The following is a 102,425-nucleotide window of genomic DNA, read 5'->3' as shown; positions in this document are numbered from 1 at the left end:
GTGAACGCGACCGCAGGCGCCTGCCCGGCCGGGACGAACATCACCCCAGCCGGACCAACAACCTGCACGAACTCCGACACACCACCATGATATCGCACACACGTTCGACCACCCCGCAGCGACACGCCGACCACACACAGACACCCGACCCCTCCACAACCCGATGGCGACCCCGGTTGTGTCATCGCCACCGGCGAGGCGTCTTACGAGTCCGGCTGTGCGAGTCGGCCGGTCGGGTCGATTCCCGAGGAGCCTCCCGGCGAGCCCGCGCTGGACCCGGCCGAGCTGTGCACGGTCGACCCCTGTGACGGTGTCGACGACGAGGCGGCCCGGCGTGTTCTCGGCGAGGACGGCGGCGAGAGCGCGGCCGAGATGGCCGAGACGGTGGTGCCCGAGCTGTCGACCGCGTAAACGATCTTGTTCCGGGTATTGCATGCAAGTATAGATGTGTACTTGACGAAACTTGCACTGCTTGGTATAGAAAAAGTGTCGTTCCGGATGATCGTGAAGAGCTCTGCGTCTGGACACGATGAACGGGGTGAGGCGCGATGCGGGACAACACGCCACCGGCACCGGACAGGGACGCGTTCGGCCGGGTCGTCTACGGCGATCCGGCATGGCTGCGCTCAGAGTTCGACGAGATCGTTTCGATGAACTTCCCGGCAGTGCCCGCGGACGAGTGACCCGGTGAGGCAGGCACGTCCGCGTGGGAGGTGAGGTCTGGTGAACGGTCCCGAGCGGCCACGGATCAGCACGTCGCTGGACGCGGCGGCGAGGGAGGTCCGCAACGCCATCCAGCATGTCGAGATCGAGGAGGTGCCCACCCACGTCGAGCTGCGCGACGCCGGGTGGCACCTGACCCATCTGAGCGGGGACCTCGCCGAGCTGGTGGCGATTCTTGGCGAGCAGGCAAGCCGGTACGGCGAGCAGAACGTGCTCACCGAGGTCTCCGGCCAGGACCCTGGCCCCACGGTTGCCAGGGCCTACCGCGAGCTTGCCACGGCGCGGAAGGCACTCGAACAGGCGGAGGCCGCCGCGCGGGAGTACTACACGGCGATCAGCAGGGTGTATCCGGCCGTCACCCCCGATGCGGCAGGTGATGTCCCATGAGCACTCGCGGTCCTGAGCGTGACCCGTACGCCGTGCTCGGTGTGAGCCCGGACGCCACGCAGCGCGAGATATCCAGCGCCTACCGCCGCCTGGTGCGGGGCCTGCATCCGGACGGTCCGGGCGGCGATACCGGAAAGCTCGGCGAGGTGGTGGACGCCTACGAGACGTTGCGCGACCCCGGACGCCGGGCCGACCACGATCGTGCCCGGCGCGCCGGTTCCCGCGAGGCCCGGCGCGCCGGTTCGGATCCGACCGACGTGCCCGTGCGCGTGCACCGCACGCCCCGGCAGCAGGAGCCGGATGTTCGGGCCGGTCCGGTCCGCAGGCACCGCTGAGCCCGACCCCGCCGCCCTGCCGTCGACCCGAGCCGTCGACCCCTGGTCGACGACCTCCGCGTCGGCGATGGCCCTCCCGGTGCCTTCCGTGGCACTATCAAGGGCTACTACTGACGAGTAGCCAGCCGTGTGGGAGGTCGACCGTGGGTCGTGTGTTCGAGTCCGTTGGCGTTGTCGGTCTGGGCACCATGGGTGCCGGCATCGCGGAGGTGATCGCCCGCAGCGGGATCACCGTCGTCGGGGTGGAGATCGACGACGAGGGGGTGTCCAGGGCGCGCTCGCACATCGAGTACTCCACCTCGCGCGCGCTGGCCAAGGGCAAGCTCGAGGGGGCGGACCGGGACGCGTTGCTGGAACGCATCCGGTACACGACCTCTCTCGCCGACCTCGCGGACGTGGACCTGGTGATCGAAGCCGTGCCGGAGAGTCCCGAGCTCAAGGCGGAGATCGTCGCCGAGCTGGACACGATCACCCGTCCGGACGTCATCCTCGCCTCGAACACCTCCTCGCTGTCGGTCACCGAGCTCGGGGTGCACACCACGCGTCCCGACAAGGTCATCGGGATGCACTTCTTCAACCCCGCGCCGGTGCTGACGTTGATGGAGGTCGTCCGGACCGTGGTGACCGACCCGCAGGTCGTCCCCGATGTGGAGGCCTTCGCCGAGCGCATCGGCAAGACCCCCGTCGTGACCGGGGACCGCGCGGGCTTCATCGCCAACGCCCTGCTGTTCGGCTACCTCAACCACGCCGTGCGCATGTACGAGCAGCGCTATGCGACCCGGGAGGATCTGGACGCGGCGATGCGTTACGGCTGCGGGTACCCGATGGGGCCGCTCGCGCTGCTCGACCTCATCGGCCTGGACACAGCCTACGAGATCCTGGAGTCGATGTACCGCCAGTCGCGGGACCGCCTGCACGCGCCCGCGCCACTGCTCAAGCAGATGATCTCGGCGGGCCTGCTCGGCCGCAAGAGCGCACGCGGCTTCTACACCTACGAGGAGCCGGACTCGCCGACGGTCGTCCCAGACGCGCGCTCGGCAGGCGACGCCGTCCAGGCCGGGTCGGCACGCCCTGTGCACACGGTCGCCGTCGTCGGAACCGGCACCATGGCGCGCGGGATCGTGGAGGTCTTCGCCAAGCGCGGCTACGACGTCCTGCTGCGGGCCCGCTCCGTGCCCAAGGCCGAGGAGGCGATCGAGGCCGTGCGCAGGTCGCTGGACAAGGCGGTGTCCAAGGGCAAGCTCGCCCAGTCCGACGCCACCGACGTGCTGGCCCGCATCACCCCTGTCGTCGAGTTCTCCGCACTGGCCGAGGCCGATCTGGCCGTGGAGGCCGTGGCCGAGGACATCGACATCAAGCGGGAGGTGTTCGCCTCGCTCGACGCAGCCGTCAAGCAGGGAGCGGTGCTCGCGACGACGACATCCTCGCTGCCGGTGATCGAGTGCGCGGCCGCGACCTCCCGGCCCGGTGACGTGATCGGGATGCACTTCTTCAACCCGGCGCAGGTGATGAAGCTCGTCGAGGTGGTGAGCACCGTGGCGACCGAGGCGGATGTGGCCGCGACGGTCCGCGAGGTGTGCGCCAAGGCGGGCAAGCACCCGGTCTCCTGCGGCGACCGCGCGGGTTTCATCGTCAACGCGTTGCTGTTCCCGTACCTCAACGACGCGGTGAAGATGCTCGAGGCGCACTACGCGGAGGCCGCCGACATCGACACGGCGATGAAGGTCGGCTGCAACCTGCCGATGGGGCCGTTCGAGCTGCTCGACGTCGTCGGACTGGACGTGTCGTTGGCGATCCAGCGCACGCTCTACGACGAGTTCCGGGAGGCGGGCTTCGCTCCGGCACCGCTGCTCGAGCAACTGGTCACCGCGGGACGCCTCGGCCGCAAGACCGGCAAGGGATTCTGGGACTACGGCTGAGGGTTACCCGGAAGTCCTGGAGCCGGTCCGGGCTGATGCCCGTCGCCCGGACCGGCGCTGCCTCGCACGCGAGAAGGTACGTTCGTGACATGACTGTGCCTCGGGTGGACACGGATACCGCTCACCTGGCCGAGGTCGTGCCCTCGCTGCTGGCCGCGCTCGGGGCGGACGGGTTCGACAACACGCTGGAGCTGCCGCGGTCGTCGTCGGCGTGCGTACTGCTCATCGACGGGTTGGGCGCCGAGCTGCTCGAGGAGCACGCTGCCGACGCGCCAACGCTGCACGCCCTGCGCGCCGGGACGTTGCACGTCGGGTTCCCGTCGACCACAGCGGCGGGCCTCGCCGCGGTGGGTACGGGCGCGCAGTCCGGTGAGCACGGCATGGTCGGGTACTCCTTCGAGCTCGGCGAGCACGGGGTGGTCAACGCCCTGCGCTGGAACCAGCACCCCTACGGGCGCGACCTCCGCGCCGAGCTGAGCCCCGAGGAGATCCAGCCGCTGCCGACCGCGTTCGAACGGGCCCGGCGGGACGGTGTCGACGTCCACGTCGTCTCGGCAGCGGCGTTCTCCGACTCGGGCCTGACGCGCGCCGTGCTGCGCGGTGCGCCCTACACCGGCGTGCACGGCGTCGGGGACCTGGTGGCGTCGACGGCCGAGGTGCTCGCGGCCGGACCCGGCCTGTGCTACGCGTATCACGCCGATCTGGACTTCATCGGGCACCTCTACGGGCCGGGTTCGCTCGCCTGGCGCATCCAGCTCCGCCAGGTGGACAGGTTCGTCGCGTCGCTGCTCGAGGAGTTGCCACCGGCGACGACGCTGGCCGTCGTCGCCGACCACGGCATGGTCGCCGTCGACGACACCGCGGTGGACGCCGACAGCACACCCGCGCTGGCCACGGGCGTGCGCGCGCTGGGCGGGGAGGTGCGGGCCCGGCACGTCTACGCGGAGGCGGGCGCGGCGGCCGATGTCCTGGCGGCCTGGCGGGAGACGTTGGGCGAGCGGGCGTGGGTGCTCGAACGGAAGGCCGCGATCGAGGCAGGCTGGTTCGGTCCCCGGGTCGGCGACCAGGCCCGGAAACGCATCGGCGATGTCGTGGTCGCCGCACGCGGGCAGTCCGGCGTGCTGCGCGGGTCGGAAGAGCCCATCGAGTCCTCGCTGCGCGGGCATCACGGCTCGGTGACCACTGCCGAGCAACTCGTGCCACTCTTGCTCGCGCACCGGTAGTGCCACTCCGGCACGCCGGCCTGCGAACGGCACCGCCCCGTGCGCGTTACCGTCGAGTGCATGCCGCGTCGTAACCGACCCAGCCGCTCCCGCAAGAAGGCGCACGCCGAACGGCCTCTCGCGTCGGGGTGGGGTACGACGGAGTCGGGAACCGACGGTGACTGGATCGTGCGCAACGTCCCGGGTTCCGGTGCGGCCAAGCTGTACCGGTGCCCGGGGTGTGATCATGAGATCCGGCCGGGAACACCGCATATCGTGGCCTGGCCTGCCGACTCGACCGGGTCCGTCACCGAGCGCAGGCACTGGCATTCGGGATGCTGGCGGGCACGGGACCGGCGGGAGCCACCGCGCGGGTGGTGAGGGTCGCTCCCGTGACGCGCACGAGAGGAAGCGGAGTTCATGAGCACGACACCCCTTGTACTGTTGCACGCCTTTCCGCTGGACTCGCGGATGTGGGACGGGCTCACCGAGCCGCTCGCGCGCCGCGCACGGCTGATCACCCCGGACCAGCGGGGGCTCGGTACGGCCACGCTGCCGGATACCGGGGCGGCGCCGAGTCTGGACGACGCGGCCGATGACGTCCTCGCCCAGCTCGACCAGCTCGGTATCGACCGGGCTGTGGTCGGGGGCTGCTCGATGGGCGGCTACCTGACCATGGCCGTGCTGCGTAAGGCCCCGGAACGTGTCTCGGGGCTGGTGTTCATCGACACCAAGGCCGGCGCCGACACCGACGAGGCGCGCGCCAACCGGCTGACCACGGCCGAACGTGTGATGCGGGAGGGGCACCAGGGCTGGCTGGCGGAGAACATGATGTCCGTCCTGGTCGGCCCCACCACTCACGCCGAGCGTCCCGAGGTGCTCGCCCGGGTGCGGGAGCTGGTCGACGCGCAGCCGCCCGCCGGTATCGCCTGGGCGCTGCGCGCCATGGCCGACCGGCCCGACTCGACAGCGACGTTGCGCGCGGCCGATGTGCCCGCCCTGGTGATCATGGGTGCAGAGGACCAGCTCACACCGATGGCGGAGGCCACGGCGATGGTGGACGCGCTGCCGAACGCCACGCTGGCCACGGTGCAGGGGGCCGGGCACCTGAGCCCGCTGGAGGATCCGGAGTCGGTGGCCAAGACCGTGCTCGACTGGCTGCCGTGAGCCGCGCACGGCCCTGCCGAGGCGCCACCGGGCGAGCCGGCACGCACCGATCGTTGTCCGGTTGGTGCGGTATATACCGTTCCGGTAGCGTGAGTCGGAGCACAGCGGTCCGCTCGGGCGCGCCCCGCCGCGCGGCCGCCGCAGGCGGGTGTCGCGGGTGAGCGTGCGGGCTCGTCAGGACTACCTGCGGTGACGTCGACGCCCGGCTGCCGAGCCGCGGGTACGTGACAATCCCAACCGGCGCGTCCCCGTGAAATCGACGAAAGCTAGGATCGCCTCAAGTCGCGGGACCGGCGGTGCGCCGTGCGCGCGGACGAGGTGGCGAACAGAGCAGAACTGCAGGAGGCAGGAGTGACGGCAGTAACCCCCCAGCCGATTGCGACGCGGCCGGCCCCGGCCCCGACCGGGCCGAAGGGTTCGTACCTTCTGTCCCTGTTCAAGACGACCGATCCCAAGCAGATCGGCATCATGTACACGGTCACGGCGTTCGCCTTCTTCATGCTCGGCGGCGCGATGGCCATGCTCATCCGTACCGAGCTGGTGGACCCCGGTTTGCGGTTCCTGTCGGCGGAGCAGTACAACCAGCTGTTCACCATGCACGGCACGATCATGCTGCTGCTCTACGCGACGCCGATCGTGTTCGGGTTCGCCAACATGGTCCTCCCGCTGCAGATCGGGGCGCCGGATGTGGCCTTCCCCCGGTTGAACGCCTTCTCCTACTGGCTGTTCCTGTTCGGCGGCCTCATCGTCATCTCGGGCTTTCTCAGCCCGGGAGGTGCCGCCGACTTCGGCTGGTTCGCCTACACCCCGCTGTCCAACGAGATCAACTCCCCGGGGGTCGGTGGCGATCTGTGGATCACCGGGCTCGTGGTCAGTGGTCTCGGCACCATCCTGGGTGCGGTCAACATGATCACGACGATCGCGTGCATGCGCGCGCCGGGCATGACGATGTGGCGGATGCCCATCTTCTGCTGGAACATCCTCGTGACCAGCATTCTCATCCTGCTCGCGTTCCCGATCCTGACCGCGGCCCTGTTCGGGCTGCTCGCCGACCGGCAGCTGGGCGCCAACGTGTTCGACCCGGCCAACGGCGGGGTCATCCTCTGGCAGCACCTGTTCTGGTTCTTCGGCCATCCCGAGGTCTACATCGTGGCGCTGCCCTTCTTCGGGATCATCTCGGAGGTCGTCCCGGTCTTCTCCCGCAAGCCGATCTTCGGCTACAAGGGCCTGGTCTTCGCCACGCTTGCCATCGGCGGGTTGTCCGTCGCCGTGTGGGCGCACCACATGTACGCGACCGGCGCGGTGCTTCTGCCGTTCTTCTCCTTCATGACCTTCCTGATCGCGGTGCCGACCGGCGTGAAGTTCTTCAACTGGATCGGCACGATGTGGAAGGGCAAGCTGACCTTCGAGACGCCGATGCTGTTCTCCGTCGGCTTCATGGTCACCTTCCTGCTCGGCGGGCTGACCGGCATTCTGCTGGCCGCGCCCTCCATCGACTGGCACGTCTCGGACAGCTACTTCGTGGTCGCGCACTTCCACTACGTGCTCTACGGCACGATCGTGTTCGCCACGTTCGCCGGGATCTACTTCTGGTTCCCGAAGATGACCGGCCGGATGCTGGACGAGCCGCTCGGCAAGGTGCACTTCTGGCTGACCTTCGTCGGTTTCCACCTGACGTTCCTCGTGCAGCACTGGCTGGGCAACGAGGGCATGCCGCGGCGGTATGCGGACTACCTGGAAAGCGACGGCTTCACCACGCTGAACGTGGTCTCCACGATGGGCGCCTACATCCTCGGCCTGTCCACGCTTCCGTTCCTGTGGAACGTGTTCAAGAGTTACCGGTTCGGCGAGGTGGCCAATATGGACGACCCGTGGGGGCACGGGGCGTCGCTGGAGTGGGCGACCAGCTCGCCGCCGCCGCGGCACAACTTCACCGAACTGCCGCGGATCCGCTCCGAGCGTCCCGCGTTCGAGTTGCACTACCCGCACATGATCGAGCGGTTGCACAGCGAAGGGCACATCACCTTCACCGGGAAGACGCTGCCCCATGCCGCGGCGCCGGAGACCCCCTCGGAGGGGCTGGCCGACGCCGTGGACCCGGATACGAACACCACCGATGAGGCGGATCCCGATACGAAGTGAGCACCACACCTGTCCTGATCACCACGACCGGACCCGACAAGCCAGGCGTGTCCTCGGCACTGTTCGCCGTGCTGACCCGGCACGACGTCGACGTGCTCGACGTGGAACAGGTCGTCATCCGTGGGCAGCTCGTACTCGGAGTGCTCGTGGACGTGGACAACGATCCCGAGGCGCTGCAGGAGTCGGTCGAGCAGGCGATGGCCACGGTCGCGATGCGCGTGGACGTGCGCATCGGATCGGAGATCGGGGACGACCCGTTCGCTCCGGGCAGGAGCGACTCCAGCCACGTCGTTGTGGTGCTCGGCCGTCCGGTGACGGCGCGGGCCTTCAGTGAGGTCGCCCGCAGGCTGGCCGTGCTCGACGTGAACATCGACTCGATCCGCGGCGTCGCAGACTACCCGGTGACCGGGCTGGAGATGCACATCTCGGCCCCGGACAGCGCGGAGGGCAACGGTGTCCAGTCCGATGCCGACCTGCGGGAGGCGCTGGCCGACGTCTCCGCGAAGGAGAACGTGGACATCGCAGTCGAGCGGGAAGGGCTGGCACGCCGCGCGAAGCGCCTCGTGGTCTTCGACGTGGACTCCACGCTGATCCGGGGTGAGGTCATCGAGATGTTGGCTGCCCACGCCGGTGTCGAGGACGAGGTCGCCCGCATCACCGAGGCGGCCATGCGGGGCGAGCTGAACTTCACCGAGTCGCTGGAACGCAGGGTCGCGCTTCTCAGGGGTCTGCCGGAAAGCGCGCTCGACGAGGTCGCCGACGCGATCACGCTGACCCCGGGAGCGCGCACCACGATCCGCACGCTCAAACGGCTCGGCTTCCGCTGCGGGGTGGTATCCGGCGGGTTCACCCGGATCATCCAGGGTCTTGGCGACGAGCTCGGGCTGGACTTCATCGCGGCGAACGAGCTGGAGATCGTGGACGGGACGATCACCGGCCGCGTCCTCGGCGAGCCGATCGACAGGGCGGGCAAGGCTCGTGCCCTCGAGCGGTTCGCCGACGAGTACGAGATCCCGCTGACCCAGAGCGTCGCGGTGGGCGACGGCGCCAACGACATCGACATGCTCTCCGCAGCCGGTATGGGGGTGGCGTTCAACGCCAAACCCGCGTTGCGGGAGGTGGCCGACACCAGCCTGAGCTACCCGTACCTGGACGCCGTGCTGTTCATGATGGGCGTTACCCGAGCCGAGATCGAAGCCGCAGACGCCGAGGAAGGCCTCGAGCTGATCCGCCCGTAGCGGCCGGCCTCACGCCTCGCCTTCGGCCTTCCACACCACGTAGGCCTCGTCGGCCTCGGTGGTCATGGCCTCGATGAACCGCTCGTTGTCGAACCCCGGCAGGGTCTGCAGCCGCTCGATGAGCGCATCGGCCGCCGGGTCGCTGCTCGGCACGGCCGTGCCCGTACCGTCGCTGCCTGCGAGCATCAGGAACACGTCCTCGTCCCAGGGGCTGTCCGGCATGACCCTGATGATGACCGCTGAAAGCTCATCCCAGTTGACCGCCTCCTTGCTGCCGTCAGCGAGCTGACGGCGCACTCCCGTGTCGTCCACGGTGACCGCGCGGGACTGTGCTGTCGGGGGATCCTGAGACAACGATGGCTCCTTCTCGGTGACTGCCGGCATACCGTAACGCGGCGGCTTCAGGGTGTTTACGCCGGGTGCCCTCCGTGTTCGTCCCGCTCGCCGGCGAGTACGGCACCCGCGTGGCAGCGCATCACCCCGCCTCGGTGCCGCTACCGGCAGGCCGGGTGCCCGCCTGCTCATCGAGCCGGCGAAGGGCTGCCCGGACGACCTCGGGGTCGGTCGTCTGCCAGAACGGCGGGAGCGACGCGCGCAGGAACCCCGCGTACCGCGCCGTGGCCAGCCGGGAGTCGAGTACCGCGACCACCCCGCGGTCGGTACTCGTGCGATGCAGCCGTCCGGTGCCCTGGGCGAGCAGCAGCGCGGCGTGGGTGGCCGAGACGGTGAGGAAGCCGTTGCCGCCCCGCGCCTCCACCGCGCGCTGGCGTGCGGACTGGACCGGGTCGTCCGGGCGAGGAAACGGGATCCGGTCCACCACCACCAGTTGCAGCGAGTCGCCGGGAACGTCGACGCCCTGCCACAGCGACAGCGTGCCGAACAGGCAGCTCGCGGGGTCCTCGCTGAACGAGTTGACCAGCAGGCCGGTCGCGTCGTCCCCCTGGCAGAGGATCGGGTACTCGACACGCTCCCGCAGGGCCTCCGCGGCCTGCTTGGCCGCCCGCATCGAGGAGAACAGCCCCAGCGTGCGGCCGCCCGCGGCCTCGACAAGCGAGGTGAGCTCGTCGAGAAGCTGCTCGCCGAGCCCGTCCCTTCCGGGCGGCGGGAGGTGCTTGGCCAGGTACAGGATGCCGTTGCGGGCGTGGTCGAACGGCGAGCCGACATCGAGCGCGTTCCAGCTGATCCGGTCGCTGTCGGTGGGCGCGGCTACCTCGGTGGCGGTGCCGCTGTCCCGCGCCGCCCGGGGTGCACTGCCGCCGGAGCCGTCTCCGGGGCCGTTTCCGGGGCCGTCTCCGGAGCCGTCTCCAGGGCCCGCTCCTGGGCCCGCTGGGGGCAGTCCCCACCTGCGGGCGAGCGGCTCGAACGAGCCACCGAGTGCCAGGGTGGCCGAGGTGAGCACCGCGGTTCGGGCGCCGAAGACGCGGTCCCTGAGCATACCCGCGACGGAAAGGGGCGCCACCCGCAACGTCGGGGCGCGGCGGCCTTCGCCGCCCGGCTCGCCGCTGGACCACACGACGTCACGCCGCTCGGCGAGCGGGGGTTCGAACGACTCGAGGATGCGGACACAGGTGTCGTGGACCTCCTCGAGCAGCGTGCGCGCGAGCTTGCGGGCGGTTTCCTCGGAGATCTCCTCCTTGCGCTCGGTGCCGAGCGCGGTCAGGCAGGCGTGCGCGGCGTCGCGCACGGCGGGAACCGCGCCTGCGAGGTTCTCCGGCAGGGTGTCCAGCCTGCCTGCCGGGAGATCGTCGAGAACCATGGTCAGCCCGTCGGCTGCCTCCATCAGGCGGTCGGCGATCTCGGCGTCGACGAGCCTGCCGCACCGCTTGGCCGCGGTCGTGATCATCGCGCTGGTGAGCTCTGCCGTCGCCACGGAGGTGACCCGGTCGACCAGGTCGTGTGCCTCGTCGATGATCACCAGTCCGTGCTCGGGCAGCACCTGGTGCTCCTGCAGCGCGTCGATGGCCAGCAGCGCGTGGTTGGTCACCACCACATCCGCGCGGCCGGCCTCCGCGCGGGCGTGCTCGGCGAAGCAGTCGGTGCCGGACGGGCACCGGGTCGCGCCGAGGCACTCGCGCGCGCTGACCGACACCTGGCGCCACGCCCTGTCCGATACCCCGGGCACCAGTTCGTCCCTGTCACCGGTCAGCGTCTGGCCCGCCCATTCGTGCAGCCTCGAGACCTCCCTGCCGACGCGGGATGCGGCGAACGGGTCGAACAGGCCGTCGTCGGGCTCCTCGGGCGCACCGGTGTCGATGCGGTGCAGGCAGAGGTAGTTCCCCCGCCCCTTGAGGATGGCGAACTCCGGTTCCCTGCCGAGCGACTCGGCGAGCGCGGCCGAGAGCTTGGGCAGGTCGCGGTCGACGAGCTGGCGCTGTAGCGCGATGGTCGACGTGGAGACGACGACCGTGCTGTCCCGCTCGACCGCGTGCCGGATCGCCGGTACGAGGTAGGCCAGTGACTTGCCGGTACCGGTTCCGGCCTGCACCGCGAGGTGCTCGCCGGTGCGGATGGCGTCGTGGACGGCATCGGCCATACGGACCTGGCCGTCCCGTTCGGTCCCGCCGAGACTCGCCACCGCCGTGGTCAGCAGCTCGCGGACGGTGGGAAGGGTGGACGATGTCTCCGGCACGGTATGCAACGTTACCGCCGCGCGTCCCGCGGCCGACGACCCCGGGTGAGCACTCGACCGGGTGTAGTCCCGTCATGACGGACCAATGCGGCCGGGACGTGGGCCATAGTGTGGTCATGGCTCAAGCGATACGGAACCGGTTCGCGGTCGTGGCTGCCTGCGCGCTCGTCGTCGCGTCGTTGACCGGGACGACCTCGGCGGCCGAGACGACCGGGCGGGCCAGCGAGCATGCGTCCCAGCCACCGGAGTCCCCGGCATCGCCGGTGTCCGCGGCGTCGGTCGGTAGCGTCGACGCCGTGATCGATGGGCAGCGGGTACGGCAGGACCCGATCGCGCCGTGCGAGGTGGACGGTCAGCGCGAAGCGGAGTCCGGCGCGGTTTCGGTGGACCCTGTCGCAGGCTTCGGGCGGGGCAGCAGCCGGTGCCGCATGGACACCGAGGGGTCCGGTGCCGCCGAGGCCGAGACGTCCGGGCGTGCTTTCACCAGCAGGGTGTTGCGGAGGTACGGAGGCCCGCTGCTGCGCGTCTCGTCCTACTCGGCGAGCTGCCGGACGGTGGACAGGGGCAGCGAAGGCAGCGTCGAGCTGCGCGGCGTGCGCGGCATCGACGTGCCGTCGGACATCCCGTCGAACCATACGGTACTGATTCACGGTCCCGACGAGTCGCAGCCGCCGCTGGCGCGGGTGACCGTCAACGAGATGGTCACACCCAGCCCGCCGGACGGGAGCATGACGCTCAACGCGATGCGCATCGAGCTCTTCCCGGAGGGCGGCCCGGACAGCGGGGAGATCGTGGTCGGGTCGGTCAGCTGCGACCCGTTCGGCTAGCGGGCGCCGCCGGGGACGGCCGCCGTCGCGAACCTCAGGCTGGCGTGGTCCGGGGTCGCCGGAAGGGGTCGGGATTGCCCGCGCTGTGTGGTGGTCACCCCCGTGGTGGCGGCCGCGACGGTCGCAGCACCCGGGCAACGCGCGCGTTCGCAGTGAGGTGAACGATGCGGGAGAGCCGTGCAAGGGGGTCCGGCATGTCCACGAGCGGCGCCGGTGGAACACGGCGGGTCCCGTCCCGGAGCGCGGATACCCATGAGTGACGCCCAGCAGGACGGCGGCGCGTCGCGGCGCTGAGCCATCCCGTGCTCCGCACCGAACCACGCCAGCCGGAGGTCGACCTGCGGTTCACGGCCTCGCGCGACCGTGGCCGGTGCGTTGGGCTCGGGCCTCGAGGACGAGGACACGGTGCGTCAGGCCGCCTACGGTTACCGGGACCGGCAGCGACAGCGGCAACGCCGCACCGAGGAGTGATCGGGCGCCCAGCACGAGCGTCCAGAACGGACGCCCAGAACGGACTCTCAGCCTGCGGGCGCTGCGATCTCCGTCGGTAGCTGCGCCAGGCTACGGTCCAACTCGTCAGGGGCCCATCGCCGGACCACGGTGAAGACGTGCCCGACGTCCTCGCGCGTCCTGTCCGTGTCCATGGTGCCGGTGAGCCGGTCGACCTCGGCGAAGAACCGATCCGGCTCGGTACGCTCGGCGTGGGTGCCGGTCGCCAGCGCCGACCGGAGCTCGGACGGGAGTCCGGCCGCGAGATCGTCGGCTTGGCGGCCGGTGATGTTCTCAGCCAGGACACCGAGGACGGCCTCGGTCAGTTCCCGGGACCGTTCGAGACTGTCCGCACTGGTCAGTTGCCGGACCTGCGCGAGCAGGGTCTCCGCGTCGGCACTCAGACCGATGATGGACGGGGCCATCGACGTGAACTCCTGGGGTACGTTCTCCAGCAACCGGCGTAGCTGGTCCGCGGGAACGGATTCGCACACCACGCCGAACGCCGCGTAGGCGCACCGGCGGGCCTCGGGAGTATCGGCGGTCCCTGCGAGCTCACCAACCCGGATGACGAACTCCTCCACGGAGCGTTCCGGAGCGGGGAACGCGGGTTCGATGGTGGTGAGCTCCGCGGGGAGCCGACCGCGCAGCTGGGCCATCGAGTCCGGGGCGATCTCGCTCATCGCCTGGACTGTCGCGGCCAACATCCTTTCGGCCCGTTCCCGGTCGACCTGCCCCCGGTGCTGTAGCTCGTCGAGCATCTCTTCGTGCCGCACGCCGGCGAACTCCCTTCCAACGCGTGACGGCCGCGCCTGATACCTGCGCTCTCTGCGATGGGTAGCCGCGTGGACGAGGACGGAAACATCGCTACGAGAGGTGGGAGCACGGGGTGTTTCGGACCTGTGAGCCGGGTACCCGGCTCAAGGGTTCCGTGCGCGCCCGGGCGTTCATGGAATCAAGACCCCGTCGATTCAACAGGTAGTCGGCGGGGTCGTATTTCAGGTGACTGTGCGGAGGTAGGGCGTTATGACGACGACGCCGAATCCAGGTGGGGTGGAGGCGGCGCTGGCGAACATGGCGCGGGACCTGCTTGCTCAGGATACCGTGCCGGAAACGCTGGAGCGGATCGTGGCGCACGCGGTGGACCTGGTCGACGGCTGTGAGGGTGCGAGCATCCTCGTCACGGCTACGACGGGGGCGCGGACGTTGGCTGCCACCGACGACAACGCGCGCGCATCGGACCGCGTGCAGGGTGAGCTCGGTGAGGGACCGTGCTTCGACGCCGCCCGTCACGGACGCGAGGTTTACCGGATCACTGATATGACAGCCACCGTGGACCGGTGGCCCTCGTACGCGCCGAAGGCCCGCGACCTCGGCATCGGCAGCGCGCTGGGCTTCCTGCTGTTCACCGAGGCCGAGAACCTCGGTGCGTTGAACCTGTACTCCGGGAAGCCGGGTGCGTTCGACGATCGGTCCGAGCAGATTGGATGGTTACTCGCCTCGCACGCCGCGGTAGCGTTCGCCAACGCGCGTACCGACGCGCAGCTGCACGAGGCGTTGGCGACGCGCACCGATATCGGTGAGGCACTCGGCATCATCATGGAACGCTACGTGCTGGCCGAGCACGACGCGTTCGCCGTGCTGACCAAGGCCTCCCAGGACCACAACATCAAGGTGCGCGATCTCGCCCGCACGATCACCGAGACCGGGGAGGTACCCGGCGCACGCGGAGATCGTCGTGGGCGATGAACGCGCTGCGGTGGGTGGCCCGGACGTTTGCTGCCCGCGACCGCCCGGGAACCCGTGCGGCGAGGGAAAGCGACAGCATCAGTCTCGCCACACTGAGAGGTAGTGATGACCGGATTCTTCGGTCCTGGGCAGGAAGGCGGTAGCCCCTTCGATCAGTTCCTCGCGCAGTTCTTCGGAGGCGGCGGGCCCAGCGGTGGGTCCAGTGGCGGTCCAGGACGGCGCGCGTACTCGGTGGATGTCACCCGGCTGATGAGCGAGCAGGCACGCGCGCTCGTCTCCTCTGCTGCCAAGTGCGCTGCCCAGTGGGGCAACGACGTACTCGACACCGAGCACATGCTGTGGGCGGCGACCCGGACTCCGGGAAGTAGGGAGCTGCTCGAACGCGCCGGGGCCGACCCGGACGTCATGGCGCGCGAGATCGACCAGGGCGTGCGCAAGGGCGAGCACAGCCAGCAAGCGGTCACCCTGAGCCCCGGAGGCAAGCGGGTGCTGCTGGACGCCCACCAGGTCTCGCGCGGGCTGGGCACCAGCTACATCGGACCCGAACACATCCTGCTCGCGATGACCGCGGGCGCCGAGTCGGCAGCAGGCCAGATACTGGCCCGCCACGGGGTCAGCCCGGAGGGGATGCAGCAACCGCAGGCGAGCGAGGCGCAGGGACCCGGTGGGCAGCGCACGGAGCGCTCCAAGACCGCGACCCTGGACCAGTTCGGACGTGACCTCACGGCCCTGGCCGCGGACGGGTCGATCGACCCCGTCATCGGCAGGGACGACGAGATCCAGCAGGCCGTCGAGGTCCTGTCCCGGCGCACGAAGAACAACCCGGTGCTCATCGGCGAGGCCGGTGTCGGTAAGACGGCGATCGTCGAAGGGTTGGCACAGCGCATCGCCGACGGCGAGGTTCCCGACCTCCTCGCCAAGCGCAGGGTGATGCAGCTCGATCTGGGTGCGATGGTCGCCGGAACGCGCTACCGCGGTGATTTCGAGGAGCGGATGACGAACCTGCTCGACGAGATCCGCAACCACCGCGACGAGCTGGTGGTGTTCATCGACGAGCTGCACACGGTGGTCGGTGCCGGAACGGACGGTGCCTCGTCCACGCTGGGCGCGGCTGACATGCTCAAGCCGGCCCTGTCCCGCGGCGAGCTGCACGTCATCGGCGCGACGACTCTGGACGAGTACCGCTCCAACATCGAGAAGGACGCCGCGCTGGAGCGCCGTTTCCAGCCGATCCTCGTGCCCGAGCCGAGCACGGAGGACACCCTCGCCATCGTGCACGGCCTGCGGGACCGGTACGAGGCGCACCACCAGGTGCGTTTCACCGACGAGGCACTCGAGGCCGCCACCACGCTCTCCGACCGCTACATCACCGACCGGTTCCTGCCCGACAAGGCCATCGACCTGATCGACCAGGCGGGCGCGAGGGTCCGGGTTCGCCTCGGCAGGCGAACCGACTCGGTTCGGGAGCTCGAGGAGACCCGGGACCAGCTGGTCCGCGACCGCGACCAGGCGGTGAGCGAGGAGAACTACGAGCGGGCCTCGACGCTGCGCGACGAGATCAAGCAGGTCCGTGACCGTATCGAGAGCGCGCGGAGCCAGGATGGTGGCCCGCCGGCCGGCGAGGTGACCGCCGAGGATGTCGCCGAGGTGATCTCCCGGCTGACCGGGATCCCGGTCAGCCAGCTGACGAAGGAGGAACGCGAGCGGCTGCTCAACCTCGAGGAGCAGCTGCACGGCCGGGTCGTCGGCCAGGACGAGGCCGTCAACGCGGTCGCCGAGGCCGTGCGGAGGTCCCGTTCGGGGCTTGCCGAGCCGGACCGGCCGTCCGGGAGCTTCCTGTTCCTCGGCCCGACCGGGGTCGGCAAGACCGAGCTCGCACGTGCGCTCGCGGAAGGCCTCTTCGGTCACTCCGACCGCATGATCAGGATCGACATGAGCGAGTACGGCGAACGCCACACGGTGAGCAGGCTCGTCGGCGCGCCGCCGGGCTACGTCGGCTATGACGACGCCGGCCAGCTGACCGAGTCGGTCCGCAGGAAACCGTACTCCGTTGTGCTGCTCGACGAGATCGAGAAGGCCCATCCCGAGGTGTTCAACGTCCTGCTCCAGGTGCTCGACGACGGGCGGCTGACCGACGGCCGGGGGCGCACGGTGAACTTCACCAACACCGTGCTGATCATGACGAGCAACCTCGGCTCGGAGCTGGTGACCAGCAGTACCCAGGGCGCGCTCGGGTTCGCCACCGTCCGCGAGGAGGAGGGCGAGCAGACCTTGCGCGATCGCCTCATGCGCAAGCTGCGGGACGAGTTCCGGCCGGAGTTCCTCAACCGGATCGACGAGGTCGTGGTGTTCCGGCGCCTGGAGACCGCGCAGCTGCGCGAGATCACCGAGATGATGCTGACGGAGACCAAGCGCCGGGCCCGCGCGCAGAACGTGGAGTTGCGGTTCGACCCGGAGGCGGTGGACTGGCTCGCGAACGCGGGCTACCAGCCCGAGTACGGGGCACGGCCGCTGCGCCGGACCATCCAGCGCGAGGTCGGAACCGAGCTCTCCCGGTTGCTCCTGGACGGCACGGCTCCGCCGGGTTCGGTGGTGCGGGTCGGCGCCGAGAACGGCAAGCTCGACTTCGCCGTGTCCACCGATGCCGCGGAGGCGAGCAGCGGTGAGCCGGGCGCCGGACACGGGTAGGACGTACCCGCGGCGACGATGCGCCTGCTGGCCCGACTCAGCCGGTCGAGTCGGTCCGGGAGGCTTCGGCCACGAACCGCGCGGCCAGATCGCGCAGCTTGATGTTCTCGTGCTGCGAGTGCCTGGTGAGCTCGGCGAACGCCTCGTCGGCTGTGATGTTCTTGGCGGCCATCAGGATTCCCTTGGCCTGGTCGATGACCGGCCGCGACCGCAGCGCGTCGTAGAGCTGGTCGGTGAGCTGCTTGGCCTTCAGGTAACGGCGCATGCTGCGCAGCGTGCCCTCCAGAGCCGTCGTGAACACGTCGAGTACCGTGACCTCCAGCTCGGCGAACCCCTTCTCGGCGCAGCTGTAGAGGTTCAGCGACCCGAAGTACTCGGAGTCGATCCGCAACGGAGCGCTGAGGAAGCTGGTAACCCCCGCCTCTTGTGCTTTCCGGTGGAACTCGGGCCACAGTCGCTCCGGATCGTGGTCGCGCGAGCTGACGACGGTCTCGCTGGTGGCCGCGAGCAGGCACGGCCCGGCCCCGGCCTCGTACTGCACCGCATCGATGTCCAGGGCGGATTGGCCGGTGGACGCCGCGGTCGTCGGCTTGCCGTCCTCGAACATGCTCACGCTGGCCATGGTCGCGTCCGGGAGCGCGCGGATGGCTTGCTGGCATACGCGATCCAGCGTCACGGTGAGGCTCTGTTCCTCGTCGATCACGGCGAACAGGGCATCGAGTGCCGTCGTCGCCTCGTCGAGCACGTCGTGCTCGACGACGTCACTCGGACGGGTCCCGCCCTCCGGTTTCATGAGTTTGCCTTCCTCCGCGACGGGCAGCCGCGCTGCAGGTCCTTGCGCACCCGGCGCGAATCTTTCGGCGGGCTACTGACGGGCGACACTCGCCAGCGACCCGTTAATGATCCTACCAGCCGCGATGGCGGCCCTACCGCGTTCACGTGGCTCAGCGACACCGTGCCGGACGAACCGGATGATGCCGAGGCAACGAGACGAGCAGTGAACGCGGGTGTGTAGTTCGCGAACGGCGGGTAACCGGACCGGACGAGGGACGGCCCTGGGGCGATCAGAGCGCGGAGTCGGCTGAGCCGGCGGGTGCCGAGCGTGACTCCGGGGCAGAGGAGCAGGCCGTGCGCGTGGAGGGGGAGGAGTCCGCGAGCGTACGGACCTCCGCCCGGGAGTCCTCACGGTGAAGGTCGCCTCGGGATGAGAGTGTACGGCCGCCGGGTCGGCCCCACTGATCCAACACTGTGGACGGTCCGCGCTCCCTCACGTGCGCCGCAAGGCCTTCTCCAGCTGTGCCTTGGTCATCTTCGAGCGACCGCTGATGTTCGCCCGGCGAGCGTCCTCGTAGAGCTGCTCCTTCGTGCGGCCGGCGGGGCCGTATCGATTGCCGGAGCGGATACCGCCGCGGCGGTGCGAGGAAATGTCCTCAGTAGACGTTTCACTCTGCTGGGTCGCGTGCCCCGAGCGGGCGCGCTCCTTGTTCACGGTGCGCGCGGCGATCTCCTCCGCGCGCTCGGTGCTCATGCCGCGTTGCTCGGCTTGCTGCTTGATGTGTTGGTACTGGCGCTCCTGCTTGGCGTTCCACGCTTGCTGTGGCACGGCGATCCCTTTCTGTCTCGATTGCCGACGTGCGGTAGTGCGCGAACTCGAGGCTCGGCCGGCTCGACAGCCAGCACCTTGGTCAGCCCGTCGAGGCCGGCCTTCGCCGCGCAGTAGGTGAAGCGGACATCGAGTCCACCGCCGGCGAGAGCGGCGGCGGTCGCTCGCCCGATGCCGGAGTCCGAGCCGGCCGCGAGCCACCGCCGTGCACCCGCCGCGGAAGATGATCCCGGTACCGTGCCACTCATGAGGGATCCGGTGCCGGATCCCTCATGGCGTTGTTCCGTTGCCCGGGGGCCGCTATTGATCCGACTGTTCGGAGCGCACGTCCCGCTCGGAACGCGCGGCCTCCTGGCGGGCACGTTCGGCCTCTTCGGACTTCTCCGATGCCTCCATCTGGGCTTGGCCCTTTTCCTGCTGTGCCTTGCCCTCACGTTCCGTGGAGTCATCGCCCAAGAGCGTCGCCGCGGTCTCCTTGACGCGGCCCTTGATGTTCTCGATGGCGCCTTTGACGCCTTCGTTGCTGCCGTTCTGGTCAGCCATCGTCGACCTCCTTCACGGTGGTTCCGCCCATGGGCCTACCCGCTGGGTACGGCCGGCAAACCGAGAACCGTCCGCAGTGAACAGAGAACAAGCGTGGCTATGCCCGAACGATGGATAACAGGGACAGAAGTGTCGTCGGGTCGATCCGTACGCCTGTTACTTGCCGGGCAGGCGCTGTCGCACCCGCCGCTTCACGGCGCGTACTGCGGCGTCGACGGCCCTGCTCGCGCCTACCCGTATGCCCGATAGGGGCACCCGCCTCGACACGCTCGTTATCGTCGTGTTATCAAGGGAAGTGGTTGAGCCCTACAGCCAAGGCACACCTTCGGGGATGCTTGTGCAGGTGGGGCCGGCCCTTCATCGATGGTCACGCGGTCACCCCCGAGCTTCCTCGGAGAGTTTCCGATTTATAGGGAGGTTCCCGTGGCCGCGCCGACAATCGCGAGTGCTGCTACGTCACGTACTCTCTTCGATGCTCCCGAAAGCACTGCCGGGGTAAGCGGGGTCCGGCAAGCGGAGCGCGCACACAGGGCTCGGCTACTGTGGCTCTGGACATCCCATCCGGACGGGGAATCCAGCGTGGTCCACGTGATGGGCGAGGTCGATGCCGCTACAGCGCCGGATCTGGACGAGCTTCTGGCGCCGCGCCTGGTATCCAAGGTTCATTCCCTGGTGATCGACCTGTCTCGAGTGCGCTTTCTGGGTGCTGCCGGAGTCCATGTCCTGGTCCAAGCCGCTCTGCGTGCCGAACACCAGGGTATGAGTCTCCGGCTGGTCACCGGGCCCCGCTGCGTCGAGCGGGCCTTACGCGCGGGGGGAATTCGCGTGGAGCATCTCCACGCCTCGGCGGACGGCATCGTGACGCTGCGAGCTGACGACATCCGCCTCGCGTGAGGCGGATGCCCGCAGTGTTGGGCGAACCGACACCCCGTGTCGGGCAGTGTGGCATCCTGTGTCGGGCCTCCCGACACGCTTCGTTGGTCAGCCCGTACCACCGCATCGACGATCACGGGCGTGGCGCGCGGTACCGAGCGGTTCATTCCACCGTACGGAGCGGATCGTGGCCGAGGTCCATGAGCTGGTGCCGCCACGCCGAGTCACCCGCCGCCGGCTCGAGATCGTCACGGCGTTCGGCGCGCACACGGTCGATGACGTGACGCATCACGATCAGATCGTCGTCGGTCAGGTCGGCCTTGCGCTTGCGCAGGATGTGCAGCACCTGCTGCCCGGTGACGCTGCCGGCGTGTTCAGGGTCCCGCTCGCTGCGGGGCGAAGCCGACTCGGTGCGCAACCACTCGGCGAGTTCCCTCGAGGACATGTTCACCACCGTGTGGAATTCGTTCCACAACGTCTCATCCGTCATCGATGTCACCTCCGGAGTCAGGTGCGTGGTATCCCGCGGTGCGATCCGTCGCGGATCGCACCCGTATCCGGTGTTCCCACCGAAAGCGCTCGTCACTCAGGAAACCCGCCCGGCATGCCTGAGCCGGCCGATGTCGAAGGAGCCCGGCGCTGGTGTACTCCGCGGCGAGTGCGCTCCTGCGTTCGCCCGGTTTCCGGGAAGCGCGGATCGGGTAAGTCCGAGCCAGCGAGTTCCGGGCACGCCACAGCGGCGTGCACACCGGGAAGGGAGCGGTCATGCTGGTCGAGGGGCGCGAGATCAGCGTCTCGCGAGCCGGAAAGGTCCTCTTCGATGCGGACGGGGTCACCAAAGGCGACGTTGTGCGGTACTACCGGAAGGTCGCCGCTGCGATGCTGCCGCATCTGCGCGGGCGCCCCGTCACGCTGCGCCGCTTCCCGGACGGCATCGACGCGGAAGGGTTCTTCCAGAAGGATGCCTCGGAGCACTTTCCGGAGTGGATCGACTACGTCGAGGTCCCGCTCAGGGAGGGTGGGACGCAGACCGCGGTCGTCGGCTCCGGCGCCGCGACAGTGGTCTACCTCGCCGACCAGGCCACGATCGAGTTCCATGTCTGGCCGGCGACGGTCGGCGCGCTCGGACGGCCGGACCGGATGGTCATCGACATCGACCCGCCACCCGGCGTCTCGCTCGGCGAGTTGCGCAGTGTGACGCGCCGTACCCGGCAGTTGCTCAACGATCTCGGCGTGGAGCCGTTCGTGCAGGCCACCGGCGGTAAGGGTTTTCACGTGGTGGTTCCGTTGGATGCCTCCGCCGGGGACGACACGGTGCGCGAGCTCGCCCGTGCGGTGGCAGAGACCCTGGCCGCGGACGACCCCGAGCGGTTGACCACCGCGCACCGCAAGGAGCGAAGGGGTGGGCGGATCTTCCTGGACACCAACCGCAACACCTACGGGCAGACGTTCATCACGCCGTACTCGCTGCGTTCCCGGCCGGGCGCTCCCGTAGCCGTGCCGCTGGACTGGGACGAGCTCGGCAGGGCGCGACCCAACGGCTGGGACATCAGCAGCGTTCCCAAGCGGCTCGCGCGCAAGCAGGACCCCTGGGCGCGGATACACCGTTTCGCCGCGTCCGCCACGTCAGCGCGGCAGCGACTTGCCGAGCTCACCGGCGTCGCCGAGTGATGGTGTGGCCCGTGGCGCGCTGCTGAGCGGTTTCGCAGGCCCGAGTGCCGGGGAACTTCCCGACAGGGCCCCGTTCGTGCCTGACGAGCGGCCCCGTCTCGCCCGCACCCGGGGAGGGGAGGTGGCGAGAATGTTGAGCCTGATCGCGGCACTGGCCGAGAAGCCGCACCTGCCGATGTACATACCGGCATGTTCGAGGCGGCGTACCTGCTGTGGGTGTTGTACACGCGGGTGTGATCGACCCGGCCGGGTGTGTGGACGAGCGCCGTCCGGTGCCCGACCACGTATGGTTGCCGCCCGACTGTTCCGCGCGACCCCACTAACATGACTACTATTCATGTTCAGCGTGCTCGTGGAACGGGTGGATAGCGAGGTGGCAGGGTGGCGTCAGGAGCCGGGCAGTTCGGGGTCGGCCGCGGTATCGCCGATGTGACCGGGGTGGCCGCGGGCGACGGCATGATGGGCTACTCCAGGCCCCAGCAGCGCACCGCCGGTATTCATCAGCGGTTGCGTGCCCGGGCGTTCGTCGTGGTCGACCACACGTCCGGCCGGCGGATCGCCTTCGTCGTCGCCGACCTGGGGATGATCTTCCAGGCCGTGCACCAGGGCGTGCTCGCCGCGCTCGCGGAGCGCTACGCCGGGCTCTACACCGAACGGAACGTTCTGCTCACCGCGACGCACACGCACGCGGGCCCCGGCGGGTACTCCGACTACGCCACCTACAACCTGGCGATCCCCGGCTTCCGGGAGCGGACCTACCGAGCCGTCGTCGACGGCATCACCGAGGCGATCAGCGCCGCGCACGAGGATGTCCGGCCGGGCTCGATCCGGCTGGGCAGGACCGAGCTGACCGATGCCAGCGCGAACCGGTCGCTACCGGCGTACCTGCGCAACCCCGCGCAGGACAGGGCGCACTTCCCGGGGGCCATCGACCCCGCTGTCACGGTACTGCGGCTCGCCCGGCACGGCACCGACGTCGGGTCGATCAGCTGGTTCGCCACGCACGGCACCTCGCTGACCAACCGCAACCGGTTGATCAGCGGTGACAACAAGGGGTATGCGGCGTACGCCTGGGAACGCGAGCATGCCGGTGTGGACTACCTCGCGGGCGAACCGGGGTTCGTCGCGGCCTTCGCACAGACCAACGCGGGGGACATGTCCCCGAACCTGGACCTGCGACCCGGATCCGGTCCCACCCGTGACGAGTTCGCCAACGCCCGCATCATCGGGCAGCGGCAGTGCTCGGCGGCGATGCGCGCCTACACGGCGGCGGGTGCCTCCTTCGCCGCAGGGCTCGACTGCCGGATGCGTTATGTCGACATGTCAGCGATGACCGTGTCCGGGGAGTACACACCGGACGGCAGGACGCACCGGACGGTGCCCGCGGCCATCGGCTTGCCGACGCTGGCAGGCAGCGTGGAGGACGGTCCCGGCATCGGCATCCCGGAAGGGCTCCGCAATCCCGCGTTCGACGCCTGCGGCCGCCCGCGGTGGGCGGGCGTGCGGGCGCTGACCGGCGAGCAGGCCCCCAAACTCGGTGTCCTGCCTGCGGGGAGGGTCAGGCCGCGGCCGTGGACGCCGGATGTCCTTCCCGTGCAGCTCGTGCGCATCGGAGGGCTCTACCTGGCCGCGGCTCCCGCCGAGTTCACCATCGTGGCGGGCCTGCGGGTCCGGCGCACCTGCGCCCGCGAGCTCGGTGTCGACGTCGACGATGTGGTGTTCCAGGGCTACGCGAACGCCTACAGCCAGTACGTGACCACGCCCGAGGAGTACGACTCCCAGCAGTACGAGGGCGGGTCGACGCTGTTCGGCCGCTACACCCTGCCCGCCTACCAGCAGGAGTTCGCCGCGCTGGCCACCGCGCTGCGTACCGGCGCCGAGCTCGACACCGGGCCGCTCCCGCGGGAGCGGCCCCGACGGCACACCGGTGCGGGCAGGCGGTCCCGCCGCGACCCTGGCGCGGGCTTCGGCGCCGTGCTGAGCGGGCCCAGCGTCCGGTACGCACCCGGAGAGCGCGTCCGCGTCACGTTCGTGACCGGTCATCCCGGCAACGACCCGCGCCGCGGCGGGTCGTTCGTGGAGGTGCAGCGGTGGCTGGACGGCGGGTGGCTACGGCACGCCGATGACGGTGACTGGTCCACCCGGTACCACTGGCACCGGGGGATCATGGGACCGGCCACGGCCACGATCACCTGGGACGTTCCGGAGGACACCCCGGGCGGGCAGTACCGCATCGTGCATCACGGTGACCGCGTCGACGTACCCGGATGCGCGCCGGTCCCGTTCACCGGCACCTCGGCCGCGTTCGATGTGCGTCGCTGAGGGGCGAGCTCACCCGACGCGCGGCCTGCCGACCAGTTCGACGCCCGCGTCGTCGAGCTGCTGGAGGGCATTGTCGACAGTGTCCCGGCTCACTCCCGCGGTGTAGTCGAGCAGCGTGCGAGCGCCGAACCCCTCACGCGCGGCGTCCAGCGACGTCGCGCGCACACAGTGGTCGGTGGCGATGCCGATGAGGTCGACCTCGTCGACGTCGCGTGCCCGGAGCCAGGCGGCGAGAGTCTCCCCACCGCCCTCGGACTCACCCTCGAACCCGGAGTAGCCGTCGCTGTACTGGCCCTTGGAGAACACCTCGGTGATCGGCCCGACGTTGAGCGCGGGATGGAACGAGGCACCCGGGGTGCCCGCTCGGCAGTGCGGGGGCCATGACCGGACGAAGTCCGGCTCGTCGCTGAAATGCGCTCCCGGGTCGATGTGGTAGTCACGGGTGGCGACGATGTGATCGTAGGCGGCGTCGTTGGCCAGGAACGTCGAGATGTCCCCGGCGAGCATCGCCCCACCGGCGACGGCCAGCGAGCCTCCCTCGCAGAAGTCGTTCTGCACATCGACGATGATCAGTGCGCGAGCCATGGCTGTGACCTCCCTGTGGGGTCGGGTCGTACGCCGGTCCGCCGGCGAGGCACTGCCCGGGGCATCCGGCCAGGGCTGGATCGGGCCGGTGGACCACTAGCCGAACACCGTCGCGATGGCCGGTTCGCCCCTGGAGAGCTTGAGGCCCTCCCAAGGCAGGCTCACCAGCCTTGTGCGAAGGCGATTCCTGCTGTCCTCCAGGGTAGAGAGGTCATCGACGGGTCTGCCACCACGCATCAGCGCGGTCGGCACGACCTGGTCGTGTGGACCCGTGCTGGGTGCCTCACCCGCCGGGTGCACGACTTCCTCCCTGGCCGTTCCGGTGCTCTTGAGCCGTCGCACCGCCGACTTCCGGCCGCCGCGGGACTCCTTGTGCTCGCTGCGCTTGGTCACCGGCTTCCCGTTGACCTCCACGAGCTTGTAGACCAGGTTCGCCGTGGGGGCGCCGGAGCCGGTCACCACGGAGGTGCCGACACCGAACGCGTCGACCGGCTCGGCGCGCAGTGCGGCGATCGCGTGCTCGTCGAGGTCGCCGGAGACGATGACGCGGGTGTCCCGCGCGCCGAGGGAGTCAAGCTGCTCCCTGGCTTGCCGGGCCAGCACCCCAACGTCGCCGGAGTCGATGCGGATCGCACCGAGCTCGGGTCCTGCTACCCGGATGGCGGTGTCGATTCCCACTGAGATGTCGTAGGTGTCCACCAGCATGGTCGTATCCGTGCCGAGTGCGGCCACCTGTGCACGGAACGCGTCCTCCTCGGTGTCGTGCAGCATCATGAACGCGTGCGCGACGGTGCCGCGGGTGGGGATGCCGTACCGCCTGCCCGCCTCCAGGTTGGACGTGGCGGCGAACCCGGCGAGGTAGCTGGCGCGCGCAGCGGCGACGGCGGCGTACTCGTGGGTGCGCCTGCCGCCCATCTCGATCAGCGGTCTGCTCTTGGCGGCCGAGCTCATCCGCGCCGCGGCCGAGGCGACCGCGCAGTCGTGGTTGAACACCGACAGCACCAGGGTCTCCAGCAGCACAGCCTGGGCGAACGGGGCGTGCACCGTGAAGATCGGCGATCCGGGGAAGTACAGCTCGCCCTCCGGGTAGCCGTCGATGTCGCCTGTGAACTCGAAGTCGGCGAGCCAGTCCACCGTGGATCGGTCGGCGACGCCTGCGGACTCGATGTGGGCGAGCTCGGCGTCGGTGAACCGGAACTCGGTGATCGCCTCGAGCGCGCGGGCGGTGCCCGCCACGACGCCGAACCGGCGCCCTTCGGGCAAACTGCGCGCGAACACCTCGAACACGCAGTCGCGGTCGGCACTCCCGCCGTGTAGCGCGCTGGCGAGCATGGTGAGCTCGTAGTGGTCGGTCAGCAACGCCGTGCTCGGTGCGGGCAGCTCCTCCTGCTGGGCCATGAGGATCACGGTACGCGGGTCGGCGGTTGGCCTGCTGCCGGGAATCGTCATCCGGACGTGGCCGCTCGGCGGAGCGACCTCGGGCGTTGCATGCCTATCGCGCCGTGCCACCATGGAAGCATGTCCACGCCCCTCGAGGCCGAACAGACACAGGTCGAGCCGATCGGTGCTGAGCTCGGAGCCGAGGACAAACCGTGGCAGGCTATCGTCTGGAACGATCCAGTGAACCTGATGTCCTACGTTACGTACGTGTTCCAGAAGCTGTTCGGGTACAGCCGCGACCACGCCACGAAGCTGATGCTCGACGTGCACCACAAGGGCAAGGCCGTGGTGTCGTGGGGCACGAAGGAGAAGGTCGAGGGCGACGTCGCGAAGCTGCACGCGGCCGGCCTGTGGGCGACGATGCAGCAGGCGCCATGAAGGACTGGAAGCGCAAGGGCGATCACGTCGTCTCGGAGTTCGCCCAGCAGGAAGCCGCTGTGCTGCGCGGGTTGTTGCGGCACATCGACGACGTGCTGCGCGCGCGGGTGGACGAGACGCCGCAGGACGAGCTCGCCGAGCTGACCGGAATGCGTTCCGGCCCGACAACGGCTCCGGACGATCCCGTGCTGTCCCGGCTGTTGCCCGACTTTCACCGCATCGACCCGGACCAGCCTTCGGAAGAGGATCTCGAGTCGGCGGCGGCGCTGCGCTCGCTGCACGAGCCGGAGCTGATCGATGCGAAGCTCGGCGTGGCCTCGGTGGTGCTGGAGACGCTGCCGTCCGAGGGTGGCGAGGTCACGCTCGATCTCGAGCAGGCGGACGCGTGGCTGGCGGCGATCAACGATGTCCGGCTCGCGTTGGGAACCGTGCTCGACGTCAACGAGGAGACACCCGAGGAGCTTCCGGAGGACGACCCGCAGGCCTCGCACCTCGGTGTGTACCACTGGCTCACCTACGTCCAGGAAAGCCTGATCCAAGCAGTCTCCGCTTAACGGTGTGCTGAATGACGCTTTCAGTCCGCCTCGCGGACTGAAAGCGTCATTCAGCACACCAGGGGTGCTGGTAACGTCTCGGGGCACGATGAGCATGACGGGGGCGGAGAACGCGATCACCGATGTGACGGGGCTGTCCGTCGGGCATCACGAGCGCGTGGGCAGCGGATGGGCGACCGGCAGCACCGTGGTGCTGGTCCCGGACGGCGCCGTCTGCGGCGTCGACGGTCGTGGCGGAGCCCCGGGGACCAGGGAGACGGACCTGCTCGCCCCGCAGAACCTCGTGCAGCAGGTACACGGCATCTGCCTGTCCGGCGGAAGCGCCTACGGGCTAGCTGCGGCCGACGGGGTCATGCGCTGGCTCGGCGAACGCGCGTACGGGTTCGCCGTCGGTGCGCAGCCGCACGAGGTCGTCCCCATCGTGCCTGCCGCGGTCGTGTTCGACCTGCCCCGCAGCGACTGGGGCAACCGCCCGGACGCGGAGTTCGGTTACCGGGCCTGCCAGGGGGCTGCGCCCGGTCCGGTAGCGCAGGGGTGCGTCGGGGCAGGTGCCGGTGCCAAGGTCGGCTCGCTGAAGGGTGGTGTCGGCACGGCGAGCGCGATCGTGCCGGGCCCAGGCGCCCAGACCGGGGAGGCCCAGACCGGGGAGGCCCAGACCGGGGAGCCCCGGCTCACAGTGGGTGCGCTGGCCGTGGTCAACGCCCTCGGTGAGGCCGTCGACACCGCCACAGGCAGGCCGTGGACGGCCGAGTGCGAGCTCGCGGGCGAGTTCGGCGGCGGTGCCTGGCCGTCCCGAGAGGGAGACCTCTCCAGCGGTGACGGTGGCCACTCCGGGGGCCACTCCGGGAGCCACGCCGGGGGCGACAGCCGTCCGCTGAACACCACGATCGGCGTGGTGGCCACCGATGCCGCGCTGACCAAGGCCGAGTGCCAGCGCCTTGCCATGTCGGCCCAGGACGGGATCGCCCGCGCCGTGCGCCCGGCGCACTCGATGTTCGACGGGGACACGGTGTTCGCGCTCGGCACCGGTGCCCACGAGTTGCCGGAGGGCTCGGGGCCGTTCGGCTCCGCGGCCCGTGCTGCCGCGCTCGACCAGCTGTGCGCGGCAGCCGCCACGTGTTTCTCCCGCGCGATGGTGCACGGACTGCTGCGCGCGGAGGGCACGGCCGGGCTGCCCGCCTACCGCGACGTCTGGCCCGAGGTGTACTGAGTGCTCCCGGCAGGCGCGGGAGCGCGAACGCGGCGTGGCCCTTCTCATGATGCGGACACCGAACGTCCAACCTTTAGGATGGCAACGTGCTGAAGATCCGTAGGGACTTTGTCGACGAGATCGTCGCGCATGCTCGCCGGGACCACCCGGACGAGGCGTGCGGGGTTATCGCCGGGAAGGAGGGCTCCGATGAGCCGGAGCGTTTCATCCCGATGGTCAACGCCGCGCGTTCGCCGACCTTCTACGAGTTCGACTCGGGCGACCTGCTCAAGCTCTACCGCGAGATGGACGCGCGTGACGAGGTGCCGGTGGTCATCTACCACTCGCACACGGCGACGGAGGCCTACCCGTCACGAACCGACATCGCCTACGCCTCGGAGCCTGAAGCGCACTATGTCTTGGTGTCGACCAGGGACCCGGAGACCTACGAGTTCCGCTCGTATCGCATCGTGGACGGGGTCGTCACCGAGGAGGACGTCGAGGTGGTCGAACCCTCGACGAAGGCCGATACTGGTAGTGACGGCCTTCACGAAGACTGAGGCGCCGGGAATAGTCACCCGAGTGTCAGCGTCAAGGCAAGCGTAATGCCGGCCCATTTCCGCGGAGGTAACACATGGCTGTAACCGTGTCCATCCCGACCATCTTGCGAAGCCACACCGACGGCGCGAAGTCGGTCGAGGCGGCGGGTAGCACGGTACTCGAGGTCCTCGACGACATCGAGTCCCGGCACAGCGGTTTGAAGGAGCGTCTGGTCAAGGACTCCAAGCTGCACCGGTTCGTCAACGTCTACGTCAACGACGAGGACGTGCGTTTCGTCGGTGGGCTGGACGCCGAGGTGTCCGACGGTGACACCGTGACGATCCTTCCCGCAGTCGCTGGTGGTGCACGTTAAGCCGTGAGCAGATACGAGTCGCTGCTCGACGCGCTCGGCGACACCCCGTTGATCGGGCTGCCGCGGTTGTCGCCCGCGCGCGATGTGCGGCTGTGGGCCAAGCTCGAGGACCGCAACCCGACGGGCTCGATCAAGGACAGGCCTGCGCTGGCCATGATCGAGGCGGCCGAGCGGGACGGCACCCTCCGGCAGGGGTCGACGATCCTGGAACCGACGTCCGGTAACACCGGTATCTCGCTGGCCATGGCAGCCAAGGTCAAGGGGTACGGGCTGGTGTGCGTCATGCCGGAGAACACCTCGGCCGAGCGCAAGCAGCTGCTGCAGGCCTACGGGGCGAGGATCGTCGACTCCCCGGCAGCCGGAGGTTCCAACGAGGCTGTGCGCAGGGCAAAGGAGCTGGCCCAGAGCAACCCGGACTGGGTGCTGCTCTACCAGTACGGCAACCAGGCCAACGCCGACTCGCACTACAGGGGTACCGGACCCGAGCTGCTCAAGGACCTGCCCGAGATCACCCACTTCGTCGGTGGCCTCGGCACCACGGGGACGCTCGTGGGGGTGGGCCGGTACTTGCACGAGCACAAGCCCGGCGTCCACGTGGTCGCGGCCGAGCCGCGTTACGGCGAGCTCGTCTACGGCCTGCGCAACCTCGACGAGGGCTTCGTGCCGGAGCTCTACGACGCGGACGTGCTCACCGGCCGGTTCTCGGTCGGCGCCTACGACGCGCTGCGCCGCACCCGTGAGCTGCTCGAGTTCGAGGGAATCTTCGCGGGCATCTCCACCGGTGCGGTGCTGCACGCCGCGCTGGCCATGGCGGAGAAGGCTGTCGCACGGGGTGAGTCGGCCGACGTGGCGTTCGTGGTGGCCGACGCCGGGTGGAAGTACCTGTCCACCGGCGCGTACAGCGGCTCGCTCGACGAGGCCGCCGAACGGCTCGACGGCCAGCTCTGGGCGTGACCCGGAGCCGGACGGGTGGCGCCGGCTAGGAGACTGAGGGTATGAGCAGGCTGCCGGAAGACTCGACGAAGCGCGCGCTCCCGGCGGAGCCGGGCAAGGCACTGCTCGTGTCGTTCGGCTTCGTCGCGCTGCTGTACCTGGTGTGGTTCGTCGACCGGATCTTCCCGGCGAGCCTGGTGCGCGCGGGCGGGATCCGCAGCAGGGACTGGTCGGAGTTCGACGGGCTGCTGTGGGCGCCGCTGCTGCACGGTGGCTGGGATCACCTGGCGGCCAACACCGTGCCGGTGGTGGTGTTCGCGTTCCTGGCAATGGCGGGCGGGCTCGCGCAGTGGGCGGATGTGACCGCCCTGATCTGGATTCTCAGCGGGCTGGGTGTGTGGCTGGCCGGGCCGTCGCAGGCCATCACGATCGGCGCGTCCGGTCTCGCGTTCGGGTGGCTGGCGTTCCTGCTGGTTCGCGGGTTCTTCAACCGCAGTGGCGGGCAGCTGGTCATCGCGGGCATCCTGTTCTTCCTGTACGGCAGCATGCTGTGGAGCGTGCTGCCGCTGTACCAGGGCGTGTCCTGGCAGGGTCATCTCTTCGGCGCGCTGTCCGGCATCCTCGCCGCGTGGCTGGTCGCGCGTGCCGAGCGCGGGCAGGTGCGCGCGACCCGGTGGACCTGGTAGGCGAGTAGGCTCGCGACCGTGCCACCAGTCGACGCGAGCGCGCCCATCGGGATCTTCGACTCCGGAGTCGGGGGATTGACGGTGGCGCGGGCGGTGCTCGACCAGCTGCCCGCCGAGCGGGTGCGCTATGTCGGCGACACCGCCAACTCCCCGTACGGCCCGCTTCCCATCGCCCGCGCGCGCGAGCTTGCGCTTGCCCGGCTCGACGAGCTGGTCGACAGTGGGGTCAAGGCGCTGGTGATCGCCTGCAACACCGCCTCTGCCGCGTGCCTGCGCGACGCGCGGGAACGCTACGACGTGCCGGTGGTCGAGGTGGTGCTGCCCGCGGTGCGGCGCGCGGTGGCCGCGACACACACCGGCCGCATCGGGGTGATCGGGACGGAGGGCACCGTCCGGTCGAGGGCCTACGACGACGCGTTCGCCGCCGTGCGCGACGTGCGCGTCACCAGCGTGGCCTGCCCGCGATTCGTCGACTTCGTCGAGCGCGGCGTCACATCGGGACGGCAGGTGCTCGGTCTCGCCCAGGGGTATCTCGACCCGTTGCTGCGCGCTGACGTGGACACGCTTGTCCTCGGTTGCACGCACTACCCGTTGCTGACCGGCGTCCTGCAGATCGTGATGGGCCACGAGGTGACGCTCGTCTCCAGCGCGGAGGAGACGGCCAAGGACGTGGTGCGCACGCTGATCCAGGCGGACCTGCTCTCCGAGACCGAGCAGCCTGTCGCCGAGCCCGAGCACGAGTTCCTCGCTACCGGCGATGCCGAACCGTTCACGCGGATCGCGCAGCGCTTCCTCGGCATCCGGGACGGGTTCGCGGTGCGCTCGCTCGCGCGCACCGGTTAACGGGACGCGCGGCCGCTGCGGGGCCGGGGTTGCGGGGCCGGGCGCGGAAGGGAAGGCTCCCGCGTGACGCGGGTGATGTTGCTTGTGCCTCATTCTCCTCAGTGCCGTGACGTGGCAGGGTAGGCAGGGTGCGACTGACGATTCTCGGCTGCGCGGGAAGTATCCCTGGCCCCACCACGAATGCCTCGGGGTACCTCATCGAGGCTGACGGTTTCGCTCTCGGGCTCGAGCTGGGCAACGGGACGCTGTCGGCGTTGCAGACGATTCAGGATCCGTTCGGGCTGGACGCACTGATGCTGTCCCACCTGCACCCGGATCACTGCGTCGATGTGGCTGCCCTGACGGTGCTGCGCAGGTACCACCCGCAGCGACCCGCAGGCGGCCGGCGTCTGCCGCTGTACGGGCCGGACGACGCCGCCGTGCGGCTTGCCAACCTGTACGCCCCGAACGAGCCGGAGCGCGCGGAGACCGACCTGTCGGACGTCTTCGAGTTCCGGTCGCTGCCCGTCGAGCCCGCGCGTATCGGTCCATTCGAGATCACCGCCTATCCGGTCTTCCACCCGACCCCGGCCTTCGGGCTGCGTATCGCCTACGGGGACGTGACGATCGCCTACACCGGCGACACCGACGTCTGCCCCGCACTCGACAGCCTGGCCGCCGACGTGGATGTCCTGCTCGCGGAGGCCACCTGGACGGAGTCGGACGACCGCCCCGTCGGCGTGCATCTGTCCGGCGCCGCTGCCGGAGCGCTCGCCACCCGCACCGGCGCGCGCAGGCTCCTGCTCACCCACATCGCCCCCTGGACCGATCGCGCCAAGATCTACGCGGAGGCGCGCACCGCGTTCGCAGGCCCGCTCGAGCTGGTCGAGCAGGGCGCGGTCTACCAGCTCTGAGCCGGTCCGGCCGGGCGCCGTCGCGGGCACCCGTGGGCCAGGCGCGACCGCGACACGGACCGTCGATAGGCTCGATTCGTGGTACGAGCAGACGGACGAGACGATGACCAGCTGCGGGACGTCACCATCACGCGCGGGTACCAGAAGTGGCCCGCCGGTTCGGTGCTGATCGAGTTCGGCGACACCCGCGTGTTGTGCGCGGCGAGCGTGACCGAAGGGGTACCGCGCTGGCGTGCCGGTTCGGGGCTCGGGTGGGTCACTGCCGAGTACGCGATGCTGCCCTCTGCGACCGGTAGCCGAGGTGACCGCGAGTCGGTGAAGGGCAAGATCGGCGGCCGCACCCATGAGATCAGCAGGTTGATCGGCAGGTCCCTGCGTGCGTGTATCGACCTCGCCGCGCTCGGTGAGAACACCATCATGCTCGACTGCGACGTCATCCAGGCCGACGGCGGTACGCGTACGGCGGCGATCACCGGCGCCTACGTCGCGCTCGCCGACGCGATCACCTGGCTCGACGCGGCGGGCAGCCTCGCCGACCCGAAGCCGCTCTCGGCCGCGATCGCGGCGATCAGCGTCGGGGTGGTGGACGGGCAGGTCCGGCTGGACCTGCCGTACGAGGAGGACGCTCGCGCCGAGGTGGACATGAACGTGGTCGCCACCGAGACCGGCACCCTGATCGAGGTCCAGGGCACGGCCGAAGGTGCGACGTTCACCCGATCGACCCTGGATCGCATGCTGGACTCCGCGCTCGCCGGGTGCGCGGAGCTGGCACGTAAACAGACCGAGGCTCTCGAGCAGCCGTATCCGGGTGAGCTGCCCGAGCGCAAGCAGGGTAAGAACGGCAAGAAGTCCAAGGGCGGGAAATGACGCGGCTGCTGCTGGCCACGCGCAACACCAAGAAGCTCGACGAGCTGCGGCGCATACTCACCGCGGCCGGTATCGACGAGTTGACGGTGGTTGGCCTCGCCGATGTCGAACCGTTCGAGGAGCCGGTGGAGTCGGCGGCGACGTTCTCCGAGAACGCGCTCATCAAGGCCCGCGACACCGCGCGGGCATCCGGGCTCGCCTCCGTGGCGGACGACTCCGGGCTCGCGGTGGACGCGCTCGGCGGTATGCCGGGTGTGCTCTCGGCACGCTGGGCCGGTCGGCACGGCGACGACGAAGCCAACCTGCGCCTGGTGCTCGACCAGCTCAGCGATGTCCCCGACGAGCGACGGACGGCGGCGTTCGTGTGCGCTGCCGCGCTCGTACGCGCGGACGGTTCCGAGACGGTCGTACTCGGCCGCTGGCACGGGACGCTCACCCGGGAGCCGCGGGGGACGAACGGGTTCGGCTACGACCCGATCTTCGTGCCGGACGGGGACACCCGGACCTCCGCCGAGCTCGAACCGGGCGAGAAGGACGAGGTGTCGCACCGCGGGCAGGCGTTGCGGGCGCTGGTCACGCACCTGCGCGAGCTGGCGTCGGCGTAGGGTGCTTCTGGGGCCCGCCTACCTGTTACGAGGGGGCGGTGCGGCGTTGTCGCCGCACCCTATGCGCCGATCTCCAGGTCCCTGAGCAGCCGCGCGACGTGCCCGGTCGCCTTGACGTTGTAACGGGCGAATGCGACCACGCCGCCGGCGTCGACGACGACGGTTGACCGGATCACGCCCTGCGTGACCTTGCCGTAGTTCGTCTTCTCGCCGAAGGCGCCCCAGCCGGCCATCACCTCCTTGGCCGGATCGGACAGCAGGGGGAACGGGAGGCTCTCGGCCTCTGCGAAGGCGGCGAGCTTGTCCTGGGGGTCCGGTGAGATCCCGAGGACCCGGTAGCCGGAGTCGCCGAGCAACGCCAGGTTGTCGCGGAAGTCGCAGGCCTGCGTAGTGCAGCCGGGCGTGGCCGCTCGCGGGTAGAAGTACACGATGACCGGCAGGCCCCGGTAGTCCGACAGCGTTACCGGGGATCCCGCGCTGTCCGGAAGGGTGAAGTCGGGGGCCTTGTCACCGGGGGACAGTCGTTGTTGATCAGCCACGCACCGAGCATAGACGCCGCCTGCGATGCGGCAGGCTCGACCCACGCGGGGTGTCAGCGGCCGGTGAACCGCGCGGTGTGCAAGTCGGGGTCGACCTGCACGGTCAGCGATACGGCGGTGTCGCCTGCGGGTACAGCGAACGCGACGGTCACGTGCGTGCTCCTGCCCGACGGGAGGTCGTCACCGGCACCGGCGAAGCCGGTGAACCCCTGGCGTGGGTCGACGATCTCGCGCAGCTCGACGCCTCCCGTCGCCGCCGAGACAGCGAGCTGGGAGAGCTGGTACGGCGTGTCCGCTCCGTTGCGAAGCGAGATCTCGAACGCCACGGCGGAGTCGCTGGAGGGGTAGGCGGCATCGCTGGGGGTGAACGAGCGTGGCCCGGCGACGCGCACCGCGACCCCGTTGTCGAACGTGCTCCGCTGCCCGAACTCGAGGTCGCTGCTGTGCACGGGCACGCCGGGCACCGGCTCGGACGCGCTGCCCGCGCCGGCCGGATCCCCGGTGGCTTGGGAGGCGCAGCCGCCGACGGCGACCGGCGCCACGCAGATCAGTGCGGCCGCACAGACCAGGACCGTCGTGTGATGACGGGCGCGGGGCGCGCGCACGGGCCACTCCTTCGGAGTCGGGGTTCCGCTCATGGGCGGGGTGGGTGAGAGGCGCCCCTACAGCTTTCCGCACGGCCAGCACCACAGGCGAGCCGACAGCGCGGTCGAGGCAGAGCCGGTGCCGGGCTGTATCCGAACCGTAACCGCCGGCTACACGACGTGACGAGCCGTGGCCGCGCGCGTGCTCAGGTGGCGAGCGCGAAGACGAGAACGAACAAGGTCAGGCCGAGCAGCCACCCGATGAGCAACCACCCGAACTCGCGCCAGGGCTGCACCTGCGCGGTGTCCTTGCGCGGGACGTATACCCCACGCACCTCGAACCAGTCCGCCAGGTTGGTGACAACACGCCACGGGTTGATCGCACGCACGCTGCCACCTCCTGTCCTTCCCGCACACCGTACGGGCCGGCGAGTAGAGGGCCCCCAGCGCGAGGGGGAGAAGCGCCGGGGGCCGCAACCGGCCCTGGGGTCGACCGGTGAGTCCCGACTCTACATCACAACCAAATGCACATGCAGTAGGGAATGCATCGCTCGCTCGGGCTGCGCATGAACTCCGTGATCTTCTTCGCCTCTGCCGGGCTGGCTGTGCTGTTCGTGCTGCTGTCCATCCTGTTCACCAGACAGGTGGACGCGGTATGCGCGGCAGCGTCGTCCTGGATGCTGGAGAACCCCGGGTGGTTCTACATCCTCGGGGTCACCTCCTTCCTGGTGTTCCTGCTGTGGATCGCGCTCAGCCGATACGGTCACGTGCGCCTCGGCACGCGGGAGCGGCGACCCAGGCGATGAACTTCCCGCTCTACCATTTCCCGCTGCACACCTGGACGATCTTCTGCCTGCCCGCGCTGGCGTTCGCCTACTTCGCCTACCGTCGCGAGCTCCCCTTCCGGGTCAGCTCGATATTCCAGCCGCTGCTCGGCGACCGGATACACCGACCGGTCGGCACGGTCATCGATGTCACGGCAGCTGGACCGTCTTCTACTGGGCGTGGACGATCACCTGGTCGCCGTTCATCGGGATCGTCATCGCGCGGATCTCGAAAGGTCGCACCATCAAGGAGCTCGTGATCGGCGTGCTCGGGGTGCCCTCGGCGTTCACCATCGTGTGGTTCAGCATCTTCGGGCTGTCGGTCACCGAGGTCGCGACGGACGGCGAGCAGGACACAGCGCCTGGGGTCGCGCCGGAGTCCGGTCCCGCGGGTGGCGAGCAGGGCTCAGCCGTGCGCCAGTGACGCCGGCTGCCGGGGCCAGTGGCAGTCCAGTACGTCCCGCGCGTCACTGAGCCGCACGCAGAGCTGTTCAGTGTGCTCGAGCGCGGAGGCGAGGTGGTCGCGCGCCACACTCGCCCGCTGCGACGCAGCAGCGGCCTCGTCGAGTGCCCCGTGCGCGCGTGTGAGGCTGTCCTGCCAGCGCAGCAGCTGCACGGTGAGCTGGGCGATCAGACCGGCGGCTCGCACAGCCGACAGCTGGTCGGAGTCGAGCTCGCGTACCGCCAGCGTCGCGACGTCCAGCGAGTGCGGGAGCTCGGGCCGTTCGGACACGATCAGTACGCGTACCGGCCCGTCGTGCGATGGGGTCTCCATGAGCTGTCCTCCTTCACGTCCGAGGAGGCGATTCCACCGCGAAACCCAACCAATACGCAAGGGTACCATTAAGAAATCTTTCTTAACTACCTGAATGGATGAATGCGCGTCGTTCTTCAGCGGAATAGGGTGATCAACGCACAGACCCGACAACGAAAACGAGGCGAGGGATGGCCGAGGACTTCCGGCCGGGCGTGCGCGTCCGGCGTGTGGCCAGGGAGCTGCGGCGCTGGCGGGAACAGCTCAACCTCACCGCCACCGAGGCCGCCAAGCTGGCGCGGTGGTCGCCGTCGAAGCTGAGCAAGGTGGAGAATGCCCAGCAGCCGATCCCGGGAGTCGACGTGCTCGCGCTGGCCATCGTCTACGAGGTCGACGAGGCCGAGCGGGACCGGCTGTTCCGTGCCGCGCTGACGGCGTCGGATCCCGGCTGGTGGCAGGACTACGACGAGGACGCCCTGGTCTCGGCCGCGCAGGACTTCGTGGAGCTGGAGTCCGAAGCCACGCTGCTACGTACGTTCAAGCCGGACCTGGTCCCTGGCCTGTTGCAAACCGAGCGCTACGCCATGGAGCTGGCACGCGCTTCGCTTCCCCGTCCCTCGGAGGAGACGGTGCGGCACCGCGCCGAGGCCCGCACCGCCCGTCAGGCCAGGATCTCCGGCGAGAACCCGCTGCACGTCGACGCGGTGATCGGCGAGGCAGCGCTGCGCCAGCTCGTGGGCGGACCCACGGTGATGCGCGCGCAGCTCGAGACGCTGCTGGAGCGGGCCGCGTGGCCGACCATCACCGTGCGGGTCCTGCCGCTGGGCATCGGGGCGTACCCGGCGATGGGCTCGTCGTTCGAGATGCTGTCCTTCGCCGAGGAGCACTACGCCGACGTGGTCTACGTGGAGAACCTGCTCAACGGCACCTACCTGGAGCAGCCGGACGAGGTCGAGGCGTATACTCAGCACTTCGAGGGGGTGCGTGACTGCGCCCTCGGCCCGGAAGCCTCGGCGGGCCGGATCCGCGAGATCATCACGGAGCCGGCCCCGTGACCGTCCAAGGAAGTGCCCGATGCCCACGCCGGAGCTGTGCCAGGCACGGTGGCGCCGCAGCAGCCGCACTAACAACGGGAACGGCAACTGCGTCGAGCTGGCGTTGCTGCCCGGTGGCACCGCGATCCGCGACTCCAAGAACCGTCACGGCGGCGCGTTGCTGCTCGACCCCGCGGCCTGGCAGGCGTTCCGAACCGCCCTCGTGGCGGGACAGGCCGATGCCGCGCAGGACCCGGTAGCGTGACCGGCCGCGCGCCGGGACCCGCGTAGCGAGACGCCGGGGTGCGCGCCGCGGGGAGCGTGCCGATCCCGAGCTCCGGGTACGCGCGCTGACCGGCCGTTTCCGCAGCGCGGCGATGAGCCTCAGAAGCCGGGTTCGTCGTCCTCGGGCGGGGTGCCCTCGGGCCAGATGCAGGGGGAGGAGGCTCCGAGGGAGAGACGTTGGTTGTCAGGGCGTTCCGTGACGGACATGCGGAAGGCGTCCTCGTTGTGTTCGACTGTGATCGTGCGGTCGTTGGGGCGGTTGTCGCTGTTGATGCGGTAGTCGTTGGCCCGCCAGTGGGTGTGGAGAGCGTCGAGGTAGGCGTCGTTGCGCTCGGGGGAGAGGTCGTCGAGCCAGTAGGTGATGGTGACGAAGTAGCGACCCTCGGGGCCGTTGTCGGTGGGGTCGGTGCACTCGGGAGTGCGGTTACCGAGCACGTTCAGAGTGGGCTCGTCGGGGAGGGCGGCGATGGCGTCCTGGATGTGTTGCTCGGCGCGGTCGCGAGCTTGCTCCTCGGTGAGGGTGGGCTCCATGGCGGATCCTCCGGTGCAGGCTGCCAGCACCAGCAGCAGGACCAGCGCCAGGCCGGGGCCGGCCGGGAGTCCGGTCCCGCGAGCGGTGCTGCTGGGCGTCGTCGGCATGGGTGTGGGCCGTCCGGAGTGTCCGGTCTGATCGCGATCGGTGAGCTTCAGAAGCCGGGTTCGTCGTCCTCGGGCGGGGTGCCCTCGGGCCAGATGCACGGGGAGCCTGCTCCGAGGGACAGACGTTGGTCGTCGGGGCGTGCCACGACGGACATGCGGAAGGCGTCCTCGTTGTGCTCAACCGTGATCGTGCGGTCGTCGGGACGGTTGTCGCTGTTGATGCGGTAGTTGTTGGCCTCCCAGTGAGCGCGGAGGGCGTCGAGGTAGGCGTCGTTGCGCTCGGGGGAGAGGTCGTCGAGCCAGTAGGTCTTGCCGACCTGGTAACGACCCTGGGGGCCGTTGTCGGTGGGGTCGGTGCACTCGTCCGAGTAGTCGCTGAGCAGGTTCAGAGTGGGCTCGTCGGGGAGGACGGTGATGGCGTCCTGGATGTGTTGCTCGGCGCGGTCGCGAGCTTGCTCCTCGGTGAGGGTGGGCTCCATGGCGGTTCCTCCGGTGCAGGCTGCCAGCACCAGCAGCAGGACCAGCGCCAGGCCGGGGCCGGCCGGGAGTCCGGTCCCGCGAGCGGTGCTGCTGGGCGTCGTCGGCATGGGTGTGCGCTATTCCGTGGGAGTGGTCAGGGTGCTGTTGTCCCGGCCGGTCACGATCCGGCCCAGGTTCTTCAGGGACTCGTTCTGCCGGTCCCAGTACTCGGAGTGGGCGTCCGTGGAGCCGAGCGGACCAAGGCCCTCGGTGCCCGGGTCGGACCGGAACTCCACGGCGCCGAAGTCCTCGTCGATCGGAGAGTCCCCCAATCCGTGTGAAACGGCGGCACCCGCACGGATGATGTCGTTCTCCGCGGTGCTTGCGTAGACGTTCTCCGGGTCGATGTCGAGCTCGCCGGCGTGGTCGACACCGACGCCGGGGCTGCCGAGAAAGACCATGTTGTCCACCGGCAACCCGTGGTCGCGGGCGGTGTGCCCGACCACCGTGGAGCCGTAGCTGTGCCCGATCACGGTGTTGTGCCCGCCGCCGCCCTCATGGGTGGCGGCGAGCCCGTTCTGGAAACTGGCGAGATCGGGCGCGGCCTCGCCGGCGTAGGACTCGCGTGGCGCTTCGAAGAGCACGTCCTGCGGGGCGTCGTAACCGATCCAGGTCACCGCGGCGGTCTCTCCGCTCGAGTACTGCCCGGCAGCCTCCAGGATACTGTCGGCCTTGCTCAGCTCGCCGGGCATCGAGCTCAGCCCCGAGCCTGTCCCCGGCACGTTGGTCACCGTGTTGTCTGCGGTGTCGGGGTTGCCGGTGGCCACGATGCCACGCCCGTTGCCCTCGGTCTCGAAGTCCAGCAGGTAGGCCTGCGGCGCGTTCCCGGTCGGCTCGCGCTCCAGACGCTCCTTGATCGCGTCCATCCCCTCGTAGACGTCGTTGAGCTCGCGCAGCTCGTTGTCCTGGGTCAGGGAACGGTCGTCACCGAGGGCGATCAGCGCTTCGCGGCGCGCGTCGAGGTCGGCGTACTCGTCGGCGAAGCGAATGCGGTTGGCGCGGTCCCGCGCCTCGACCGGGATGCCGTCCATGCTCCCGATGCTGTCCCCGTGGGTGTAGATCGCCGACTCCTGCTGCATCGGAGTCAGCTCGTCCCACCAGTTCTTGACCTCGGCCGCCGACCAGTCGTCCTGCGGCAGCTCGCTCGGGGTGACGATGTTGCCGGATCCGACTGCCTCGGAACTCAATCCGGCGTCGTCGGGCATCAGGTCGCCGAGCTGCCGGTAGGCCACCCGGTCGGCCTCGGTGGCGTCGGCGACGGCTGCGGTTATGGCCTCGTTGAGCTCGGTGACCAGCTCCCGGTCCGCGGCGAGCTGCTCATCGGTGCGCATGTCGCCCGGCGCGACGCCGGAGGGTGTGCTGACCGTGCCGGTAGCCCGGTCCACATGCACCTTGTCGCGTGCCTCTGCGGTGTCGACGGCCCTGTTCACCCGCTCCTGCGCGTCCGTTACCGCATCGGAGAGCGTCCGCAGCACGCCGGGAATCCTGTCGATGTACTCGGCGGCGGTGTCGTAGCCCGAACGCACGTCGACGATGTGCTCGCGGGCCATGTCGGCGGCGTCACCGGACCAGCCGTCCAGCCCGCCCGCTGCTCGCTTGATGTCCCGCGCGGTGGCGTCGAGCTCACCTGCCAGACGTGCCCACTGATCGGCGATGTCGTCGTACGCGCTCGGGTCCGCGTCCCACAGATCGCTGAACGAGACCATCACCCACCACCGTCGCCGTCGGCGCGGTCGAGCGACTCCACGACCGCGGCCTCCAACTCCTCATAGGAGTCGTGGCTGTCCTGCAGCAGGCCGCCGGTGACCGCGGTGCGTTTGGACAGGTCGTCGATCTGGTATCCCCACATACCGGCCACCGTGCCGAGCCTGCTTGTGGTGGCGAACCCGCTGTTGGTGCCCTCGTGGCGCTGGACGTTGCCGGTGAACTCGGCGTGCGCCGCCGCGGCGGCGTCGGCGAGCTCCACGAACTCGGCGCCGGTCTCCGCGAGGTTCGACAGCTGCTCGACCTCGAAACCGTCCGACACGCATCCCCCTCGGGTCCCTGACGTGACGCGGGACAGGTTAGCAGGGTGGGGCCGCGTGCGGGTGCCGAATGCGCAGGAAGCGACCGTCACCCGTCCCGGTCCGGGTATGCCTCCAGGGTGTAGCGCACCTGCGGATCCCACATCAGCCACTCGTCGATGTCGTGGTCCTCGGCGGCCGCGATCTGCTGACGCACCTTCTCGGCGCGGTCCCACGCCCGGTAGTTGGTGTCCTCCAGCCAGGGGACGACCCGGGCGCCTGTCCCGTCGACCTGTTCGAGGAAGTCCTCCAGCGAACGGTGGACGATCTCGTAGGGTTGCCGGTTGGGCTCGGCCACGTCGTACTCACCGGGCCCCCAGTGCGAGGGGTAGACCATGGGGGAGACGTAGTCTACGTGCTCGGCCATCGCCGGGATGTCCTGGGCGATCTCGTGCGGTCGGGTGGCGGCGATCCCGTATACCGACACCCCGTGGTCGACCTGGTACGGCGTCAGCCGCTCGGCGGCCTGTTCGGTGAAGTCGACGACGGCTTCCGCCATGGCGTCCTCGACGTCCTCGGTGTCATCGTCGCTGTCCGTGTCGTTCACACCGGGCACGACCAGGTTCCGCACATCCCCGTCGGGGCGCCGGATGTAGTCCCACAGGACGGCGTCGACGCCCGCTGCGGCTGCCTCCTCGGCGATATCCAGGTTGTAGGTGCGGACGTCGGGGTCGGCGAAGCTGGTGAACCCACCGTAGCCCGCGTAACGGCCACCGCCGGGAGTCTGGATCACCCGGTCGCGCTCGCCGTTCGACCAGGCGTGCTCGGCCAGCTTCGCGTCCCGGAAGGCCACGACGCGGCCGACGACGTGCACGCCGCGGTCGTGCAGCTCGGCGATGGCCTCGGTGAGGTCGTACACGCCACTGACGGCGCCGCAGTCCCGGGCGAGTGGCACCTCGCTGTGGTAGCCGATCTCTCCCGACTCGTCCTTGAGGTCGAGCTGGACGGTGTTGATCTTCCCGGCCTCGGCCATGTCCAGGACGCGGTCACGGAAGCTCGGCGTGGCCCAGGCATGTGGCGAGACGTGCACACCGCGCACCTCCTCCGCGTCGACAGCCGGGGGCATCACGGTCAGCTCGACCGTGTCGCGAGTGGAGTTTCCGGCCGGGTCGACCGCGCGCACCGTCACCTCGCCGGACTCGCCGGTCTCGATACCGGGATCGGCGCCGAAGCTGCCGTCCTCGGATACGTCCACCTCGGCCTCGTCGACGAACACGCGTGCCCCGGGCTCAGTGGTTCCGGCCAGCGCCGCATCTTCGCTCAGTAACCCCGACTGCTCCGGTTCGGTGATTTCCAGCGGGGGAGGAGCAGTGTCGACTTCGAACCGCCACGCATGGTGCACCGTGGCGTTCTCGGTGAGCTCGCCGGACTCCGCGTCGGCGATATCGCTCGCCTCGACCACGGAGAGCGTGTAGTCGCCATCGGCCAGGTCAGCCGGTGGCTCGTACCGCAGCGACCCGTCCGTTCCGGCGGCCTCGGCGGTGACGTCGCCGATGTCGTCGAGTACCAACCGGAGGTCGTCGAGCTCGCCCTGCGGGTTCACAGCGACAGTAAAATGAATGTCATTACGATCTTCAGGCCCGATGACCAGGTCGTTCCCGGAGCCACCGAAGGTCAGGTCGGCCTCCTGCGCGGCCGGGCTCGTACAGCCGGCGACAGCGAGGGCGGCCGTGAGAACCCCATAGCGCACGCGAGGAGTCGCGGATGAACCGTCCACTGCCACTGATCGCCCTGCTCGTCCTCGTTCACGCGGCGTGCAGTCCGGCCGCTCAGGACGTTTCACCCGGAAAGACGTCGACACAGCACGCTGAACCGTCCACCCCCAGGTCCCCCGCGTCAACTGCACCCCCCGAATCCGACGTGAAGCCGGCGGACGTCGGTGCGAATGAGCTGGGAGAGATCCCCGTGTTGATGTACCACCGCATCCTCCCTGACGGCGGGGGCGAGTACGACCTCACCCCGGACGAGTTCCGTGCGGAGCTCGCCTATCTCCACGAGCACGATTACCATCCGATTCGGACGGTCGATCTGGTGCGCGGTGAGATCGACGTGCCTGCCGGGACGACCCCGGTAGTGCTGACCTTCGACGACTCGACTCGGGAGCAGTTCGGCATGTCCGGCGATGGTCAGGTCGATTCGGACAGTGCCGTTGGTATCCTTCGCGAGTTCGCCGAGGAGCATTCCGGCTTCACCCCGACAGGTTCATTTTACGTCGTAGGGTCCCTCTTCGGCGGTACCGCCGAACGAGGGAAGAAGCTGTTACGCCAGCTGCACGAGTGGGGATTCGAGATCGGAAACCACACGATCTCGCACGCCAACCTGAGCCGGCTCGGTGCCAGGGAGGTGCAGGCCGAGCTGGCGGCCGGGGCCGCGCATATCCGGGATGTCGTACCGGATGCCGAGGTGGCGACCATGGCGCTGCCGCACGGCGCGAGGCCCGCCGAGCCCGAGCTGGCACGGTACGGCAGTCACGACGGCCAGGAGTACCGCCATGAGGGGGTACTCCTGGTGGGGTCCAACCCGGCGCCGTCACCGTTCGCAGCGGAGTTCGATCCCGTGGCGATCCCGCGCATCCGTTCGGGCCCGGACGGCGACTTCGGCTCCGGGTACTGGTTCGACATCTTCGAACGCGACCCGCAGCGCCGTTACGTCTCCGATGGTGATCCGTCGACGATATCGTTCCCCGAGGAGCGTAGCGAGGAGCTGGCCCCCGAGTTCGCCGATCGCGCCAACCCGTACTGAGCGTACCCCTGCCCGTCGAGTCCTGCGGCTCGCCAGGACACCCCCTGCGGATACCCCCCTGCGGGTAAGCTTGCTCACCTGATTACCCCACCCCGGGTGGGGTGGGTGTAGGGTGAGAGTCGAAACGGCGAGCGAGGAGGCGACAGTGACCGAACTGACCAGCCGCAAGCGGGACGCGCTGAACCGGCTCAAGACCGTGCGCGGTCACCTGGACGGCGTCATCCGCATGCTGGAGGAGGACACCTACTGCGTCGACGTGATGAAGCAGCTGTCCGCGGCGCAGTCCTCAATGGAGCGGGCGAACCGCGTGATGCTGCACAACCACCTGGAGACGTGCTTCTCGAGCGCCGTGCTGCGGGGTAACGGCCAGGCGGCGATCGACGAGCTGGTCGACGCGATCAAGTTCAGCCCGGCGTTGACCGGGCCGGCCGCCGAGCTGAACGGCAAGGAGGCAGGCGAATGACATCCGAGCACACCGAGCAGCACGCGCCGGCCGGCGGTGCTCGCCGCAGCGGGAGCGGTACCGGCGTCGAGTTGCTCGTCGAGGGCATGACCTGCGGTTCGTGCGCGGCACGGGTACAGAAGAAGCTCGCGAAGCAACCCGGGGTCGCCGAGGCGGAGGTCAACTTCGCGAGCAAGCGGGCAACGCTGGTCGCCGAGTCCGGCGAGCTGGATGTGCCCGGCTTGCAGCGCGTGGTCTCGGATATGGGGTACGAGCTGCGCACCATCGATACGGAGCACCCGGAGCCGGACGGCGACCCCGAAGCCGCCGAACAGCGCATGTGGTTCTACCGCACGATCGTTGCCGTGCCGCTGACGGCGATCGTGCTGTGGCTGGCGATGTTCGCAGGCGAGCTGGGCGAGCATCCCGCCGCGCGGTGGACACAGCTCGCGCTGACGATCCCGGTGCAGTTCTGGGTCGGCTGGCCCTTCCTGAGGGGCATGGTCCAGCGTGCCCTGCAGCGCTCGGCGAACATGGACACCCTGATCGGGCTGGGTACGCTTGCTGCCTTCGGCTACTCCGTCGTCGCACTGTTCGCGGGCGGCTTCCTGTACTTCGAGGTCGCGACGTTCATCGTGGCCGCGCTGGCGCTCGGCCGGTACTTCGAGGCCCGGGCACGCAGGCGAGCGGGCCGGGCCATCACCGCGCTGCTCGAGCTCGGCGCCAAGGAGGCCACCGTGCTGCGGGACGGCGCCGAGGTCACCGTCCCCGTCGAGTCGCTGGCGATCGGTGATCACATGCTGGTCCGCCCCGGCGAGAAGATCCCCACCGACGGGGAGGTCGTCGACGGGGTCAGCGCTGTCGACGAGTCGATGCTGACGGGTGAGTCGGTCCCTGTGGAGAAAACCGCCGGTGACATCGCCACGGGTGCCACGATCAACACCAGTGGGGTGCTCACCGTGCGCGCGACCGCCGTGGGCGCCGACACCGCGCTCTCCCGGATCGTGCGCATGGTCCAGGATGCGCAGAGCGGCAAGGCACCCATGCAGCGTCTCGCAGACCGCATCTCGGCGGTGTTCGTCCCTGCCGTGATCGTGGTCGCGCTCGGGGCGTTACTGGGATGGACGGTGCTGGCAGGCGACCCGGTCAGCGGCCTCGTCGCCGCGGTGGCCGTGCTCATCATCGCCTGCCCGTGCGCGCTCGGCCTGGCCACGCCGATCGCGATCATGGTCGGTACCGGCCGCGGCGCCGAGCTGGGTGTGTTGATCAAGCGCATCGAGACACTGGAGCGCACCAAGCAGATCACCACGGTCGTCTTCGACAAGACGGGCACCCTCACGCACGGCGAGATGACGATCACCGACATCGTCGCCGCGGAAGGGGGCGACGACAACGAGGTCCTGCGCCGCGCCGGAGCGGTCGAGGCCGGCAGCGAGCACCCCATCGGGCGCGCCCTTGCGGCGGTGGCGGCGCAGCGCCTCGGCGAGCTGCCGACGGCGCACGGTTTCGACGCACCGACCGGGCAAGGCGTGCGTGCCGACGTGGACGGCACGACCGTGCTGGTCGGCAGGCGGTCCTGGCTCGTCGAGCAGGGCATGACCGTGCCGGAGGAGGTCGAGGAGGCCATCCTGCGGTTGGAGGACGACGGCAAGACGGTCGTGCTCGCCGGCTGGCAGGGCCGGGTGCGTGGTGCGGTCGCGATGGCCGACACCGTCAAGGACAACGCGGCAGCCACCATCGCCGAACTGCACGACATCGGGATGTCGGTGGCGATGCTGACCGGGGACAACAGCCGCACGGCTGAGGCCATCGCCCGCACCGTCGGCATCGATCGGGTGCTCGCCGAGGTGCACCCCGGTGACAAGAGAGCCGAGATCGAGCGGCTGCAGTCGGAGGGCGCGGTTGTGGCGATGGTCGGCGACGGCATCAACGACGCCCCCGCGCTCGTCCAGGCGGACCTGGGAATCGCGATCGGGACAGGCACCGACGTCGCCATCGAGTCGAGCGACATCACCCTGATGCGCAGCGACCTGCACGGAGTTCCCCAGTCGATCCGGCTGGCGCGGCGCACCTACCGCACGATCCAGCAGAACCTCGGGTGGGCCTTCGGCTACAACGTCCTGGCCATACCCGCGGCGGCAGCCGCGCTGCTCAACCCGATGGTCGCGGGAGCCGCGATGGCGCTGTCCAGCATCAGCGTCGTGCTCAACGCGCTGCGCCTGCGCCGGTTCGAACGGCGGCACTGACGGGAGGTGTGGGGAAGCGGCCCCCGGCGCCGAGGGGGAGGAAGCGCCGGGGGCCTTCTTCGCCGGGCCTGGGGGTGGAGCCCGGCGGGTCTAGGAAAGACTCGCGTTCTCGACCCGGCGGTAGATTACATGCCATCCATTTCCCGCTGGGCACCCCACCTTCTCCAGCCGGTCGCCCGAACGCGCGACGAACGTATCGGCTATGTCCTCTGTCGGCAGTATGGCACGCATCCCGCATTCGTGGCAGCGCGCGGCCTCGCCGTACCGGAAGTCTCGCATCGTCTCCCTCAAGTCGTGTTCACACGTCGGGGCTCGCCGGGACTGACCTCCTGGGACCGGCCGCCTCGGAACCGACGACACTATCCCATCGGGTCGCGAACAGCCTGGTTCGCCTCCACCCACCCGGTAGCTGTTCGGGCCGGAGACGCAGGTCAGTAGGATGTTGGCCATGTCGCAGCCAGAAACCAAGGTTTCCTTGACGGGTATCAAGCCGACAGGTGAACCACACCTGGGCAATCTCATCGGCGCGATCCGGCCCGCCCTCGAGCTCGTCGACCAGTTCGAGTCGATCTACTTCATCGCCGACTATCACGCGTTGACGACCGAGCGGGACCCGGAACTGCTCAGGCACTACTCGCGGTCCGTGGCTGCGACGTGGCTCGCGGCAGGGCTCGACCCGAGCCGGACCACGTTCTACCGCCAGTCCGATGTCCCGGAGGTCTTCGAGCTCATGTGGGTGCTGTCCTGCGTGACCGGCAAGGGACTGATGAACCGCGCGCATGCCTACAAGGCGGCGCGCGACCGCAACCTCGAGGCAGGGGAGGACCCCGACGCCGGGGTGAACATGGGCCTGTTCAACTACCCCGTGCTCATGGCGGTGGATATCCTCGCCATGGAGTCGGACGTCATCCCCGTCGGCAAGGACCAGGTCCAGCACGTGGAGTACGCCGCGGACATCGCGGGCAGCTTCAACCACTTCTACGGCGACACGTACTCGTTCACCATCCCGGAAGCGATCATCCCGGAGGGGACGAGCGCCCAGACGCTGCCCGGCCTGGACGGCAGGAAGATGAGCAAGTCCTACGACAACACCATCCCGCTGTTCCTCCCGGAAGCCGAGCTCAAGAAGCTGGTGCGCAGGATCCCCACGGACAGCACACCGGTGTCCGAGCCCAAGGACCCGGACAGCTCCGCGGTGTTCCAGCTGTTCGAGCAGTTCGCCGCTCCCGCGGATGCCGCGGAGACCCGCAAGCGGCTCGAGGAGGGCGGGCTCGGCTGGGGCGAGCTGAAGAACCAGCTCTTCGGGGTACTCGACGAGCACCTCGCGCCGCTGCGCGCACGCTACGACGAGCTGATGGAGCCGGGTAGCGAACTCGACGCCGTACTGGCCGAGGGCGCGGAGAAGGCGCGGCAGCGTGCCGGACGCGTGCTGCGGCGGGTACGCGGCGCGGTGGGCATCGCAGGCAGCGCCTGACCCTCGTTCCCGCGTTCGGCACGGCATCCGCACGGGGCACCGGCACCGACCTCACGCCGGACCCGCCGTGCAAGCCGGGCGCGCCCCTACTCCCGTCCGTCCGCCTCCCACTGGAGGGCGAACCAGAGCTGCATGCGGACCGCGGAACGGACACGCGCTGGCACCGGCGTGGCGTAGGCGAGCCGAAGGGATCCTGGCGTACGCGAAATGCACCGAAGGGGCCCTTCGGCTCGGCCCGCGGCGGCCCACGGCGGGGCGCGGCGCGTGGCACTACGCTGAACGGATGTCCTCCGATGCTGCGCGCGTGGTCATCGCTTCCAACAGGGGGCCGGTCTCGTTCACCACCGAGGACGGTGAGCCGGCTGCGCGGCGGGGCGGTGGTGGTCTGGTCTCGGCGCTGTCCGGGGTCGAGTTCGGTGATGCCGGGCACGTGGTGTGGGTGTGCGCGGCGCTCGGCGAGACCGATCGGCAGGTGGCGGCGCGCGCTCCCGGCGGACGTGTCGACCGGGCAGGGCACGAGGTCGGCGGCATCGGGGTACGGATGCTCGATGTGCCGCCCGCGACGCTGGAGGCCGCCTACAACTCCGTCGCGAACTCCACCCTCTGGTTCCTGCACCACCTGCTTTTCGACACGCCCCGAGCACCCCGGTTCGACGCGGGCTGGCGGGAGATGTGGGAGCGCTACCGGGAGTACAACCGCTCGTTCGCAGGCGCCGTCGCCCAGGAGGCTGCGCACGGGGCGAAGGTCGCCGTGCAGGACTACCACCTGTCCCTCGTGCCGCGCATGCTGCGGGAGCGCAGGCCCGACCTGCGGATAGCCCACTTCACGCACACCCCGTGGGCCCCGCCCGAGTACTTCGGGATGCTGCCCGACGACATCGCGCGCGAGCTTCTCCGGGGCATCCTCGGTGCCGATCACGCGGGATTCCTGAGCCGGCGCTGGGCGCGGGCCTTCGCCGCGTGCTGTGCCGGGTTACCGGACGCGCACCTGCAGCACCCGGCTGGCGGGGCGGCAGCCGGGCCGGCCGCTGGGCCGGCCGCTGGGGCGCCTCGCGGGGTCGAGCACGACGGTCGTGTCACCGCGCTCGGCGTGCACGGGCTCGGGGTGGATGGCGCGGCCCAGCGGGAACGTTCCCGCGCGGCCGACGTGGACGCGGACTACGCCGAGCTGGCCGATCGCGTCGGTGGCAGGCAGCTGGTGCTGCGCGTCGACCGCACGGAGCTGTCGAAGAACATCCTTGGCGGGCTCGCCGCGTACCGGGAGTTGCTGCGGTCGTACCCGCGGTGGCGCGGACAGGTCGTGCACCTGGCGTTCGCGTACCCGAGCAGGCAGGACCTGGCAGCCTACCGCGAGTACACCGAGGATGTGCACGCATTGGCCCGCGAGATCGTCGAGGAGTTCGGCACAGCGGACTGGTGTCCCGTTGTCCTCGAGACCGACGTCTCGTTCGCACGCTCGCTGGCCGCATACCGGCTCGCCGACGTGCTGCTGGTCAACCCCGTGCGGGACGGGATGAACCTGGTAGCCAAGGAAGTGCCGGTGTGCTCGGAACGGGACTGCGTGCTCGTGCTGTCCCGGGAGGCAGGCGCCGCCGACGATCTCGGCACGGACGCGCTGCTCGTCAACCCGTTCGACATCGGCGAGACGGCGGAGTCACTGCACAGGGCGTTGCTGATGCCCTCAGGGGAACGTGCAAGTCGGGCCGAGGGCCTGGCCGAGGCCGCTACCGCGATGCCGCCGCAACGCTGGCTGGCGGAGCAGCTGGACGCGCTGGACTCCCCACACGCCTGCTGACGGGCCGGCTCACGGCGGCGGCACGTACTGCCCCTTGCCGAGCACCGTTGTGCCCGCCGGGCTCACCGTGAACCCGCGTGCCGTGTCGTGCTCGTGATCGGTGCCGATCACGGCTCCCGGAGGCACGTGCACACCCTTGTCGAGGATCGCGTTCCGCACGATGGCCCCCGCGCCGATCCGGGCGTCGTCCATCACGATCGAGCGCTGGAGGTAGGCGCCCTCCCTGACAGTCACGCCGGGGGACAGTACCGACCGCTCGGCGGTGCCACCGGCGATGACGCAGCCGTTGGCGATGATCGAGTCCACCGCGTGGCCGCCCTCGACGAACTTGGCACCGGGCAGCTGCGGGTGGCTGGTCAGGATCGGCCACTCGCGGTCGTGCAGGTCGAACACGGGGTGCGCGGAGACCAGGTCCATGTGCGCATCGTGGTAGGCGTCCAGCGTCCCCACGTCACGCCAGTAGTGGCGGTCGAGCTCGGTGGTGCCGGGCACGTCGTTGTCGGCGAAGTCGTAGACGCATGCGGCGCCGGAGTCGACGAGCATCGGGACGATGTCGCCGCCCATGTCGTGGCCGGAGTTCTCGTCCGCCGCGTCGGCGCGCAAGGCGTCCAGCAGCACGCTGGTCGAGAAGACGTAGTTGCCCATCGACGCGAAGGACCGCCCGGCGTCGTCCGGCAACGGGGGAGGGTCCGCGGGCTTCTCCAGGAAGGCGTCGATGGTCGTACCGTCCGAGGTGCCGATGATGCCGAACGACGACGCGGACTCCCTCGCGACCCGGATGCCTGCGACCGTCACGCCGGCCCCTGACTCGATGTGCGCCTCGACCAGCTGGGACGGGTCCATCCGGTAGACGTGGTCCGCGCCGAACACGACGACGTAGTCGGGCTGGTCGTCGTGGATGAGGTTCAGGGACTGGTGGATGGCGTCCGCGCTGCCCTGGAACCAGCGTTTGCCGAGGCGCTGCTGGGCGGGAACCGGGGTGACGTAGTTGCCGACCAGGGACGACTGCCGCCAGGTGATCGAGATGTGACGGTCGAGGGAGTGCGACTTGTACTGGGTCAGCACGCAGATCCGCAGGTAGCCGGCGTGCACGAGGTTGGACAGCACGAAGTCGATCAGACGGTAGCTCCCGCCGAACGGGACGGCCGGCTTGGCGCGGTCGGTGGTGAGCGGCATCAGGCGTTTGCCTTCCCCACCGGCGAGCACGATCGCGAGTACGCGTGGTCGTCGAGCCATGGCCCTCCCTGTCCGCTGCCGCGCATGCCATGCCGGGCTGTGCTGAATGACGCTTTCAGTCCACGAGAGGCGCTCAAAGCGTCATTCAGCGCGCCAGGTGGACTGAAAGCGTCATTCAGCACTCGGGGTGTCCCCGCTATTTGACCACGGGGTGGGTGGGGCGTGCACGTGATCCTGTTACCGCGCGCTGGTGTGACGTGGATCGCGAATCGCGTGCGTGAGGTACGTGCCTGGCTACAGCTGTTGTCAGTAGGCTGGGGCGCGTCCGCAGCGCCGTCGCGGCCGCCGTCCGGGCGGCCGGTGACACGGCACCGCGGTGGACGAACCAGCTGACGTCGAAAGGATCGTCGACCATGGCAAAGCTCTCGCGCATCTTCGGGGTTCTGCTCGCCGGAACCGGTGCCGCTCATTTCGCGGCGCCGAGCGCCTTCGAACCGCTGTCCGAGGCCGCGTTTCCCGAGGACACACGGCAGTGGGTGTACCGCAACGGAGCCACCGAGGTGGCGCTGGGGCTGGCTCTGGTCAGCGACAGGACCCGCAAGGCCGGCGTCGCCGGGCTGCTCGCCTACACCGGCTGGCTGGCCAGCCGCGTGATGGTCAACCGCTGAGCCCTCAGCGGGGATCGATCAACGTCGCGTGTTCGGTGGCCGGGTAGCTGAGGTGCCATCCGTCGTCGACGGGACAGCGGTACTTCATCAGCCGGCCGCCGGACGCGGCGACGATCCGGTCCGCGGCATCCTCCGAGGGGAGGACGGCGCGCATGGAGCACCAGGTGCATCGCTCGGCCGCGCTGTATCGGAATTCGGTCATGCTCGTCCCTGTCGTACCTCGCACGCAGTGAACCGGGTGGTCGCGCGCGAATCCCCAGGATACCGCGTCGCGGCCGTGCCCGTTCACGCTGGTCGCCCGCGTCCTTCCCGGCCTCGTGCCTGCCCCAGCCGGTCATCCGCAGGGCCGGGCACGCACGGCCGGTAAGCTCCCCCGATACAGTGCCCGGCACAGGTGTAGGAGCAGGCACGAGGGTGGACGGTGGAGACCGTGGAGGCAGAGGACCCGTCGGAGCGGCGATTCGTCATCACGTTCGGCTGCCCGGACCGGGTCGGTATCGTCGCGCGGATCGCGTCGTTCCTCGCCGAGCTCGGCGGGTGGATCGTGGAGGCGGCTTACCACACCGACCCCGACACGGGGTGGTTCTTCACCCGGCAGGAGGTGCGGGCGGACTCGCTGCCCTACGATGTCGAGGAGCTGCGCAGCCTGTTCAGCCCGGTTGCCGCGTCGCTGGGGGCGGGCTCCGATGCCGACGGTGGTGTGGAAGGCTCGCAGTGGCGTATCGACGACACCGGCGATCGGCGCCGGATGGTGTTGCTGGTCTCCACGGACGGCCACTGCCTCTACGACCTGCTCGGCAGGGTCGCAGGCGGGGAGCTCAACGTCGACGTGCCCGCCGTGATCGGTAACCACGAGTCACTCGGCGAGATCACCGAAGCGTTCGGTATCGACTTCCACCACGTCCCGTTCCCGAAGGACGCGGACGGGAAGGCTGCGGCGTTCGACCGGGTGCGCACGATCGTCGACGAGCACGACCCGGACGCGATCGTGCTGGCGCGGTTCATGCAGATCCTTCCGCCGGAGCTGTGCCAGGCGTGGGCGGGGCGCGCGGTGAACATCCACCACAGCTTCCTCCCGTCGTTCGTCGGCGCCCGGCCGTACCATCAGGCGCACAGTCGCGGAGTCAAGCTGATCGGCGCGACCTGCCACTACGTAACCGCCGAACTCGACGCCGGGCCCATCATCGAGCAGGATGTGATCCGGGTGGACCACAGTGACACGGTCGCCGATATGGTCCGCCGCGGCCGGGACATCGAGAAGGTGGTGCTGGCCCGGGGCCTACGTTGGCACCTGGAACACCGCGTGCTGGTGCACGCGGGGAGAACGGTGGTGTTCTAGTGCCCACCACCGGGTGGGCGGAACGGAGTATTCGATGGCGTCCGACGCACCCAAACCGGGCTCAGAGGCCCGCTTCCTGCGCGACACCGGCCCGCTCGGCGACCTCACGGACCGCGAGCTCCGCCGGATCGTCGACTCGGCCAGCCGGGTCACCCTTCCTGCACACTGGTCGCTGATCCAGGAACAGACCCCGGGCGACGCCTGTTACATCCTGCTGTCCGGAACGGTCGCCGTGTTCGTCGGTACGGAGCGTGTGGCCGAGCTGGGCCCCGGTGACGTGGTCGGCGAGGTCGCGCTGCGCCAGGGGCGGCTACGCTCGGCGACGGTGTCCACGGTGGAACCCGTCGAGCTGCTGCACATCGACGGCGCGGATCTCGACAAGCTGGTGCGGGAGCTGCCCGCCCTGCAGCGCGCGATCGATGCCACCGCCGTGGAGCACGGCGCGGGCTCGTCCGAGCGGTGACAAGGCCGGGCTGGGCTCCGGCCCCCGGCCCCGATGGGCGGCGGTGGGACGAGGGCCTCGCCCTTGGAAGGCTACGGCCTGCCCCGGCGGGACCGCCGGAGTGCGTCTAGCTGCGCGCGGCCCGCTTGGCCCGGTACATCGGCATCATCGCGGCGAGCCCGAGCAGCGCGACGAACAGCCCGGCGAGCATGGTCAGGCCGTCCGTGAGCTGTGCAGCGGGCGTCTCGGCCATGCGGTCGTACCGGGCGCCCGTTGCCACGATGTCCGGATGGTCGGTCATCTGAGTCGTGTTACCGGGAGTGTTCTCGGTAGTCAGCACACCACCTCCACGAACAAGGGCTCCCCCTGGTTCCCCGTATCCATCATGCGCCTTTCCCCGCGGTACGGAAGTGCCGAGCGCCGCTTCGTGCGCGGCGGGCTCACCGGCCCGTCGAGCGTGGGCGCGAGGTCTCCGGCTCAGGACAGGCCGAGTACGGTCACGAGCGAGCGGGCGGAGTCCCCGCCGCTGTCGATCGCGATGTCCAGCGCCGCCGGCACGTCGAGTTCGGTGCTCAGCGCGCGCCGCACCCGCTCAGGGGCGGTACCGTCCGTCGCCCGGCGACCCGCCGCGCTGTAGAGCTGCTCCAGCCGGGCCCCTGCCGCGTCCAGCTGGTCGATGGAGAAGTCCCAGGAGTCCTGCCACCGGCGGTCCAGGATCATCATGCGCAGCACAGCGGGTGCGTGCTCGGTGAGCAGATCCGGCACAAGGACCAGGTTGTCGGCCGACTTGGCCATCTTGCGTCCCGCCACGGTGACCGTGCCGATGTGCAGCCACGCGCGCGTGTAGGGCGTCACGCCGGTCAGGGCCTCAGCTATGGCCGCGTGGTAGGCGTGGTGCGGGAAGGTCAGGTCGGCGCCGCCCGCGTGGATGTCCACCCCGACGCCGAACACCGACGCCGACATCGCAACGCACTCGGCGTGCCAGCCGGGCCTGCCGGTGCCCCACGGTGACTCCCAGCCGACCCGGTCCGGGCCTGCGGCCTGCCAGACAGCCACGTCGAACGGGTCGTCCTTCGCCGGGTCGTCCGGTCTGCCGTCGAACTCCACGGCGAGCTCGCGCGCGCGTCGCCGGTCCACACCGGCTCGGGCGGGGACGTGGTGACCCCGGAAGTACACGCTGCCGTCCCTGACGTAGGCCGAGCCGGACTCCACCAGGTGCCGCGCGAGCCGCACCACGTGCGGAATGTAGCGGTGTGCGCGCGGTTCGTGCTGCGGCTGTCGCAGGTTGAGCTTGGCCATCTCGGTTTCGAACCGGAACTGCCCGACGGCGGCGAACCAGTCGGCGTCCGTCCCGGCACGTGCGGCCGCCGCGTCGAGTACGTCGTCGACGTCGGTGACGTTGCGGCACACGTCCGGTTCGACACCGACGAGGCGTAGCACCCGGCCCAGCACGTCCACCCAGACGAACGTCGCGGCATGGCCGAGATGGGTGACGTCGTAGGGCGTGATGCCGCAGGCGTACACGCGGGCGCGGTCCAGCAGGGGCAGTGACGTGCCGGACAGCTGCAGCGCGCCGTACGCGTCCCACCTGGCGTGGCCATCCATGCCGCCGAGTATGCCGCGTACGCCGGCGATGGGCAGCCCGACGGCGCGTGCCCTGCTGGACGACTTTGCCGGGTGCAGCCGGGTGCAGCCGGGTGCAGCGGGGTGCGCTGCCCGTTCCGGATCTGTCGGGTGAAGCGATGGAGGAAGGGTAGCGGTGCATCTATCAGACGGGAGGGAACGTTCTGAGCAGGTTTCGTACCCGGTGACAGGAGTCGTCGTTGTTCCGGTCGAGTCGGACCGCGGCGACTCGCCGAACCGGCTCGTCGACCGGGAAGCCTGGGAGCGGGCAGGCGGGACCACGACTGCACGAACCCTCACGCGGCCCGGATGAGCTTCGGGTGCGGGTCTCACCGGCCGTCCCCGTGCACGGCGAGCACGCGGTCGAGGCGGTCCCGCCACCACGCGGCCCGTCCTGGGTCGGTGAGCGCGTGGGTGTCGAGCAGGCCGGGGTCCGGCGTGGGCGGTGTGCGCGGCACGGGCAGGTGGCCGTCGACGACCCGCAGGGAGTCGGCTCCGGCGGCGATATCGCCGTCGAGCAGGGAGAGCGTGCCGAGGCCGCAGGCGAAGTCCAGTTCGGGCAGGGCACCGGCCAGAGCCAGCTGCGCGGCCAGCCCCACGCTGGTCTCCAGCGCGGAGGAGACCACGCACGGCAGCCCGGCGGCTTCGGCGACCTCCAGCGAGCGCCGGACGCCGCCGAGCGGGGCGCACTTGAGCACCGCGATGTCGGCGGCCCCCGCGACGGCCACCCGCAGCGGGTCCTCGGCACGCCGGATGGACTCGTCGGCGGCGATGCGCACCTCGACCCGGCGCCGGACGGCGGCGAGCTCCTCGATGCTGCGGCAGGGCTGCTCGGCGTACTCCAGCCCGCGGGCGGCGCTGTCCAGCAGGCGGATATGACCGGCGGCCGTGTCGACGTCCCAGGCTCCGTTCGCGTCCACGCGGATCGCGCCGTCCGGGCCGAGTGCGTCGCGCACCGCCTCGACGCGGGCGAGGTCCTCGTTCAGGGATTCGGGGTGGTCGGCGACCTTGACCTTGGCGGTACCGCAGCCGGAACGGGCGGCGACCTCACGGGCCCGTTCCGGGGCGAGGGCGGGCACGGTGCAGTTGACGGGAACGCGGTCCCGCACGGGTGCAGGCCATCCGAGGGTGCACTGCTCGATCGCGGTGGCCAGCCACGCGGCGGACGTGGTGTCGTCGTAGTCGGTGAACGGGCAGAACTCGCCCCATCCGGCCGGTCCCTCGAGCAGCATCCCCTCGCGCACGGTGATCCCCCGGAACCGGGTGCGCATCCCGATCGCGTAGATGCGCGCGCCGTCGACGTCGATCTGGCTGGAGGTGCCTGTCACTCGGGTGTCTCCGGATGCTCGCCGTGCACCCGAGGCCTGCGGCCGGATCCGTGTCCGTACCGTGGCCCCGGGCGTGTCCCCGTCGAGCGGTTCGACGGGGGCGCTCGACGTGGGCCCGGTGAGACTCGAACTCACACTGGCATGGACCTAAACCATGTGCCTCTGCCTATTGGGCTACGGGCCCCGCTCGTCGCGACAAGCCTAACGAACACGCGGATCCGGCGACGCTCCGGAGTGCCACTGCACGGTGCGGTCGGCCGGTGATCTACTGTGAGCGACGACCAGGATCTGTGCCCGTTCCTGGACCCCCTTCAGCGACGTCAGGAGGACACGTGGTCCGCGATCAGGAGAGCATCGAGCGGGACATCGAGAGGGCGCGCGACGCCCTCGCTGTCACACTGGACCAGCTCGGTACGAAGGCGAGCCCGAAGCGTCTGGCCGACTCCGCCAAGACCTCGGTGCGCGCCACGTGGTCCGAGCCGAAGGTGAAGTACCCCGTGATCGGCGCAGGCGTGCTGATCGGTGCGTTGTTGCTGCGCAAGCTGCTGCGCTAACGCCGGTACCGGCGATCAGGCGCTGAGCTCGCCCTGCGGGCTCCCGTCCTCGGTAGCGGGGGGTTCGGCCGCGCCTGCATCGGCGTCGTCGGTTCCCTCGCTGCCGGTGTGCTCGCCCGCCGGTGCGGCTGCCTGCTCCGCCTCGGGGCCGGCGATGCGCACCTGCATGTACTTCGCCGTGAAGTCGACAGCGCTGCCGTTGAGCATGTGGACCACCGCTCGTTCCTCCTGATCGGGAACGAGCTTGTCGATCAGCTGCTCGGCACGGTCACGGGCGGCGATGAGGCCGGGTGCGCGCGCGGTGAGCTCGCGGCCCAGACCGGCCACGGTGATGGTCCATTCCTCATCTTCTTCCGCGTAGCTCGCCGTTATCGGTTCCACCATCCGACTCACCCCTTCCTTCGCTGCTCATCATTCCCCTGTGAAGACCGTGCCGCCACTCGTTTATGACGCGATCTTCGGACACGTCAACAGGCGGGGGCATGATGGCCTACGTGAGCGTAGGAGCACAGCGGCAACCATCACCGAGTGTGGCAGGTCACGAGTGGCCGCCCTGCTTGTTACCCAGGCCGTTCCACAGAATGTCCATCGTCAGGCCCGTGGCGCGCTCCGGGGTGACCTCCTCCTGGCGCTCCGCCCAGATCGCCATGCGCTCGCAGGCCCCGACGAGGAACTCGGCGACCGCCTCGACCTCGAGATCGGACACGCCGGGTAGGTAGGCCCGGATGAGCGAGGCGTTGAACTCGGTCTGCTGGCGCCGGATGGCCTCGACCTCGTCGGCCGCCGACGCGCCGACCAGGGACAGCTCGTGACGCAGCAGGGACCATTCCGCATGGCGCTCGTCGATGAACTGGAAGAAGGCGAGCAGGCCCTGCCACAGCGCCTCCTCCGCCGAGAGTGCCGATGAGGCGGCGTTCTCCGTCCTGGCCAGCAGGTCGGCACGTGCCCTGCGGATCGCGGCGATGAGCAGGCCTTCCTTGGAGTGGAAGTACTCGTAGAGCATCGGCTTGGATACGCCGACGCGCTCGGCGATCTCGTCCATGGACGCCGCGACGTAGCCGCGTTCGGCGAACAGGGCAACGGCGACATCGATCATCTGGCGCTCGCGCTGGGCACGCGGCATGCGTTTGCGAGGGGCTGCTGAGCTGTTCGGTAGCGCGGTCACACCGCGACTCTACCGGAGGTAACTCTACCGAAAGTAACCTACTCATAGTAAGATTATCGGTAACGGTATCGAACACGACGGATTGAGGCGCTATGACCAGCACTGACACGAGGGCGGAGGAAACCACGACGGTGATCGTGGGCACGGGGTTCGCCGGACTCGGGATGGCGATCCAGCTGCTCAGGGAAGGCCGCACGGACTTTCTCGTGCTGGAGAAGGCGCACGAGGTCGGCGGCACCTGGCGGGACAACTCCTACCCGGGCTGTGCCTGCGACATCCAGTCGCACATGTACTCGTTCTCGCACGAGCAGAACCCCGACTGGTCACGGGCGTTCGCTCCGCAGGCGGAGATCTTCGACTACCTCAAGCGGGTCGCGGACAAGCACAACCTGCGCGAGTACATCCGTTTCGGCAGGGAGATGACCTCGGCCAGGTGGGACGAGCAGCAGCACCGCTGGCATGTGTACAGCAGCGACGGCGAGCACTATGTCGCCAAGTTCCTCGTCTCCGGGGTCGGCGCGTTGCACCTGCCGCAGATCCCGCCGCTGGAGGGGATCGAGCGTTTCCGGGGAAGGACGTTTCACTCCGCCGACTGGGACCACGACTTCGACCTGCGGGACAAGAAGGTCGCCGTGATCGGGACGGGCGCCAGCGCGATCCAGTTCGTCCCCCAGATCGCGCCCGAGGTCGCCGAGATGACGGTGTTCCAGCGCACGCCGCCGTGGATCATGCCCAAGTCCGACCGCGAGATCCCGCGCTGGGCGCGGGCGATGTTCCGGCGGCTGCCCGCGACGCAGCGCGCCTACCGCACCTTTCTGTACTGGATGCTCGAGGCGCGCGCGATCGGTTTCAACGGCCATCCGGGCCTGCTCAAGCTGGCGGAGAAGGTGGCGAAGTGGAACATGCGCAGGACGATCTCCGACCCGCAGCTGCGCGCCAAGCTCACCCCCGACTACCGGATGGGCTGCAAACGGGTGTTGATCTCCAACGACTACTTCCCCGCGCTGACCCGGCGCAACGTCGACGTGGTCACCGACGGCATCGCGGAGGTGCGCGAGCACAGCGTCGTCGACACGGCAGGGCGGGAGTACGAGGTGGACGCCATCATCTACGGAACCGGTTTCCACGTCACCGACGCCTTCGACTACCTGGAGATCACCGGGGAGGACGGGCGTGACCTGTCGACCGAGTGGTCGTCGCAGGGCATGGAGACGCACAGGGGTATAACCGTGGAAGGGTTCCCGAACCTGTTCTTCCTGCTCGGCCCGAACACCGGCCTCGGGCACAACTCGGTGGTGTTCATGATCGAGTCCCAGGTCCGCTACACGATGGAGGCCATGCGGATCGTGGAGCGGCAGGGCGCCGACGCGCTGCGGGTGCGCGGAGACGCGCAGGAGCGGTTCCAGGAGCACATCCAGCGCAAGCTGGACAAGGGCGTGTGGACCCAGGGCGGGTGCACCAGCTGGTACCTCGACTCCAAGGGCGTGAACCGCACGATCTGGCCGGGGTTCACCTGGAAGTACTGGCTCGACACGCGCAAGGTCGAAACCAGCGAGTACGAGCTCCTTGGTCGCCGGTGAGCGGTACCCGCCCCGTGCGGGGAGCCCGACGTGACATTCGGCTCCTTCTACGGAACCGAGGTCACATTGGGCTCTCACTCTCGCCGGTGAGCTCGCCGTTGTCGTCGTCGACGGGATCCTCGTCGCTCGGTGTGTCGGGGCCGGAGAACGTGCGCAGGTGCTCGAGGAGTTGGATGGTGGTCAGCCCGCACAGCTCCGCCATGCGCTCCACGGCAGCTGGGTCCAGATGCACGACAGTTCCCCGGCCACCGTTCTCCCTGTTCAGGCGGTCCCGGGCCCACCTGCGCAGGGGCAGGAGCTCGGCTCGGCTGTCCCGCACCACCTTGGCCAGATCGACGTCGATCTGGCCCGGTGAGCTCGTGAACAGCCGAGCGTGTACACGGGCGAGGAGGTCGTGCGGCAGCTCGTCCATGGCGAAGCAGATCTCGGCGAGCCGCACCACGGAGCAGTGCCGCGTGCCGAGCTCGTAGGTCGCCAGCGTCTGCACCGAGATGTCCCGATCCAGGTGCCTGTTGAGCTCCTTGCGCGTCCACCCTTGGCGCTTGCGAACCCTGCGCAGCTCATCGCCGAGAATCCGCTGATACCTGTGACTGTCGATGCGCACCGTGCGTCCCTCTCACGTCCTCACCTGACCGGTCCGGGGTGGTTGTGACAACCACCGCCTGAGGTCCCCACGCGGACCCCACACCGGTGAAAGGCATGAGCTAGCCGGTCATGACGCGAAACGGCCGGATTTCCCGCGCACGATGTGTGAGCCGAGAGGCTCCTTCGGTGCGTATGTGGTCCCCGAGGCGTCGTTCGGCCCGTCCCGAGCGACAGCTAGTTGACGCAGGTCACCCCGTCGGCGGTGATGGGCTCCCCGTCCGAGTCCTCCGACCCGGGCTCATCGGGGTTCGCGCCGGGCCCGCCGGGGTCCTGGTCCGGTGCGTCCGGGCCCTCCTGCTCGCTCTGCGGGGTGCGACCGCCGGCGGAGTCCGCGGACAGTTCGGCGCTACGGAAGTCGCTGCCAAGCAGCACGGTGATCTGACCGGGCGTCAGCGCGGGATCCTCCTCCGGCCTGCCGGGGCCGTCCAGTGCCTCGGCGACACGGTCGGCCTTGTCCCGTTCCCCGGGTGCGTAGCGCACCACGGTGGTGTCCCTGGCGGTCGCGTTGCTGACCAGGCCTTCGACGAACCCCTTGCCGGTCAGCGAGTCCGCAACGTCGGCGGCGAGACCCGGCACCGTGGTCGTGTTCATCACGTTGACTGTGATGTCGGAGTTGTCCTGCTCGGTGACCTGCTCGGATTCCCCGTCGTCCTGCTCGTCCCCGGACAGCTCGGCGAAGAAGTCGCGGACCTGTGCCGGGTCGACCTGCACAGCCGACCCGTCGCGCGTGTCCATGCTCAGGCTCATCACCGGGATCGTGTGGAACTCGATCTGGCCACCGGCCAGCCCGCTCATCTGCTCGGCGAAACCCATGACGTCCCAGTCCTGGTCCAGGACCACCGCCTTCTTGAAGGCGTCCATCAGATCGTTGAGCTTGCGAGGGTTCGTCAGGGTCCCCGTGGAGAGCACCTTGTTGGCCAGTCCCGCCATGAAGGCCTGTTGGCGGACGACGCGATCGAGGTCACCGCGTGGCAGGCCGTGCCGCTGCCGGACGAATCCGAGCGCGTCGGCCCCGGAGATGGTCTGTACCCCGGCGTCGAAGTCGACACCGGAGTCGTAGTCCTCCACCGGCTCCTTGAGGCACACCTCGACGCCACCGATAGCCTCGGTGATCTCCAGGAAGCCGAAGAAGTTGACCGAGGCGTAGTTGTCGATGGTGCGGCCGGTCAGCGCCTCGACAGTCTCGATGAGCGTCCGTGCGCCTTCCTGGTCGGAGCGGACCTCGAGCTCGTTCTCGTCCGTCACGCCTTCTCGGCGCAGGCGCCGCTCCTCGGTGGTCTTGCCGCGGGCGAACGCGGAGTTGATCTTGTGTCGGCCGTACCCGGGGATGTCGACGTAGGAGTCCCGCGGGATCGATACCGCGACTGCCCTGCTGCCGTCATTGGGGATGTGCACGTGAATGATGGTGTCGGTGTTGAGCTGCCCGTCGGCCTCGCCGACGTTGATCTCGTTGAGCTCCTCGAGGGGCACCTCGTTGCCCTGGGCGTCCGTCCGGCTGTCCACGCCGATGAGCAGGATGTCCCGTGAGCCGTCAGCCGGTTCGTGGCCACCGCCCTCGTCACCGATCACGTCGGCGACGGTCAGCCCTTGACCCATCCCGTGCAAGGTCCCCCACGCGTACCCGGTAGCGCTCATCACCAGCAACGAGACCAGTGCGAGGGCGATCTTGGCTCCACGCAACGGTGCGCGCCGCGACGTGCGCGCGCCGGACGTGCCAGGGCCGCGGCCGCGCTGGGTACCGGACCCGCGGCCGGAGCGCTGCCGATCGCTCGCGGCCCGACCCTCCGTACGATTCACCCGTGGTAACGCCGGGGTGGTCTCCAACTCCTGGTCGAGCCACGGTCGCGACGGTCGCCGTTCCCGCCGGTTCGGCCGCGGCCGGTTATCCACGCCGAGCGCTCCCTTCCGATTCCGTTCGCCCCCGAATGACGCCGTGCTACACGCCGTAGGTTGCCCGCCAGAAGGTGGAGATCCTTCGGAACGTGCCTAGCAAACTCTCAGCCATACCGAAGAGCCAGCGTCCCCGGGAGTATGGCAATGTGACGGTCATCACCTCGAATCGGTCGGTGTTTCGTACTTGCGGCGTGCGTAGCGTACTTGGTCCCGTCCCTGTTCCTTGGCTTCGTAGACGGCCGCGTCGGCGGCCTGGACCAGGGTCTCCAGTGAGTCGGCGTGCTGCGGGTACACGGCGACACCGATCGACGTCGTGCGCCCGGTGATGGTCGCCGAGCCACCCCGCTTGTTGGTTGTGACGATCTTTGCTCGTGCGACGGTGTTGCGAATGCGTTCGGCGGTCTGTCCCGCGGACTCCACGTCGATGTCGGGCAGCAGGACCAGGAACTCCTCACCACCGAACCGGCCGACGATGTCACCGGGCCGGGTCTCCTCCGTCAGCAGCCCGCCGACGTGTCGCAGCACGTCGTCGCCTGCGGGGTGCCCGTACGTGTCGTTGATCCACTTGAAGTCGTCGAAATCGATCATCAGTAGTGCCGGCCCCGGCGTGTCCCTGCTGCTCCTGCGGAACACACGCTCGGCAGACTCGGTCCAGCCACGCATGTTGAACAGACCGGTCTTGGAGTCCGTCCGCACGTCCGACTGCAGCTGGCCGAGCTCGGCCAGCCGGTTGAACACCACGGTCACCAGGGCCATGATCGCCACAGCGGGGGCGACGTTGACCAGCAGGATGGCGGTGACCGCGCCGAGCCCGATCGTGACGGCCTCGATCATGTTGTCCTGCAGGGTGCCGAGCACCTTGCTCCACGAACGCAGACGAGCCGCGCCGAGAGCGAGGACCCCGCCGGTGAGGGTCAGCTGCACGACCTCGTAGACACCGCCGGCGAGTACGATCGCGCCGAACCCGGGAAGGCCCCAGAAGGCGCCGTCGGCCGACAGCTCGGCGCGGTCGATGGCGGCGAACGCCAGGTGTGCCAAGGCGGCAGCGGTGGCGATGCTGATCGAGGAGAAGACGAAGTTGTGCGGAGGCCGTCGCGCGATCAGCCACCGCTGGGTGCGTAGCAGCAGAACCAGGAGCAGGATAAGCGGAATCGGCAGCAGCAGCGCGGCGGGAAAGATCCATACCGCGGTCAGATCGATGATGACCCCGTCTATGCGGCTGCGCCTGCGCGCTTCCTGCCTACTGGTCAGGAGAATGTGCATCGTCCCGCCGGCCGCCAGTATCGCGAACCGTAGCCATTCCTGCCCGCTCGGAAGTGCGGACGCGGCGACAGCGAGGACGAAACCGGCCAGCGCAAGGGTCTCGACAGCGAGCAGGAACGCGATCATCGGTTTCGGTCTGCGCCACAGGTCCCACCTGCGGGGGTCGCGTGACCGGTTCGGGGAAGGTGCCTGGTTCCGTTCGGTGACGTGCCGTGATGTGGCCTCGGAGGCGGTGTGGCGCCTGCCGCGCGGAGGAGACGTCATGGCGTTCCTCCTTTCGGCGCGTTCCCGCTCGCGACATCACGGGGTTACATCACGGGGTTCCGGGCACCGGGACGATCCCTCGACGGGTACCATTCCACCGTATCCGTTGCGCTGGTAACGCTGGGTTATTGGTGCCTCGTTCGAATACAACTCACGCCTATCGGAGGTGTTTTCGGTGACCGACCGTGACTTCTAAGGGAATGCGAAACGCTGAATCGGTTCGGTGTAGCGACTGGGAGGTGTTCTCGATGACCGACCGTGACTTCTGAATGCGAATCCACACGCACCGTGGCCGCGGCGACGGGTCGTGCTGGGTGGTAGGGCGGCGCGAACCCACTGTGACGCGCCGGGACACACCGCACGGCGGTGGACCGCCGTGCGCGACGGATCGCGGAGGTAACCGTCGCTACCGCCCGTCCATGGTGACGTCGCCACGAACACGGTGCCACCGTAGCGCGCTGAGCACCGCCAGCGCTGTGCCGAGCATCCCGGCCAGGGCGACCGTGTGGGTCGCGGAGCCGAGCAACTCCGCGAGCGCGCCCGCGAGCGCGACACCGAGCCCCTGGGCCACACGAAGCCCGGTGCGGTAGGCGCCCCCGGCGCTGCCGCGGTGCTCGTTGGGTACGAGAGTGAGGAAGGTGGCGTTGACCGTGACGAGGTACGCCCCTGTCGCACCGCCCGCGGCGAGCAGCACGAGCGTGACCGGAAGGTTCGGTTCGAAGGCGAAGCACAGCAGTACGGCGAGCGAGGCCACGGCCAGCACGGGCACCGCCCGCATCCGTACCGCGGGCGACGCGAGGCGGGACAGCAGGAAGGCGCCGAGCACGAAGCCGAGCGGGTCCGCGGCGAGAATCCACCCGACGGTGTGCTCGGCCGTGGACAGCTCGGCGGCGAGGGGGGCTGCCAGTCCGAGCGGCACGGCGGCGAACCCGACCAACCACGACAGCCAGACGAGCGCCCGGAGCCGGGGGTCACCGAACACCAGACGGATGCCGTCGAACCACCCGTCGGACCGGCGGCCCGCGTGCGGCCGCCATCGCACCCGAGCGCGCACGATGCCTGCCGCGACGGCGAACGTCAGCGCGTCCAGCGCAAGCGCCCAGTACGGACCGATCGCGGTCACGAGCAGGCCACCGCCCGCGAGGCCGAGCAGCATCATCGTGTTGGTGGTGACACCGCGAAGATCCTGGCTACGCAGATAGAGCTCGTCGGAGCCGAAGACCTCCCTCGTGATCGCATGGTGTGCCGCGTTGGCGGGGGCGCCGAACAGCCCGACGCAGAACACGAGAACGCACAGCAACGTCAACGGAAGGCCCGGCACGGTCATGGTCGCCACCAGCAGCGCCTGTGCGAGCAGGCAGCTGCTCAGAACGGCGCGGCGCGGGTAGCGGTCGGCGAGCTGGCTGAGCCCGAGGCCGCCCGCCAGCGCTGGTAGGAACGTCATGGCATAGACAAGCGCGGCCCACAGTGCCGACTGGGTCCGGCCGAACACCATGATGGCCAGCGCGACCTTCGCGAGCTGGTCCCCGGCGAGCGAGACGGCCTCTGTCCCCCACAGAGCCCGGAACTCCCGGACAACGAGCACATCGGCGAACCGTGGCCGACGGGCAGCCGGTTGTGCCCACGCCGCGCTGGTGGTGTTCCTTCTCGCCGGCACCAGGGTGCTCTCCCCTCGCTGCGGCTCACGCTGTGTTGCCGGAGTGTACTAGTATGATTACCTCACGTGCACGGTCACCGTTCGCTGATCAGTGCGGCAGTACCACCCCACCGGTCACCGTCACCCACTCGGCGCAATGAACTCGCCGTTCGGCGACGAGAGTGGTTCGCGACGTGAACGTGAGATCGAGACTGGAGCCATGGGCATGCTCGACAGCAAGTCCGTCGTGGTCACCGGAGCCGGCCGCGGGCTCGGGGCTGCGTTCGCCGTGCACGCGGCGGAGGCCGGGGCCGCCGTCGTGGTCAACGACGTGGATGTCGCCACCGCTGAACGCACGGCCGACGTGGTCCGGCAGCGAGGCGGTCGCGCGGTCGTCAGCGGGCACACGGTGCGCGAGCCCGACCAGGCGCAGGCCATCGTGGATACGGGCGTGGCGGCGTTCGGCGGAGTCGACGGGCTGGTCAACAATGCCGCGCTCAACTACGAGTCCGCGCCGTGGGACGAGGACACCGGCACGGCGCGGGAGCTCATCGAGGTCAACGTACTCGGTGTGATCCACACGGGACTCGCCGCCGCTCGCGCGATGCGGGACCGGGGCGGGTCGATCGTGAACATCTCCTCCGGGGCCTTCTTCGGCCAGCGGCGGTTGGGCACCTACGCGGCGAGCAAGGGAGCTGTCGCATCGCTGACCGCCTCGTGGGCGCTGGACATGGAGGACGCGGGCATCCGGGTCAACGCGGTGTGCCCGCTCGCGCGCACCCGGATGGTGCACCGGTCCCGGCGCGCGCTGCGCAACTGCCCGCCCGACCGGACGCCGGACCGGATCGCGCCGCTGGTGACGTACCTGCTCTCGGGCGCCGCAGCGGGGGTCAGCGGCCAGGTCGTCCGGTGCGACGGGCAGCGGCTGCACATCGTCGGCCACCCCTACAACAAGATGCCCGTTCTGGAGAACACCCGGTGGCATACCGACGAGGTCCGGCGAGCGTTCGACGAGGTGTTCACCGCGCATCTCGAGCCGTACGGCGTGGAGAAACGCCTGCCGCCCCGGTTGCGACGCCTGGTCGCACCGTTCACCAGGCGCACGACACCCCGTGCGTCCTGAGCGCCCCCGCCGGTCAGCCGCCGAACTCGGACGTGCCGGTCTCGGCGGAGTCGAGCCCGGCTGTGCTCGTTGCCCCGCTGCCACCGAGACCGAGTACGCCGAGCACGATCATCGCCACCAGGAGTACCTTGCCGCCTGTGGACAGCAGTAGCGGACGGGTGTCGCTGCTTGTCGCGGCCGGTCCCGTACCCCCGCGCTGGACGCGCTTGTCGTCGCCGAACAGCATCTTCGGGTACGCCGAGGTCACCAGCAGCGTGTACGCCATGAACCGCAGCTCGTAACGTAGCGCCGCGGCGCTTGCTCCGAAGACCGGTCCCGGCACCCGGCCGAGGACCAGCACGATGAGCCAGAAGAAGAACGCGAGTACCGTCCACCCGCTCGCGACGACAGCGGCGACGATGTAGGCGGGGATCAGCAGGATGATGCGGAACAACACCGCGAGCCGGTTCAACCGGTCCTGCGCCGGCAGCGTCAGCCCGGCGTCGTGTCCGGGAGCCGACCACGCGAACGGCGGGTATGCGTCGGTGAGCAGGTAGACGTAGGCGTTGACGCGCGCGGCATACCCGAGGTACCCGCTCAGGTACTGGAAGCACCAGCCAGGCAACCTGCCCATGACCAGGGCAGCGAACCACCCGATGAGCACGACGACGACCGCCGCGAGGTAGAGCACGTACAGCACGATGAACTGCGGGATCAACAGCAGTAGCCGCAGCAGGACCGTCCACCGGCGCTGCCGCTCCTGGTGCGTGACGTCCAGCTCCGGCAGCGGTTCCTCGCCCGGCGTGCCGGTCGGCGCGGGGGTGCTCTCCCCAGTGGGTGTACTCACATCGTTCCCTTCGGTCTCGGTCGGTGCCCGTGTGGCTCCCGCGGGCAACGGGGCGCCGACAGTGCCGCGCACGGCGGGATGGGCCTCGTTCTAGCACCTCACAGCGCCGGTCGCCGGGTGGAGCCGTGCCTGTCACGCGAACGGTGGAACCGGTCCGGCCGGGCAGGGCCGGGCCCGCGGGACTGCCCGGCGCGGGCGGAGCGAGCCCGGCGAACAGGTAACATGGCCGCGTACGGCCTCGCGGCTCACGGTGGGGATGAGCCGGTTCGACCGGGGCGGCGCGAGACGTCGCCGAGCCGCGGGGAGGCCAACCGCGTGCGCTCGACGGGGATCGCCGCGAGTTGCCGAACTCGAACTGCCGCCGACCCCTGAGGAGCGACCCTGATTTCGCCTGTGCGCACGCGCGGCCCCCGTTCCCCGTCCGGCTTCTACGGATGGCACATCGTCGGCTACGCCACGTTGATGGTCGCGGCGAGCGCGCCGGGTCAGACCGCGGCCGTCTCGGTGTTCATCGACCCGATGATCGCCGAGCTCGGTATCAGCCGCTCGACCGTCTCCGCCGCCTACCTCGTCGGCACGCTCTCCGGGGCGTTCGCGATGCCGTTCGTCGGGCGGATGCTCGACCGGTTCGGCGTACGCCGGGTGATGACCGTGATCGGGCTGGTGTTCTCGGCCGCGCTGTGCGCCCTGGCCGGCGTCAGCTCGGTGGTCGGGCTGACCGGCGGGTTCGTCGCGATCCGGATGGCGGGGCAGGGTGCTCTCGGGCTGGCGGCGACGACCGCGGTGGCGCTGTGGTTCGACAAGCGACGCGGCACCGCGCTCGGCGTGGTCAGTGCCATCGGTGCGTCGGCGATCGCGCTCGCTCCCGTACTGCTGGAGGGCGTGGTGATCGCGCAGTGGGGCTGGCGGTCCGCCTGGCTGGCGCAGGGTGTGACGATCGCCCTTGTCGTGCTGCCCGTTGCGTGGTTCGGCATGCGGGACCGCCCGGCGGACCTGGGGCAGCGACCCGACGGCGCGCCCGACGACGGCTCGTCCGGCGAGCGCCACGCCTGGGGACTGACCCGCGCCGCCGCGCTGCGCACCCCGTTCTTCTGGGTCGTGACAGCGGCGATCGCCACGGTGAGCCTGCTGGTCACGGCCATCAACTTCCACCAGATCAGCTTGCTCGGCGAGCAGGGGCTGAGTGCCACGGAGGCCGCGGCGAACTTCATCCCGCAAACCGTGACGAACCTGCTCGCGACATTCGCGGCAGGTTACCTGGCCGACCGCGTGCACAACCGGATCCTGCTCGTGGCGTGCATGGCCTGCCTGCTCGGCGGCCTCGTGCTGGCCACGGTCGTCTCGCCCGGCGTGCTCGCCGTGCTGCTCGGCCTGCTCATCGGCGCCGCAGGCGGAAGCGTGCGGGCGTTGGAGGCGGCGACACTGACCCGGTACTTCGGTACCGCGCACATCGGCGCGATCCGGGGGACCGTCTCTGCTGTGATGGTCGGGTCGACCGCGTTCGGGCCGCTGGCCTTCGCCGGGGTGTTCGAGCTCGCGGGCAGCTACGTACCCGCCCTCCTCGTCGCGTCCGCCATGCCGGTCACCGTGGCGATCGCCGCGATCGTGATCCGCCCACCCCACGTCGAGAGCCGGCCCCACGAAGGCGCCACCCCCGAACCGTGTGCTGAATGACGCTTTCAGTCCATATGGCGAGCTGAATGCGTCATTCACTCCACATGACGGACTGAAAGCGTCATTCAGCACACCCAGTGTCGGTGGGGAGACAGTGTTCCTGCGCGGCAGCGTGGTTTCTGGTGTGCTGGGCCGGCACGGTGCCTGCGGCGCCTGCGGTCCGACCGTGGCAGGCTTGGCCCTGGTGCGGCCGTACAGGCAGTCGACGAGAGGAAGTGGGCGCGATGCACGACGTGGACCTCGAGTTCTTCTTCGACCCGGTATGCCCGTTCTGCTGGGTCACAGCGGAGTGGGTGCGCGAAGTCGCGCACCAGCGCCCCCTTTCGGTTCGCTGGCGACCGCTCTCGCTGCGGATCCTCAACGAACCGATCGGCTACGAGACGCGGCCGGAGGGCTACCCCGACGCGCACCAGCGCGGGCTGGAGATGCTCCGGGTCGTGGCCGCCGTCCGCCAGTCGCACGGCCCCGATGCGATCGGTGAGCTGTACCGCGCGATGGGCGCGGCGGTGTGGAACGCGCCCGCCCCGTCGGAGGCGACGTTCGAAGCGGTCCTCGCCGAAACGGCACGGCCACGTGACCTGGCGGCGATCCTGGACAGCGTCGGCCTGTCCGCCGAGTTCGCCTCGGCAGCCGAGGACGGCGGCTGGGACGACCAGCTGCGCGGGGAGACCGAGGAAGCGGTGGCCCGTGCCGGAGGAGGCGTCGGCACACCGATCCTGAGCTTCGCCCCGCCGGATGGGCCCGCGCTGTTCGGGCCGGTCATCGACCAGGTGCCGTCCGGCGATGACGCCCTACGCCTGTGGGACTCGGTCACCACGCTGGCCCGCTGGCCCGGCTTCGCCGAGCTCAAGCGCGGAGTCCGGGCGTTCCCGGACACCCCGGTATCGGCGCACCTGTCCGGCCGCGCCACACGGGTGGGCTGACGGGCCGGTGCCGCGGCGTGCCGCCGGGACCGTCGTCACGGCCGCGCTTCCAGCACGACATGGAACGGGGCCAGTGCGGCCTCGCGCACGCGGGTGAACCCGGCCGTGCGGATCACGTCGTCCAGCCAGGCGCTTCCCGCAGGTGTGCCGATGGCCATCGTGCCGCTCCACTCCTGCGTCGCGCGAGCGCGGACCAGGACGGACCCCGCCGTGGACGGGCACCCGGCGGGGCCGGGCCCGTCCCGCGCCCGGTTCGCGGTGCGCGGCTCGACGATGATCCAGGTGCCGTCCGGCTTCAGCGAGCCCAGCACGTGCCGCGCCACGCCGACCGGGTCACCGGTGTCCAGCGGGAAGCCGTAGCCGGTCACGAGGTCGTAGACACCGGGGTAGTCATCCACCGAGGCCACCTCGAACCGAACGCGATCGGGCACACCGGTTTCTGCGGCGCGCCGGCGGGCCGTCTCGATGCAGGTTTCGCGGTGGTCGTAGCCGACGAACCGCGAGTTCGGGAATGCCTCTGCCATCAGGATCGTGGACGCCCCGCAGCCGCACGCGAGGTCGGCGACGTCGGCCCCGGCGGTCAGCTTCCGCTCGACGGCCGGACGCCGCTCGACCGGACCACGAACGGTGTGTCGCCGGTTCACGGCCGGGCTTCGAGTACCAGGTTGATCGGTGCGTCCGCGGTGCGGCGCACGCGGGTGAACCCGGCCCGGTTGAGCACCTCCCGTAGGGCGGCCTCGCCCGCCTGTGCGCCGAGTACCGGATGGTTGCCCTGTGCGATGCCGTTGGCGGTGCACACCAGGGTCGATGCCGAGTAGAACATCCGGTTGACCGGGGTGAGGTTGTCCTCGACACGGTCTTGCGCCAGCGGTTCGATCAGCATCACGGCGCCATCGGACGCGAGTACCTCGCGGGCGCGTACCAGCGCCGCCACCGGGTCGCCCATGTCGTGCAGCGCGTCGAAGAAGCACACCAGGTCGTAACCGTCCCCCGGCAGCTCGGCGGCCTGGGCCACCTCGAAGCCGGTGTTCTCGGCGACCCCGGCGTCCGCGGCCCGCCTGCGAGCTGCGGTGATCGAGGCCTCGTGCCCGTCGAACCCGTAGATGTGTGAGGCCGGGTAGGACCGGCCCATCACGATGGTGGACACGCCGTGCCCGCAGCCCACGTCGGCGACCAGTCCCCCTGCGGTGAGCTTGTCCTCGATCCCGTCCAGCGAGGGGATCCACTCGCTGGTGAGGAACGCCTCGTAGCTGGGGCGGAAGAGCTCCGCGGTGCCGGAGAACATCCGGGGGTCGTGTGCGTGCCACGGCACGCCCTCGCCCGCGGTGAAGTCCGCGGCGACCGTGTCGGCTGCGGCCCAGATCGCGGCCATCGAGTCGTTGGCTCCGCCGAGGTAGGCGGGACTGGTGGCGTCGGCGAGCACCGCGGCGTGCTCCGGCGGCAACCGGTAGGTGCCGCTGTCCGGGTCGTAGTGCACGTAGCCGCTCGCCGCCTGCGCGCCGAGCCACTCGCGCACGTAACGCGGATGCGCTCCGGCCCGCTCGGCGACCCCCTCCGGGGTGAGCGGCTCACCATCGGCCATCGCGGCATACAGACCGGCGTGATGACCGATGTACATGGTCGCCCCGGCTAGCACGGCGGCGATGTCGCCGACGACCTGGCCTGCGAACTGGCCGACCCTGTCCTGATCGAGCGCGGGCCGTCCGGTCTCTACCTGTTCTACGCTCATGATCGCGGTACTCCCTTTCCCTGGTGACGCCCGCCGCTGCCCGGCAGCACAGCCGACGCTCGGCTGCACAGCGCATCGGCACAGCGGTGGCTGTGGTTACTTGCGGAACGTACGGGTGGCGACGTTAGGCACGGCGCATCAGCGGAGCGTCAAAGCAGCGTGAAGGTGGTCTTGCCGAACGTCACGATTGCGATGACGATGAGGAATATGCTCCGTGCGTACCTGTTCGGGTCGTTGACGATCGAGGTCGACGGCCGGACCATGCCCGAGATCGCCGGGCTGCGGCCGCGGTCCGTGCTGGCGTGGCTGCTGTGGAACCCCGGCATGCACGCGCGGGCGCACGTGGCCTCGTTGTTCTGGCCCGACGTGCTGGACATCAGCGCGCGGGCCTCGTTGCGCAATGCCCTCTGGGGGATACGGCGCGCGCTCGACTCGGTGGGCGGGGCGGCCTACCTCGAATCCGACCGGGACAGCGTGGGGATCGCGGACGGGCTGGCGCGGGAGGTCGACACCGAAGAGTTCGTCCGGCTGGCGGAGCGGGACGACACCGCGAGCCTGCGCGAGGCCCTGATGCTGGCACACGCGCCGCTGCTCGCGGACCTGGCCGACGACTGGGTGCTCGATGCCAGGGAGGAGTTCCGCGAACGCGCGGGCGCGGTGGCCGGGCGGTTGGCGGAGCTGTGCGAGCAGGACGGCGACCTGCGGGGCGCGGTCGCCTGGACGCGTCGCGCGATCGCGCATGTGCCCGTGCGGGAGTCGGCCTACCGCGCGTTGATGCAACGTCTCGCGAAGCTGGACGAGCGCGGGGAGGCCATGGCCGCATTCGAGCGGTGCCACGCGATGCTCGACGCGGAGTTCGGCACGGTGCCCTCGGAGTCCACGCGCGTACTGGCCGATCGGTTGCGGACCGGCCAGGAGGCAGGCGAAGGACGTCGCGTCGCCGCGAGCCCGGCGCAGCATGGGCAGGCGGCACAGCGTGGGCAGGCGGCGCAGCACGGGCAGCCTGCCTCGCGGGCGCACCGGTCCCGGCAACGCCCGCTTGTCGGCAGGGACGGCGAGCTCACCTCGCTGAGCGATGCGTGGGCGGGCGCGTGCCACGGGCACGGCGGTGTCGTGCTGGTCAGCGGCGCCGCCGGCCTCGGCAAGAGCAGGCTCGTCACCGAGCTGATCAACACGGTGTCCGGCCAGGGGTCGCGATGTGCTGTCGGGACCGCGTTCGAGCTCGACGGGGCACCGCCGTACGCGCCGTGGGGGGACCTGCTGCACCAGCTCGTCACCGATGTCCCCGCACCGTCCCTGGATGCGTCGTGGCCGTCGGATCTCGCGCGCCTGTGCCGCTCGGTCGAGTGGCGCTGGGGGCGGCCCGCCGCGCGCTCCTCCGCCGATCCCGAGCAGGAACGTCGCTTGCTCTTCGCGTCGGTCGCCGAGGCGCTGGCATGGTGCTCGGGGGATCGCCCGCTGCTACTGGTGCTCGAGGACATCCACCTCGCGGACACGGCGAGTATCGCGCTGATCGCCTCCCTCGGTCATCGGCTCACCGAGCTGCCCGTGCTGCTCGTGGCGACCCGCCGTCTCGCCAGCGCGCCCGCGAAGCTGGTCATCGCCATCGACGCGCTTCGCAGGAAGGATGCCCTCGTGACGGATATCCACCTTGGCAGGCTCTCGACAACCGAGTTGGACACCGTCGTGCGGTCGTGCGCGCCCGAGCTCGCCGACGACGCGCGCGAGCGTGCTGTCGAGGTCGCCGAAGGCAACCCCCTGTTCGCGCGGCGAGCCGCGCTGGCGGCCTCGGGAGGCGCCGAGCCCTCGCACGAGCTGCGCGACTGGATCCGCGCGCCGCTGGCTCGCCTCGACGGCCCCGCCAGGCTGCTCGTCGACGCGGCCGCTCTGCTCGGACGCCCGATGGACACCGGGGAGGCTGCCGCGCTGGTGGGGTCGCAGCAGCTGGCCGGGGCACTGGAGCGGGCCTGCCATGAGGAGCTCCTGGATACCGAGGCACGCCGGATCCGGTTCGCGCACGCTCTGGTGCGGCAGGCCTGCGGCGCGGAGATCGAGCCGTCGCGCAGGGCGTGGCTGCACGGGCGTATCGCCGAGATGCTGGAGGAGCGGCCGGGCAGGCCGGTCGCCGAGATCGCCAGGCACCTGCTCAACGCGGGAGACTGGGAGCGTGCGCAGGCCTATCTGATCACCGCGGCCGAGAAGGCACGGTCGCTGGGCGCCTTCGACGAAGCGGCGGGGCTGTTCGCCGAGGCAGCATCCCTGGAGACCGGGACACTCGCACAGCGGGCCGAGCTGTGGCTCGCGCTGGCCGACGTCCACGCGTGGCGTGGCCACAAGGACGAGCACGACTCGGCGTTCGAGCATGCCCGCACCGTGCTGGAACAGGTGGACGACTCGGTGTCACTCGCGGGCGCGTACGCGCTGCGCGGCCGGTGCCTGCGCACGACGCTCTGCCATCCGGTCGAGGCGTTGCGCGCCTACGAGCGCGCACTCCACATCATCGACACCGAGCATCTCGACGCGCCGGAGCTGCGCGCGATCGTGGTCGCAGGCTTCGGATGGGTCGAGGTCGCCAGCGGCGACGTCGAGCGGGCGGAGGCGCTGCTCGCCGAGGTCGAGATCGTCTCGGAGGCGGTCACGGACCTCGGCCTCGCGGCCGAGGTGTGCCTCGCACGGGCCGCCGCGCTGCTGCGCAGGGGGCGGCCACGGGACAGCGAACGGGCGAGCGAGGACGCCGCCGGGCTCGCACGTCGCGCAGGACGGCAGGACCTCGCCTGTTCCGCACTGGTGCACGCGGCCGCGGCAAGCGCGGCACAGGGCGAGTTCGGACACGTCCTGGAGCTCGCCGACAGGATGCGCCGTTCCCGGCCGGCGAGCGCGCTGGCGGACGAGGCCCTCGCGGTGCGCGCCTACGCGCTCGCGCGCACGGGCAGGTGCGCCGAGGCGTGGGATGCGGCGCTGGCGTACGTCCGGTCCGTGGCATCCACAGGGGACCCGACCCAGGAGGCGAGCGCGGAGTTCGACGCCGCGTCGGTCGCGCTCGAGAGCGGCCGGTACGGCGAAGCGGCGAGTCGCTTCGAGGTGGCACTCGCCGAACCCTCCGGGCCGTTCTCCCGCGCGCTGGCCAGGGTGCGGCGGGCGGAGGCCCTGGTGCGCGACGGGCTGCCGGACGCCGCGCATCGAGAGCTCGAGCACGTGCCGTTCGAACCGGCCGGGCAGACGGACCTTCCCGAGACCCTCGTGCCGAAGCTCGAGCTGGTGGAGGGGCTGATCGCGGCGGCGCGCGGTGCGCGGGACCGTGCCGTGCACTGCCTGGCATCGGCTGAGGCGGCGTGGCGCAGGATGCTGGGAGGTTCGTCGGCGTATGAGCCCGGCGCGGTGACGTTCGTCGATCTCGCCCGGCCACCGGTCGGCGGGCAGGTCGAGCCGGGCGTCGAGCTCGGTCGGGTACTGGCCGAACGCGCGGTCCTGCTGTCCGATGTGGGTCGTGCCGAGGACGCCAGTGCTGCGGCGGAGGAGGCGATCCTGCTGGCCGACAGGCTCGGGTTCGACGGTTACCGGCAGCGGGTGAACGGGCTGTGCTCGCCGGTCGTGACGACAGAGTGACAGAACGGAGGAGTGACATGCCGTCGTTCGAAGAGTCCGTGATCTGCCGGGTACCCCCGCTCGAGGCGTGGAAGGTCCTGCACGATCCGGTCAGGGTGCCCGAATGGTACTTCGGCGTCGAGCACGCCACGGCCACGCCGGACGGCGCGATCCTGTACCTCGGCGACCGCGAGGAGGACGCGTATCCGGTGCGCATCGCGCCCGAGCGCGAGAGTTCGCGCGTGCTGGTCCGCTGCCTGATCACCGATGATCTCTACACCTGGAGCCTGGAACCCCATCCCGATGGGTGTCTCGTGCGCGTGCGGGTCGACGTGGCGGCGGCGGAGCACTTCGATGAGTGCCGAGACGGCGTGCTGGCGTCGTTGCCGAAGCTGGCCGCTGCCGCTGAGGGCTCCGGTGTGAGCAGTGGCTGAACGGCGGCTCACACCGGACCCCTACCGGCGTCGCAGCGCGCGGCCGGTCGCACGGGCCGGGGGCGCGGTGTAGCGACCATCCGGCAGCCCGACGTGCGAATCCCCGTCCCCGATGGCGCCGCGGAGACCGCGCCGCCGTGCGGTTCCGCATCATCCGGTGACATCGGTGGTGTCGATGGCGATCTCCGAGTGCAGCGTGCGATGGACGGGGCACTTGTTCGCGATCTCGATGAGCTTGCGTCGCTGCTGCTCGTCGAGGTCGCCGTCGAGCTGGATCATCCGCTCGATGCGGTCCACCCTGCCGTGCTCGGTCTCGCAGTTCGCGCAGTCCTCGGCATAGATCCGCGAGTGGCGCAGCGAGACCGTGACGTTGGCCAGCGGCAGTTCCTTGCGGTCGGCGTACATCCGCACGGTCATGGACGTGCACGCGCCGAGGCCTGCCAGTAGCAGGTCGTACGGGGACGCGCCGGTGTCGTCGCCGGTGGGAGGGGGCTCGTCGGCGGCAAGCACGTGCCTGCCGACCGTGATGCGCTGGGCGAAGTGGCCCGTGTCGCTCTCGTCGACCCGAACCACGCCCTCAGCCGGAGCCTCCGGGCTCTGCGGCGCGTCGGCGGCGCCGGGCTCGAAGGCGTACCGGCTCGCCCACGCAGTGATCACGGTGGCCACGTATGCCGCGTCCGCGGGCCGGCTGAGCAGGTGATCGGCGCCGTCGAGCGCGACGAACGACCTCGGGTGCCGTGCGCTGTCGAAGATCTGCCGCGCGTTGTCGACCGAGACGAGGGTGTCGGTGGGGGAGTGCATGACCAGCAGCGCGGCGTCGAGGCCTGCGACGCGCTCGGTCTGGGGCCGGGTATCGATGTCGGTGAGGAACTCCGAGCGGATGCGGAACGTGCGACCGGCGAGCGTGACGTCGGCCTCGCCGGCCCGTTCGATCTCGGCGCGCGACGACCCGAACAGGCGCGCCACATGGCTCGGGTCTGCCGGGGCGGCCACCGTGGCGACCGCTCGTGCCTCGGGGATCCGGTGCGCGGCCGCGAGCACCGCCGCCCCGCCGAGGGAGTGCCCGAGCAGGATCGTCGGCGCGGCGTAGTGCTCCCGCAGGTGGTCCGCCGCGTGCACGAGGTCCTCGACGTTGGAGGTGAAGTCCGTATTCCCGAACTCGCCCTCCGAATGGCCGAGACCGGTGAAGTCGAAACGCAGTACGGCGATGCCGGACTCCGCGAGCGACCGCGCGATGCGCGCGCTCGCCGGTGTGTCCTTGCTGCAGGTGAAGCAGTGCGCGAAGAGCGCGAACGCCCGCGGCGTGCCTGCAGGCATGTCGAGCCGGGCCGCGAGCCGGTGGCCGCGTGAGCCGTCGAAGGTGAGCTTCGTGGTACTTCCCATCGGTGTCCTCTCCGCGTCGAGATCGTGATCACGTCGGTACACAACGCCACACCCGGCGGATCCGATACCCATGCTGTCAGCAGGCGGACAGCCCCGCACTCCGCTCGTACGAGTGCCCGTCACACAACCGAGGGGTGGATCTTGCCACCCGGCGCCGCCGAGGAATACGTTGGAACGTCGATTCCAGGCCGGTTTCCGATGGGCCCCACAGGGCGTGGCGGCCGACCAGACAGGTGAGTGGGACGCGCGGTGCCGGGTAGCAAACACTTCGACCCCGAGGACGCGATCGACGCTGTCGTGCCGCTGCTGTGGCGGCGGGGATGGGCCGAAACCGGAATACAGGACATCGTCGACGCCACCGGGCTGAGCAGGTCCAGCCTGTACGCCACGTTCGGCAGCAAGCACCAGCTCTCGCTCGCGGCGTTGCGGCGGTACCTGAGGGACTATGTCGACCCGGTGGTCACGGCCCTGGACGGTGGCGGGGACGGCCTGCCGAGCATCGCGGCGTTCTTCGGGCGCTTGATCAAGGCCCGCTGCTGGGGAGCGCGGGCACGGTGGGGCTGCCTTGCGACGGCCGTGCAGCTGTCCGCCCAGGGCGAGGACCCGGATGTCGCGGAGATCCTTGCGGCGCAGCGCAAGCACACCGCCAAGGCGCTGCGCGACGCGCTCGGCAGGGCGGGCGAGCTCGGCCAGCTCAGGACGGACGTGGACACGGAAGCCACCGTCGAGTACCTGTTGTTGCTGACGCAGGGGATCAACGTGCGATCCAGGGACGGCGCCGATGTGAAGTCGTTGCGGCAGGCGGTCGCGGCCGCGCTGAGCGCGATCCGCGCTCCGGGTAGTGACGCCGATACCTGGCCACAGGGAAAGTAGTCTCCCGGACGGATTGCGAGGTGTGGCGATGACCGCAAGGCCGGGCAGGGTGGTGTTCGACGTCGTCGAGACGCTGATGGCGCTTGAACCGCTGCGGCAGCGCTTCTCGGCGGTGGGGCTGGCCCCGGAGACGCTGGAGCGCTGGTTCGACCGGGTCTTGCGGGACGGGATGGCTCTGTCCCTCGCCGGGGACTACGAACCGTTCCCGCGCGTGGCGGCCGCGGCGCTGCGCACGCTCTCCGGAGGGCGGCTCGGGGAGTCCGATGTGGAGCACGTGCTGTCCGGTTTCGGCGAACTGCGGGCGCATCCGGATGCCGATCCTGCCATGCGTGCGCTCGCGGACGCCGGTGTGCCGATGGCGTGCCTGACCAACGGCACCGAGCAGGCGACGACGGCGTTCCTCGCGCGCACCGGCCTGGATCGTTACGTCGACGTGGTGATCAGCGTCGCCGACGCGGGGAGCTGGAAACCGCCTGCCCACGTGTACCGGTACGCGCTCGACAGGCTGGGAACGCTGCCCGCGCGGACCGCGCTGGTCGCCGTGCACGCCTTCGACTGCCACGGCGCGAAGCGGGCCGGCCTGACGACAGGCTGGGCGAGCAGGCTCGAGGGGCACTACCCGGAGATATTCACCCGAGCCGACGTCGAGGAGGACGACCTCGTAGGGGTGGCGCGGGGGCTGCTCGCGTTACCCGAGTAACCGTACGAGCGTGGAGGTGGACGTCGTGGACGAGGAGGCTCCGGGATTTCTCGACGGCCCGGTCGCGTTCGTGCTGTCCGGCGGCGGCAGCATGGGCGCGGTTCAGGTCGGCATGCTCCAGGCGCTGTACAGCCGCGAGATCACCCCGGACCTGCTGGTGACCACGTCGGTGGGTGCCCTCAACGGGGCCTTCGTCGCATCCCGCGCACAGACGGTGGACACGGCCGACGAGCTGGCTGGTATCTGGTCGCGGCTGCGCACCCGGGACGTCTTCCCGCTGCGCCCGGTGACAGCCCTGCTCGCGCTACTCGGCCGCCGCAACCACGTCACGTCGCTGCGGGGACTGCGGGAGCTGGTCAGAAAGTGGGTGGAGTTCGCATCGCTCGAGGGGGCACGAGTCCCGCTCTCCACGATCGCGACGGACCTGCTCACCGGCGAGGAGACACGGCTGTCGACCGGTCCTGCGGAGAGCGCTGTCGTGGCCAGCGCGGCGATTCCCGGGGTGTTCCCGCCGGTGGAGCACGGTGGCAGGGTGTTCATCGACGGTGGGGTCACCAACAACACGCCGATCTCCCAGGCGATCGAGCTCGGTGCGCGCACGGTCTGCGTGCTGCCGAGCGGGTACGCCTGCTCGCTCGACGAGCGGCCGGGCAGCGCCGTGGCGATGGCTGCGCACGCGCACGCGTTCGCGCGGTGAGCCGCTCCGGTGTACGCGGCGGGGCCGCGTGACGGCGCCGGGGTGTACCGTCCGCGGAGGCGACGCCAGGCACACTGGGGCCATGAGCGATCTCGTGGTGAACGACCGGCTGGTGATCCCGGCCGCCGAGCTGGCCGAGCGGTTCTCCCGCTCCTCCGGCTCCGGCGGCCAGGGGGCCGACGCCACGGAGTCGCGTGTCGAGCTGTCCTTCGACCTGCTGCGCTCGCCGAGCATGCCGGACAGCTTGCGCCCGCGCATGCTGGAACGCCTGGACAGGAGGCTGGTCGACGGGGTCGTCACGGTGGCCGCGAGCGACAGCAGGACGCAGCTCGCCAATCGTGAGGCCGCCAGGAACCGGCTCGCCGCCCTCCTTCGTGACGCCGCCGAGCCCCCTCCGCCGAGGAGGCGGCCCACGAAACCGAGCAGGGGCGCCAAGGAACGTAGGCTCGCAGCGAAGAAACACCGCTCCGAGATCAAGAAGGGGCGACGCGGGCAGATCGAGTAGCCACGCCCGCCGAGCCCGGCTCGCACGCCCCGCCCCGGCAGGCGGGGCCGGTACCCGCATTGTCAGCAGGCGGACAGTCCTCGAACACGCCACCACGCCGGTGAGTTGAAGCTGTATCAGCAGGCGGACAGTCCTCGAACACGCCACCACGCCGGTGAGTTGAAGCTGTAGACGCACCATTCGGCGACGACGGTCGGTGGGACGTGGAGGCGATGCATGGTGACGGAGAACTCACCTCGACAGCCGGGTAGGCGCCAGGTACTCAAGGGTGCGGCAGCGCTCGGTGGACTCGCTGCCGTCGGTGGTGGAGGGGCGCTGGCCTGGCAGCTGCGATCCGGGGACTCGCCTGCTGACGGTGCTGCTGCCGGGGCGCAGGAGAGCACGTTGGACGAGCTCGCGAACGCTGTCGTCTCGGGAGGTCCCGGCAAGGACGGCATCCCGCCGATCGATGACCCGCAGTTCGCCGGGGCCGGGGACGTCGACTTCCTGCAGGACGACGACATCGTGTTCGGACTGGTGTACAGCGGCGAGGCCCGCGTGTACCCGCAACCGGTCCTGGTGTGGCACGAGATCGTCAACGACACGTTCGGCGACGACCGCCTCGCCGTCACGTACTGCCCGCTGACCGGAACGACCGTCGGGTTCACCGGTACCGACGAGCGGCCGGACATGACCTTCGGGACGACCGGCAACCTCGTCAACTCGAACCTGCTGATGTACGACAGGGACACCGACTCGGACTGGCCGCAGGTGCTGGGTACCGCGATCAGCGGCTCCCTCAAGGGGCGGCAGCTGCGCACGGTGCCGCTGGTGTGGACCACGTGGCGAGCATGGCGTGCCGAGCACCCGGACACCCGGGTGCTGACGACCGACACCGGTGCGCTGCGGGACTACCATCGCGACCCGTACGGTTCGTACCGCGAGCAGAGCGGGTACTACGTCGACGAGGGCACGATCTTCCCCGTGGAGCCCACCGACGACACCTTCGGCAGCAAGGAGGTCGTCCTCGGTATCCGTGGCGGGGACTCCCAGCTCGCCATTCCCAAGGAACGCGTACGCGAGGAAGGCACGGTGGACGCCGAGGTCGGCGGTGTCGGCGTCCGGGCGGAATGGGACGAAGACCTGGAGACGGCGCGCGTGTCGCGTGCCGACAGTGGTGAGCCCGCCGACTTCATGGACGCCATGTGGTTCTCGTGGTTCTCGTTCTACCCGGACACCGAGGTGCGGCGGTGAGCAGCGCGGGCTTGATCGTGCGTGCCCTCGGCAGGGTGGGGGACGCCGTGGACGCGAGCGTGCGCGCACCGGCGCAGGTGCCGCGTACGCTGCGTACGGTCCTCGCGCACCGCGCCTACCGCGGGCTCGCGTTGCTGGTCGGTTCCGCCGTGCTGGTGCTGTACCTGACGGCGAACGGCGACCTCGCGTTCTCGGTGTCCGACCGCTGGTCCGGCACACCGTTCGCGCAGCTCGCGGAATCGGGCCCGTTCGACACGCGCGCTCCCTACCTCTTCGAGCCGCTGCTCGTGTTGCATCCCGGTGCGCACATCGCCGTCTTCCTCAGCCCGATGAACATCCTGCTCGGCGCGGTCGTCGCCGGCCTGGTCGGGTGCAACATCGCCGTCGCCGCGTACACCGCGAAGCACGCGGTCGCGTGCCGCCGCCCCGGATACAGCGGGATCCTCGCCGCCGCCCCCGCCTTCCTGCTCGGATTCGCGTGTTGCGTTCCGACATTCCTGCTCGCCATCGGATCCGGGGTCGCGGCGACGCTGACGCCGGTACTGGTGCCGCTACGGCCCATCTTCTACCCGCTGACGCTGGTGTTGCTCGGCGCCGTGCTGGTGTGGACGGTGCGGCGCTCGCGCGCGATGACCTCGGCGATGTAACGACCCGCGAGGTGAACGCCGGTACGCCGGCACGGTTCGCGTGCTGCTGTCCACGGGGCGTCAACGAGCGCGCGCGGCCCCGCCCATCGGGGAGGGGCGCGCGGCGAGCCTGGCCCGGATGAACAGCTCGGGGATCAGCCAGAACCCCCAGATCATGGTCAGTGCCGCGAGCACGAAGTCGCGTGCGTAACCGAGCGCGCCGTCCGGATCCGGTACGGCCAGGCGCAGCACCATCACGGCCGCGGCCATGCCCAGTACGCCGAGTGCTCCGCGCACGAACCTGCTGAAGACCGAGCCTTCGGCGCTGTACCAGCCACGCGCCCACAGCAGGGACAGCCCGCACAGCAGACCGAGCAGTGCCCCGGAAGCCTGCAGTACCGTACTCATCCCGCCGGTCTCCAGGTCGGCGGGGACCGCCCCGGTCCAGCTGTCCGGAGTGGACCAGTCGGAGCCGACGGTGGCCTGCCAGACCGCCGAGATCAGCGGGGCGACGAGGGATATGCCGAGCGCGATGGCGAGTTGGCCCGGTACCGGCCACCGGTGCCACCAGCGGAGTAGCCGGTCCTCGTAGCGCAGCGCGCACCACAGGGCCAGTACCCCGACCAGCATGCCCGCGAGTACGTCGCTGACGAAGTGGACGCCGAGATACAGTCGCGTGACCGAGACCGCGACGACCAGGATGATCGCGACCACCCACGCCCAGCGTCGGCGGATCTTCGCCGCGAGGTATCCCCACAGGGTCGTCGACATCTGCGCGTGGCCGGAAGGCGCACCGAAGCTTGACTCGACGGTCATCCGGGTGACCTGCGGGCTGAACCAGTACGGCCGGGGTCCGTGGACGAACGACTTGAGCACGATGTTGACCGTGGCGCTGGCGATGAGCAGGACGTAGAGTCGCGCGCCGATGCTCGCGCTGACGCTCCAGAAGACCAGCGGGGCCAGCCCCAGGTACAGCACCTCGGACCCGAGCGCCGAGACCGCCGTCATCGGAGCCTGGAGCCAGTCACCCCAGCCCTGGATCCACGTGATCAGGTCGGTCTCGGCATCCCACAGTGCTTTCATGTGTGCCTCAACGATCGACCATCGGGTTCGAACGGCAGGCGAGCCAGCGGGGGTCGCCGGGCTCGCCCGGCCGAACCGGTGCGCGGGTCATAGCCGGGCAGGCACCCCGGGATGCCTGCCTACTCGCCGGACCCGCAGATGTGTTCCCAGGTGGCGTCCGCGTAGACCTCGGCAGCCTCGGCCGGGTCCTGGCCGGGCGCGGTCAGGCTGGACTCCTGCTCGTCCGACAGCATCTGCTCGGCCAGCTGGGCGACGGTGTCCTTGTCCTCGAAGTCGCAGTACACTTCCGCGCGCTCGAACATGTCCTCGAAGGTGAGGCCTTCGTTGACTTCGATGCCGGCTTCGGCGAGCTCGTCGGCCCACTGGTCCTGGGCCGAGTCGCTGCCGCAGGCGGAAACGGCAGCGGCGAGGACGAGTACTGGCAGAAGGCCACTCTTGCGCATCGAACGACTCCCGTAGATGAGTGTGTTGAGGTTGTGTAGCCGGTGTTCGTCGCTGCATCCGTGCGGGACGTCATCAATGCCCCGATCCGGACGGCAGCTGCGATGTGGACATGCTGCCAGAAGCCCCGACCGGGCCACGGACCGAGTACCCGGAACGCGCCGCTCGTGGCACGCTGAGTATCCTCCGCCGCCCGCCGTGCGCGTCGCCGGTGGGATCCCCCCGCAGGCGAGAAGGTATTTCCGGGTGTCGTGTAACACCGGAGGCCGAAGAGCGATATATGACGATAGCTAGCTATGTTCCGTTAGCCTGGCCAGGCCTTCTTGATCACGAAAGTCCGGATCGCGACGTGAACAGTCGCGGGGGTCTTCCGTGGTCACATCAAGGAGGTATCCATCTCATGAAAGTCAGGCAACGAAAACGGGCTGCCGGTAGGGCAGGCGTGGTCGGGCTCGCCACCTTCGCGGCGCTGGCGCTCGCCGCAGGGACCGCCTCAGCAGCGGGCGGGACCGTCACGGGCGACAAGTCACTCGGTGAGGATGCCATCGACTGCGGCGGAACCGTGCCGGTCACCGTGACGCTGGACGGTGAGGACGGCATCGCGGGCGACCCGGCGGACTCCATGCTGGTGCTGGATCGCTCCGGCAGCATGGACGGAGGGCCGCTGAGCGACCTCAAGTCGGCGTCCAAGCTATTCGTCGACATCCTCGACGAGTCCACCGACGGCGACGAGAACGGCCAGATCGCGCACGGCAGCAGGGCGGGCGTGGTCAGCTTCGCGGGCGGCGCCACGGTCGACCAGACTCTGACCTCGCTGACTCCGCCGGTCAAGACGGCGATCGACGCGCTGTCCGCGGGCGGGTCGACCAACCACCAGGATGCGTTCGACACCGCGCAGACCGAGCTGGAAGCGGACGAGCCGGGAAACAGCAAGATCATGATCATGTTCACCGACGGCCAGACCACCGCCGGTGGTGACCCCGACGCCGCCGCCGAGGACGCCAAGGCGGACGGTACCGAGATCTTCACCATCGGGCTGGGCAGCGTGAACGCGAGCCAGCTGGAGGACTGGGCCACCTCGCCGGACCACGTGTTCATCACTCCGGACTCCGACGACCTGGAGGAGATCTTCGCCGAGATCGGTGCGGCGATCGTTCAGCCGGCAGCCACCGATGTCGAGGTGGTCGATACGGTCGCAAGCGACTTCTCGATCAGCAACGTCGCGGTGTCCAAGGGCGACGTGTCGCAGAGCGGCAACCAGCTCACCTGGACGATGGACGAGCTGCGTACCGAGACGGTGGAGCTGACCTTCGACGCCACCCACGACATCGCGGGCACCAACGGCACCCTCGAGGTGAACCCGACGGTGACCTACACCGACGCCGAGGGCAAGACTGTCGACTTCGGCAACCCCACCGTGGACGTGAGTGGTTGTGAACCGGTCGCCACGTGCGAGGAGACCAACAACCCCTCCGGCGGCAACACGCCACCGGCGGACAACCAGGACGGCTTCTTCATCCTGGGTGCAGAGGACGAGGACGGGTCCGACCTGGAGATCTTCCTCACCGATGACGAGAGCGGTGAGGTCTTCGGGCCGTACGAGGACGGCACCAAGATCAAGCTGGTGCAGGCTCCCGGAGCCGAGCCACGGGAGCGCGAGATGAACGGCGACGTCGACTACCAGATCCGCATCCAGGGTGACGCCGAGGTGCACGCGGTCGACGGCGCGGGCAACGAATCCGAGACCGTCCGCTGCGAGGTTCCGCCGCCACCGGGATGAGCGGTTCGCAACCTGACCACTGACGGTCGGTGAGACAGGGTGGTGCGGGCGTCACTCGGGGCGCCCGCACCACCCTGTCGCCGTCCGCGTGCCGCCCCGACCCTTCGGCGCCACGGCACGGTTGTGCGACAAATCGGCTGTCATAGCTGCCACAATGTCTGTCACGCGGAGTGGCGGAGTGCCGGCGCCGGGCTCTCGGCAACGTGGCGTCGTGCTGCGGCAACGAAAAACCGCAGGCCGACGAGGATGCCGGCCTGCGGTTGGAGAGTGCGCCACCAGGGACTCGAACCCCGAACCCGCTGGTACTAGACCGACCTCTGGGTGAGTGCCGAACGGTGACGGTCACCTCGGTTGCGCTGGTGCGTTTTCAACTGCAAATGGCGACGCGCTGCCGCTGTTTCCGGCTCGTGCCGGACGATTAGGGGCAGTTCAGGGGCAGCCGTGTGACCAACCGGCACGGCGTGCCAACCCATACGCCTCCATCCCCGCGTTCCTTGCCGCCTCATGGCCGCGCCGAGCGCGGTCAACCCTGTAACCGATCCCGCGTGACGGACGACATACACAGTGTGACCGTATCTACGCAAAGAGAGCAAAGCGCGGGATCGGCGCGAAGCGGGGTTGAGCGTGCTCGGCGCGGCCCTGATCATGCGGCGATCGCGGGGATGGTGTCCCGCACCGGCGTGCTGTGGGTGCTTTGTCGTGTTCCGCCGGCCTCCGTGCATGTGGGCGGGGCCGGCGGCGTTATGCGCGGCCGGCCCGGTAGCGAAGCGGAAGGAAGCCGGCCGCGCGCCTGTTCGGCCCCGCGCACCCGCCCGGTAGGGCGGCTTGAAGACGTACAGAAAGTCCTCACCATTGTGCGGGCATGCGGGCAACTAAGAAGTGATGTGAGTTGATGCACAGAAGATCTACTTCGAAGTCTGACGATCTGGCATCGTTTGTTGGATCGGAGCCGCAACACCTTGACCCCTTTATCGCAGAGATAGAGGAAGACGTTACCTATTTCAGTGGCACACCTATTCGGGCAGTAGCTACAAAGTGGCGACAGCTTCCCAGCGGCTTGATTATCCCTAGCGCAACAGGAAGTGTAGCGCCAATAGATCAGTTGCTTGTATACTTGACGAGTGAAGAAGTGTTTGGCATAAAACCTCCACCGTCATTGGTGTATTCTCATATCCGGCGCATTCCCTTTGACGAAATAATCACATGCTCATCGCATATTATGGCAACCATACGAAACCCAGGTCGGACACGTCGAGAGGTCGATGATCAGTTTGCGAGGATTTGGTTCAATGAACCGATTCGCACGCGTGTTCTCAATCGTCTTAGGGATGGAACTCGTGGACTCGTCGTACCGCAGGCAGTATTTTCGGTCATCCAAAAAGCTGCGTTCCTATCAGGCGACGCGCTCGTATTCGGCCGAGAAAAGGGAAACTATGTCTTGTCCTTAATAAGCCTTGGAGACTATCTAGGTTATAACGATAATGACAACGAATCACGTGTTATAACAAAAAAACCAGGCAAAATCGGGCGGGAAGTTATAGCAAACCAAGTATTTAACGCCAGAGTCGACGAAGCAAGTGTACTTTCGCGATTCTGGCGTATCTGGTTCCAGCTACCTAAGGAACTTCGTGACGATCCTGAAATGGTTGATCTTGAATCAGTCTATTTGGACGCAGTCGGGGTTCCCCTCTGGGACGTTTGTGCAGCAGCAATCTTGCTCTGGGCGTCTGCCATAAAGGGCACTACCAATATTGATGAGTTTCTCGATGAGCGAGGTTGGGGAGCGGATCGTTTTCAGGATGCAATATCAGTTTTTTCAATACGGTTGCCAGAGTTTCGCGAAGCTGTAGCTCGTGAACTAGAGCAAGCAGAAACCGACTGGTCATTCGACGCCTTTAGGCGGTACCCTGTTGTTCAATTGTGGGACGATAAGCTTAGTGTAATCGATCCCGACTTGCTGCTCATGCGAGTATTTGGTTGGGTTCCTGTGCATGAAGTTAAAAGTTACATTGACCCGAAAGATGAGCAAAAGAAAGCTCGGTTCAATAGTGGAATTCGCAGGGCGGTGGAAGAATATAGTCTTGAAGTATTAGAGTCTATAGTACCTACGTCTTCAGGATCTAAGCGAATGTATCGGGATAGTGATATTAGCCGAGCATACGGTGGGCATAAAGTGCGTCTCCCAGATGCTGCGATTGACTACGGAACGTCTTGGGTACCAGTCGAGATAACGACTAGCCAACTGCGTAGGGAATCGATAGCAGGCTTGTCTGATGATTATATCGTTCAAGATCTGGAAAAATTTGTCAAAAAAGTTGAACAACTAGACTCACTTATACGGAAATTGCAAGATAACGAGACCTTGCTTACTGGGTCTTCCTGTGTCAATTCGCGACTATTCTATCCCGTCCTTGTTTTGCCGGAGGGTTTTCCTGTTAATCCGATCACCATGACACTAGTACACGAAAAAATAGGGGAAAGTAACCTTCTTAATGATAAATCCGTTATGCCTCTTGAGATAGTAGATATTGAAGATCTGGAAATGATAGAGGCTCTCCAGGAGCAATCAGGTCCGAGTTTTCTTCAATTGTTGGACGGAAAAAAGAATGCGGGACTTCGAGACCTACCTATGCGTGATTACATTCTTTCGGAGCTCCGACTTTCTCCAAGGCGGTCAAGTCGTGTTGATAAACTATGGCAAGAAATATTTAAGGAACTTTTTCGTTTATAAAGACGTCGGAGATTTCAGATAGGCGTAATTGCGAGTTCTTTAAGTGCTTTCCTGCTTGTGTGCATTGAACAGGTACTGTAGGCAGCATGACCAGCCAGGACAACGACGGGGAGCTGACGCGGTGGACGATCCATGGCGAGAGGGTCGTGGACGACAGTCGCAAGATGGTGGTGAGTATCGCGTCAGTCGAGCTTCCGGATGGGGTGCAGTTCGAGCAGTACGTGTTCCGGTCTCCTCCTGTGGCGATGGTGATCGCCGTCAATGAGCGGGACGAGGTGCTGATGATCTGGCGGCATCGGTTCGTGATGGATCGGTGGACGTGGGAGCTACCTGGGGGGTATATCGACCCTGAGGAGGACGCCGAGCAAGCCGCTGCTCGTGAGCTGGAGGAAGAGGCCGGCTGGCGTGCTGGCTCACTCCGGCTGTTGGCGCGCTTCCAACCGCTCGCAGGCAGCATCGACATGGAGAACCACGTCTACCTCGCCGAGGAGCTGGAAGCGACGGGCAACGGTCCTGACATCAACGAGACCGCGAAGGTGGAGTGGGTGCCGCTGTCGTCGGTGCCGGATCGCATCGCCAAGGGGGAGGTCATCGGCGCGGGTGCACAGCTCGGGCTGTTACACGCGGCGCGGTTGCGCGGTTACTAGACCCGCTGCAACGGGATCTGGTGCGCCGTCATCTGCCTGAAGAGCTGCTGCACGTGAGTCGATGACTCGTAGGGCTGAAGTCGCTGCGCCACGTCGCTGAGATAGCGCTTGGACCGGACAGAACGAACATTCGACGCCAACTGCAAGGCTTCGGTGGCGGCGGGCACCGCTTCATCGACGTTGCCCTGGTCGGCCAGTACGGAAGCCAGCAGAGCCGTATTGAACATGCGGCCGCGGTCGTACCCGTCGGACATATGCAGGGACTGGCGCGCGAAGCGCTCGGCCTGCGCTGGCTCACCGAGGTCTTTGAGCGCGTGACCGAACTTCGCCGAGAGGTATGCGCTGTCGAGGTAGCCGAGCCAATCAGGCGTGTCATCCGGTCGAATCCGCGCGTAGGCCGCTTCGGCTTCCTGCAGGTTGATGATGCAGTTGCGGCGGTCGCCTTGCTGAGCGTAGCCGTGCGCGGCCATTACGGCGGCTTCGGCCGTGAGCGCCGGGACGTTGTTGTTCTTGGCGCCGTTCTTAGCCGATAGCGCTCGGTCGATCGCGTTGTCCGGATCGCGGAGGTGGCTGAACTGGTGGCTCATTCCCGCTAGAAGCTCGGCGGCGTAGACCTGGTTTCCGACCTGCTGGCTCAGAGCAAGGGCCTGGGTCAGTGCTCGGTGCCCTTGCTGGCTTTCGCCGATGTCATATGACATCCAACCGGCCAGGTGGTAAAGCTCGGCTGCGGTCGAGAACAGTTCGTAGCTGACGGTGGGGCTGGTGCGTGTGTCGGTGAGCTTGTCCTGTACTTCCGTGCGGAGGTAGTAGGCAAGCTGCTTCAAACTGTGGCCACCACCGAAGCGGTTATCGAGCCGTCGGAACATGCGGGCGTACTCCCGCATGACTTCGACGGATTCCATTCCGACCTTGTTGTAATTCGAGCCAACAGCGGGGATCGATTCCTGTAATGTGTCAGTGCCCAGCAAAGCCGCGCCAACACCGATGGTCTTGAACAGTTCGCGCCTTCGCATGTCCTCCTCCGAAGCGTCGTCATCGCCAATTCTATCTGGCGTATTTGTGAAGGCGCATGACGTAGAGTCCGAGTCGTCAAAATTGAACCACAAGATAGATTCAGGGATATCAAGCGTCTTCGCCCACGTAATGAGCTTCGAGAGGTCGTGTGGGGGTTGAGGGTTGCGCTCGATGCGGCTGACCTGGCCTTGGGTCACTCCTAAGGTGGTGGCCAGCTCAGACTGCTTTACCGGGGGGTCTTGCAGCTCGCGCCAGGACTTCAGCAGACGCCCGAAGTGACGTTCGCGGCACGCCTGCTGGATCTCCAGCTGCGTCCAGAAGTCGGCTGGTAGCTGGCGCTGGTTCGGCTGCTCATCCCCATGTCTCGCGGTCTCGGCCTTGTGGTCCATCCGCGTTCCCTCCAGTACGTATGCATCAAGCCTAGCTCAGTGCGAGACACGTGACGAGGGCATATGCGCCGTATACATATCGACCATTCGGGTATGCATTCACGGCGTTCGGCGCCTGCGCTGACCTGCGGTTTCATTGGGTCGTCTCCGGTAAGTCGGAGCGCTAGTTAACCGCAGATTTCCCTTGGAGGACTGTAGTTATGCGTTTGTTGATTGATACGTCGAATGTGCAGTTCACGGTGGGTCGTGAGGTGCAGCCGAAGACTGATCAGAACGGTGCGCAGCGTGTGGAGCGTAATACGAACATCCCGATGTGGTCTGTGCAGCTGGTCGCTGTGGATGACGGTGGGGCTGAGGTGATCAACGTGACGGTGGCGGCCTCGCAGGCTCCCACGGTTGCGGTTGGTTCGTCTGTTTCCCCGGTTGCGTTGCAGGCGATTCCCTGGGCACAGAACGGCAAGCACGGTGTGGCGTATCGCGCTACCGAGATCAAGGCGCTGACCGGTTCGAAGTCTGCTTCGACGGCTGCGTCGTCCTGATGCCGTGTGTCGACGATGTCTGACGAGTTCCAGCGGTATCCCGTACAGCCGGTGAGTGAGGACAGTGATCCTCGGTTTTCGATCGGGCTGATCAGCGATGTGGCTGAGGTGTTCGCACGGCACGGCTACCCCAAGGTGCGTGCGAGCGGTGACGTTGCCCGCCTGTATCACACGGTGTGGGCGTTTCTGTACCGGCACGACGAGGACGGTCGTCGTTTCTAGTTGGTGACGAGGGCACAGGGGCCGGTGAAGGTTCTTGGTGGTTCCGATACCGGTCCTGTGCCGCTCGCCGTTTCCTCATTCAACTCCTGCCTGGGAGGGCGAAGAGTTATGGCTAAGTCTAGTCGAGGCACGCGCACGCGTCGGGCGCGTGGCGATGTGATGGAGATGTGGCAGACCCCGAAGCAGTCGTGGCCTGCCTTGATCATGGGTGTGTTGATTCGGTGGCGCGTCGAGCTGCTGGTGTTGGCGTGCCTGGCGGTGTTCGTGTGGTGGCTGCATGGCCGCCTCGAGGGTTTGGCGTTCTGGGCGGCGCTGGTGGCTCCGGTGGCTGTGGTGCTGGTGGTGCCGCAGTCGCGGCGGTTCGTGGTGGCGCGGTTCTGGTGTGTGCTGGACCGGCATCGGATCCGGACGTGCCTGCGTACCGCGCGGGTGCGCACGATGAATCTGGATGGGTCGCTGCCGCTGATGCTGTGGGCGCGTCCGACGAAGACGGGTGAGCGCATCTGGGTCTGGACCCGGGCTGGGTCCTCGGCGCAGGAGCTGGAAGCCGCACTCGGGTATGTGGCCTCGGCGTGTTTCGCTCGGGAGGCGCAGCTGCAGCGTAAGCGGTCGATGTCGACGCTGGTGGCGATCAACGTGATCCGGCGTGACCCGCTGGAGAAGGCCAGCACGGTCTCCTCTCCGCTGGGTGCGGTGTCGGCGTTGGTGCCGGGCCGGGCTCGGGCTGGCTCGTCGGCCGAGCCCGTGGAGCCGATCACCGCGGCCACGGTCACTCCGGTGCCGGCCCCGCGTGAGGCCTCCTCGCCTGCCGCTGGGTCGGCCCCGGCTCGTACACCCTCCCCCGCTAATGCGGCCTCGCGCGCGCAGTCGGCCGGTGCTGGTCGGCCTGCGGTGATGGCCGGTGGGGACGACTTGTCCGACTACCTCGACTGAAAGGGGGTTGGTCTGCGATGAAGTTGCGTAAGAAGCGTGAGCCGGACACGGTTCCGGTGGCCGGGTTGTCGATTTATGACCCGGTGCATCTGGGGATGTTCGCCGATGGCGAGGGTGTGAATATCGAGCTGATCTACCGCAACATCCTCATGGCCGGCGAACCCGGTGCCGGTAAGTCCGTGGGGTTGAACAACGTGGTCGCGCACGGGGCGTTGTGCCCGGATGTGAGCCTGTGGCTGTTCGATGGCAAGCAGGTCGAGCTCGGGTTGTGGCGCGAGGTCGCTGACGTGTTCGTCGGGCCCGATATCGAGCTGGCGTTGCAGCGGATGGAGGCGCTGCAGGCGGAGATGGATCGTCGCTATGACGAGCTGGACCGCGTGCGGCGGCGCAAGATCACCCACACCGACCCGATCGATGTGGTGATGCTGGTGGTCGACGAGCTGGCGCTGTTCTCGGTGACCATGGGCAGCAAGGACCAGCAGGAGCAGTTCGTGCGCATCCTGCGGGACCTGGTGGCCCGGGGTCGTGCGGCCGGGGTGATCGTGGTCGCCGCGACCCAGCGGCCGAGCGCGGACATCATCCCCACCAGCCTGCGGGATCTGTTCGGCTACCGGGTCGCCTACCGCTGCACCACCGACTCGTCCTCGGACATCATCCTCGGGCGCGGCTGGGCCAGCCAGGGCTACAACGCCGCCACCATCGCCCCCGAAGAGCGGGGCGTGGCCTACCTGCTGGCCGAAGGCGGCATTCCCCGCCGCATGAAATCGGCGATGTTGACCGATGCGGATATTTACGGGCTGGTCGACTACGCCCAGCACATCCGCACGTCTGGCGGCCATTCCGCCGCATAGAGCGGCGAAATCCACGTGCATTTGTCTATTCACGACACAGGAGAGGACTGTCTTCGATGAGTCTGACCATCACTCCGCCGTTGGGGTTGGATGCGCACCGCGTGTGGGTGCTCATCGCCAGCCCGACGGGCGCGGTGGATGCCGCACGGGTGGCCTATCACCCCGAGCGGGCGAGGTTTATCGCCCTGCCGTGTCTGGCGTTCGACACCACGGCGGTGCTGCCTACCTATCCCACCACCGGGGAGCTGATTCCCGGTTTCCGGTGGGCCACCACTGGTGATGTTGATGCGCATGCGGAGCTGTTCACCACCTCGTCTGTGGAGGGTGCTTGGTGAGCGTCTCGGCACTGACACTGACCCCCAACACCACCACCCCGGTGTTGGGGGCCGGTGCCATGGTCGAGCCGGTCGGCTCGAACACCACGCGGCAAGAGCTGCTGGCCCGCGCGAATCGACATGACTATGCCTCGTGGTTGGCGCACGTTGCCCCGGCAGCGGCCTGCTCGCATCCGGTGCGGCTCAAGCTCGAGGCGCACTGGCACAACCAGCATCGGCCGGACGAGATCGACCGGGTCAGCGATGACGTCCCCGATGGCATGTTCTACGTCGCCTGCAAGAACCGGCGCGCCAGCGTGTGCCCAGCGTGCTCGGAGACCTACCGGGCCGATACATACCAGCTGGTCAAAGCCGGGCTAATGGGCGGCAAGGGCGTCCCCGAGACCGTGACCGAACACCCCTGCCTGTTCGTGACCCTGACCGCGCCCTCGTTCGGGCCGGTGCACACCCGCGTGGTCACCGGCAACGGCACCGTGCGCCCGTGCCGAGCCCGGCGGAACGCCGAGACCTGCCCACACGGGGTGGTGCTCTCGTGCACCGCCCGGCACGCCGCCGAGGACTCCCGGGTGGGGGAGCCGTTGTGCCGGGACTGCTACGACTACGACCACCAGGCCGTGTGGAACTTCCACGCCGGCGAACTATGGCGCCGCACCACCATCGCGCTGAACCGGCGCCTGCGCGCGGCGGCAAAGGATCTCGGGGTGCGGGTGCGGCTGTCCTACGCCAAGGTCGCCGAGTACCAGCGGCGCGGAGTGGTGCACTTCCACGCCCTCATCCGGCTCGATGGTTATGATCCGGCCGATCCGGATACCATCACCACACCCGATGCGGCCATCACCAGCGAGCACCTGCGCAGCTACATCACCGACGCGGCCAGCACCGTCGCCTTTGCCACGACGGCGCATCCGCGGAACCCGGGCGGCTGGACGATCACGTGGGGCTCCCAACTCGACATCCGCCCCGTCCACCTGGCCGCGAGCGACATCGATGACCACGGGGCGCTGACCACCACGGCTGTGGCCGGATACCTCGCCAAGTACGCCACCAAGGCCACCGAAGAAGCCGGGCACGTCTCCCGCCGGTTGACCGAGACCGACATCCAGATCCGGGCCGAGCACGATTCGCACCAGACGCGGCAGCTGGTGGCCTGCTGGTTCCTCGGCAAACGCCCCTTCAACCTGACCACCCTGCGGCAGCGGGAGCAGTGGGCCGACACGTGGGGCAAGCTGCAGAAGTGGGCGCACATGCTCGGCTTCGGCGGGCACTTCTCCACCAAATCCCGCCGCTACTCGACCACCCTGACCGCGCTGCGCGCGGTGCGCAAAGCCTTCCAACGCGGCCAGCAACCCCCCGAACCCCCCGACAGCACCGCGCAGGATGACGACCCCGACGGAGACGACGCCGTAGTCACCCTCGTGTGGCTGTTCGACGGTACCGGATGGCTGACCACCGGAGACGCCCAACTCGCCAACACCTCCGCCGCCCTGGCCCGCGAGAAACGCCGCGCTGCCCGCGAGGAAATCGAACACGATCTTGCCGCCTAGAACGAGAGGAGAACTCCACCATGGGCAAGCTCTGGACCGTTGAGGACGTCGCCGAATACCTCGGCATCCCGGTCAACACGCTCTACGACTGGCGCACCCGTAACTACGGGCCACCCGCCAGGCGGGTCGGCAAGTACCTGCGCTACCGGGCCGAAGACGTCGTGGCCTGGTTCGAATCACTCGACACCGACGCCGCATAGGAGGTGATGATGCCTCGACCGCCATTGCCGGTGGGCACCTACGGCAAGCTGTCCTCGAAGCGGGACGGCAAGCGCTGGATGGCGTGGTGCAAGTTCCGGGACGTGGACGGCCGGGTGCGCAAGGTCCGGGCATGGGATGAGACCAAGGCCAAGGCCGAGAACAAGCTGCGCGAGAAGCTGAAGGATCGGCAGATCGGCTCGGGTCACGTCAAGCCGGACAGCAAGGTCGTGGATGTCGCGAGCAAGTGGCTGAACGAGTTCGAGGAGCAAGTGGAACTCGGCACCCGTAGCGGCACGTCGCTCGACACGTACACGCATCGGTGGAACACCATCGTCAAGCCGCGCGTCGAGGGCCTGCGGGTGCACGAGCTGGACGCTGGCCGGGTCGATCAGATCGTGCGGGACGTCAACCGGGAGCTGTCGGCCAGCTCGGCCAAGACGTGCCGCACGATCCTCTCGGCCATCTGCGGGCTGGCGGTCCGGCACGGCGCGCTCAAGGTGAACCCGGTGCGGGATGTGCGGCCGGTTGAGAGCAGTAAGCGCAAGCCGCTGGCACGTGCCTTCACGATCGATGAGGTCATGGAGATCTTCGACAAGGCCGATCATGACCCGATCGCGATTCGTCAGGATCTGCCGGACATCATGCGTTACTTCGGCGGGACCGGGCAGCGTACAGGCGAGACGATCGCGGTGCGGTGGGAGAACATCGACTTCGCCGAGCAGGTGGCCTGGGTGGAAGGCAACATGGTTCGTACCAAGGCCGATGGCAAGAAGATCAACCCGGGCAAGTCCGAGGCGGCCCACCGCGGTGTGCCGCTGGCGAGCTGGCTGGTCGATATGCTGCGCGATCGTCGGGAGCGTGTGGCCGCTGACTGCGGTGTGTCGCCGGAGGAGCTGACCGGGTGGGTCTTTCCGAACGGTCTCGGTGGTCTTCGCGAGGCGAGCAACCTGCGTCGGGACTGGCGGGCGTTTCGCAAGCGGCACGGCATCGGCGACTGGTTCACGCCCCGCACGTTCCGGCGGACCGTGGCTACCTTGGTCACCGATGCGTTGCCGGTACGGGAGGCCAGCGACATGCTCGGCCATTCCCGTGTGTCGATCACCACAGACAGCTACGTCGGCCGGAAAGCACCGTCCCGGAATCCGGCCGATGTGCTCGACGTGCTCGGCCGGAAAGGGGACAGTAAAAGGGAACCCAGGTCATCCGATGGCGATGAGTAAGCCGATGACCTGGGTCCTTGGTGCGCCACCAGGGACTCGAACCCCGAACCCGCTGGTTAAGAGCCAGCTGCTCTACCGCTTGAGCTAATGGCGCGGATGTGTCTCACTGCGTCCCCCTGCTCAGCGCGACGAAAAGAACTCTAGCACGCTCCGTCGCCGGTCCCGGAAGGCGGCCCCCGTTCCATTCCGGCTGCCGGCGTCGGCTCGGGCACGAAGGAAGAACGCGCCAGTCACTCTTCGGTTACGTCACTGCTCCATCCGAAGCATCTTGATGTGACGCACTCCATTCGGGCGAACCATAGGGCACACTGATGCGTGAAATAGGGGAAGGATGTGTCGGCAGTGCGCGCTGTCGACACGGCGAACGTGGCGGAAAGGGGGACGTGAGTGCGAACGAGAGGGAACCCGCTGGGTTGGGGGGCGTTGCTGATCACGGCAGCCCTGCTGGTGGCCGGGTGCAGCGGTGCGTCCGGTGACGCTCAGGACGACGGCCCCGAGGAACCAGCCGGTACCAAGGACGCCGAGGTCGCCGAGCCGCTCTCGCTCACGTTCACCCCTGAGGACGAGGCAACGGGCGTGGTGCCCGCCGAGCCGATGACGGTTGAGGCCGAGCACGGCAGCCTCACCGAGGTGAGCCTCGTCGGCACGCACGGGTCGGTGGTCGACGGTTCCATGAACGACGACGAGACGGCCTGGACCACCGCTGAGCCGTTGGGGTTCGGCAAGACCTACGTGTTCGAGGTCAGCGGTGTCGGCGCGGACGGCGAGACCGTCGAGGAGACCTCCCGGTTCACCACCGCGACGCCGCAGCAACAGGCCTCGGTACGGATGAACGTCCCCGACGGCGCCACAGTCGGCGTGGGGATGCCGATCTCGTTCCAGTTCGACACCGCCATCACCGACAGGGAGGCCGTCGAGGATGCGATCAGCATCACGTCCACGCCGGAGACGGACGGGGCGTTTCGCTGGTTCAACGACTCGTGGGTGGTGTGGCGTCCTGAGGACTACTGGGAGCCGGGTACCAAGGTCGACGTCGACGCCGAGATCTACGGCAAGGACCTCGGTGGCGGGGTGTTCGGTAGCCGGGACCGCTCGGCCAGCATGACCATCGGTGACAAGGTCATCGCTCGTGTCGACGGGTCGAGTCACCAGATGACGGTCTCGGTCGACGGTGACACTGCCCGGACGATCCCGGTCTCGCTGGGCAAGCCGTCGTCGCCCACCCCGAACGGGATCTACACGGTGATGAGCGAGCACTACGACTACACCATGGACTCCAGCACGTACGGCGTGCCCTCGGACGCGCCCGACGGGTACGAGATCACGGTGAGTCACGCCACCCGGATGTCGTACAGCGGTATCTTCTATCACGCGGCGCCGTGGTCGGTCGGCGACCAGGGAAACAGGAACGTCAGCCACGGATGCATCAACATGTCCACCGGGAATGCCAAGTGGATGATGAACACGTCCAAGCCGGGCGACCTGATCGAGGTCGTCAACGCCGGTGACAGCGAGCTGGAACCCACCGACGGCTGGAGCGTATGGCAGCTGTCCTGGGAGGAGTGGACCTCCGGCGATCAGGGCGCGTGACCGGCAGGCTCCCGTCGAGCCTGCCCCGGGAGAAACCCCGTGCACGCGACAATGTCCCCGATGCGAGTCGAGCATCGGGGACATCGCTTCGTCGTGGGGTGAGTGACGGGACTTGAACCCGCGGCCCCCTGGACCACAACCAGGTGCTCTACCGACTGAGCTACACCCACCACGTCCGGCACCCGCGCGGCACCGGCTGGGATATCGTAGCGTGCGGCCGTGCGCCGTCACGCACCGGCCCCTCCCGTTCCAGGTTACCGGTCCGATCCAGCGCCGTCCTTGCCGAGCAGCTCGGCGGCGATCGTCTGGGCCCGCTCGTGTGTCGGGCCCGGTTGCTCGGCGAAGGCCGTGCGCCGGTAGTAGGCGAGCTCGCTGATGGACTCCTGGATATCGGCGAGCGCTCGATGGGCAAGGCCCTTCTCCGGCTTCGCGTAGTAGACCCTCGGGTACCAGCGTCGCACCAGCTCCTTCACCGAGGAGACATCGACGATCCGGTAGTGCAGGTGCGCGTCGAGCTCCGGCATGTCACGAGCGATGAACCCCCGGTCGGTCGCCACCGAGTTGCCTGCCAGTGGGGTCGTCCCCGCTTCGGGCACGTAGCTGCGCACGTAGTCGAGCACGAGGCGCTCGGCCTCGGCGACGGTCACGGTCGACCGGCGGACCTGCTCGGTCAGGCCCGACTCGGCGTGCATCGTGCGCACCACATCCGGCATGTTCGCCAGTGCCGACTCGTCGGCGTGGATCACCACGTCCACACCGTCGCCGAGGACATTGAGCTCGCCGTCGGTGACCAGGGCCGCGATTTCGATCACGGCGTCTTTGGCGAGATCCAGTCCGGTCATCTCGCAGTCGATCCATACAAGGCGATCAGTCACACGTTCAGCCTATCCGCTCGCCGGGTGGCTCGTGCGGCGCCGCACCCCGCCGTCCGGGGTGTTCCGGGACACGGCGCGGAAGGCCGGGCAGCGGTGCGCGCGATCACGACAGCAACGCAGCCGGTGAGGGGGTCGACGTCACCGGCTGAGCGTGCCGGCCACGAACTGGGCGAGGCCGGTGTGGTCCTGCACGACGTCGGTGAAGCCACGCTCCAGGAGAAGGTCGCCGACCTCGCCACGTTCGAACATGTGCAGACCGGACAGTCTCCCGGCGAGTTCGTCGAGTATCCGGGCAGGTGGGCGCGGCCGCAACGCGCTGGTGAGCAGGACGATGCGCCCGCCGGGCTTGAGGACGCCGGTGAATGCGTCGAGCGCGTGACGGGGATCGGCGAACATGTGCAGCGCAGCGAAACAGCACAGTCCGTCCATGGTCGCCTCGGCGAAGGGCGGCCTCATCGCGTCGGCGCGGACATAGGCCACCGGGTCGTGCGGTGCGCCACGGGCGACGGCGCGATCCAGCATCGGTCGTGAGGCGTCCAGCCCGACGGCGAGGCCGTCGCCGCCGACGGCCGAACCGAACGAGCGGGTGAACCGGCCGGTGCCGCACGCGACGTCGAGGACGGTCGCGCCAGGGGTGAGCCCGAGCCGGTCGATCGCGAGGGCGACCTCGCCGGACATGCTGGGGCCGCGTGGCCCCTTCAGTACGCGGCCGAGTGCGGGACGCCAGTGGTCCTCGTAGATCGAGGTGACCAGTTCGTTGCGCATCAGGCGCTGGGCGAGGCCGCTCGGCGGCTCGACCTGCTCGGGCGTACCGAGCAGGTCGAGGTAGCCCGCCGACCAGTCCGGCGTGGTCGGTCGTGTCGCGAGCAGGTGGAGCGCGCGCGACGCGGCTTCGTTCGGTGGTTGCTGTGTCACGCCCCCGATTCTCGTGCGCGATGCGCGTCATCGCCACCGTCGTCCCAGCTCGCGCGGTAACGCCGGCCAGTGCAGGCGGGAATCGTCTGCCAGTGCGCGGGCCACCGAACTCCACTGCTGTGGCGTGAGCCGGCGTGCGGGGCTCGACGGGTCGACTCCCGCCGCGCGCAAGAAGTGGTGCGGTGTAAGACCCGGTGCGGCAGCACGCACCACTGCGCGGGCGGGTTCGGTCGGCTCGGTGTACGCCGTAAGCAGCAGCACGCGCAGTGCGCGAGCACTGTTTCCCGTGATCTCGGTATTCCGCCGTGCGACCAGCTGCGCGGACCACACAGTCGGTGATGGTGAGAACGACCGGGGTGGGACTCGACGGCAGAGCTCGATGGTGAACCTGGCGTTCCACCACGCGAGTTCGGCGGTGCGCGGCACCGGCTCGGTCAGGCGTTTGGCGAATCCCCACTCGACGAGCAGGGAGGCGCATCGCAGTGCCGTCGGTACCGAGCCGAACAGGAGGCGACACGTCATGCTGGATATGCCGTACGGAATGCTGGCTACCACGACGAACGGGGTGCGGGGCAGGCGAAACCGGCCAATGTCCGTGCCGATCACGCTGACGCATCGCTCGCGGTCGAACCGACGGCGAAGTCGGCGGAGAAGCTCGGGGTCGCGCTCGACGGCCAGGACGCGGGCGCCGGTGGCGGCCAGGTGGGTCGTGATCGCACCGGCGCCCGCGCCCAGCTCAACGACCGTGCCGGAGCAGCCGACCGCGCAGCTGCGTACGAGCTGACGTGCGATGGTGGAGTTGACGAGGAAGTGCGCTCCGGAATCGTTCGTGGAACGCGCTGAAACAGATGTGGACCGTCGGGAAGACATGGATGTGCCGCTCCAACGTCGATGTGATCGCGTGATGGCGCGAGATGAACTGGTTCAGGTCACATCGCAGCGGCGAAACGGACGGGTTGTGCACGCCTGAGTAGCCGGCGATTGCCGGCTACGGGTGCGACCCCGTCGTGGCTGCTCGACGCTCGAGCAGAAAAAGCCGAGAGTGCCGCTGCGCTCAGTTGCGCAGCGCGCGGGGCCGGAGGAAGGCCCAGTTGCCCATGGTCGAAGCGGTCATGCGTCCAGTGTATGTACCGGGGCAACAGAATTTCCGGTGGCTGCCGTGTGCTCTTGCGCACCCAAACACAGATACCTACAGTATCTGGCATTGGGAGCAGCGAGGTAGACGCATCTACCTGATCGTGAGGGTGCTATGCCGGACCATGAGGTCGTGATCGTCGGGGCGGGGTTCTCCGGGATCGGTGCCGCGATCAGGTTGCTCGATGCGGGGATCACCGATTTCGTCATCCTGGAGGGTGAGGACGACATCGGAGGTACCTGGCGGGACAACACCTACCCGGGCGTGGCCGTCGACATCCCGCTCATCTACTCCTTCGCGTTCGCGCAGAACGCGCACGCCACACGCTTCTTCCCGCCCGGAGGCGAGATCAAGGACTACGCCGACCGGTGCGTCGAGCACTACGGACTCCGGGACTACATCCGCTTCGGACGCCATGTGCGGCAGGCGGAGTTCGACGAGGCCCGTCACCAGTGGACGGTCGACGTCGAGGGGGAGTCGCCGATCACGACGCGTTTCCTCGTCAGCGCGACCGGTATCTTCACCAAGCCGCGTCCACCGGGCATCGCGGGTGTGGAGGAGTTCGGTGGGCACACGATCCACACCGCGGCATGGGATCACGAGCACGACCTCACAGCCGAGCGCGTCGCGGTGATCGGCACAGGGGCCTCGGCCCTGCAAGTCATCCCGCGGATCGCGCGGAAGGCCCGGGAACTACACGTCTACCAGCGAACCCCCATCTGGGTTCTGCCTAAAGTGGACTTCACTATCCCGGCCTCCGTGCGCAAGCTGTTCGCAAAGGTACCCGCCACGCAGAAGCTCGTGCGCATGGTCACGAACGCGTTCATCGAGACGTTCTTCGTGACCGCGGCGGTGCACTACCAGCGTGTGCCGCTGCTCGTGCGTATCGCCGAGGCCACCGGGCGGTGGCACATCAGGCGGCAGGTACGCGACCCCGAGCTACGGGACAAGCTGCAGCCTCGATACGGGTTCGGTTGTAAACGACCGTCGATGTCCAACAGCTACCTCCGGACGTTCGAGAAGCCCGGAGTGGAGCTGGTGACCGAACCGATCGAACGAGTCACGCCGACCGGCATCCGCACCACCGACGGTACGCACCGCGAGATCGACACGCTCGTGCTGGCGACCGGTTTCCGGACCACCGAGCGGGGCAGCATCCCGACCTTCCCTGTCTACGGGCTGGACGGTGTGGAGCTCGGCGAGTTCTGACAGGCCAAGCGGTTGCAGGCGTATGAGGGGATCTCGGTGCCGAACATGCCGAACTTCTGGTTGATGTTCGGCCCGTACGCCTTCTCCGGCGCGTCCTACTTCACGCTCATCGACGCGGCCAGTAGCCACCTCGTGCGCTGCGTCAAGGAGAGTAAGCGCAGGGGAGCCACCTACATGGCCGTGCGGCAAGAGGCGCACGATCGGTACTTCTCCCGCATGCTGGACCGGGTCGGCCGCAGCATCTTCACCAACGGCTGCGCCGGATCGAACAGCTACTACTTCGACGAACGTGGTGACACGCCGCTGTTGCGCCCCAACAGCACCATCGAGTCGTGGCTGCGCTCGCGCACCTTCGACCTCGACGACTACACCTACGCCACGCTGGAACGAGCCTCCGTGGACGCGTAGAACCTCAATGCAGCAGTCGCGGTCGGCCCGTTCAGAAGGGTGGGTCGTCTGGTGGGTCGGTGGCGTTGGGTTCGGGGGGTTGTGGCTGTGTTGGTGGGGTGTGGTGTTCGGTGTAGTGCCGTCGGGTGGGGGTGGTGATGGTG

Annotated in this window: 104 protein-coding genes, 3 tRNA genes and 1 pseudogene; 65 read left to right on the top strand and 43 right to left on the bottom strand. The window is 68.8% G+C overall.

What is annotated here, in order from left to right:
* Positions 1–548 precede the first annotated feature (548 nt).
* The 9 genes from CHB84_RS23830 (at position 549) to serB (ending at position 9,113) form a co-directional block, all read left to right on the top strand.
* Positions 549–683, top strand: a complete 135-nt coding sequence (locus CHB84_RS23830) for a hypothetical protein (RefSeq protein ID WP_281251775.1) — start codon at positions 549–551, stop codon at positions 681–683.
* 40 nt (positions 684–723) lie between these two features.
* The gene (locus tag CHB84_RS18355) at positions 724–1,110 is read left to right on the top strand and encodes a hypothetical protein (RefSeq protein WP_089302878.1); all 387 of its coding nucleotides are present in this window, start codon (positions 724–726) and stop codon (positions 1,108–1,110) included.
* Positions 1,107–1,445: a J domain-containing protein gene (locus CHB84_RS18350; RefSeq protein ID WP_089302877.1), complete on the top strand. Its 339-nt coding sequence runs from the start codon at positions 1,107–1,109 to the stop codon at positions 1,443–1,445. The genes CHB84_RS18355 and CHB84_RS18350 overlap by 4 nt, the downstream gene beginning before the upstream one ends.
* Positions 1,446–1,588: 143 nt before the next feature.
* A complete protein-coding gene (locus CHB84_RS18345; RefSeq protein WP_089302876.1) occupies positions 1,589–3,364 on the top strand; it encodes a 3-hydroxyacyl-CoA dehydrogenase family protein in 1,776 nt (591 codons plus the stop codon).
* Between the two features lie 89 nt (positions 3,365–3,453).
* On the top strand, positions 3,454–4,587 hold the full coding sequence (locus CHB84_RS18340; RefSeq protein WP_089302875.1) for an alkaline phosphatase family protein: 1,134 nt from the start codon (positions 3,454–3,456) through the stop codon (positions 4,585–4,587).
* A gap of 60 nt (positions 4,588–4,647) precedes the next feature.
* Complete coding sequence (locus CHB84_RS18335) at positions 4,648–4,947, top strand: hypothetical protein (RefSeq protein ID WP_089302874.1); 300 nt, start codon at positions 4,648–4,650, stop codon at positions 4,945–4,947.
* Positions 4,948–4,986: 39 nt separating this feature from the next.
* Positions 4,987–5,733 carry an alpha/beta fold hydrolase gene (locus tag CHB84_RS18330; RefSeq protein ID WP_089302873.1) on the top strand — a complete coding sequence of 249 codons (747 nt, stop codon included), beginning with the start codon at positions 4,987–4,989 and terminating at the stop codon, positions 5,731–5,733.
* 351 nt (positions 5,734–6,084) lie between these two features.
* Positions 6,085–7,875 (top strand): aa3-type cytochrome oxidase subunit I, encoded by a 1,791-nt coding sequence (ctaD, locus tag CHB84_RS18325; RefSeq protein ID WP_089302893.1) that lies wholly within the window; start codon positions 6,085–6,087, stop codon positions 7,873–7,875.
* Entirely contained in the window at positions 7,872–9,113 is a 1,242-nt protein-coding gene (gene serB, locus CHB84_RS18320) for a phosphoserine phosphatase SerB (RefSeq protein WP_089302872.1), read from the top strand. Before ctaD ends, serB begins: the two co-directional genes overlap by 4 nt.
* Before the next feature lie 9 nt (positions 9,114–9,122).
* On the opposite strand, the gene CHB84_RS18315 is transcribed toward serB, so the two are convergent.
* Complete coding sequence (locus CHB84_RS18315; protein WP_425432317.1) at positions 9,123–9,497, bottom strand: hypothetical protein; 375 nt, start codon at positions 9,495–9,497, stop codon at positions 9,123–9,125.
* Positions 9,498–9,588: 91 nt separating this feature from the next.
* On the bottom strand, positions 9,589–11,742 hold the full coding sequence (locus tag CHB84_RS18310; RefSeq protein ID WP_245818822.1) for an ATP-dependent DNA helicase: 2,154 nt from the start codon (positions 11,740–11,742) through the stop codon (positions 9,589–9,591).
* Positions 11,743–11,858: 116 nt separating this feature from the next.
* Here CHB84_RS18310 and CHB84_RS18305 point away from each other — a divergent pair, with 116 nt between their 5' ends.
* Positions 11,859–12,569, top strand: coding sequence for a hypothetical protein (locus CHB84_RS18305; protein ID WP_141134728.1), 711 nt, complete (start codon positions 11,859–11,861; stop codon positions 12,567–12,569).
* A gap of 518 nt (positions 12,570–13,087) precedes the next feature.
* Here CHB84_RS18305 and CHB84_RS18300 read toward each other — a convergent pair.
* Positions 13,088–13,834 carry a DUF2267 domain-containing protein gene (locus tag CHB84_RS18300; RefSeq protein ID WP_089302870.1) on the bottom strand — a complete coding sequence of 249 codons (747 nt, stop codon included), beginning with the start codon at positions 13,832–13,834 and terminating at the stop codon, positions 13,088–13,090.
* A 250-nt stretch (positions 13,835–14,084) separates the two neighbouring features.
* On the opposite strand from CHB84_RS18300, the gene CHB84_RS18295 reads away from it, so the two are divergent.
* On the top strand, positions 14,085–14,807 hold the full coding sequence (locus tag CHB84_RS18295) for a GAF and ANTAR domain-containing protein (protein WP_089302869.1): 723 nt from the start codon (positions 14,085–14,087) through the stop codon (positions 14,805–14,807).
* Positions 14,808–14,912: 105 nt separating this feature from the next.
* Positions 14,913–17,495, top strand: coding sequence for an ATP-dependent Clp protease ATP-binding subunit (locus tag CHB84_RS18290; protein ID WP_089302868.1), 2,583 nt, complete (start codon positions 14,913–14,915; stop codon positions 17,493–17,495).
* A gap of 37 nt (positions 17,496–17,532) precedes the next feature.
* Here CHB84_RS18290 and CHB84_RS18285 read toward each other — a convergent pair whose 3' ends face one another.
* From CHB84_RS18285 to CHB84_RS18275, 3 genes are all read right to left on the bottom strand, one after another.
* The gene (locus CHB84_RS18285) at positions 17,533–18,288 is read right to left on the bottom strand and encodes a GAF and ANTAR domain-containing protein (protein ID WP_089302867.1); all 756 of its coding nucleotides are present in this window, start codon (positions 18,286–18,288) and stop codon (positions 17,533–17,535) included.
* A 474-nt stretch (positions 18,289–18,762) separates the two neighbouring features.
* Positions 18,763–19,098 (bottom strand): plasmid stabilization protein, encoded by a 336-nt coding sequence (locus tag CHB84_RS18280; RefSeq protein ID WP_089302866.1) that lies wholly within the window; start codon positions 19,096–19,098, stop codon positions 18,763–18,765.
* A gap of 300 nt (positions 19,099–19,398) precedes the next feature.
* Positions 19,399–19,641 (bottom strand): CsbD family protein, encoded by a 243-nt coding sequence (locus tag CHB84_RS18275; RefSeq protein ID WP_089302865.1) that lies wholly within the window; start codon positions 19,639–19,641, stop codon positions 19,399–19,401.
* 588 nt (positions 19,642–20,229) lie between these two features.
* Between CHB84_RS18275 and CHB84_RS23030 the strand changes: the two genes are divergently transcribed.
* Positions 20,230–20,535 (top strand): STAS domain-containing protein, encoded by a 306-nt coding sequence (locus tag CHB84_RS23030; RefSeq protein WP_176440031.1) that lies wholly within the window; start codon positions 20,230–20,232, stop codon positions 20,533–20,535.
* Positions 20,536–20,677: 142 nt separating this feature from the next.
* On the opposite strand, the gene CHB84_RS18265 is transcribed toward CHB84_RS23030, so the two are convergent.
* On the bottom strand, positions 20,678–21,004 hold the full coding sequence (locus tag CHB84_RS18265; protein WP_089302863.1) for a DUF3140 domain-containing protein: 327 nt from the start codon (positions 21,002–21,004) through the stop codon (positions 20,678–20,680).
* A gap of 275 nt (positions 21,005–21,279) precedes the next feature.
* Between CHB84_RS18265 and ligD the strand changes: the two genes are divergently transcribed.
* A complete protein-coding gene (gene ligD / locus CHB84_RS18260) occupies positions 21,280–22,185 on the top strand; it encodes a non-homologous end-joining DNA ligase (protein WP_089302862.1) in 906 nt (301 codons plus the stop codon).
* A 381-nt stretch (positions 22,186–22,566) separates the two neighbouring features.
* Positions 22,567–24,507: a neutral/alkaline non-lysosomal ceramidase N-terminal domain-containing protein gene (locus CHB84_RS18255; RefSeq protein WP_245818821.1), complete on the top strand. Its 1,941-nt coding sequence runs from the start codon at positions 22,567–22,569 to the stop codon at positions 24,505–24,507.
* A gap of 9 nt (positions 24,508–24,516) precedes the next feature.
* Here the strand turns inward: CHB84_RS18255 and CHB84_RS18250 are convergent, their stop codons facing one another.
* Together CHB84_RS18250 and CHB84_RS18245 are read right to left on the bottom strand one after the other, a co-directional pair.
* Positions 24,517–25,092, bottom strand: a complete 576-nt coding sequence (locus CHB84_RS18250) for an isochorismatase family protein (RefSeq protein WP_089302861.1) — start codon at positions 25,090–25,092, stop codon at positions 24,517–24,519.
* Positions 25,093–25,188: 96 nt separating this feature from the next.
* Positions 25,189–26,490: a nicotinate phosphoribosyltransferase gene (locus tag CHB84_RS18245; RefSeq protein ID WP_089302890.1), complete on the bottom strand. Its 1,302-nt coding sequence runs from the start codon at positions 26,488–26,490 to the stop codon at positions 25,189–25,191.
* A 120-nt stretch (positions 26,491–26,610) separates the two neighbouring features.
* Between CHB84_RS18245 and clpS the strand changes: the two genes are divergently transcribed.
* From clpS to rdgB, 11 genes are all read left to right on the top strand, one after another.
* Positions 26,611–26,910, top strand: a complete 300-nt coding sequence (gene clpS / locus CHB84_RS18240) for an ATP-dependent Clp protease adapter ClpS (RefSeq protein ID WP_089302860.1) — start codon at positions 26,611–26,613, stop codon at positions 26,908–26,910.
* Positions 26,907–27,464, top strand: a complete 558-nt coding sequence (locus tag CHB84_RS18235; protein ID WP_089302859.1) for a DUF2017 domain-containing protein — start codon at positions 26,907–26,909, stop codon at positions 27,462–27,464. The genes clpS and CHB84_RS18235 overlap by 4 nt, the downstream gene beginning before the upstream one ends.
* A gap of 94 nt (positions 27,465–27,558) precedes the next feature.
* Positions 27,559–28,674 carry a P1 family peptidase gene (locus tag CHB84_RS18230; RefSeq protein WP_089302858.1) on the top strand — a complete coding sequence of 372 codons (1,116 nt, stop codon included), beginning with the start codon at positions 27,559–27,561 and terminating at the stop codon, positions 28,672–28,674.
* Between the two features lie 86 nt (positions 28,675–28,760).
* Positions 28,761–29,213 (top strand): M67 family metallopeptidase, encoded by a 453-nt coding sequence (locus CHB84_RS18225; protein ID WP_089302857.1) that lies wholly within the window; start codon positions 28,761–28,763, stop codon positions 29,211–29,213.
* A gap of 74 nt (positions 29,214–29,287) precedes the next feature.
* The gene (locus CHB84_RS18220; protein WP_089302856.1) at positions 29,288–29,566 is read left to right on the top strand and encodes a MoaD/ThiS family protein; all 279 of its coding nucleotides are present in this window, start codon (positions 29,288–29,290) and stop codon (positions 29,564–29,566) included.
* A 3-nt stretch (positions 29,567–29,569) separates the two neighbouring features.
* Positions 29,570–30,520 carry a PLP-dependent cysteine synthase family protein gene (locus CHB84_RS18215; protein ID WP_089302855.1) on the top strand — a complete coding sequence of 317 codons (951 nt, stop codon included), beginning with the start codon at positions 29,570–29,572 and terminating at the stop codon, positions 30,518–30,520.
* 41 nt (positions 30,521–30,561) lie between these two features.
* A complete protein-coding gene (locus CHB84_RS18210; RefSeq protein ID WP_089302854.1) occupies positions 30,562–31,185 on the top strand; it encodes a rhomboid family intramembrane serine protease in 624 nt (207 codons plus the stop codon).
* 18 nt (positions 31,186–31,203) lie between these two features.
* On the top strand, positions 31,204–32,028 hold the full coding sequence (gene murI, locus CHB84_RS18205; protein ID WP_176440030.1) for a glutamate racemase: 825 nt from the start codon (positions 31,204–31,206) through the stop codon (positions 32,026–32,028).
* A 128-nt stretch (positions 32,029–32,156) separates the two neighbouring features.
* Complete coding sequence (locus CHB84_RS18200) at positions 32,157–32,921, top strand: MBL fold metallo-hydrolase (protein ID WP_089302853.1); 765 nt, start codon at positions 32,157–32,159, stop codon at positions 32,919–32,921.
* Between the two features lie 78 nt (positions 32,922–32,999).
* Complete coding sequence (rph, locus tag CHB84_RS18195; RefSeq protein WP_089302852.1) at positions 33,000–33,788, top strand: ribonuclease PH; 789 nt, start codon at positions 33,000–33,002, stop codon at positions 33,786–33,788.
* Positions 33,785–34,393, top strand: a complete 609-nt coding sequence (gene rdgB / locus CHB84_RS18190; RefSeq protein ID WP_089302851.1) for an RdgB/HAM1 family non-canonical purine NTP pyrophosphatase — start codon at positions 33,785–33,787, stop codon at positions 34,391–34,393. The genes rph and rdgB overlap by 4 nt, the downstream gene beginning before the upstream one ends.
* Before the next feature lie 59 nt (positions 34,394–34,452).
* Here rdgB and bcp read toward each other — a convergent pair whose 3' ends face one another.
* From bcp to CHB84_RS18175, 3 genes are all read right to left on the bottom strand, one after another.
* Entirely contained in the window at positions 34,453–34,932 is a 480-nt protein-coding gene (gene bcp, locus CHB84_RS18185; RefSeq protein ID WP_089302850.1) for a thioredoxin-dependent thiol peroxidase, read from the bottom strand.
* A gap of 53 nt (positions 34,933–34,985) precedes the next feature.
* The gene (locus CHB84_RS18180; RefSeq protein ID WP_089302849.1) at positions 34,986–35,537 is read right to left on the bottom strand and encodes a hypothetical protein; all 552 of its coding nucleotides are present in this window, start codon (positions 35,535–35,537) and stop codon (positions 34,986–34,988) included.
* 185 nt (positions 35,538–35,722) lie between these two features.
* Positions 35,723–35,905 carry a hypothetical protein gene (locus CHB84_RS18175; protein WP_089302848.1) on the bottom strand — a complete coding sequence of 61 codons (183 nt, stop codon included), beginning with the start codon at positions 35,903–35,905 and terminating at the stop codon, positions 35,723–35,725.
* A 153-nt stretch (positions 35,906–36,058) separates the two neighbouring features.
* On the opposite strand from CHB84_RS18175, the pseudogene CHB84_RS23615 reads away from it, so the two are divergent.
* Together CHB84_RS23615 and CHB84_RS23825 are read left to right on the top strand one after the other, a co-directional pair.
* A pseudogene (locus tag CHB84_RS23615) lies at positions 36,059–36,600 on the top strand (BCCT family transporter).
* The gene (locus CHB84_RS23825) at positions 36,528–36,764 is read left to right on the top strand and encodes a BCCT family transporter (RefSeq protein WP_342743979.1); all 237 of its coding nucleotides are present in this window, start codon (positions 36,528–36,530) and stop codon (positions 36,762–36,764) included. Before CHB84_RS23615 ends, CHB84_RS23825 begins: the two are co-directional and overlap by 73 nt.
* Here CHB84_RS23825 and CHB84_RS18165 read toward each other — a convergent pair.
* Positions 36,747–37,115 carry a hypothetical protein gene (locus tag CHB84_RS18165; protein ID WP_089302847.1) on the bottom strand — a complete coding sequence of 123 codons (369 nt, stop codon included), beginning with the start codon at positions 37,113–37,115 and terminating at the stop codon, positions 36,747–36,749. The two genes, CHB84_RS23825 and CHB84_RS18165, sit on opposite strands and share 18 nt — an antisense overlap.
* A gap of 170 nt (positions 37,116–37,285) precedes the next feature.
* On the opposite strand from CHB84_RS18165, the gene CHB84_RS18160 reads away from it, so the two are divergent.
* Positions 37,286–38,149 (top strand): helix-turn-helix domain-containing protein, encoded by an 864-nt coding sequence (locus tag CHB84_RS18160; protein ID WP_089302846.1) that lies wholly within the window; start codon positions 37,286–37,288, stop codon positions 38,147–38,149.
* A gap of 19 nt (positions 38,150–38,168) precedes the next feature.
* Positions 38,169–38,393, top strand: a complete 225-nt coding sequence (locus tag CHB84_RS18155; RefSeq protein WP_089302845.1) for a DUF397 domain-containing protein — start codon at positions 38,169–38,171, stop codon at positions 38,391–38,393.
* A gap of 119 nt (positions 38,394–38,512) precedes the next feature.
* Here the strand turns inward: CHB84_RS18155 and CHB84_RS18150 are convergent, their stop codons facing one another.
* The 5 genes from CHB84_RS18150 to CHB84_RS18130 all read right to left on the bottom strand — a co-directional run bounded on the left by CHB84_RS18150 (position 38,513) and on the right by CHB84_RS18130 (position 43,324).
* Complete coding sequence (locus CHB84_RS18150) at positions 38,513–39,052, bottom strand: hypothetical protein (RefSeq protein WP_089302844.1); 540 nt, start codon at positions 39,050–39,052, stop codon at positions 38,513–38,515.
* A gap of 47 nt (positions 39,053–39,099) precedes the next feature.
* Positions 39,100–39,639, bottom strand: a complete 540-nt coding sequence (locus CHB84_RS18145) for a hypothetical protein (protein ID WP_089302843.1) — start codon at positions 39,637–39,639, stop codon at positions 39,100–39,102.
* A gap of 9 nt (positions 39,640–39,648) precedes the next feature.
* On the bottom strand, positions 39,649–41,277 hold the full coding sequence (locus CHB84_RS18140; RefSeq protein WP_089302842.1) for an alpha/beta hydrolase: 1,629 nt from the start codon (positions 41,275–41,277) through the stop codon (positions 39,649–39,651).
* Positions 41,277–41,597 (bottom strand): hypothetical protein, encoded by a 321-nt coding sequence (locus CHB84_RS18135; protein ID WP_089302841.1) that lies wholly within the window; start codon positions 41,595–41,597, stop codon positions 41,277–41,279. Before CHB84_RS18135 ends, CHB84_RS18140 begins: the two co-directional genes overlap by 1 nt.
* A gap of 86 nt (positions 41,598–41,683) precedes the next feature.
* On the bottom strand, positions 41,684–43,324 hold the full coding sequence (locus CHB84_RS18130) for a putative glycoside hydrolase (protein WP_089302840.1): 1,641 nt from the start codon (positions 43,322–43,324) through the stop codon (positions 41,684–41,686).
* Positions 43,325–43,494: 170 nt separating this feature from the next.
* Between CHB84_RS18130 and CHB84_RS18125 the strand changes: the two genes are divergently transcribed.
* From CHB84_RS18125 to CHB84_RS18115, 3 genes are all read left to right on the top strand, one after another.
* The gene (locus tag CHB84_RS18125) at positions 43,495–44,376 is read left to right on the top strand and encodes a polysaccharide deacetylase family protein (RefSeq protein ID WP_245818820.1); all 882 of its coding nucleotides are present in this window, start codon (positions 43,495–43,497) and stop codon (positions 44,374–44,376) included.
* A gap of 145 nt (positions 44,377–44,521) precedes the next feature.
* Positions 44,522–44,839, top strand: a complete 318-nt coding sequence (locus CHB84_RS18120) for a metal-sensitive transcriptional regulator (protein WP_089302838.1) — start codon at positions 44,522–44,524, stop codon at positions 44,837–44,839.
* Entirely contained in the window at positions 44,836–47,064 is a 2,229-nt protein-coding gene (locus CHB84_RS18115) for a heavy metal translocating P-type ATPase (RefSeq protein ID WP_089302837.1), read from the top strand. Before CHB84_RS18120 ends, CHB84_RS18115 begins: the two co-directional genes overlap by 4 nt.
* A gap of 90 nt (positions 47,065–47,154) precedes the next feature.
* Here the strand turns inward: CHB84_RS18115 and CHB84_RS22480 are convergent, their stop codons facing one another.
* Positions 47,155–47,343, bottom strand: coding sequence for a hypothetical protein (locus CHB84_RS22480; protein ID WP_141134727.1), 189 nt, complete (start codon positions 47,341–47,343; stop codon positions 47,155–47,157).
* Between the two features lie 169 nt (positions 47,344–47,512).
* On the opposite strand from CHB84_RS22480, the gene CHB84_RS18110 reads away from it, so the two are divergent.
* Positions 47,513–48,538, top strand: a complete 1,026-nt coding sequence (locus CHB84_RS18110) for a tryptophan--tRNA ligase (protein WP_089302836.1) — start codon at positions 47,513–47,515, stop codon at positions 48,536–48,538.
* A 283-nt stretch (positions 48,539–48,821) separates the two neighbouring features.
* On the top strand, positions 48,822–50,333 hold the full coding sequence (locus tag CHB84_RS18105) for an alpha,alpha-trehalose-phosphate synthase (UDP-forming) (RefSeq protein ID WP_089302835.1): 1,512 nt from the start codon (positions 48,822–48,824) through the stop codon (positions 50,331–50,333).
* Between the two features lie 9 nt (positions 50,334–50,342).
* Here CHB84_RS18105 and glgC read toward each other — a convergent pair whose 3' ends face one another.
* A complete protein-coding gene (gene glgC / locus CHB84_RS18100) occupies positions 50,343–51,569 on the bottom strand; it encodes a glucose-1-phosphate adenylyltransferase (RefSeq protein WP_089302834.1) in 1,227 nt (408 codons plus the stop codon).
* Between the two features lie 353 nt (positions 51,570–51,922).
* On the opposite strand from glgC, the gene CHB84_RS18095 reads away from it, so the two are divergent.
* Positions 51,923–52,177, top strand: a complete 255-nt coding sequence (locus CHB84_RS18095) for a DoxX family protein (RefSeq protein WP_089302833.1) — start codon at positions 51,923–51,925, stop codon at positions 52,175–52,177.
* 4 nt (positions 52,178–52,181) lie between these two features.
* On the opposite strand, the gene CHB84_RS18090 is transcribed toward CHB84_RS18095, so the two are convergent.
* Positions 52,182–52,379, bottom strand: coding sequence for a hypothetical protein (locus tag CHB84_RS18090; RefSeq protein ID WP_141134726.1), 198 nt, complete (start codon positions 52,377–52,379; stop codon positions 52,182–52,184).
* A gap of 219 nt (positions 52,380–52,598) precedes the next feature.
* Between CHB84_RS18090 and purU the strand changes: the two genes are divergently transcribed.
* A complete protein-coding gene (gene purU, locus CHB84_RS18085; RefSeq protein WP_245818819.1) occupies positions 52,599–53,516 on the top strand; it encodes a formyltetrahydrofolate deformylase in 918 nt (305 codons plus the stop codon).
* A gap of 34 nt (positions 53,517–53,550) precedes the next feature.
* Positions 53,551–53,979 (top strand): cyclic nucleotide-binding domain-containing protein, encoded by a 429-nt coding sequence (locus CHB84_RS18080; RefSeq protein WP_089302831.1) that lies wholly within the window; start codon positions 53,551–53,553, stop codon positions 53,977–53,979.
* Positions 53,980–54,085: 106 nt separating this feature from the next.
* On the opposite strand, the gene CHB84_RS23025 is transcribed toward CHB84_RS18080, so the two are convergent.
* The 4 genes from CHB84_RS23025 to CHB84_RS18065 form a co-directional block, all read right to left on the bottom strand.
* A complete protein-coding gene (locus tag CHB84_RS23025; RefSeq protein WP_176440029.1) occupies positions 54,086–54,259 on the bottom strand; it encodes a hypothetical protein in 174 nt (57 codons plus the stop codon).
* A 176-nt stretch (positions 54,260–54,435) separates the two neighbouring features.
* A complete protein-coding gene (locus CHB84_RS18075) occupies positions 54,436–55,563 on the bottom strand; it encodes a cysteine--tRNA ligase (protein ID WP_089302830.1) in 1,128 nt (375 codons plus the stop codon).
* A 347-nt stretch (positions 55,564–55,910) separates the two neighbouring features.
* A complete protein-coding gene (locus CHB84_RS18070) occupies positions 55,911–56,909 on the bottom strand; it encodes an o-succinylbenzoate synthase (RefSeq protein ID WP_281251774.1) in 999 nt (332 codons plus the stop codon).
* A gap of 110 nt (positions 56,910–57,019) precedes the next feature.
* Positions 57,020–57,093, bottom strand: a tRNA-Leu gene (locus tag CHB84_RS18065).
* Between the two features lie 148 nt (positions 57,094–57,241).
* On the opposite strand from CHB84_RS18065, the gene CHB84_RS18060 reads away from it, so the two are divergent.
* Positions 57,242–57,463, top strand: a complete 222-nt coding sequence (locus tag CHB84_RS18060; RefSeq protein WP_089302829.1) for a DUF3618 domain-containing protein — start codon at positions 57,242–57,244, stop codon at positions 57,461–57,463.
* Positions 57,464–57,478: 15 nt separating this feature from the next.
* Here the strand turns inward: CHB84_RS18060 and CHB84_RS18055 are convergent, their stop codons facing one another.
* Both CHB84_RS18055 and CHB84_RS18050 read right to left on the bottom strand, forming a co-directional pair.
* Positions 57,479–57,847 (bottom strand): hypothetical protein, encoded by a 369-nt coding sequence (locus CHB84_RS18055; RefSeq protein ID WP_089302828.1) that lies wholly within the window; start codon positions 57,845–57,847, stop codon positions 57,479–57,481.
* Positions 57,848–58,001: 154 nt separating this feature from the next.
* Entirely contained in the window at positions 58,002–58,628 is a 627-nt protein-coding gene (locus tag CHB84_RS18050; RefSeq protein ID WP_425432316.1) for a TetR/AcrR family transcriptional regulator, read from the bottom strand.
* A 92-nt stretch (positions 58,629–58,720) separates the two neighbouring features.
* Between CHB84_RS18050 and CHB84_RS18045 the strand changes: the two genes are divergently transcribed.
* The gene (locus CHB84_RS18045) at positions 58,721–60,208 is read left to right on the top strand and encodes a flavin-containing monooxygenase (RefSeq protein ID WP_089302826.1); all 1,488 of its coding nucleotides are present in this window, start codon (positions 58,721–58,723) and stop codon (positions 60,206–60,208) included.
* A 61-nt stretch (positions 60,209–60,269) separates the two neighbouring features.
* Here CHB84_RS18045 and CHB84_RS18040 read toward each other — a convergent pair whose 3' ends face one another.
* The 4 genes from CHB84_RS18040 to CHB84_RS18025 form a co-directional block, all read right to left on the bottom strand.
* Positions 60,270–60,812, bottom strand: coding sequence for a helix-turn-helix transcriptional regulator (locus tag CHB84_RS18040; protein ID WP_089302825.1), 543 nt, complete (start codon positions 60,810–60,812; stop codon positions 60,270–60,272).
* A 215-nt stretch (positions 60,813–61,027) separates the two neighbouring features.
* Positions 61,028–62,743 carry an LCP family protein gene (locus CHB84_RS18035; protein ID WP_245818818.1) on the bottom strand — a complete coding sequence of 572 codons (1,716 nt, stop codon included), beginning with the start codon at positions 62,741–62,743 and terminating at the stop codon, positions 61,028–61,030.
* Between the two features lie 159 nt (positions 62,744–62,902).
* Positions 62,903–64,273, bottom strand: coding sequence for a GGDEF domain-containing protein (locus CHB84_RS18030; protein ID WP_089302824.1), 1,371 nt, complete (start codon positions 64,271–64,273; stop codon positions 62,903–62,905).
* 406 nt (positions 64,274–64,679) lie between these two features.
* Positions 64,680–65,858, bottom strand: coding sequence for an MFS transporter (locus CHB84_RS18025; RefSeq protein ID WP_089302823.1), 1,179 nt, complete (start codon positions 65,856–65,858; stop codon positions 64,680–64,682).
* Positions 65,859–66,129: 271 nt separating this feature from the next.
* Here CHB84_RS18025 and CHB84_RS18020 point away from each other — a divergent pair, with 271 nt between their 5' ends.
* Entirely contained in the window at positions 66,130–67,032 is a 903-nt protein-coding gene (locus CHB84_RS18020) for an SDR family NAD(P)-dependent oxidoreductase (RefSeq protein WP_089302885.1), read from the top strand.
* A gap of 13 nt (positions 67,033–67,045) precedes the next feature.
* Here the strand turns inward: CHB84_RS18020 and CHB84_RS18015 are convergent, their stop codons facing one another.
* On the bottom strand, positions 67,046–67,858 hold the full coding sequence (locus tag CHB84_RS18015) for a DUF4389 domain-containing protein (protein ID WP_245818817.1): 813 nt from the start codon (positions 67,856–67,858) through the stop codon (positions 67,046–67,048).
* A gap of 393 nt (positions 67,859–68,251) precedes the next feature.
* Here CHB84_RS18015 and CHB84_RS18010 point away from each other — a divergent pair, with 393 nt between their 5' ends.
* On the top strand, positions 68,252–69,532 hold the full coding sequence (locus CHB84_RS18010) for an MFS transporter (protein ID WP_089302822.1): 1,281 nt from the start codon (positions 68,252–68,254) through the stop codon (positions 69,530–69,532).
* Positions 69,533–69,756: 224 nt separating this feature from the next.
* Entirely contained in the window at positions 69,757–70,455 is a 699-nt protein-coding gene (locus tag CHB84_RS18005) for a mycothiol-dependent nitroreductase Rv2466c family protein (RefSeq protein ID WP_089302883.1), read from the top strand.
* Positions 70,456–70,490: 35 nt separating this feature from the next.
* Here the strand turns inward: CHB84_RS18005 and CHB84_RS18000 are convergent, their stop codons facing one another.
* Positions 70,491–71,099, bottom strand: coding sequence for a class I SAM-dependent methyltransferase (locus CHB84_RS18000; RefSeq protein WP_089302821.1), 609 nt, complete (start codon positions 71,097–71,099; stop codon positions 70,491–70,493).
* Positions 71,096–72,184 (bottom strand): class I SAM-dependent methyltransferase, encoded by a 1,089-nt coding sequence (locus CHB84_RS17995; protein ID WP_089302820.1) that lies wholly within the window; start codon positions 72,182–72,184, stop codon positions 71,096–71,098. Before CHB84_RS17995 ends, CHB84_RS18000 begins: the two co-directional genes overlap by 4 nt.
* A 207-nt stretch (positions 72,185–72,391) precedes the next feature.
* Here CHB84_RS17995 and CHB84_RS17990 point away from each other — a divergent pair, with 207 nt between their 5' ends.
* Together CHB84_RS17990 and CHB84_RS17985 are read left to right on the top strand one after the other, a co-directional pair.
* A complete protein-coding gene (locus tag CHB84_RS17990) occupies positions 72,392–75,790 on the top strand; it encodes an ATP-binding protein (RefSeq protein WP_176440028.1) in 3,399 nt (1,132 codons plus the stop codon).
* 17 nt (positions 75,791–75,807) lie between these two features.
* Positions 75,808–76,203 (top strand): SRPBCC family protein, encoded by a 396-nt coding sequence (locus CHB84_RS17985; RefSeq protein WP_089302818.1) that lies wholly within the window; start codon positions 75,808–75,810, stop codon positions 76,201–76,203.
* Positions 76,204–76,353: 150 nt separating this feature from the next.
* Here the strand turns inward: CHB84_RS17985 and CHB84_RS17980 are convergent, their stop codons facing one another.
* A complete protein-coding gene (locus tag CHB84_RS17980; RefSeq protein ID WP_089302882.1) occupies positions 76,354–77,586 on the bottom strand; it encodes a bifunctional alpha/beta hydrolase/OsmC family protein in 1,233 nt (410 codons plus the stop codon).
* Between the two features lie 249 nt (positions 77,587–77,835).
* Here CHB84_RS17980 and CHB84_RS17975 point away from each other — a divergent pair, with 249 nt between their 5' ends.
* The 6 genes from CHB84_RS17975 to CHB84_RS17950 all read left to right on the top strand — a co-directional run bounded on the left by CHB84_RS17975 (position 77,836) and on the right by CHB84_RS17950 (position 82,241).
* On the top strand, positions 77,836–78,459 hold the full coding sequence (locus CHB84_RS17975; protein ID WP_089302881.1) for a TetR/AcrR family transcriptional regulator: 624 nt from the start codon (positions 77,836–77,838) through the stop codon (positions 78,457–78,459).
* A gap of 28 nt (positions 78,460–78,487) precedes the next feature.
* Positions 78,488–79,159 carry a haloacid dehalogenase type II gene (locus CHB84_RS17970; protein ID WP_089302817.1) on the top strand — a complete coding sequence of 224 codons (672 nt, stop codon included), beginning with the start codon at positions 78,488–78,490 and terminating at the stop codon, positions 79,157–79,159.
* 10 nt (positions 79,160–79,169) lie between these two features.
* On the top strand, positions 79,170–79,856 hold the full coding sequence (locus CHB84_RS17965) for a patatin-like phospholipase family protein (protein WP_089302816.1): 687 nt from the start codon (positions 79,170–79,172) through the stop codon (positions 79,854–79,856).
* An 82-nt stretch (positions 79,857–79,938) separates the two neighbouring features.
* Positions 79,939–80,361, top strand: a complete 423-nt coding sequence (arfB, locus tag CHB84_RS17960; RefSeq protein WP_089302815.1) for an alternative ribosome rescue aminoacyl-tRNA hydrolase ArfB — start codon at positions 79,939–79,941, stop codon at positions 80,359–80,361.
* Between the two features lie 216 nt (positions 80,362–80,577).
* Complete coding sequence (locus tag CHB84_RS17955; protein WP_089302814.1) at positions 80,578–81,594, top strand: DUF3179 domain-containing protein; 1,017 nt, start codon at positions 80,578–80,580, stop codon at positions 81,592–81,594.
* The gene (locus CHB84_RS17950; protein WP_089302813.1) at positions 81,591–82,241 is read left to right on the top strand and encodes a hypothetical protein; all 651 of its coding nucleotides are present in this window, start codon (positions 81,591–81,593) and stop codon (positions 82,239–82,241) included. The genes CHB84_RS17955 and CHB84_RS17950 overlap by 4 nt, the downstream gene beginning before the upstream one ends.
* Before the next feature lie 60 nt (positions 82,242–82,301).
* On the opposite strand, the gene CHB84_RS17945 is transcribed toward CHB84_RS17950, so the two are convergent.
* Positions 82,302–83,303 carry a phosphatase PAP2 family protein gene (locus tag CHB84_RS17945; protein ID WP_089302812.1) on the bottom strand — a complete coding sequence of 334 codons (1,002 nt, stop codon included), beginning with the start codon at positions 83,301–83,303 and terminating at the stop codon, positions 82,302–82,304.
* Positions 83,304–83,422: 119 nt separating this feature from the next.
* On the bottom strand, positions 83,423–83,746 hold the full coding sequence (locus CHB84_RS17940) for a hypothetical protein (protein WP_089302811.1): 324 nt from the start codon (positions 83,744–83,746) through the stop codon (positions 83,423–83,425).
* A 398-nt stretch (positions 83,747–84,144) separates the two neighbouring features.
* Here CHB84_RS17940 and CHB84_RS17935 point away from each other — a divergent pair, with 398 nt between their 5' ends.
* The 3 genes from CHB84_RS17935 to CHB84_RS17930 all read left to right on the top strand — a co-directional run bounded on the left by CHB84_RS17935 (position 84,145) and on the right by CHB84_RS17930 (position 88,902).
* Positions 84,145–85,524 (top strand): vWA domain-containing protein, encoded by a 1,380-nt coding sequence (locus tag CHB84_RS17935; RefSeq protein ID WP_176440027.1) that lies wholly within the window; start codon positions 84,145–84,147, stop codon positions 85,522–85,524.
* 892 nt (positions 85,525–86,416) lie between these two features.
* The gene (locus tag CHB84_RS22475) at positions 86,417–88,255 is read left to right on the top strand and encodes a hypothetical protein (RefSeq protein WP_141134723.1); all 1,839 of its coding nucleotides are present in this window, start codon (positions 86,417–86,419) and stop codon (positions 88,253–88,255) included.
* An 86-nt stretch (positions 88,256–88,341) separates the two neighbouring features.
* On the top strand, positions 88,342–88,902 hold the full coding sequence (locus CHB84_RS17930; protein WP_089302809.1) for an NUDIX hydrolase: 561 nt from the start codon (positions 88,342–88,344) through the stop codon (positions 88,900–88,902).
* Here CHB84_RS17930 and CHB84_RS17925 read toward each other — a convergent pair.
* On the bottom strand, positions 88,899–90,305 hold the full coding sequence (locus CHB84_RS17925; RefSeq protein WP_089302808.1) for a helix-turn-helix domain-containing protein: 1,407 nt from the start codon (positions 90,303–90,305) through the stop codon (positions 88,899–88,901). The genes CHB84_RS17930 and CHB84_RS17925 overlap by 4 nt on opposite strands.
* 200 nt (positions 90,306–90,505) lie before the next feature.
* On the opposite strand from CHB84_RS17925, the gene CHB84_RS17920 reads away from it, so the two are divergent.
* From CHB84_RS17920 to CHB84_RS17885, 8 genes are all read left to right on the top strand, one after another.
* The gene (locus CHB84_RS17920; RefSeq protein ID WP_089302807.1) at positions 90,506–90,844 is read left to right on the top strand and encodes a hypothetical protein; all 339 of its coding nucleotides are present in this window, start codon (positions 90,506–90,508) and stop codon (positions 90,842–90,844) included.
* Positions 90,845–90,859: 15 nt separating this feature from the next.
* Complete coding sequence (locus CHB84_RS17915; protein ID WP_089302806.1) at positions 90,860–91,066, top strand: hypothetical protein; 207 nt, start codon at positions 90,860–90,862, stop codon at positions 91,064–91,066.
* 108 nt (positions 91,067–91,174) lie between these two features.
* A complete protein-coding gene (locus tag CHB84_RS17910) occupies positions 91,175–91,999 on the top strand; it encodes a hypothetical protein (protein ID WP_089302805.1) in 825 nt (274 codons plus the stop codon).
* A gap of 17 nt (positions 92,000–92,016) precedes the next feature.
* Positions 92,017–92,850, top strand: a complete 834-nt coding sequence (locus tag CHB84_RS17905; protein ID WP_089302804.1) for an FtsK/SpoIIIE domain-containing protein — start codon at positions 92,017–92,019, stop codon at positions 92,848–92,850.
* A gap of 56 nt (positions 92,851–92,906) precedes the next feature.
* Positions 92,907–93,185, top strand: a complete 279-nt coding sequence (locus CHB84_RS17900) for a hypothetical protein (protein WP_245818816.1) — start codon at positions 92,907–92,909, stop codon at positions 93,183–93,185.
* Positions 93,182–94,729, top strand: coding sequence for a replication initiator (locus CHB84_RS17895; RefSeq protein ID WP_089302803.1), 1,548 nt, complete (start codon positions 93,182–93,184; stop codon positions 94,727–94,729). Before CHB84_RS17900 ends, CHB84_RS17895 begins: the two co-directional genes overlap by 4 nt.
* 20 nt (positions 94,730–94,749) lie before the next feature.
* A complete protein-coding gene (locus CHB84_RS17890; RefSeq protein ID WP_089302802.1) occupies positions 94,750–94,929 on the top strand; it encodes a helix-turn-helix domain-containing protein in 180 nt (59 codons plus the stop codon).
* A gap of 9 nt (positions 94,930–94,938) precedes the next feature.
* Positions 94,939–96,150: a site-specific integrase gene (locus tag CHB84_RS17885; protein WP_176440026.1), complete on the top strand. Its 1,212-nt coding sequence runs from the start codon at positions 94,939–94,941 to the stop codon at positions 96,148–96,150.
* An 18-nt stretch (positions 96,151–96,168) separates the two neighbouring features.
* Here the strand turns inward: CHB84_RS17885 and CHB84_RS17880 are convergent.
* Positions 96,169–96,244, bottom strand: a tRNA-Lys gene (locus CHB84_RS17880).
* A 293-nt stretch (positions 96,245–96,537) separates the two neighbouring features.
* On the opposite strand from CHB84_RS17880, the gene CHB84_RS17875 reads away from it, so the two are divergent.
* Entirely contained in the window at positions 96,538–97,740 is a 1,203-nt protein-coding gene (locus CHB84_RS17875) for a L,D-transpeptidase (protein ID WP_089302800.1), read from the top strand.
* A 94-nt stretch (positions 97,741–97,834) separates the two neighbouring features.
* Here CHB84_RS17875 and CHB84_RS17870 read toward each other — a convergent pair.
* The 4 genes from CHB84_RS17870 to CHB84_RS17855 all read right to left on the bottom strand — a co-directional run bounded on the left by CHB84_RS17870 (position 97,835) and on the right by CHB84_RS17855 (position 100,400).
* Positions 97,835–97,910: transfer RNA gene (locus CHB84_RS17870), tRNA-His, on the bottom strand.
* A gap of 84 nt (positions 97,911–97,994) precedes the next feature.
* Positions 97,995–98,615, bottom strand: a complete 621-nt coding sequence (gene orn / locus CHB84_RS17865) for an oligoribonuclease (RefSeq protein ID WP_089302799.1) — start codon at positions 98,613–98,615, stop codon at positions 97,995–97,997.
* Positions 98,616–98,753: 138 nt separating this feature from the next.
* Positions 98,754–99,530 carry a class I SAM-dependent methyltransferase gene (locus CHB84_RS17860; RefSeq protein WP_245818815.1) on the bottom strand — a complete coding sequence of 259 codons (777 nt, stop codon included), beginning with the start codon at positions 99,528–99,530 and terminating at the stop codon, positions 98,754–98,756.
* Positions 99,531–99,557: 27 nt separating this feature from the next.
* Positions 99,558–100,400 (bottom strand): rRNA adenine N-6-methyltransferase family protein, encoded by an 843-nt coding sequence (locus CHB84_RS17855; RefSeq protein ID WP_089302798.1) that lies wholly within the window; start codon positions 100,398–100,400, stop codon positions 99,558–99,560.
* Positions 100,401–100,779: 379 nt separating this feature from the next.
* Here CHB84_RS17855 and CHB84_RS17850 point away from each other — a divergent pair, with 379 nt between their 5' ends.
* Together CHB84_RS17850 and CHB84_RS23260 are read left to right on the top strand one after the other, a co-directional pair.
* Positions 100,780–101,874, top strand: a complete 1,095-nt coding sequence (locus tag CHB84_RS17850) for a flavin-containing monooxygenase (RefSeq protein ID WP_217898623.1) — start codon at positions 100,780–100,782, stop codon at positions 101,872–101,874.
* Positions 101,875–101,910: 36 nt separating this feature from the next.
* Positions 101,911–102,282, top strand: coding sequence for a hypothetical protein (locus CHB84_RS23260; RefSeq protein WP_217898621.1), 372 nt, complete (start codon positions 101,911–101,913; stop codon positions 102,280–102,282).
* Positions 102,283–102,425: the final 143 nt, after the last annotated feature.

Origin of the sequence: Haloechinothrix alba (assembly GCF_900188115.1) — a bacterium.
Lineage (GTDB): Bacteria > Actinomycetota > Actinomycetes > Mycobacteriales > Pseudonocardiaceae > Haloechinothrix > Haloechinothrix alba.
This window is presented reverse-complemented; position numbering and strand designations above follow the sequence as displayed.

Coding starts and splice junctions, on each gene's coding strand:
- CHB84_RS18110 (WP_089302836.1), top strand. CDS start 47,513: ATGTCGCAGCCAGAAACCAAGGTTTCCTTGACGGGTATCAAGCCGACA.
- CHB84_RS18045 (WP_089302826.1), top strand. CDS start 58,721: ATGACCAGCACTGACACGAGGGCGGAGGAAACCACGACGGTGATCGTG.
- arfB (WP_089302815.1), top strand. CDS start 79,939: ATGAGCGATCTCGTGGTGAACGACCGGCTGGTGATCCCGGCCGCCGAG.
- CHB84_RS18350 (WP_089302877.1), top strand. CDS start 1,107: ATGAGCACTCGCGGTCCTGAGCGTGACCCGTACGCCGTGCTCGGTGTG.
- CHB84_RS18090 (WP_141134726.1), bottom strand. CDS start 52,379: ATGACCGAATTCCGATACAGCGCGGCCGAGCGATGCACCTGGTGCTCC.
- CHB84_RS18080 (WP_089302831.1), top strand. CDS start 53,551: ATGGCGTCCGACGCACCCAAACCGGGCTCAGAGGCCCGCTTCCTGCGC.
- CHB84_RS18295 (WP_089302869.1), top strand. CDS start 14,085: ATGACGACGACGCCGAATCCAGGTGGGGTGGAGGCGGCGCTGGCGAAC.
- CHB84_RS18075 (WP_089302830.1), bottom strand. CDS start 55,563: ATGGATGGCCACGCCAGGTGGGACGCGTACGGCGCGCTGCAGCTGTCC.
- CHB84_RS18265 (WP_089302863.1), bottom strand. CDS start 21,004: ATGACGGATGAGACGTTGTGGAACGAATTCCACACGGTGGTGAACATG.
- CHB84_RS17980 (WP_089302882.1), bottom strand. CDS start 77,586: ATGGGAAGTACCACGAAGCTCACCTTCGACGGCTCACGCGGCCACCGG.
- CHB84_RS18005 (WP_089302883.1), top strand. CDS start 69,757: ATGCACGACGTGGACCTCGAGTTCTTCTTCGACCCGGTATGCCCGTTC.
- CHB84_RS17910 (WP_089302805.1), top strand. CDS start 91,175: ATGGCTAAGTCTAGTCGAGGCACGCGCACGCGTCGGGCGCGTGGCGAT.
- CHB84_RS17900 (WP_245818816.1), top strand. CDS start 92,907: ATGAGTCTGACCATCACTCCGCCGTTGGGGTTGGATGCGCACCGCGTG.
- CHB84_RS18030 (WP_089302824.1), bottom strand. CDS start 64,273: ATGACGTCTCCTCCGCGCGGCAGGCGCCACACCGCCTCCGAGGCCACA.
- CHB84_RS18290 (WP_089302868.1), top strand. CDS start 14,913: ATGACCGGATTCTTCGGTCCTGGGCAGGAAGGCGGTAGCCCCTTCGAT.
- CHB84_RS17905 (WP_089302804.1), top strand. CDS start 92,017: ATGAAGTTGCGTAAGAAGCGTGAGCCGGACACGGTTCCGGTGGCCGGG.
- CHB84_RS18305 (WP_141134728.1), top strand. CDS start 11,859: ATGGCTCAAGCGATACGGAACCGGTTCGCGGTCGTGGCTGCCTGCGCG.
- CHB84_RS18335 (WP_089302874.1), top strand. CDS start 4,648: ATGCCGCGTCGTAACCGACCCAGCCGCTCCCGCAAGAAGGCGCACGCC.
- CHB84_RS18140 (WP_089302842.1), bottom strand. CDS start 41,277: ATGGTCTCGTTCAGCGATCTGTGGGACGCGGACCCGAGCGCGTACGAC.
- CHB84_RS18285 (WP_089302867.1), bottom strand. CDS start 18,288: ATGAAACCGGAGGGCGGGACCCGTCCGAGTGACGTCGTCGAGCACGAC.
- CHB84_RS18330 (WP_089302873.1), top strand. CDS start 4,987: ATGAGCACGACACCCCTTGTACTGTTGCACGCCTTTCCGCTGGACTCG.
- CHB84_RS18230 (WP_089302858.1), top strand. CDS start 27,559: ATGACGGGGGCGGAGAACGCGATCACCGATGTGACGGGGCTGTCCGTC.
- CHB84_RS18155 (WP_089302845.1), top strand. CDS start 38,169: ATGCCCACGCCGGAGCTGTGCCAGGCACGGTGGCGCCGCAGCAGCCGC.
- CHB84_RS18210 (WP_089302854.1), top strand. CDS start 30,562: ATGAGCAGGCTGCCGGAAGACTCGACGAAGCGCGCGCTCCCGGCGGAG.
- CHB84_RS17920 (WP_089302807.1), top strand. CDS start 90,506: ATGCGTTTGTTGATTGATACGTCGAATGTGCAGTTCACGGTGGGTCGT.
- CHB84_RS18115 (WP_089302837.1), top strand. CDS start 44,836: ATGACATCCGAGCACACCGAGCAGCACGCGCCGGCCGGCGGTGCTCGC.
- CHB84_RS17955 (WP_089302814.1), top strand. CDS start 80,578: ATGGTGACGGAGAACTCACCTCGACAGCCGGGTAGGCGCCAGGTACTC.
- CHB84_RS18145 (WP_089302843.1), bottom strand. CDS start 39,639: ATGCCGACGACGCCCAGCAGCACCGCTCGCGGGACCGGACTCCCGGCC.
- CHB84_RS17985 (WP_089302818.1), top strand. CDS start 75,808: ATGCCGTCGTTCGAAGAGTCCGTGATCTGCCGGGTACCCCCGCTCGAG.
- CHB84_RS18315 (WP_425432317.1), bottom strand. CDS start 9,497: ATGCCGGCAGTCACCGAGAAGGAGCCATCGTTGTCTCAGGATCCCCCG.
- CHB84_RS17890 (WP_089302802.1), top strand. CDS start 94,750: ATGGGCAAGCTCTGGACCGTTGAGGACGTCGCCGAATACCTCGGCATC.
- CHB84_RS17970 (WP_089302817.1), top strand. CDS start 78,488: ATGACCGCAAGGCCGGGCAGGGTGGTGTTCGACGTCGTCGAGACGCTG.
- CHB84_RS17915 (WP_089302806.1), top strand. CDS start 90,860: ATGTCTGACGAGTTCCAGCGGTATCCCGTACAGCCGGTGAGTGAGGAC.
- CHB84_RS17945 (WP_089302812.1), bottom strand. CDS start 83,303: ATGAAAGCACTGTGGGATGCCGAGACCGACCTGATCACGTGGATCCAG.
- CHB84_RS22480 (WP_141134727.1), bottom strand. CDS start 47,343: ATGCGAGACTTCCGGTACGGCGAGGCCGCGCGCTGCCACGAATGCGGG.
- CHB84_RS18250 (WP_089302861.1), bottom strand. CDS start 25,092: ATGGCTCGCGCACTGATCATCGTCGATGTGCAGAACGACTTCTGCGAG.
- CHB84_RS17925 (WP_089302808.1), bottom strand. CDS start 90,305: ATGGACCACAAGGCCGAGACCGCGAGACATGGGGATGAGCAGCCGAAC.
- CHB84_RS17940 (WP_089302811.1), bottom strand. CDS start 83,746: ATGCGCAAGAGTGGCCTTCTGCCAGTACTCGTCCTCGCCGCTGCCGTT.
- CHB84_RS18020 (WP_089302885.1), top strand. CDS start 66,130: ATGGGCATGCTCGACAGCAAGTCCGTCGTGGTCACCGGAGCCGGCCGC.
- CHB84_RS18340 (WP_089302875.1), top strand. CDS start 3,454: ATGACTGTGCCTCGGGTGGACACGGATACCGCTCACCTGGCCGAGGTC.
- CHB84_RS18235 (WP_089302859.1), top strand. CDS start 26,907: ATGAAGGACTGGAAGCGCAAGGGCGATCACGTCGTCTCGGAGTTCGCC.
- CHB84_RS18160 (WP_089302846.1), top strand. CDS start 37,286: ATGGCCGAGGACTTCCGGCCGGGCGTGCGCGTCCGGCGTGTGGCCAGG.
- CHB84_RS18275 (WP_089302865.1), bottom strand. CDS start 19,641: ATGGCTGACCAGAACGGCAGCAACGAAGGCGTCAAAGGCGCCATCGAG.
- clpS (WP_089302860.1), top strand. CDS start 26,611: ATGTCCACGCCCCTCGAGGCCGAACAGACACAGGTCGAGCCGATCGGT.
- CHB84_RS17885 (WP_176440026.1), top strand. CDS start 94,939: ATGCCTCGACCGCCATTGCCGGTGGGCACCTACGGCAAGCTGTCCTCG.
- CHB84_RS23830 (WP_281251775.1), top strand. CDS start 549: ATGCGGGACAACACGCCACCGGCACCGGACAGGGACGCGTTCGGCCGG.
- CHB84_RS18245 (WP_089302890.1), bottom strand. CDS start 26,490: ATGGCCCAGCAGGAGGAGCTGCCCGCACCGAGCACGGCGTTGCTGACC.
- CHB84_RS17855 (WP_089302798.1), bottom strand. CDS start 100,400: ATGTCTTCCCGACGGTCCACATCTGTTTCAGCGCGTTCCACGAACGAT.
- CHB84_RS18095 (WP_089302833.1), top strand. CDS start 51,923: ATGGCAAAGCTCTCGCGCATCTTCGGGGTTCTGCTCGCCGGAACCGGT.
- CHB84_RS17935 (WP_176440027.1), top strand. CDS start 84,145: ATGAAAGTCAGGCAACGAAAACGGGCTGCCGGTAGGGCAGGCGTGGTC.
- CHB84_RS18055 (WP_089302828.1), bottom strand. CDS start 57,847: ATGGTGGAACCGATAACGGCGAGCTACGCGGAAGAAGATGAGGAATGG.
- rdgB (WP_089302851.1), top strand. CDS start 33,785: ATGACGCGGCTGCTGCTGGCCACGCGCAACACCAAGAAGCTCGACGAG.
- ligD (WP_089302862.1), top strand. CDS start 21,280: ATGCTGGTCGAGGGGCGCGAGATCAGCGTCTCGCGAGCCGGAAAGGTC.
- CHB84_RS23025 (WP_176440029.1), bottom strand. CDS start 54,259: ATGACCGACCATCCGGACATCGTGGCAACGGGCGCCCGGTACGACCGC.
- CHB84_RS22475 (WP_141134723.1), top strand. CDS start 86,417: ATGCACAGAAGATCTACTTCGAAGTCTGACGATCTGGCATCGTTTGTT.
- CHB84_RS18220 (WP_089302856.1), top strand. CDS start 29,288: ATGGCTGTAACCGTGTCCATCCCGACCATCTTGCGAAGCCACACCGAC.
- CHB84_RS17995 (WP_089302820.1), bottom strand. CDS start 72,184: ATGAGCGTAGAACAGGTAGAGACCGGACGGCCCGCGCTCGATCAGGAC.
- CHB84_RS18105 (WP_089302835.1), top strand. CDS start 48,822: ATGTCCTCCGATGCTGCGCGCGTGGTCATCGCTTCCAACAGGGGGCCG.
- CHB84_RS17850 (WP_217898623.1), top strand. CDS start 100,780: ATGCCGGACCATGAGGTCGTGATCGTCGGGGCGGGGTTCTCCGGGATC.
- CHB84_RS18165 (WP_089302847.1), bottom strand. CDS start 37,115: ATGGAGACCCCATCGCACGACGGGCCGGTACGCGTACTGATCGTGTCC.
- CHB84_RS18150 (WP_089302844.1), bottom strand. CDS start 39,052: ATGCCGACGACGCCCAGCAGCACCGCTCGCGGGACCGGACTCCCGGCC.
- glgC (WP_089302834.1), bottom strand. CDS start 51,569: ATGGCTCGACGACCACGCGTACTCGCGATCGTGCTCGCCGGTGGGGAA.
- CHB84_RS17930 (WP_089302809.1), top strand. CDS start 88,342: ATGACCAGCCAGGACAACGACGGGGAGCTGACGCGGTGGACGATCCAT.
- CHB84_RS17990 (WP_176440028.1), top strand. CDS start 72,392: ATGCTCCGTGCGTACCTGTTCGGGTCGTTGACGATCGAGGTCGACGGC.